112 protein-coding genes, 1 tRNA gene and 1 pseudogene (2 of these 114 cut by a window edge) are annotated in these 112884 nt (G+C 64.2%); 53 read left to right on the plus strand and 61 right to left on the minus strand.

All coding sequences use genetic code 11. From position 1 onward, the window contains the following. Window positions 1–634, minus strand: the 5' portion of a protein-coding gene (locus tag AC0QDI_RS10930) for a helix-turn-helix domain-containing protein (protein ID WP_474668353.1). It extends 20 nt beyond the left edge of the window; 634 of the gene's 654 nt are visible here — the first part of the coding sequence; it begins with the start codon at window positions 632–634; the stop codon falls past the left edge of the window. Between the two features lie 138 nt (window positions 635–772). Here AC0QDI_RS10930 and AC0QDI_RS10935 point away from each other — a divergent pair, with 138 nt between their 5' ends. Continuing rightward, a complete protein-coding gene (locus AC0QDI_RS10935) occupies window positions 773–1132 on the plus strand; it encodes a DUF7344 domain-containing protein (protein WP_474668017.1) in 360 nt (119 codons plus the stop codon). Between the two features lie 102 nt (window positions 1133–1234). Here AC0QDI_RS10935 and AC0QDI_RS10940 read toward each other — a convergent pair whose 3' ends face one another. Together AC0QDI_RS10940 and AC0QDI_RS10945 are read right to left on the minus strand one after the other, a co-directional pair. Further along, window positions 1235–1924, minus strand: coding sequence for a DUF7095 family protein (locus AC0QDI_RS10940; protein ID WP_474668018.1), 690 nt, complete (start codon window positions 1922–1924; stop codon window positions 1235–1237). 135 nt (window positions 1925–2059) lie between these two features. Further along, the gene (locus AC0QDI_RS10945) at window positions 2060–2533 is read right to left on the minus strand and encodes a DUF4442 domain-containing protein (protein ID WP_474668020.1); all 474 of its coding nucleotides are present in this window, start codon (window positions 2531–2533) and stop codon (window positions 2060–2062) included. Between the two features lie 133 nt (window positions 2534–2666). Between AC0QDI_RS10945 and AC0QDI_RS10950 the strand changes: the two genes are divergently transcribed. From AC0QDI_RS10950 to ncsA, 3 genes are all read left to right on the plus strand, one after another. Next, window positions 2667–3407 (plus strand): alpha/beta fold hydrolase, encoded by a 741-nt coding sequence (locus AC0QDI_RS10950; protein WP_474668022.1) that lies wholly within the window; start codon window positions 2667–2669, stop codon window positions 3405–3407. A gap of 224 nt (window positions 3408–3631) precedes the next feature. Then, window positions 3632–5023, plus strand: a complete 1392-nt coding sequence (locus tag AC0QDI_RS10955; protein WP_474668024.1) for an ABC transporter substrate-binding protein — start codon at window positions 3632–3634, stop codon at window positions 5021–5023. Between the two features lie 68 nt (window positions 5024–5091). After that, window positions 5092–6051 carry a tRNA 2-thiolation protein NcsA gene (gene ncsA, locus AC0QDI_RS10960; RefSeq protein ID WP_474668026.1) on the plus strand — a complete coding sequence of 320 codons (960 nt, stop codon included), beginning with the start codon at window positions 5092–5094 and terminating at the stop codon, window positions 6049–6051. Between the two features lie 145 nt (window positions 6052–6196). On the opposite strand, the gene ftsZ is transcribed toward ncsA, so the two are convergent. From ftsZ to AC0QDI_RS10975, 3 genes are all read right to left on the minus strand, one after another. Beyond that, a complete protein-coding gene (gene ftsZ, locus AC0QDI_RS10965; protein WP_474668028.1) occupies window positions 6197–7387 on the minus strand; it encodes a cell division protein FtsZ in 1191 nt (396 codons plus the stop codon). A 2-nt stretch (window positions 7388–7389) separates the two neighbouring features. Further along, window positions 7390–7569, minus strand: a complete 180-nt coding sequence (locus tag AC0QDI_RS10970) for a ribbon-helix-helix domain-containing protein (protein ID WP_098725804.1) — start codon at window positions 7567–7569, stop codon at window positions 7390–7392. Window positions 7570–7767: 198 nt separating this feature from the next. After that, window positions 7768–8409, minus strand: a complete 642-nt coding sequence (locus AC0QDI_RS10975; protein ID WP_474668030.1) for a double zinc ribbon domain-containing protein — start codon at window positions 8407–8409, stop codon at window positions 7768–7770. A gap of 125 nt (window positions 8410–8534) precedes the next feature. Here AC0QDI_RS10975 and AC0QDI_RS10980 point away from each other — a divergent pair. Further along, window positions 8535–8608 (plus strand) — tRNA-Tyr (locus AC0QDI_RS10980). Between the two features lie 518 nt (window positions 8609–9126). Here AC0QDI_RS10980 and AC0QDI_RS10985 read toward each other — a convergent pair. Together AC0QDI_RS10985 and AC0QDI_RS10990 are read right to left on the minus strand one after the other, a co-directional pair. After that, window positions 9127–9402, minus strand: coding sequence for a hypothetical protein (locus AC0QDI_RS10985; RefSeq protein WP_474668032.1), 276 nt, complete (start codon window positions 9400–9402; stop codon window positions 9127–9129). Window positions 9403–9978: 576 nt separating this feature from the next. Beyond that, on the minus strand, window positions 9979–10872 hold the full coding sequence (locus tag AC0QDI_RS10990; protein WP_474668034.1) for a DUF8172 family protein: 894 nt from the start codon (window positions 10870–10872) through the stop codon (window positions 9979–9981). A 276-nt stretch (window positions 10873–11148) separates the two neighbouring features. On the opposite strand from AC0QDI_RS10990, the gene AC0QDI_RS10995 reads away from it, so the two are divergent. Beyond that, window positions 11149–11544: a PIN domain-containing protein gene (locus AC0QDI_RS10995; protein ID WP_474668355.1), complete on the plus strand. Its 396-nt coding sequence runs from the start codon at window positions 11149–11151 to the stop codon at window positions 11542–11544. 22 nt (window positions 11545–11566) lie between these two features. Here AC0QDI_RS10995 and AC0QDI_RS11000 read toward each other — a convergent pair. Then, a pseudogene (locus tag AC0QDI_RS11000) lies at window positions 11567–11787 on the minus strand (hypothetical protein); the annotation flags it as partial. A 120-nt stretch (window positions 11788–11907) separates the two neighbouring features. Here AC0QDI_RS11000 and AC0QDI_RS11005 point away from each other — a divergent pair. From AC0QDI_RS11005 to AC0QDI_RS11015, 3 genes are all read left to right on the plus strand, one after another. Further along, window positions 11908–12090, plus strand: coding sequence for a DUF8053 family protein (locus AC0QDI_RS11005; protein ID WP_474668036.1), 183 nt, complete (start codon window positions 11908–11910; stop codon window positions 12088–12090). A 118-nt stretch (window positions 12091–12208) separates the two neighbouring features. Next, window positions 12209–13984 (plus strand): AAA family ATPase, encoded by a 1776-nt coding sequence (locus tag AC0QDI_RS11010; protein ID WP_474668038.1) that lies wholly within the window; start codon window positions 12209–12211, stop codon window positions 13982–13984. Window positions 13985–14529: 545 nt separating this feature from the next. After that, a complete protein-coding gene (locus AC0QDI_RS11015; protein ID WP_474668040.1) occupies window positions 14530–15084 on the plus strand; it encodes a hypothetical protein in 555 nt (184 codons plus the stop codon). A 116-nt stretch (window positions 15085–15200) separates the two neighbouring features. Here the strand turns inward: AC0QDI_RS11015 and AC0QDI_RS11020 are convergent, their stop codons facing one another. Beyond that, window positions 15201–15491 (minus strand): MarR family transcriptional regulator, encoded by a 291-nt coding sequence (locus AC0QDI_RS11020; RefSeq protein ID WP_474668042.1) that lies wholly within the window; start codon window positions 15489–15491, stop codon window positions 15201–15203. A 352-nt stretch (window positions 15492–15843) separates the two neighbouring features. On the opposite strand from AC0QDI_RS11020, the gene AC0QDI_RS11025 reads away from it, so the two are divergent. The 9 genes from AC0QDI_RS11025 to AC0QDI_RS11065 all read left to right on the plus strand — a co-directional run bounded on the left by AC0QDI_RS11025 (window position 15844) and on the right by AC0QDI_RS11065 (window position 27042). Then, a complete protein-coding gene (locus AC0QDI_RS11025) occupies window positions 15844–16350 on the plus strand; it encodes a PadR family transcriptional regulator (RefSeq protein ID WP_474668044.1) in 507 nt (168 codons plus the stop codon). 323 nt (window positions 16351–16673) lie between these two features. Next, window positions 16674–17435, plus strand: coding sequence for an ABC transporter ATP-binding protein (locus AC0QDI_RS11030; protein WP_474668046.1), 762 nt, complete (start codon window positions 16674–16676; stop codon window positions 17433–17435). Further along, entirely contained in the window at window positions 17425–18705 is a 1281-nt protein-coding gene (locus AC0QDI_RS11035) for an ABC transporter permease (protein WP_474668048.1), read from the plus strand. The genes AC0QDI_RS11030 and AC0QDI_RS11035 overlap by 11 nt, the downstream gene beginning before the upstream one ends. Next, window positions 18702–19934, plus strand: a complete 1233-nt coding sequence (locus AC0QDI_RS11040; protein WP_474668050.1) for an ABC transporter permease — start codon at window positions 18702–18704, stop codon at window positions 19932–19934. The genes AC0QDI_RS11035 and AC0QDI_RS11040 overlap by 4 nt, the downstream gene beginning before the upstream one ends. 171 nt (window positions 19935–20105) lie before the next feature. Continuing rightward, window positions 20106–22949, plus strand: a complete 2844-nt coding sequence (locus AC0QDI_RS11045; protein WP_474668052.1) for a DEAD/DEAH box helicase — start codon at window positions 20106–20108, stop codon at window positions 22947–22949. Between the two features lie 152 nt (window positions 22950–23101). After that, the gene (locus AC0QDI_RS11050; RefSeq protein WP_474668054.1) at window positions 23102–25138 is read left to right on the plus strand and encodes a PAS domain-containing sensor histidine kinase; all 2037 of its coding nucleotides are present in this window, start codon (window positions 23102–23104) and stop codon (window positions 25136–25138) included. A 76-nt stretch (window positions 25139–25214) separates the two neighbouring features. Beyond that, entirely contained in the window at window positions 25215–25940 is a 726-nt protein-coding gene (locus tag AC0QDI_RS11055) for a protein sorting system archaetidylserine decarboxylase (protein ID WP_474668056.1), read from the plus strand. Between the two features lie 41 nt (window positions 25941–25981). Then, the gene (locus AC0QDI_RS11060) at window positions 25982–26347 is read left to right on the plus strand and encodes a DUF7857 domain-containing protein (RefSeq protein WP_474668058.1); all 366 of its coding nucleotides are present in this window, start codon (window positions 25982–25984) and stop codon (window positions 26345–26347) included. Further along, the gene (locus tag AC0QDI_RS11065) at window positions 26344–27042 is read left to right on the plus strand and encodes a MinD/ParA family ATP-binding protein (protein WP_474668060.1); all 699 of its coding nucleotides are present in this window, start codon (window positions 26344–26346) and stop codon (window positions 27040–27042) included. The genes AC0QDI_RS11060 and AC0QDI_RS11065 overlap by 4 nt, the downstream gene beginning before the upstream one ends. 54 nt (window positions 27043–27096) lie before the next feature. Here the strand turns inward: AC0QDI_RS11065 and AC0QDI_RS11070 are convergent, their stop codons facing one another. Beyond that, window positions 27097–28380, minus strand: a complete 1284-nt coding sequence (locus AC0QDI_RS11070; protein ID WP_474668062.1) for a DUF7125 family protein — start codon at window positions 28378–28380, stop codon at window positions 27097–27099. Window positions 28381–28741: 361 nt separating this feature from the next. Between AC0QDI_RS11070 and AC0QDI_RS11075 the strand changes: the two genes are divergently transcribed. After that, window positions 28742–29794: a PQQ-binding-like beta-propeller repeat protein gene (locus tag AC0QDI_RS11075; protein WP_474668064.1), complete on the plus strand. Its 1053-nt coding sequence runs from the start codon at window positions 28742–28744 to the stop codon at window positions 29792–29794. Between the two features lie 15 nt (window positions 29795–29809). Here AC0QDI_RS11075 and AC0QDI_RS11080 read toward each other — a convergent pair whose 3' ends face one another. The 9 genes from AC0QDI_RS11080 to AC0QDI_RS11120 all read right to left on the minus strand — a co-directional run bounded on the left by AC0QDI_RS11080 (window position 29810) and on the right by AC0QDI_RS11120 (window position 40276). After that, window positions 29810–30985 (minus strand): DUF7286 family protein, encoded by a 1176-nt coding sequence (locus AC0QDI_RS11080; RefSeq protein ID WP_474668066.1) that lies wholly within the window; start codon window positions 30983–30985, stop codon window positions 29810–29812. A gap of 213 nt (window positions 30986–31198) precedes the next feature. Continuing rightward, the gene (locus AC0QDI_RS11085; RefSeq protein WP_474668067.1) at window positions 31199–32863 is read right to left on the minus strand and encodes a DUF7286 family protein; all 1665 of its coding nucleotides are present in this window, start codon (window positions 32861–32863) and stop codon (window positions 31199–31201) included. After that, window positions 32860–33855 carry a DUF7284 family protein gene (locus tag AC0QDI_RS11090; protein ID WP_474668069.1) on the minus strand — a complete coding sequence of 332 codons (996 nt, stop codon included), beginning with the start codon at window positions 33853–33855 and terminating at the stop codon, window positions 32860–32862. Before AC0QDI_RS11090 ends, AC0QDI_RS11085 begins: the two co-directional genes overlap by 4 nt. Then, the gene (locus tag AC0QDI_RS11095; RefSeq protein WP_474668071.1) at window positions 33852–34337 is read right to left on the minus strand and encodes a DUF7285 family protein; all 486 of its coding nucleotides are present in this window, start codon (window positions 34335–34337) and stop codon (window positions 33852–33854) included. Before AC0QDI_RS11095 ends, AC0QDI_RS11090 begins: the two co-directional genes overlap by 4 nt. Continuing rightward, on the minus strand, window positions 34315–35211 hold the full coding sequence (locus AC0QDI_RS11100) for a DUF7283 family protein (protein ID WP_474668073.1): 897 nt from the start codon (window positions 35209–35211) through the stop codon (window positions 34315–34317). The genes AC0QDI_RS11095 and AC0QDI_RS11100 overlap by 23 nt, the downstream gene beginning before the upstream one ends. Before the next feature lie 96 nt (window positions 35212–35307). Continuing rightward, window positions 35308–37023: a secretion system protein gene (locus AC0QDI_RS11105; RefSeq protein ID WP_474668075.1), complete on the minus strand. Its 1716-nt coding sequence runs from the start codon at window positions 37021–37023 to the stop codon at window positions 35308–35310. Window positions 37024–37030: 7 nt separating this feature from the next. After that, complete coding sequence (locus AC0QDI_RS11110) at window positions 37031–38956, minus strand: ATPase, T2SS/T4P/T4SS family (RefSeq protein WP_474668077.1); 1926 nt, start codon at window positions 38954–38956, stop codon at window positions 37031–37033. A 25-nt stretch (window positions 38957–38981) separates the two neighbouring features. Further along, complete coding sequence (locus AC0QDI_RS11115) at window positions 38982–39452, minus strand: DUF7311 family protein (RefSeq protein WP_474668079.1); 471 nt, start codon at window positions 39450–39452, stop codon at window positions 38982–38984. Next, entirely contained in the window at window positions 39449–40276 is an 828-nt protein-coding gene (locus AC0QDI_RS11120) for a DUF7310 family coiled-coil domain-containing protein (RefSeq protein ID WP_474668081.1), read from the minus strand. The genes AC0QDI_RS11115 and AC0QDI_RS11120 overlap by 4 nt, the downstream gene beginning before the upstream one ends. Before the next feature lie 195 nt (window positions 40277–40471). On the opposite strand from AC0QDI_RS11120, the gene AC0QDI_RS11125 reads away from it, so the two are divergent. Continuing rightward, window positions 40472–40747 (plus strand): DUF8028 family protein, encoded by a 276-nt coding sequence (locus AC0QDI_RS11125; RefSeq protein ID WP_474668082.1) that lies wholly within the window; start codon window positions 40472–40474, stop codon window positions 40745–40747. A gap of 11 nt (window positions 40748–40758) precedes the next feature. Here AC0QDI_RS11125 and AC0QDI_RS11130 read toward each other — a convergent pair whose 3' ends face one another. Continuing rightward, complete coding sequence (locus AC0QDI_RS11130) at window positions 40759–41685, minus strand: DMT family transporter (RefSeq protein ID WP_474668084.1); 927 nt, start codon at window positions 41683–41685, stop codon at window positions 40759–40761. A gap of 198 nt (window positions 41686–41883) precedes the next feature. Next, entirely contained in the window at window positions 41884–42249 is a 366-nt protein-coding gene (locus tag AC0QDI_RS11135; protein ID WP_474668086.1) for a DUF7344 domain-containing protein, read from the minus strand. Between the two features lie 276 nt (window positions 42250–42525). Between AC0QDI_RS11135 and AC0QDI_RS11140 the strand changes: the two genes are divergently transcribed. The 3 genes from AC0QDI_RS11140 (at window position 42526) to AC0QDI_RS11150 (ending at window position 44149) form a co-directional block, all read left to right on the plus strand. Further along, window positions 42526–43176, plus strand: coding sequence for a ribonuclease H family protein (locus AC0QDI_RS11140; RefSeq protein ID WP_474668088.1), 651 nt, complete (start codon window positions 42526–42528; stop codon window positions 43174–43176). A gap of 98 nt (window positions 43177–43274) precedes the next feature. Then, window positions 43275–43733: a DUF2240 family protein gene (locus tag AC0QDI_RS11145; protein ID WP_474668089.1), complete on the plus strand. Its 459-nt coding sequence runs from the start codon at window positions 43275–43277 to the stop codon at window positions 43731–43733. A gap of 23 nt (window positions 43734–43756) precedes the next feature. Continuing rightward, window positions 43757–44149 (plus strand): DUF7993 family protein, encoded by a 393-nt coding sequence (locus AC0QDI_RS11150; protein ID WP_474668091.1) that lies wholly within the window; start codon window positions 43757–43759, stop codon window positions 44147–44149. 547 nt (window positions 44150–44696) lie between these two features. On the opposite strand, the gene AC0QDI_RS11155 is transcribed toward AC0QDI_RS11150, so the two are convergent. From AC0QDI_RS11155 to AC0QDI_RS11170, 4 genes are all read right to left on the minus strand, one after another. Then, complete coding sequence (locus AC0QDI_RS11155; RefSeq protein ID WP_474668093.1) at window positions 44697–45356, minus strand: HAD family hydrolase; 660 nt, start codon at window positions 45354–45356, stop codon at window positions 44697–44699. Window positions 45357–45515: 159 nt separating this feature from the next. After that, window positions 45516–46847 (minus strand): cation:proton antiporter, encoded by a 1332-nt coding sequence (locus AC0QDI_RS11160; protein ID WP_474668095.1) that lies wholly within the window; start codon window positions 46845–46847, stop codon window positions 45516–45518. Between the two features lie 34 nt (window positions 46848–46881). Then, window positions 46882–47376, minus strand: a complete 495-nt coding sequence (locus tag AC0QDI_RS11165; protein ID WP_474668097.1) for a cation:proton antiporter regulatory subunit — start codon at window positions 47374–47376, stop codon at window positions 46882–46884. A gap of 146 nt (window positions 47377–47522) precedes the next feature. Further along, complete coding sequence (locus tag AC0QDI_RS11170; protein ID WP_474668099.1) at window positions 47523–47891, minus strand: methylglyoxal synthase; 369 nt, start codon at window positions 47889–47891, stop codon at window positions 47523–47525. 117 nt (window positions 47892–48008) lie between these two features. Between AC0QDI_RS11170 and AC0QDI_RS11175 the strand changes: the two genes are divergently transcribed. From AC0QDI_RS11175 to AC0QDI_RS11190, 4 genes are all read left to right on the plus strand, one after another. Next, window positions 48009–48806: a class I SAM-dependent methyltransferase gene (locus AC0QDI_RS11175; RefSeq protein WP_474668101.1), complete on the plus strand. Its 798-nt coding sequence runs from the start codon at window positions 48009–48011 to the stop codon at window positions 48804–48806. A gap of 128 nt (window positions 48807–48934) precedes the next feature. Further along, entirely contained in the window at window positions 48935–50026 is a 1092-nt protein-coding gene (locus tag AC0QDI_RS11180; protein ID WP_474668103.1) for an AI-2E family transporter, read from the plus strand. A 111-nt stretch (window positions 50027–50137) separates the two neighbouring features. After that, on the plus strand, window positions 50138–50419 hold the full coding sequence (locus AC0QDI_RS11185) for a MarR family transcriptional regulator (protein WP_474668105.1): 282 nt from the start codon (window positions 50138–50140) through the stop codon (window positions 50417–50419). A gap of 81 nt (window positions 50420–50500) precedes the next feature. Then, a complete protein-coding gene (locus AC0QDI_RS11190; RefSeq protein WP_474668107.1) occupies window positions 50501–51430 on the plus strand; it encodes a ring-cleaving dioxygenase in 930 nt (309 codons plus the stop codon). 16 nt (window positions 51431–51446) lie between these two features. Here AC0QDI_RS11190 and AC0QDI_RS11195 read toward each other — a convergent pair whose 3' ends face one another. Continuing rightward, window positions 51447–52865, minus strand: a complete 1419-nt coding sequence (locus tag AC0QDI_RS11195) for an FAD-dependent oxidoreductase (protein ID WP_474668109.1) — start codon at window positions 52863–52865, stop codon at window positions 51447–51449. Between the two features lie 144 nt (window positions 52866–53009). Then, window positions 53010–53384, minus strand: a complete 375-nt coding sequence (locus AC0QDI_RS11200) for a winged helix-turn-helix transcriptional regulator (protein ID WP_474668111.1) — start codon at window positions 53382–53384, stop codon at window positions 53010–53012. A gap of 194 nt (window positions 53385–53578) precedes the next feature. Here AC0QDI_RS11200 and AC0QDI_RS11205 point away from each other — a divergent pair, with 194 nt between their 5' ends. Together AC0QDI_RS11205 and AC0QDI_RS11210 are read left to right on the plus strand one after the other, a co-directional pair. After that, window positions 53579–54670 (plus strand): NAD(P)/FAD-dependent oxidoreductase, encoded by a 1092-nt coding sequence (locus AC0QDI_RS11205; protein ID WP_474668113.1) that lies wholly within the window; start codon window positions 53579–53581, stop codon window positions 54668–54670. A 237-nt stretch (window positions 54671–54907) separates the two neighbouring features. Next, complete coding sequence (locus AC0QDI_RS11210) at window positions 54908–55327, plus strand: VOC family protein (protein ID WP_474668115.1); 420 nt, start codon at window positions 54908–54910, stop codon at window positions 55325–55327. A 49-nt stretch (window positions 55328–55376) separates the two neighbouring features. Here the strand turns inward: AC0QDI_RS11210 and AC0QDI_RS11215 are convergent, their stop codons facing one another. Next, window positions 55377–55634, minus strand: a complete 258-nt coding sequence (locus tag AC0QDI_RS11215) for a hypothetical protein (protein ID WP_474668117.1) — start codon at window positions 55632–55634, stop codon at window positions 55377–55379. A 179-nt stretch (window positions 55635–55813) separates the two neighbouring features. On the opposite strand from AC0QDI_RS11215, the gene pyrF reads away from it, so the two are divergent. After that, window positions 55814–56617 (plus strand): orotidine-5'-phosphate decarboxylase, encoded by an 804-nt coding sequence (pyrF, locus tag AC0QDI_RS11220; RefSeq protein WP_474668119.1) that lies wholly within the window; start codon window positions 55814–55816, stop codon window positions 56615–56617. Between the two features lie 52 nt (window positions 56618–56669). Here pyrF and AC0QDI_RS11225 read toward each other — a convergent pair whose 3' ends face one another. Together AC0QDI_RS11225 and AC0QDI_RS11230 are read right to left on the minus strand one after the other, a co-directional pair. Then, entirely contained in the window at window positions 56670–56927 is a 258-nt protein-coding gene (locus tag AC0QDI_RS11225; RefSeq protein ID WP_474668121.1) for a hypothetical protein, read from the minus strand. Between the two features lie 31 nt (window positions 56928–56958). Continuing rightward, complete coding sequence (locus tag AC0QDI_RS11230; protein ID WP_180842386.1) at window positions 56959–57138, minus strand: hypothetical protein; 180 nt, start codon at window positions 57136–57138, stop codon at window positions 56959–56961. 198 nt (window positions 57139–57336) lie between these two features. Here AC0QDI_RS11230 and AC0QDI_RS11235 point away from each other — a divergent pair, with 198 nt between their 5' ends. After that, window positions 57337–58995 carry a GTPBP1 family GTP-binding protein gene (locus AC0QDI_RS11235; RefSeq protein WP_474668123.1) on the plus strand — a complete coding sequence of 553 codons (1659 nt, stop codon included), beginning with the start codon at window positions 57337–57339 and terminating at the stop codon, window positions 58993–58995. 141 nt (window positions 58996–59136) lie between these two features. Here AC0QDI_RS11235 and AC0QDI_RS11240 read toward each other — a convergent pair whose 3' ends face one another. The 4 genes from AC0QDI_RS11240 to AC0QDI_RS11255 all read right to left on the minus strand — a co-directional run bounded on the left by AC0QDI_RS11240 (window position 59137) and on the right by AC0QDI_RS11255 (window position 61711). Next, window positions 59137–59445: a 2Fe-2S iron-sulfur cluster-binding protein gene (locus AC0QDI_RS11240; protein WP_474668125.1), complete on the minus strand. Its 309-nt coding sequence runs from the start codon at window positions 59443–59445 to the stop codon at window positions 59137–59139. Continuing rightward, window positions 59446–59769: a hypothetical protein gene (locus AC0QDI_RS11245; RefSeq protein ID WP_474668127.1), complete on the minus strand. Its 324-nt coding sequence runs from the start codon at window positions 59767–59769 to the stop codon at window positions 59446–59448. Between the two features lies 1 nt (window position 59770). After that, window positions 59771–60823 (minus strand): ribonucleotide-diphosphate reductase subunit beta, encoded by a 1053-nt coding sequence (locus AC0QDI_RS11250; RefSeq protein ID WP_474668129.1) that lies wholly within the window; start codon window positions 60821–60823, stop codon window positions 59771–59773. 174 nt (window positions 60824–60997) lie between these two features. After that, a complete protein-coding gene (locus AC0QDI_RS11255; protein WP_474668131.1) occupies window positions 60998–61711 on the minus strand; it encodes a sterol carrier protein in 714 nt (237 codons plus the stop codon). A 276-nt stretch (window positions 61712–61987) separates the two neighbouring features. Here AC0QDI_RS11255 and AC0QDI_RS11260 point away from each other — a divergent pair, with 276 nt between their 5' ends. Beyond that, the gene (locus AC0QDI_RS11260) at window positions 61988–62716 is read left to right on the plus strand and encodes an SCP2 sterol-binding domain-containing protein (RefSeq protein ID WP_474668133.1); all 729 of its coding nucleotides are present in this window, start codon (window positions 61988–61990) and stop codon (window positions 62714–62716) included. 238 nt (window positions 62717–62954) lie between these two features. Here AC0QDI_RS11260 and corA read toward each other — a convergent pair whose 3' ends face one another. The 3 genes from corA to AC0QDI_RS11275 all read right to left on the minus strand — a co-directional run bounded on the left by corA (window position 62955) and on the right by AC0QDI_RS11275 (window position 64841). Next, window positions 62955–63941: a magnesium/cobalt transporter CorA gene (gene corA, locus AC0QDI_RS11265; protein WP_474668135.1), complete on the minus strand. Its 987-nt coding sequence runs from the start codon at window positions 63939–63941 to the stop codon at window positions 62955–62957. After that, the gene (locus tag AC0QDI_RS11270) at window positions 63938–64108 is read right to left on the minus strand and encodes a hypothetical protein (RefSeq protein WP_474668137.1); all 171 of its coding nucleotides are present in this window, start codon (window positions 64106–64108) and stop codon (window positions 63938–63940) included. Before AC0QDI_RS11270 ends, corA begins: the two co-directional genes overlap by 4 nt. 109 nt (window positions 64109–64217) lie before the next feature. Next, window positions 64218–64841 (minus strand): hypothetical protein, encoded by a 624-nt coding sequence (locus AC0QDI_RS11275; protein WP_474668139.1) that lies wholly within the window; start codon window positions 64839–64841, stop codon window positions 64218–64220. 163 nt (window positions 64842–65004) lie between these two features. On the opposite strand from AC0QDI_RS11275, the gene AC0QDI_RS11280 reads away from it, so the two are divergent. Then, window positions 65005–65253, plus strand: coding sequence for a PRC-barrel domain-containing protein (locus AC0QDI_RS11280; protein ID WP_474668141.1), 249 nt, complete (start codon window positions 65005–65007; stop codon window positions 65251–65253). A 216-nt stretch (window positions 65254–65469) separates the two neighbouring features. On the opposite strand, the gene AC0QDI_RS11285 is transcribed toward AC0QDI_RS11280, so the two are convergent. Next, window positions 65470–66675 (minus strand): acyl-CoA dehydrogenase family protein, encoded by a 1206-nt coding sequence (locus AC0QDI_RS11285; RefSeq protein ID WP_474668143.1) that lies wholly within the window; start codon window positions 66673–66675, stop codon window positions 65470–65472. 1 nt (window position 66676) lies between these two features. Further along, window positions 66677–67249, minus strand: a complete 573-nt coding sequence (locus AC0QDI_RS11290; protein ID WP_474668145.1) for an SCP2 sterol-binding domain-containing protein — start codon at window positions 67247–67249, stop codon at window positions 66677–66679. 604 nt (window positions 67250–67853) lie between these two features. Between AC0QDI_RS11290 and AC0QDI_RS11295 the strand changes: the two genes are divergently transcribed. Further along, window positions 67854–68057, plus strand: coding sequence for a hypothetical protein (locus AC0QDI_RS11295; protein ID WP_474668147.1), 204 nt, complete (start codon window positions 67854–67856; stop codon window positions 68055–68057). A 149-nt stretch (window positions 68058–68206) separates the two neighbouring features. Here the strand turns inward: AC0QDI_RS11295 and AC0QDI_RS11300 are convergent, their stop codons facing one another. Further along, entirely contained in the window at window positions 68207–69889 is a 1683-nt protein-coding gene (locus tag AC0QDI_RS11300) for an AMP-binding protein (protein ID WP_474668149.1), read from the minus strand. 218 nt (window positions 69890–70107) lie between these two features. Between AC0QDI_RS11300 and AC0QDI_RS11305 the strand changes: the two genes are divergently transcribed. Continuing rightward, window positions 70108–70884, plus strand: coding sequence for an SDR family NAD(P)-dependent oxidoreductase (locus tag AC0QDI_RS11305; RefSeq protein ID WP_474668151.1), 777 nt, complete (start codon window positions 70108–70110; stop codon window positions 70882–70884). A gap of 260 nt (window positions 70885–71144) precedes the next feature. On the opposite strand, the gene AC0QDI_RS11310 is transcribed toward AC0QDI_RS11305, so the two are convergent. Next, window positions 71145–71795: a helix-turn-helix domain-containing protein gene (locus AC0QDI_RS11310; RefSeq protein ID WP_474668153.1), complete on the minus strand. Its 651-nt coding sequence runs from the start codon at window positions 71793–71795 to the stop codon at window positions 71145–71147. A gap of 169 nt (window positions 71796–71964) precedes the next feature. Continuing rightward, on the minus strand, window positions 71965–72816 hold the full coding sequence (locus tag AC0QDI_RS11315) for an SAM-dependent methyltransferase (protein ID WP_474668155.1): 852 nt from the start codon (window positions 72814–72816) through the stop codon (window positions 71965–71967). A 345-nt stretch (window positions 72817–73161) separates the two neighbouring features. Here AC0QDI_RS11315 and AC0QDI_RS11320 point away from each other — a divergent pair, with 345 nt between their 5' ends. From AC0QDI_RS11320 to AC0QDI_RS11335, 4 genes are all read left to right on the plus strand, one after another. Then, window positions 73162–73767: a DUF6230 family protein gene (locus tag AC0QDI_RS11320; protein WP_474668157.1), complete on the plus strand. Its 606-nt coding sequence runs from the start codon at window positions 73162–73164 to the stop codon at window positions 73765–73767. Between the two features lie 6 nt (window positions 73768–73773). Next, on the plus strand, window positions 73774–74361 hold the full coding sequence (locus tag AC0QDI_RS11325) for a DUF6114 domain-containing protein (protein ID WP_474668159.1): 588 nt from the start codon (window positions 73774–73776) through the stop codon (window positions 74359–74361). Window positions 74362–74422: 61 nt separating this feature from the next. Then, entirely contained in the window at window positions 74423–75496 is a 1074-nt protein-coding gene (locus AC0QDI_RS11330; protein WP_474668161.1) for a hypothetical protein, read from the plus strand. Between the two features lie 55 nt (window positions 75497–75551). After that, entirely contained in the window at window positions 75552–76013 is a 462-nt protein-coding gene (locus AC0QDI_RS11335) for a hypothetical protein (RefSeq protein WP_474668163.1), read from the plus strand. Between the two features lie 114 nt (window positions 76014–76127). On the opposite strand, the gene AC0QDI_RS11340 is transcribed toward AC0QDI_RS11335, so the two are convergent. From AC0QDI_RS11340 to AC0QDI_RS11350, 3 genes are all read right to left on the minus strand, one after another. Continuing rightward, window positions 76128–76937, minus strand: coding sequence for a class I SAM-dependent methyltransferase (locus AC0QDI_RS11340; protein WP_474668165.1), 810 nt, complete (start codon window positions 76935–76937; stop codon window positions 76128–76130). A 92-nt stretch (window positions 76938–77029) separates the two neighbouring features. Beyond that, window positions 77030–77902 (minus strand): deoxyribonuclease IV, encoded by an 873-nt coding sequence (locus AC0QDI_RS11345; RefSeq protein ID WP_474668357.1) that lies wholly within the window; start codon window positions 77900–77902, stop codon window positions 77030–77032. A gap of 456 nt (window positions 77903–78358) precedes the next feature. Continuing rightward, window positions 78359–79195, minus strand: a complete 837-nt coding sequence (locus AC0QDI_RS11350) for a lipoate--protein ligase family protein (protein ID WP_474668167.1) — start codon at window positions 79193–79195, stop codon at window positions 78359–78361. A gap of 280 nt (window positions 79196–79475) precedes the next feature. Between AC0QDI_RS11350 and AC0QDI_RS11355 the strand changes: the two genes are divergently transcribed. Next, entirely contained in the window at window positions 79476–80384 is a 909-nt protein-coding gene (locus AC0QDI_RS11355; RefSeq protein WP_474668169.1) for a serine/threonine-protein kinase RIO2, read from the plus strand. A 350-nt stretch (window positions 80385–80734) separates the two neighbouring features. On the opposite strand, the gene AC0QDI_RS11360 is transcribed toward AC0QDI_RS11355, so the two are convergent. Continuing rightward, complete coding sequence (locus AC0QDI_RS11360) at window positions 80735–81466, minus strand: DUF7847 domain-containing protein (protein ID WP_474668171.1); 732 nt, start codon at window positions 81464–81466, stop codon at window positions 80735–80737. A 215-nt stretch (window positions 81467–81681) separates the two neighbouring features. Beyond that, the gene (locus AC0QDI_RS11365) at window positions 81682–83226 is read right to left on the minus strand and encodes a S8 family serine peptidase (RefSeq protein WP_474668173.1); all 1545 of its coding nucleotides are present in this window, start codon (window positions 83224–83226) and stop codon (window positions 81682–81684) included. Between the two features lie 344 nt (window positions 83227–83570). On the opposite strand from AC0QDI_RS11365, the gene AC0QDI_RS11370 reads away from it, so the two are divergent. From AC0QDI_RS11370 to AC0QDI_RS11385, 4 genes are all read left to right on the plus strand, one after another. Continuing rightward, on the plus strand, window positions 83571–84101 hold the full coding sequence (locus AC0QDI_RS11370) for a hypothetical protein (protein WP_474668175.1): 531 nt from the start codon (window positions 83571–83573) through the stop codon (window positions 84099–84101). Between the two features lie 222 nt (window positions 84102–84323). Next, window positions 84324–84914, plus strand: a complete 591-nt coding sequence (locus AC0QDI_RS11375; protein ID WP_474668177.1) for a 50S ribosomal protein L15e — start codon at window positions 84324–84326, stop codon at window positions 84912–84914. Window positions 84915–85082: 168 nt separating this feature from the next. Further along, on the plus strand, window positions 85083–87239 hold the full coding sequence (gene pdhA / locus AC0QDI_RS11380; protein WP_474668179.1) for a pyruvate dehydrogenase (acetyl-transferring) E1 component subunit alpha: 2157 nt from the start codon (window positions 85083–85085) through the stop codon (window positions 87237–87239). A 68-nt stretch (window positions 87240–87307) separates the two neighbouring features. Next, window positions 87308–87742, plus strand: a complete 435-nt coding sequence (locus AC0QDI_RS11385) for a universal stress protein (protein ID WP_474668181.1) — start codon at window positions 87308–87310, stop codon at window positions 87740–87742. Between the two features lie 119 nt (window positions 87743–87861). Here the strand turns inward: AC0QDI_RS11385 and glmS are convergent, their stop codons facing one another. From glmS to thrS, 3 genes are all read right to left on the minus strand, one after another. Continuing rightward, window positions 87862–88308 (minus strand): methylaspartate mutase subunit S, encoded by a 447-nt coding sequence (glmS, locus tag AC0QDI_RS11390; protein WP_374062321.1) that lies wholly within the window; start codon window positions 88306–88308, stop codon window positions 87862–87864. Between the two features lie 312 nt (window positions 88309–88620). After that, a complete protein-coding gene (locus tag AC0QDI_RS11395; RefSeq protein ID WP_474668183.1) occupies window positions 88621–89331 on the minus strand; it encodes a phosphoribosyltransferase family protein in 711 nt (236 codons plus the stop codon). Window positions 89332–89485: 154 nt separating this feature from the next. Then, window positions 89486–91432 (minus strand): threonine--tRNA ligase, encoded by a 1947-nt coding sequence (thrS, locus tag AC0QDI_RS11400; protein WP_474668185.1) that lies wholly within the window; start codon window positions 91430–91432, stop codon window positions 89486–89488. Between the two features lie 271 nt (window positions 91433–91703). On the opposite strand from thrS, the gene AC0QDI_RS11405 reads away from it, so the two are divergent. Beyond that, on the plus strand, window positions 91704–92414 hold the full coding sequence (locus tag AC0QDI_RS11405; protein ID WP_474668187.1) for an HAD family hydrolase: 711 nt from the start codon (window positions 91704–91706) through the stop codon (window positions 92412–92414). After that, entirely contained in the window at window positions 92411–93052 is a 642-nt protein-coding gene (locus AC0QDI_RS11410) for a class II aldolase/adducin family protein (protein ID WP_474668189.1), read from the plus strand. Before AC0QDI_RS11405 ends, AC0QDI_RS11410 begins: the two co-directional genes overlap by 4 nt. A gap of 35 nt (window positions 93053–93087) precedes the next feature. Here the strand turns inward: AC0QDI_RS11410 and pyrE are convergent, their stop codons facing one another. Beyond that, entirely contained in the window at window positions 93088–93615 is a 528-nt protein-coding gene (gene pyrE / locus AC0QDI_RS11415; RefSeq protein WP_474668191.1) for an orotate phosphoribosyltransferase, read from the minus strand. 115 nt (window positions 93616–93730) lie between these two features. Between pyrE and AC0QDI_RS11420 the strand changes: the two genes are divergently transcribed. After that, window positions 93731–94690 carry an alpha/beta hydrolase gene (locus tag AC0QDI_RS11420; RefSeq protein WP_474668193.1) on the plus strand — a complete coding sequence of 320 codons (960 nt, stop codon included), beginning with the start codon at window positions 93731–93733 and terminating at the stop codon, window positions 94688–94690. A gap of 57 nt (window positions 94691–94747) precedes the next feature. Here the strand turns inward: AC0QDI_RS11420 and AC0QDI_RS11425 are convergent, their stop codons facing one another. Both AC0QDI_RS11425 and AC0QDI_RS11430 read right to left on the minus strand, forming a co-directional pair. Beyond that, a complete protein-coding gene (locus AC0QDI_RS11425) occupies window positions 94748–95143 on the minus strand; it encodes a hypothetical protein (protein WP_474668195.1) in 396 nt (131 codons plus the stop codon). Between the two features lie 76 nt (window positions 95144–95219). Beyond that, the gene (locus AC0QDI_RS11430) at window positions 95220–95765 is read right to left on the minus strand and encodes a CDP-2,3-bis-(O-geranylgeranyl)-sn-glycerol synthase (RefSeq protein WP_474668197.1); all 546 of its coding nucleotides are present in this window, start codon (window positions 95763–95765) and stop codon (window positions 95220–95222) included. A 210-nt stretch (window positions 95766–95975) separates the two neighbouring features. Here AC0QDI_RS11430 and AC0QDI_RS11435 point away from each other — a divergent pair, with 210 nt between their 5' ends. After that, on the plus strand, window positions 95976–97157 hold the full coding sequence (locus AC0QDI_RS11435) for a M24 family metallopeptidase (RefSeq protein WP_474668199.1): 1182 nt from the start codon (window positions 95976–95978) through the stop codon (window positions 97155–97157). Window positions 97158–97201: 44 nt separating this feature from the next. Continuing rightward, on the plus strand, window positions 97202–98509 hold the full coding sequence (gene gdhB / locus AC0QDI_RS11440) for a glutamate dehydrogenase GdhB (protein ID WP_474668201.1): 1308 nt from the start codon (window positions 97202–97204) through the stop codon (window positions 98507–98509). A 32-nt stretch (window positions 98510–98541) separates the two neighbouring features. Here the strand turns inward: gdhB and AC0QDI_RS11445 are convergent, their stop codons facing one another. Continuing rightward, on the minus strand, window positions 98542–99009 hold the full coding sequence (locus AC0QDI_RS11445; RefSeq protein WP_474668203.1) for a hypothetical protein: 468 nt from the start codon (window positions 99007–99009) through the stop codon (window positions 98542–98544). A gap of 242 nt (window positions 99010–99251) precedes the next feature. Between AC0QDI_RS11445 and AC0QDI_RS11450 the strand changes: the two genes are divergently transcribed. Then, a complete protein-coding gene (locus AC0QDI_RS11450) occupies window positions 99252–99920 on the plus strand; it encodes a DUF502 domain-containing protein (protein WP_474668205.1) in 669 nt (222 codons plus the stop codon). A gap of 117 nt (window positions 99921–100037) precedes the next feature. Here the strand turns inward: AC0QDI_RS11450 and AC0QDI_RS11455 are convergent, their stop codons facing one another. Both AC0QDI_RS11455 and AC0QDI_RS11460 read right to left on the minus strand, forming a co-directional pair. Next, a complete protein-coding gene (locus tag AC0QDI_RS11455; RefSeq protein ID WP_474668207.1) occupies window positions 100038–103214 on the minus strand; it encodes an FAD-binding and (Fe-S)-binding domain-containing protein in 3177 nt (1058 codons plus the stop codon). Window position 103215: 1 nt separating this feature from the next. Beyond that, complete coding sequence (locus AC0QDI_RS11460) at window positions 103216–104211, minus strand: D-2-hydroxyacid dehydrogenase (protein ID WP_474668209.1); 996 nt, start codon at window positions 104209–104211, stop codon at window positions 103216–103218. Window positions 104212–104322: 111 nt separating this feature from the next. Between AC0QDI_RS11460 and AC0QDI_RS11465 the strand changes: the two genes are divergently transcribed. From AC0QDI_RS11465 to AC0QDI_RS11475, 3 genes are all read left to right on the plus strand, one after another. After that, complete coding sequence (locus AC0QDI_RS11465) at window positions 104323–105702, plus strand: amidohydrolase (protein WP_474668211.1); 1380 nt, start codon at window positions 104323–104325, stop codon at window positions 105700–105702. Next, window positions 105699–106949 (plus strand): threonine ammonia-lyase, encoded by a 1251-nt coding sequence (gene ilvA, locus AC0QDI_RS11470; RefSeq protein WP_474668213.1) that lies wholly within the window; start codon window positions 105699–105701, stop codon window positions 106947–106949. Before AC0QDI_RS11465 ends, ilvA begins: the two co-directional genes overlap by 4 nt. A gap of 85 nt (window positions 106950–107034) precedes the next feature. Continuing rightward, the gene (locus AC0QDI_RS11475; protein WP_474668214.1) at window positions 107035–107316 is read left to right on the plus strand and encodes a hypothetical protein; all 282 of its coding nucleotides are present in this window, start codon (window positions 107035–107037) and stop codon (window positions 107314–107316) included. A 226-nt stretch (window positions 107317–107542) separates the two neighbouring features. Here the strand turns inward: AC0QDI_RS11475 and AC0QDI_RS11480 are convergent, their stop codons facing one another. The 4 genes from AC0QDI_RS11480 to AC0QDI_RS11495 all read right to left on the minus strand — a co-directional run. After that, on the minus strand, window positions 107543–108904 hold the full coding sequence (locus AC0QDI_RS11480) for an aminotransferase class III-fold pyridoxal phosphate-dependent enzyme (protein WP_474668216.1): 1362 nt from the start codon (window positions 108902–108904) through the stop codon (window positions 107543–107545). A 234-nt stretch (window positions 108905–109138) separates the two neighbouring features. Then, window positions 109139–110842 carry a BCCT family transporter gene (locus AC0QDI_RS11485; RefSeq protein ID WP_474668218.1) on the minus strand — a complete coding sequence of 568 codons (1704 nt, stop codon included), beginning with the start codon at window positions 110840–110842 and terminating at the stop codon, window positions 109139–109141. A 380-nt stretch (window positions 110843–111222) separates the two neighbouring features. Further along, a complete protein-coding gene (locus tag AC0QDI_RS11490) occupies window positions 111223–111870 on the minus strand; it encodes a DUF8102 family protein (protein ID WP_474668219.1) in 648 nt (215 codons plus the stop codon). Between the two features lie 167 nt (window positions 111871–112037). Further along, window positions 112038–112884, minus strand: the 3' portion of a protein-coding gene (locus tag AC0QDI_RS11495) for an amidohydrolase (RefSeq protein WP_474668221.1). 434 nt of this gene lie beyond the right edge of the window; the window shows 847 of its 1281 coding nt (coding positions 435–1281); its start codon lies beyond the right edge, outside the window; its stop codon occupies window positions 112038–112040.

A 112884-nucleotide genomic window follows, 5' to 3' on the forward strand; every position in this document is an offset into this window, starting at 1 on the left:
GGTACACCGTGTTCTCGATGAGCGTCTCGACGCCGCGCCGGAACCGCTCCGACGTCGCGTTCGGTGAAATTTCGAGCCGCTCTCCGAGTTCGGCGAGCGAACACGACCGCGGAATGTGGAGGTAGCCGGCGTCGACGGCGGTGACGAGCGCCTCGCGCTGGCGCTCCGTTAGCCCGTACCGAGAGCCGTCGGTGAACTCGTGCCCTTCGTGTAACTGCTGGAGTTCGACGGCGATATCCCGATCCGCGAAGAAGGCGTGAAACCGCTCGAGCGCCTCTTCACTGGGGAACGTGGCGTGGAAGCGCCACCCCTCGTGCGTCGCGGTCACCTCCCGTAAGACACTGGCTTCTTCGATCACGGTCGGATAGACGCTCGCCCGCTCCCCGTCGTCCGTTAACTCGAGTTGGTAGAGGCGGCGGTCGTCGAACTCGACCACCTGCAGGGGTTCGTTGACGGTCGGATCCGCCTCGAGACCGGCGTCGAACGCCGCCACCTCGCCGTCGACCCAGACGAGCGTCTGGTGTGTATCGTCTCTGGTGAGGTCCGACTGTTCCCACGTGACTTTCGTATTCGGAGCGCGCGACAGCGTTTCGCGGAGAATAGGATAGTCGATGAGAAGCGTCGCAAGGAGCATCGTCATGAGATATCGCTGAAACGTATCGGTGGGGCTTGTCCGTTTCGGCCGATTCTCGGGGACGATCGTGAACGGCGTATAAATACCGTGAATACTTACGCCCCGCCACTATCCGACAGAACCGCCCATTGGGAGGTGATGACTGACTGGGATGGTGCAGGGAGCGAGGATCCCGATCCGATCGATTCGTCGTTTATCGTGTTGAGTGATCCATGCCGTCGGTCCCTCTGTCGGTACGCGGTACGGATGGAGGCGACGCGCGTTACGCGCGAGGAACTCGTCGACTACGTCGTCGAACGAGCACCGGAACCGGTCGCGGCGGACGCCGATCGGCAAACCGTCGCGTTGGAACTCCATCACGTCCATCTGCCGAAGTTGGCCAACGCCGGACTCATCGAGTACGATCGGCAAAGCGACGTCGTCCACGTCGATCGCGCGACGATCGCGGACCGCCTCGAGCGGGCCCGTGCGACGGTCGCGGACTTGCAGGACGTGTGAGCGATCGGAGTCGCCGACGGTCACTGTACACCTGATCGCACGATAGCGATGCGATTAGCGTGTGACTCGTCTCAGTGACGACGATACCTGGTGCCGTTGGCGTCAGACCACGTCACCGCGCACCGTCACGCCGTCCTGTCGCTCGCGCCAGGCGTGGAGCTCCCGGGCCGCCGCTTCGGACTCGTCACCGTCCAGCCCGAGCATCTCGAGCGCCGCGGACAGCGTCGGCAGGGCGAGCTCGCTCTCGCGGAGCTTCCGGAACGCCTCTTCGCTTCTGGTGCCGTCGGCCCAGAGACAGACGCCGCGGGGATCGAGCAACTGCGTGTAATCATCGCGTAACTGCGCCCCGCGAAGCCGCTGGGTGACGTTGTCCTCGAACGGCGAGTTACAGACCTCGAGGTGGATCGGCTCGTCGTCCCCGAGGAGGTGGGCCGCGAGACACTGCTCGGGCGCGGCGTGGCCGTTCGCGTTGGCTCGCAGGTGTTCGGGGTACTCGCGGGCCCAGTCGGCCCGGACGGTCTTGCCGACGCCCTCGATGCCGTGGGACTCCCGGAACCGGGTCTCGGGATCCGCTCCGCCATCGTCCGCGCTCGAGGCCGTCGGCTCGCTGTCGTCGCGCACGAGGATGTCCTTGGTGACGTAAACGTCCAGTCGCTCGACGGGATCGAGGCCGAGCGCCACGTCGCCGACGGCCCACACCTCGCGAACGGGTACCGGCATCCGCTCGTCCTCGACGGCGTCGACCAGTCCCTCGAGGCGGTCGACCGCGCGCTCCCGTTCGAATCCACTCATTACGCGATTCTGGGGTCTCGAGTCGCAAAACGGTTTCCGTCAGCGTCTCTGAGGCGGCCGTCCGGAACGGACCCGACGCGTTCGTCTCGGAGCCGGCCGGACGGAATCGAAGCGCCCCGTCTCGGGTCCGCGTGTTCAGGCACCCTTGGACCGATCCGTCGTCACGTAGACGGTCTTTCGGACGGTCGCGTGAACGGAGCCCTCCGCGTCGACCAGGTCGACCGTGTAGTGGCGGTCGACGGAATCGGTTTCCGCAGCCGCGAGTTCGGCGCGAATCGCCTCGATCTCCTCGTCGGTTATCGTAAACGTCGCGTACAGCGTCTCCCGACCGGGTTTTTTGAACCGGATCTCGGATTCCTTGTCCCAGACGACGTAGCCGTCGCCGAGGTTCTTCAGGAGCATCATCATGTAAAACGGGTCGGTGGCAGCGTACATGCTTCCCCCGAAAATCGTCCCGACGTAGTTCTTCGTCCGCCAGTTCAGCGGGAGCTTCACGCGGACCTCCGTCCAGTCGGGAGCGATATGGGTGACGCGAGCACCCGTTCCGCGGTAGGCCGGAAAGAGGTTAAACCCGATCCGATAGAGACGAGCGCGCAGTGACTCGAGCATGCCCCACTTCTCTCAGGGTCGCCGAAAGCCGTTTGCAAACGCCGAGCACGTGTTCGACCGTTGGATCCGACGCTACCGGCACCACTTGTGTCACGCAAGCAGATTTTTACCGTTTCCCGGCGAACGAAACACCATGCGACACCGGATCTTCAACGAGGACGGCGACGAGGAGCTCGTCTTCGTCATGGGCTGGGGTAACCGCTGGACCCACGAGAACGTTAGCTGGCTTATCGGGCAGTTGACCGAGGCCGGCTACCGGGTCCACGCGTTCGAACTCCCCACGAACATCGACGACTTCAAAGCCGACTGGCTCGAGCCGGTCGCCGAGTACGTCCGCGACCTCGAGGGGTATCAGCTGCTCGGTCACAGCGCGGGTGCGCTCGTCGCACAGGCCCTCGACGGCGCGGACAACCACGTCTACCTGAGTCCGTGGTGGGGGTACGGCAGTTCGTTCCCGGAGCCGTTGCTCGAGGCGGTGTCGAAACTGCCGACCACGTTCCCGTGTCTCCCCGTCGGCGACATGGATCGAGCGGCGCTCGGCTCGAAGGCCACCGACCACCAGATCGCGACGACGCCGTCGTGGGTTTCGCCGGCGTTCGTCCGAGAGACTCGCCGCGCGCAGGACGAGCTCCTGACGATCGATCACGACGCCGTCGTCTTCTGTTCGCTGCGGGATCCGGTCGTCAGTCTCCGGGCGATCGGCGAGCGCGTTCCGGCCGAACACGTCGTGTTGTACGACGGCGGCCACGAACTGTTCTCGTCCGGGAGCCGCGAGCGACACGTCGACACGCTGTTGGCGGCCCTCGAGGACGGCGCCGAGGCCGTCGAGTCGGACGACGGGCCCGAAGAAGAGACGGATCCAGTCCCGGCCTGATACGGTCTGCTGTCCCGATGTACCGGTGCGACCGCAGGCCGTCTCGCGGTCGCACCGGAACTGACTGTCAGCAGTCCGTATGAGGAGCCGCGATCACCCGGCGACGAGGGACGCCGGACCGTGAACTGCCTCGCGCTCGCTCAGTCCGATAGCGAGAGCACGACGGTCGCGGACTATTCAGATGAGAATAATTTAATATAAATTGAAACAATAGTGAGAGCGATATGGTCAGGGGGCCGACGGAACGCAGGTCGACGGGACGACGCCGAAGCCGGACCGATCGTCGAACGGTCCTCCGAATCGCTGGAGCGGGTGCGATACCGACGGCAATCGCCGGCTGCAGCGATGACGCGGAACCGACGGATGCCGATACGGACTCGAGCGGGAACGAGACCGACGACGGCAAACCGTCCGACGACACGGTGGCATTGAAGATCGGCCATCTCGCCCCGCTGGAACTGCCGATCGGGGTTGGATCGCAACGAAGCGCCGAAGTCGCGGTCGCCGAACGCAACGAAAACGGGGGCGTGCTCGACGGCCGCGTTCGGCTGGTATCCGAAGGGACCCGCAGAGACCACACGATCGCGTTGGAAGCCGCCGATCGTCTCGTTCACGAGGACGACGTCGACGTCCTCGTCGGGGCGAGTACGACGTCAGTGGCCCGCGGAATCGTCGATGTTGCCGCCGAGAACGACGTTCCGTGTCTTCTCACCGGAACGGGATCGACGGCGATCCTCGAGGAAACAGTCGGCGAGGCGTACGCCCGGTACAAGAACGTCTTTCGAACGGGGCCGCTCAACGGTAACTTCAGAGCCGAACTGATGGGCGATTACGCCGTGTTCCTCGCGGACGCACACGGTTGGACCGAGTTCGCCCACCTCTCCGAGGACGCGGCGTGGACCGCTCCGTTCCGCGATCGGTTCGCCGACGAGGTCGAATCTCGAGGACTGGGGGTCGTGTACGAAGAGACCGTCTCCAGCAGCGTTAGCAACTATCGACCGATACTCGAGGATATCGAAACGGAAGCTGCGGACGCGCTCTTCCGGTTCGTCGATTCGGCAGGGCAACTGCAGACGCAGTGGGTTACCGATATGTACCCGTTTTCGATCGAAGGCATCCACTACGCCTCGATGGTCCCCGACTTCTGGGAGCGAACGAGGGGCGCCTGTTCGTACGAGACGACCGGCCATGCCGGGGGCGGTGGGATCGTCGATCTGACGGATCAGACGCTAGCGTTCGTCGACGCCTACGAGGACGCGGCCGGCGACGAAGCGCCGGGCAAGCCGTTGGAGACGGGAGTGAGCACGTACGACGCGATCCACTTCTACGCGCAGGCCGTCGCCGACGCCGGGACGCTCGACTACCGAACCGATCTCGACGCCATCGTCGACGCGATGCTCTCCCTCGAGTACGCGGGTGCTGCAGGCGAGATTTCGCTGTACGGCGAGGACGGGGCGTACCCGCACGACGTCCGACCGGTGCGCGATGGGAACGGGCGGATCACGAACTATCCGGTGATCCAGTGGCAACCGGACGGCAGCGGCGGCGGCCGACGGGAGTGTGTCTTCCCGCAAGAACACGCGACCGCAGGTCACCGGGTTTCACCGTGGCTGTAGGGCGGCGTCGGACGGGATCATGCTCGGCAACGAAACCGTGATGGGCGGCGACCGACAACGGACCGCTAATGGACTGCAATCGGTGCAACGAGGAGGCGATCATGCACGCCGCGTACTCCGGAGCCCACCTCTGTCCGGACCACTTCCGCGAGTCGGTCGAAAAGCGGGTGCGCCGCCGAATCCGGCGGGACGATCTCGTCCCCCACGACATAACGCCGGAGAACCCACAGACCTGGGTGATCGGCCTCTCCGGCGGGAAAGATAGCGTCGTTCTCACGCAGATTCTCCACGACACGTTCGCCGAGGACCCCCGCATCGAACTCGTCGGCCTGACGATTCACGAAGGGATCGAGGGCTACCGCGACAAGTCGGTCGAGGCCTGCGTCGAACTCAGCGAGGAACTGGGGATCCGCCACGAACTCGTCAGCTACGAGGAGGAGTTCGGCGTCCGGATGGACGACGTCGTCGAAGACGACCCCGAAAACATGGCTCCCTGTGCCTACTGCGGCGTCTTCCGGCGAGACCTCCTCTCGGAGTACGCCGACGCGCTCGAGGCCGACCTCCTCCTGACGGGCCACAATCTCGACGACGAGGCCCAGACAGCGCTGATGAACGTCCTCGAGGGCGACGTCGAACAGATGGCGAAACACTTCGACGCCAGCCTCGGCCCGCTGGAAGAGCGCGAGGAACAAGACGAGTTCGTCCCGCGCGCGAAGCCGCTTCGGGACGTCCCCGAGAAAGAGGTCGCCCTCTACGCCCACGTCGAGGACCTCCCCGCCCACATCACCGAGTGCCCCCACGCCAGCGAGGCGTACCGCGGCGAGATCCAGCAACTCGTCTACGACCTCGAAGAGAACCATCCCGGAACCCGGCACTCGATCCTCTCGGGATACGAGGAACTGGCATCGATCGCCGCCGAAAAGTACGCCGGCGACGACGGGGCCGACCTCCGGGAGTGCGTCGAGTGCGGTTCGACGACGACGCGAGAGGTCTGCCGCAAGTGTTCGTTGCTCGAGTCACTCGCCTGATCCACTGCGTTCGAAAACCTGCGCGTTTAGCGCGTTTACATCGCGTTTTCGCCGAATACCGAGTCAGTGACTCGCCGCTCAGTCGACGTCGTTCGAAGAAGACCGTTCGGAAAGCGAGACGAACCGGCGGTTCGGCTGAGTGCCGTTAGCGGATCACGTCGACGCCGTTCTGTCGGTCGACGGTTTCGCGGCCGCCGTCGCTCTGCGCGCCGTATTCTTTCCCCGTCTTTTCGACGTTCTTGCTCGCGTCGAAGTCGGCATCGTTCAGGCCCTCGATGCTCTGTCGGGACTTGTCGGCCTGCTTCTGGGTGGTCGGTCCGAGCACCTGTGCGCTCTGGACGCCGGTCATGATCGCCATGACGCGAACTTTCCCCTTGTAGTTCTCCTGGATCCGGGCGCCCCAGATGACGTTTGCGCTGGCCTCGAGGCGCTCGGTGATGTTGTCCGCGATTCCCTCGGCCTCTTTCAGCGTGAGGTCGGGGCCGCCGGTGATGTGGACGAGCCCACCGGACGCGCCGCGATAGTCGACGTCCAGTAGCGGGTGGTTCATCGCGTCTTTGACGACCTCGTCGGTCTTGTTCTTGTCCTGGGTCTCGCCGACGAGCATCACCGCGACGCCGCCCTGATTCATGATCGTGGACATGTCCGCGTAGTCCAGGTTGATCAGGGACGGCTGGGTGATCGTCTCGGAAATACCCTTAACGGTTTCGGCGATGATCTGGTCCATCACCGAGAACGCCTTGCCGATCGGCAGGTTCGGGACGTAATCGAGCAGTCGGTTGTTGTCGAGGACGATGATCGAGTCGGCCTGCTCGCGGAGCTTCTCGAGGCCTTCCTCGGCTTTCACCGTGCGGGCGCGCTCGACGTTGAACGGCGTCGAGACCATCCCGACGACGATCGCACCCTGCTCTTTGGCGATCTTCGAGACGACGGGGGCGGCACCCGTGCCGGTGCCACCGCCCATCCCCGCGGTCACGAACACGAGGTCCGCGTCGCCGAGAACCTCCTTGATCGTGCCCTGGGCCATCTCGGTCGCGCGCTCGCCCATCGAGGGGTCGCCGCCGGCGCCGAGCCCGTTCGTGAGCGATTTGCCCACGAGGATCTTCGTGTCGGCCTCGATCATCTTGAGGTGCTGCTTGTCCGTGTTGATCGCCACGGTGTCAGCGCCGTCGACGCCGATGTTGTACAGTCGGTTGATGGTGTTGTTGCCGGCACCGCCCGCGCCGACGATGACGATTCGGGGCTCCCCGAACTCGTCGTCGTCGTCCATCGAGGCGTCCATCTCCCGGGCTTCTTCCTCCGCGTTCTCCAAGGCGTCCTGGACGATATCCTGCATCGTTACACCTTGGCCCAGTTGCGTTTGCCGGATTGGTCCGTGGGGCCGTCCCCTTGTTCGTTTATCATCTCACGGACGGCCGAGCGGATCGCTTCGCTCCGGTTCGGGAATTCGCCCGAGTCGACTAATTGCTCTACTTCATCGATCTGCTGTTTCGGGATTCGCAGTGTCACACGCTCCATGATTGTATTCCCCGTTGTGGGGTAAGACGGTGGCGCGCCCCTGTCAGACGCGGCGTGTCTTACGTTTGAACCGCCCGTCATCGGGCGATTTCCCGTCTTTTCGACGAGTGTAAGACAATCCGTCTTACGCGAATAACTCGATGACCGGCATGGATAATAAAACTTTCGTCGACAGTGACTCTCTTCGTCTTACACCGGTCAGAACTGCGTCCCGTCGGACTCGAGGACGTCCGCCGCGGGCGTCCGACGACCGCAGCCGGGACAGAACGACCAGTCGGATCGGACCTCGTCACCACACTCACAGAACAGTCGTCGGGAGGCCTTCTCACCACAGTTGGGGCAGTACATGTGATCGCCGTCGAGTCGGTCGCCACACTGGTTGCACTGCCGGCCGCCGTCTCGTCCGTCGGCGGATTGCGTCTCCGCGCGTTCGCGAGCCCCCGCCGTCTCTCCGTCGTTCCGAGTCGAGTCGCGCCCACCGGTCTGGCGGTGGCCGCTCGACTGCGCGTTCCGCTCGCTCGAGTGGACCGCCGCCCCCTCGAGCGAGATCGAGACGTTGACGTCCTGCGGTTCGGGCGACGTCGGTGAGTCTCGTGTGTGCGAGCCCGCGCGATCGATGCCGAGTTCCCGGAGTCGGTCGTCCACACGCGTGCGAACGAGTTCGTCGATCACGTCCGTCCGTCCGCGGTCCGATTCCGAGCGGTCCGCGCCGTCCGTCGCCTCGTCGCTCCCCTCGAGGTACGATCTGAGCGCCTCTCGCATCGCCTCGCTCTTGGAGGCGTCGAGTTCCTCGAGTTGCTCGACGAGGTCGTCGTCCGCGCGGAACGTGATCTTGCTCATGGCCGAAGTACCCCCACGTTATCATCCCACCTATATCAATCATTCTGCTGTTCAGGCTCAGTTACACGTTCGTCCAGTCTCGAATAATAACCCTTATGTGTACCACGGCGGCTACGTTTGGGTGCCCGCCCTTAGCTCAGACTGGTAGAGCAGTCGACTGTAGATCGACTTGCCCCCCGTTCAAATCGGGGAGGGCGGACTTTTACGACGACCAACACCGCGAGCGGAGCGAGCGGACCGGTCGTCGTAAAAGGAGACCGCGACACGATTTTGAACATGGAAGTCGCACGCCCACGCAGCCGAGCGAAGCGAGGCGAGTCGGAACGTCTTCCAGCTGTTCAAATCGGGGAGGGCGGATTTCTCCTGGAAACGTCGTGAGCAGTGGGAGGGCGAACTTCCGTCCTCTCGATTCCGAGCAGACACTGAATAGCCGCGTCTTACGTTTTCACCCCTCTCGAGACGGGCACAAATTCTGAGTCAAACACAGATCGTGGCGGGGTCCGCGCCGTCCTCGACGAGAGCAGCAAGCCCCTCGAGAGCGAGGGCTCCGATTCGGTGTGGACGAGGACCCAGCTTGTCTGGGTGATCGTACTGCCGATGCGGTACGCCGACGGTGAGGACACCGTCGAGTCGAGAGAGAACGCAGTCGCGGAACGGTCCTCGCCGATTGTATTCCAGTTAGTCCCGATCGTCATCCGATCTGCGTCCGACAGCAACTCACTCGTCGAGGATCTGGTTCGCGCGGACGATGACGTAGAGCAAGACGAGTCCGGTGCCGACTGCGAGGATGAACTGGCTCGCGAGCAGGTACAGAAAGCCGAGTCCGGAGGTCAACCCCAAGAGGCCGTCAAAGACGGCCCGAAAGAGGAGCGGGACGAGCGCAACCAACACGATGGCCCCGATGAGTCTCGTCAGGGGGATCGCTTCTTCGAGAAGCGGAGCGGTATCGAGCTCGCCGGTATCGGGATCGAAGAACGGTCTGGAGGGCGACATCTGCTAGAGATGACTATCTCGTAATAATATATGTTTCGACCGGTAGTATCCGAGAGAACCGCCCATACTGTGGCGCTTCCGGCGGACAGTCGTGTGACTCGAGCGCAGCGGGCGAGCGAGTACGTCTTACAGTCTTTAGCTGAGAGCCGACTCGGCCGTCTCCTCTGTCGTTTACATAGAGATTCCGAGTATCCCGTTGCCCACTCGTTCGCGTGACCCGCATGGTTTCGGAAGCACTGCTACGACGATCCGGCGAGATCGCACCGTCTCGAGTCGCTGCTCTTCACGACAACGGCGGTCTGCGTGCTCGTCGCGAACGCCGTCGGTCGCGTTTGATCCGAACTCGAGTCAGCTCATCGATCGGACCACGGACATCGTGGGCGAGCTGGCGGTTCGGCAGCGTGCTCGAGTGGCTATCGTTGTCGAGAAGTTTTATCTATAGCACTCCCATAGAAACTCACAGCAACCATGACCCTACAAGAAGCTGTTCGCGATGTTAGTGAACAGTACGATATCCCGGACAACGAGCGGCTCCGGGAGTTGGCGCGATCGAACGCGCACCTCCGCGACTAATTCTTATTCCGCTTCAGAGCTACCGTTTTCGGTGCGCAGGAAGTCGATAAATCCCGCTTCGGATAGTGCCGGTTCCTGAACGAGGTTTGCTTCCTCACCTCGAATGGCCAGTTCCTCCACGAATTCGATGCAGTGTGCTTCGTGCAATTCGGCGTATTTCTCCCATGCCTCGTAGTAGTACATATCGAGGTCGTAGTCCTCGAGGGGGATCTCGATGCCATGCTTTCGGCGGACGATCTCACACCCGTTCTGTTTCAACGTGAGGAAGTACAGATTGTGTCGCCGAACGGTCAGCAGCCGCTTTGATTCGACGATATAGGGATCGACCCACTCACGCCATTCGTACTCTTCGGTGTGTGTTTTCGGCGTTTCAAAATCGGCCCCTGCCGCCTCGAGATAGGTCTGTGCCATCGTGATCCCCGTTCGGTGATTCGCGTTTGGAAGCGAGTGCCTCAGGATCAGATTCGACATCAGGCTACCAGCAACGTCCGTCGCCGACCCGTCCCACGAAACGTGATCGACCGCTTCGGGGACTCGTTCGATCTCGAGGTTCTTGTAGATCGCAAGTTCACTCCCGTTCTCCTGTTCTTCCTGTTGCATCTCGGCGAAGAACTGGAGTAACCAGATAGCGATGACTCGGCTCGTCGGGTCCATCGGCTCTAAGTTTTCCTTCAACTGAGCGGGACTGATTTCCCGATCGAGATCGTCGGTCGTTCCCGACACACCCGACGTATAGAGTACACGCACGTCTCCGCCCGAGAGCGAGTAGTCCATTACCATAACATCGGCCGTTGGGTCGCGGAGTCTGTCCGCAAACGCATCCGGATCCGTACTGACATCCTCGAGCGAATAGTTGCTATCATCCGGATGGTGTTGATGGACAACTCGAGTCGGCATCTGATTGGTTTACTACTACGAGGAGAGACGGATATAACCATTGTCCGTAGCGTCTCGTGGTGTCCGCGGACCCAGAGTTTCGGAACTGTTCGTAGCTCATTCAACGCTTGAGAAGCCACCGCAGCGAAACTCGATCGGCTCAAGCGCGACGACGAGAGCTTCGACGAGTTGCTCGAGCGACTGGCAAGCGACGAGGAGCCGATCACCGTCGGTGCGTGGGATTCGGACACCGCTGACCGGGCCCGCGACGCTATCGATCCCGCGAGAGTTTCGACGATGACGTTCCTCGATTCGTCGGTCATCATCGACATGCTCGAGGGCGTCGACGAAACCGTCGCGTTCGTCGAATCACGGGACGACCCGTCTCTCACCTCGGCGATCTGTGTCTACGAGGTCCTCGCCGGAACGCTCGGCAGCGGCGACACCGATCTCCGGGCGGAGCGCCAGCACTTCGGCGGCGTCCACTCCCTCGAGTTCAACGAGGAGATCGCGCTCGAGGCGGCTCGGCTGCAGGACGAACTCCTCGCCGACGGCGACCGGATGGCCGTTCGTGATCTACTGATCGCGGCGACCGCCCGCTCGACCGGCGATCAGCTGGTTGTTGCGGATTCGGATTTTCAGACTGCAGCGCTCGAGTCCACAATGCAGGTGACGAATCTTCGGGGAAAGTGACTCCTAAACGGCAGGGAACTGTCTCAAGGGCATTCTCGAGGTCGGGCGTGACGTGCCAGGACTTCTGGCCGGTCGGGTATCGACCCAGACGACCGGCCACTCGTCATGCCAGTACCAGCCGGCGGTGTTCGGTCCCCAGGCGAGTCTGGTAGCTCTCGCGAAGGCGATCGCGAGGAGATTCCGGGCATGATATACCCCGTCGATAGAGTTTTCGTTAGTCGGTGGCGGGTTGTCTGTCCCCATGCTTCGATGGGACTCGAGAGCGAGTGATAGCGGTCGGGGATATCATAGTCTCGTACTGCTGAAACCAATGTTTAGACAGATTCAGCACCAGTTAGGAACGTAGCCATTCTGATCCGCCAGTTGACACAAATTGGTCGTACGTCGGGCGGTGTTGTACTCCCGAAGGGAGAGCTTCGGGCGCTCGGATTGGTAGACGAGGACGGCAATGTGAAAGATCAACCAGTGCGGGTGACGCGGACAGGTACGGGGAGGGGAAAAGTGTCTGTCATTGGTCCAAATGAGTACCCACAGATAGACACGTAGAACGCGACAGTGGATCTAAACTTCAGCCACCATCTGTACTATTCCTCTATAAAAGATAGTATTAGCCATAGATATCATTTCCCAAGAACTAATACACGTCAATAAATACTTACTATTTGTGGTTGTAAATAGATTCAGTATTGCTGACGTGGATGCGTTAAATCTTGCTGAGGCAAATGACATTCCTAATCTAATGGTCATAGCAGGTCCAAATGGTGTTGGGAAATCAACTCTCCTGGAGGATTTAAGAGAAAAGCTCCAGAATCCAACAATGAATCATATTGAGGTTGACGGTATGGCGAGACCGGTCTATGTTTCTCCTCATCGCGCACCTGCAGAAATTGAGTTAGATGATGCGACTATCACAAGAACCAGTTCTGATGGTTTCATTGAATCAATGGGAAGTGATCGCTACAGAGCAGGAACCTCATCCGACCTGCCAAATCTTTTGAGATCTATTCGAGACCGATCCCGTTTTCAAGCGGACTATGCACCCTATTATGAAGTCCAGAGAGAGTTAGTTGACTTTTATCGGGATAGAAGCGATATTACCACGTCAATAGTTGATCGAGAAGGGGAAGTGAACAAAGAGGATCTTCCGAATATCTATGATCCAATTGAGGACGCAGTAGATCGACTCCTTCCTGGAGTACAATTTGAGGAAATAGAGAGGAAAGACGGGGAGTACCGAATTCTATTTCGAAACCGAACAGGTGACGTAGTAAAATATGAGAAATTAAGTTCTGGCGAAAGAGATCTATTAGCTATTGTATTCTGTTTCTTAGGACCTATTTTATCTAATAGAATTGCTGAGGCCAGGGATGAGTCCATTGACGATCGTAATATTGTTGTGTTACTTGATGGCCCTGAATCATATATGCATCCCCAACTACAACTAAAGTTCTTGAATTATCTGGAAGATTATATTGAGGGAGATAGTGAATATGGCATAGAAACCCAAATAATAATGGTGTCTCACTCAACTGCGATAATTGATAATGTTGCTCGGGAATCACTGTATTACCTATTTTATCCTGATCAGATTGACGGAGAGAATCAATTAAAGCCTGCTTCTAAGCTACCGTCAGAACTTGAGGAAATCATCAGTGAAGAAATCGGTTTATCCGTGCTGACTTCTGGCGAAGATTTACTACTTGTAGAAGGGGATACTGATAGAGAAGTATTCAACCGGATTGATGAAGACCTAGATCGAACAACAACAATAGTCCCCATTGGAGGCAAAGAACCAATAATTGGGCTCGATGGGGCATTCAACGAATTAGTGCCAGAATTAAGAGAATCTAATATAGAATTATATGCGATTGTTGATCGAGATCGTGATTTGTCCCTGAGTGATAGAGTGAATAACAATATTCACACCCTACCAGTTACTATGGTTGAAAATTTAGTTATTAATCCTATTGCATTATTTTCCACCCTCGATGATGTTTTAGGAGATGAACTATACCAAACAAAATGGAATACACCGGACGATATCAAACGATTATTGGAGCAAATTGTGAATGAAGACGATTTCATTCAGAAAGAAGCACAACTACGGTGGAACGAGCAGTTTAATCCGGTTAATGTTGACTACAAGGGTTACCAAAAGTCAGAAGGATTCTCCGATATAGAGGATTTTGCAAAAAATGCGGTTAGAAATCGACTATCTGGAGTAGATAGCTATTCCATTATTGAGAAGAAGGTGGAAGAATCTGCTAAAAATAAAGAATATGGGAAGCTTCATGGGAAGAAAATATTGTCAGAGGTCTCTAACAGATTTAACATTAAGACAGAACGACTTCTTCGTATGACCGCGAGAAAGATAGATTCTGATGACCTACCTGAAGAGACACGAGAATTCCTTACAACAGTTAAAACATCGAATTCATAACAAGATTAAAAGCGAAAGTGTCGTAGAATAGATAAAATTTGGAAACGGTGTCCCCGAAACCGGTCTTTAAAGACGATTTTCTATAAGGCAGAGAGATTGTCAGGTTATAATTCATCTTTCAGGATTTCTTGGGCTAAAAGGGAGAAGCGAGGACAACTGACCGGTATCGGTTACGCTCTATCGTTGAACCATTGTTGATAATCGCACAACGATAACGGCGAGTCCGACTATAATGAGTAGCCATGCCCACCCCTTGATGTGGACATCTATCAGCGTTGCAATTGTCGAGTCTATCATGGTCATCAGAATCCCACTCCCAAGTAGGACCGATCCGATCGCCAGTGGTTCCTCAGACATTCGTGTCTCCCTTTCCTAAGAGCCCTGTATTCATCAGCCGAGTCAGTCGAAGTTGGCCTATCTTCCTTTGCAACATTGCGGATTAGCCTCAACTGGCTAGGAAATTATAAGGGGGAGCGGGCGACTTCACTGAGACATGGACATTCCGGATTGGGACACGGACAAGACCGTGTCTGGATAAGGACACCATGGCTGCTTCAACAGACCGCGAAAAGATGAACGATGTTGACCCTCACCTGAAAGAACAAAACGAGGGTATATTCAACGCGTTTGCTCAGGAGGACCATACGATTCTCACGACACCAGAAATCGCGAACCATTTAGATCTCAGTGGACGCCAGATACGTCGACGATTAGATGATCTTGAAGATGAAGGGGTTGTAGCGTCTCGAAAACCCGGCCGAACAAAGCTATGGTGGCTCGAGACGGAGGTTGAGGAACCTATATCCGCACAATATCCGGTTCTCAGGCTTATACGCGACAAAATAAGCCTTCAATCGGCAGTACTAGGAATTCTATTTGGGATAGTGACTGCTGTTTTAACATCTGCAGGTACCGTTGCGCTTGCATACGATGTCTCTCTAAGTGGGATTCCATGGATCAATACCGACCATTTATTCCAGTCTGGCCTTCTGGCAAGTTTTTTCTCGGCAATGTTTCTCCTCACTGCTGGCGTACTTGCAGCTACAGATTGGCTATTTTCTCATTTAGGGCTTGAAATTAAGTTCAATTATGAAAATTAAGGGTCAGGTTCAACCAGAGAAGGTTTGAATAGTTGCTCAATCTACCCGACGAAACCAGAAAGCTGACCGTGTATGATCCAGTGTGGAATCCGCCAATCTCGTACGGAATTCACAGATCAGCTAGAATTGCTGTTCTCTACGCTCTCCTCAACTTGAGTCCACGTCTCTGTGTCGAGTTCTCCCTCGAGGTACGCTTCGCCGTCATCCGTAATGACGTATACGCCATTCCCAAGGTGGGTGAGTAACCCCTTCTCTGCAAGCGTCCGACATCGTCGGGCGATGTGCTGGCGAGAATAGCGGATTCGGCCTTCCTCCATCATTTTCTTCGGAGAACCGGAATCCTGTTCGTGGATATACTCCAGAATACGGTCGTCCACGAGCGACATCCAGTCTCCCGAGTAACGCATGCTCTCGTAGACGCGTCGAAGGAATCTAAACATCCGCAATGTGCCCCACACACGATAACGGAGCCTAAATAATTTCTCGGTACATTCATGTTCCAAGAGGCCGTGCATAATTCCACGGAGATGTCGAGTCACCTGAAGATGACTCTCCAGAGTGACTGAGACCGGACGGCGTTGCAGCGCCGTCCGGCGAAAGCTCCGTGATCCAGAATGAATCTCGAGCGTTCCGTGGGACGAAAATCCCACACACGGCAGGAGGTATCGCCAGCACAAAGATTTGGGGTTCGCCGTCGCTGTAACGCTCGAGCCACGACCCGCACTAGTGCCTCCTCGATGATACAGCAGGTGATCCAAATTGCTCCCTGACCCGCGACCGCCGACGTGGATCGAACTCACCGCCTTCCAGCGCGACTGTCTCGAGGCCGTCGCCCGCCGCGAGCGGACCGGACGGTGCTGCGACGAACGCGGAATCGTCCACACCCTCGAGCGCCGGTATCCCAGCGTCACCCGAACCCGACTCGAGCTGAACCTGCGGACCCTCGTCGGACGCGACCTCCTCGCGAAACGCGCCGGAGCCGACGACCGGCCGACCTACGCCCTGACCGACGAGGGGCGCGCCCTCCTCATCCAGCGCGCCGAGCGCTTCGCGGTCACCTGCGGGATCGGCGCGACCGATCGCGACGCCGAGACCGGAGCCACCTCGAGCGAGCTTCGGAGACGGATGCTCGAGACTCGAGACGAGAAGCCGAAACGGTGTCCCGACTGCGGCGCGGCGGTGCCCGAACGCGATCCGCTGGTCGGCTGGTGGTGCTGTGACGACTGCGGGATCCTCCTCGACGACGACGGCGAGCGGCTGACGTGACGATCGGCCGTCCTCCGGCGCATCCGAACGCCGGCCGCCGACCGGGCGATCGAAGTAGTCCCGGACGGTGACTACCACGGTCGCCAACCTGTACGCCACCCTTTCAGCGCCGCTCCCGCGGACAGTGCGTCCCTACTCCGGCGAAACGCTCTCGAGGAGCGACCGTCACGCAACGCGCTGGAGCGTCGCTGACGCTCGCATCTCGGAGTGGCTACCCGACCGTTGTCGTGACCGGGAACGCGAGTAACGGCGGTCTTTCAGGGGTAACCGGGTCGAAACAATGTATCGGTGCGCCGTCGGCTGGCAGTGAGACCCCCGTGAGGATGTTCAACCGATCAGTTCAGGATTCGCGATCGCCGGCGAGGGACCGAACGGACGAGCGCGAATCGACGACGGCCGTTCGCCTCGAGGGAGTCACCCACCGCTACGGCTCGGCCGGCGGGCGGTTTCGCTCGAGCCACGATCGAGTGGTGACCGCGCTCCGCGACGTCTCCTTCGACGTCCCGACGGGGACCATCGTCGGACTCGAGGGGCCGAGCGGTAGCGGGAAGTCGACGATCCTGCACGCGGTCGCGGGGCTGCTGGTGCCGACGGAGGGCAGCGTGGAACTGCGCGACACCGACCTCGCGGCGCTGTCGGACGGGGAGCGAACCCGAATGCGGCGACGCCACATCGGGATCGTGTTCCAGCGGTTCCACCTCCTGCCGTCGCTGTCCGCCCGCGCGAACGTCGCGCTGCCGCTCGTGCAGGTGGGAATCCCCCGGTCCGATCGACGGGAGCGCGCGACCGACCTGCTCGAGGCGGTCGGCCTGGGCGATCGCACCACGCACCTGCCCGGCGAACTCAGCGGCGGCGAGCGACAGCGCGTCGCGATCGCGCGGGCGCTCTCGACCGATCCGGACGTGATCGTCGCCGACGAGCCGACGGGCGAACTCGACACGGCGACCGGCGGGGACGTCCTCGAGCTCCTGACCGATATCGGGCGCGATCGGGCGGTGTTGGTGGCCTCGCACGACGCGGCCACGCTGTCCGTCGCGGACCGCGTCATCACGCTTCGCGACGGGCGGGTGGACGATGTCCGATGAGGCCGACGAGCTACCCGAGGGCGTCGGGACGCGGCGGCGGACCCGGTGGTCGGGCCTCGTCGGTCTGACGCTCGCGAGGTGGCGACAGCGGGCGACGGGAACGACGGCGGGTCGCATTGCGTCGACCGTCGGTGCCGTCGCACTGACGATCGCGTTCCTGCTCGTGGTGACGGGCATCGCGCTGGCGCTGGCCGACGGCGGCGCGACGAGCAGGGACGACGCGGACGTCCGTATTACGCCGACCGAGGGGAGCGCGCTCTCGTCCGTCGACGGGGTCGAAGGCCCCCGCCTCGGAGCGACGAACGAACGGGCAGGGACGATCCGCTCGCACGACGGCGTCGAGCACGCGTCGCCGGTGCTCGTCGAGACGGCGCGACTCGAGTCGACCGACGGCGACCCGCGGACCGTTCGTCTCGTCGGCGTCGTTCCAGACGGCGAGTCGCGGACCGTCGCGGGACTGCCGACTGACCGCCTCGAGTCGGGGGATTCCCACTACGCGAACGGCACGTACGACGGCCCGCGAAACGGCGACATCGTGCTCTCACACACCGCTGCCGACCGACTCGGCGCGTCGGACGGCGACGAGTTAGCCGTCTCGAGGGGGCCGATGCGGTCGAACGAGACGGCGGTAACGGTGACGGTAGCGGCCGTGGGGGACGCCGGGGGCGGCGAGGGCGGCGCGCCGATCGCGCTCGTGCACGCGAGCGAACTCCAGTCGCTTTCCGGGGCCGACGACGGCCAACTCGCCGATCGGGTGTTGATCTGGGGCGAGACCGACGCCGCGCAGTCGGCCGCCGCCGAGGCGTATCCGGACGCGTCGGTCGAGGTAGCCGGACGTACCGATCCCGCCGCGCTGTTCGAGGACGGCCTGGCGTTCGCGACCAGCGCGATCGCGCTGATCGTCGGCGTGACGATCTGTGCCTCGTTCGTCGCGACGACCATGGGCATGACCGTCGACGAGGACCGGCGGACGCTGGCCGTCCTCGAGTCGATCGGCGTCCCCGCTCGTGGCCGCCTCGCCGTGGTCGCGATCTCGACGGGAATCACCACGTTCGTCGGCTCGCTCGTCGGAATCGTCCTCGGCGCGGGTGGGATCGTCGCCGTCAACGCGATCGCCAGCGCGACCGTCGCGCCGGGGGCGGTCGCCCAGTTCCATCCGTTGTTCGTCCCGTACGCGATCGCCGTGGCCCTCCTGTCGGGCCTCGTCGCCGTTCCCTATCCCCTCGCGGTGGCCGCGCGGACGTCCGTCCTCTCGGAGGTGGGACGATGAGCGTCGGCGGGGCGGTCGTTCGAACGCGAGCCGTCGTCGGACTCGCGCTCGCCCAGCTCCGGCGCTCGCCGGGCCGAACCGTCCTCACCGTGCTCGCGGTCACCCTGGCCGTCCTCTCGGTGACGGTGCTCGCGAGCCTCGGCGTGGGCGTCGTCGAGAAGGGAGAGCAGGGGCTGGACAGCGCCGATCGGGACATCTGGATCTCTCGATCTCCGGTCGATCCGGCGGCCAGCGGGACGGAGAACCCGATCTCCGGCGCTCACGGCACGGCGGCCCAGCTCACCGCGCGGGACGACATCGCCTCGGCCTCCCCGATCGCGATGTACGACGTCTACCTCGGAACGGACCCGTCGAACCTCCAGCGCAGACCCGCGGTCGGCGTCCAGGAGACCCACGACGGCTTCGACTTCGAGGCGGGCCGCGGGTTCGAGGTCGACGAGGAGACCGCCGCCAGCCCCCCGCCCGACGAGCCCCAGCGCGACGAGATCATCCTCGATCCGCGGGTCGCCGACGAACTGGGCGTCTCGGTCGGCGACACGGTCTACGTCGGGACCAGCCGACAGACGGCGGAAACGAACGAGCTCACCGTTATCGGGCTCTCGGGCTACTACTCGCAGTACCTCGGCTCGCCGGCGGTGACGGTCCCGCTGGGCGACCTGCAGGCCATCGCCGGTACGTCGGGGACCGATCGGGCGACCTACCTCACCGCCGACGTGGCCGACGACGCCGACCGCGACGCCGTCGCGACCGAGCTCGGCGAGGCGTATCCCGAGTACGACGTTCGGACCAGCGACGATCAGGTGCGGTCGATGCTCGAGGAGCGCACGATGGTGCTCGCGAGCGGCGCGACGCTGGTCGGGCTCGCCGTCCTCGGCGGGATCGTCCTGACGGCCAACCTGTTCGCGCTCGTGGCCCACCAGCAGCGCGAGGAACTGGCGGCGCTCCGCGCGATCGGGCTCTCTCGCCGGCTGCTCGCCGGCACGATCGGCACGCAGGGACTCGTCATCGGTCTGGTCGGGGGGCTGCTCGCCGTCGCGGTGACGCCGCTGGCCGTGCTCGGGTTGAACCGGTTCTCGGCGTCGGTGCTCGGCTTCGAGCGGCTCCTCCGGACGCCGCCCGAGATCTACGCCGGCGGGTTCGCGCTCGCGCTCGGTGCCGGAACGATCGTCGCGATCGTCGCCGGCTGGCGGGCCGGCCGTTACGCCCGTATCGAGCACCTCGAGGCCTGAGAGCCTCGAGACCTGAGCCCGAGCGGGATGAAAGCGGGACGATAGCACGGCAACAACACGGCAATGGCGAGGCGAAGGTGGAACGAAGGCGAGGAGCAATCCACGGCGTCGGTCGCGGGCGACTGGCCGGAAACGTGGTCCTTATCCGCCGCTCGTCCCTAGCGCGTTTCGATGACAGACGGGGACGTCGCGGCGTTTACGCGCCTCGGACCGACGGTTCGGGGGGCGCTCTCCGAACGCGGCTTCTCGCAGCCGACGGCACCGCAGCGACTGGCGATTCCGCCGCTGTCGGCCGGTGAGAATACGCTGGTGATCGCGCCCACCGGAAGCGGCAAGACCGAGACGGCGATGTTGCCCGTCTTCGACCACCTCGTGGCAGGCGATACAGGTCCACCGGAGGGGATCGGCGCGCTCTATATCACGCCGCTGCGGGCGCTCAACCGCGACATGCGCGAGCGCCTCGAGTGGTGGGGCGAGTACTTAGATCTCGAGGTCGACGTCCGCCACGGCGACACGACCCAGTACCAGCGGGGGAAACAGGCCGAGGATCCCCCGGACGTGCTGATCACGACGCCCGAAACCGTGCAGGCGATGCTCACCGGCAAGCGACTGCGGGAGGCGCTCGCGGACGTCTCTCACGTCGTGATCGACGAAGTGCACGAACTCGCCGCCTCGAAGCGGGGCGCGCAGTTGGCGATCGGCCTCGAGCGGCTCCGGGACCTGGCGGAGCCGTTCCAGCGGATCGGCCTCTCGGCGACCGTCGGCGATCCGGGCGAGGTCGGGCAGTTCCTCACGGGCGGTCGCCCCTGCGAAATTCGCGAGATCGACGTCGGGAGCAACGTCGACGTGACGGTCCGCGAGCCCGCGGTGACCGAGGAGGACGAACGGCTGGCCGGCGAACTCATGACCGAAGCCGACACGGCCAGTCACGTCCGGCTGATCCGGGATCTGGTCGAGGAACACGAATCGACGCTCATTTTCGTCAACACTCGCCAGACCGCCGAAGCGCTGGGGTCGCGGTTCAAGGAACTCGACCTCCCGATCGGCGTCCACCACGGCTCGCTCTCGAAAGAGGCCCGGATCGACGTCGAAGACCGGTTCAAGGCCGGCGAAATCGACGGCCTCCTCTGTACGTCCTCGATGGAGCTCGGGATCGACGTGGGGCAGGTCGATCACGTGATCCAGTACAAGAGTCCCCGACAGGTTACCCGTCTGCTCCAGCGGATCGGCCGCGCGGGCCACCGACAGGACGAGGTCTCGAGCGGGACGATCGTCACGACGCGGCCCGACGACACCTTCGAGGCGCTTTCGATCGCCCGCCGGGCTCGCGACGGCGAGGTCGAGCCGGCGGCGATCCACGAGGGCAGTCTGGACGTGGTCGCGAATCAGCTGCCGGCGCTCGTCCAGAGCCGCGGCGACACCTACGTCGACGAGGCCGTCGAGACGGTCACGCGGTCGTACCCGTTCCGAAACGTCCCTGAGGCGACCGTCCGCGAGATCGTCGCCGAACTCCACCGGAATCGGATCCTGTGGTTCGACGAGGCCGAGGATCGCATCGAGACCACCGGCGGCACCTGGCAGTACGTCTACGCGAACCTCTCGATGATCCCCGACGAGGAGACCTACGAGGTCCACGACATCGCCTCTGGGGGCCAGATCGGGACCTTGGACGAGCGCTTCGTCGTCAACTTCGCCCAGCCCGGAGAGGTGTTCATCCAGCGCGGCGAGATGTGGCGGATCGCCGAGATCGACGACGAGGAGGCTCGAGTCAAGGTCAGTCCCATCGAGGACCCCGCGGGCGAGGTCCCCTCGTGGATCGGCCAGGAGATCCCCGTCCCCGCCGCGGTCGCCGGCGAGGTCGGCGAGATTCGGGCCGTCGCGGAGCCCCAATTCCAGGCCGGTGCCGACGCCGCCGCGGTCGGCCGCGAACTCGCGGACCGCTATCCGTCCGACGAGTACACCCTGACCGAGGCCTGCACCCAACTCGAGGCCCAGATCGACGCCGACGCGCCGATGCCGACGGCCGACCGACTCGTCCTCGAGCGACAGGGACGGACGGTCGTGCTCAACGCTCCCTTCGGCCACACGGCGAACGAGACGCTCGGTCGGATACTCTCCGCACTGTTGGGCCAGCGTGCGGGGTCGTCCGTCGGCCTCGAGACCGATCCCTACCGGATCGAACTCGAGGTGCCGAACTCGATCGCGACGAGCGACGTGCTCGCGGTGCTCGAGGAGACCGATCCCGACCACGTCGAGGCGATCGTCGAACTCGGGCTCAAGCGCTCGGACGCGCTGGCCTTCCGACTCGCGCAGGTGTCGGCGAAGTTCGGCGCCCTCAAGCGCTGGCAGAGCAACGGATCTGGCCGGATCTCGAACGATCGCCTGCTATCGGCGCTCGAGGACACGCCGATGTACGAGGAGGCGATTCGAGAGGTGTTCCACGAGGACCTCGATATCGGACGCGCGAGTTCGGTGCTCGAACGGGTCCAGTCGGGCGACCTCGAGTTGGTGACCCGACGCGGGCGCACGCCGGTCGGGCTGGGCGGTCGTTCGTCGGGCGGCAAGGAACTCCTCGCGCCCGAAAACGCCGACGCGAGCGTCATCAAGACGGTCAGGGAGCGGATTCAGAACGACCGCGTCATCCTGCTCTGTACTCACTGCACGGAGTGGAAAGTGAAGACGAAAGTCAAGCGGGTACCCGACCAGCCCGAGTGTCCCGAGTGCGGGTCGACGCGGATCGCCTCCCTGAACCCGTGGGCCGACGAGGTCGTGCAGGCGGTCCGATCGCAGGAAAAGGACGACGAGCAGCGGGAGATGACCGAACGCGCCTTCCGGGCCGCGGGCCTCGTTCAGAGTCACGGCAAGCAAGCCGTCATCGCGATGGCCGCCCGCGGCGTCGGCCCGCACAACGCCGCCCAGATCATCAACAAACTCCGCGAGGACGAAGCCGAGTTCTATCGGGACATCCTCTCGAAGGAGCGCGAGTACGCACGGACGCAGGCGTTCTGGGACTAACAGGCGGTCCCGAATGGCGATCGATTCGAATCGGCGTCCGCGTCGACGGGACGATTTCGGTCGGCTGTTCCGATCTCTCTCCGACTAACTGACATCCGCCTATCACAACCCGTTCCACAGCCCTTATCTACGCAACACCCGAACTCGGGTCAATGGATTCCGGCCCGTCAAACGACCCGTCCGGGGCTGCGGACGAGTCCGAAACCGGTTCGTTCCTCGACCGGATGGCGGGGCTACTCGAGGCGGCGGACATCGCCTGCTTTCGGGCGACGCCGTCCGGAACGATCGTCGCGGTCAACGACGCGTTCACGCGGCTGACGGGCTACGCGCGGAGCGAACTCGACGAGCGGCCGTTCGACGCGCTTTTCGACGACGGAACGCGCCTCGAGTCGCTCGGTTCGGATCCCGACGGAGGGAGTTCGTCGTCGGCGTCGACGCCGGTTTCGATCCGAACGAAGACGGGGAGCGTCCCCTGTACGGTCCACCTCGAGCGACGGCCGCGAGACGACACCGATCGGGAACAGGTGATCGACGGAATCGTCCGCCGGCGGCGCGTCTCCCCCCGCTCGTCGGCGGCGGCCGACTCCGATCTCACGTACGGCCGGACCTTCGAGGCGCTGGCGAACGCGCTCCCCGACGGCATCATCGTCCTCGATACGGACAGCGACGTCCAGTACGCCAACCCGGCCGTCGAACGCATTCTCGGCCACGACCCCGACGAACTCGTCGGCTCGAGCAAAGTCGAGATCATCCCGGAGCGACTGCGACAGACCCACCTCTCCGCGCTCCAGCGCTACCTCGAGACCGGGGAGCGAAACATCAACTGGACCTACGTCGAGCTCCCGGGCCAGCACGTGGACGGCCACGAGGTCCCCCTCGGGGTCTCGCTCAACGATTTTACCTTCGACGGCGACCGCTACTTCGTCGGCCTCTTTCGGGACATATCGCCGCGCAAAGAGGCCGAGCAGACCCTGACGGAGAAGGTGGTCCAACTCGAGTCGGTCTCGTATCTCGGCCGGCGCGCCCTCGAGAACGCGGATATCGCCGACGTGCTCGAGAAAGCGACCGAACTGGTCGCTTCGGCGCTCGACGCAGAGTACGCGATCGTCTTCGAACACGACGCGGACGATCCCGACGGCGAGGTGCTCCGGCTCCGGGCCGATGCCGGCCTCGATGTCGTCGAGGATGAGACGACGCCCGCGGCGGATTCGATCGCCGCCGCCGCACTGGCGGATAACGACCCCATCGTGATCGAGGACGTCGAGAGCGACCCGCGATTCGACGGTCCGTCGCTGGTTCCCGATCGCGACGTCCGGAGCGGAATCACCGTCGCTATCGGCCCCACGAGCGATCCGTGGGGCGTCCTCGACGTCTACGACACCGATCGACGGGAGTTCGCCGACCACGACGTCGATTTCCTCGAGAGCGTCGCCACGATCATCGCGACGGCGATCGAGCGCCAGGGGTACGAGCGACGCCTCAACGAGACGGTTTCGGAGCTCGAGGCGTCGAACGAACGACTCGAGCAGTTCGCCTACGCCGCCTCCCACGATTTACAAGAGCCCTTGCGGATGGTCTCGAGCTACCTCCAGTTGATCGAGAGCCGGTACGCCGACGAACTCGACGCCGACGGCCGGGAGTTCATCGAGTACGCGGTCGACGGCGCGAATCGCATGAGCGAGATGATCGAGGGGCTGCTCGAGTACTCCCGGATCGACTCGCAGGGCGACCCCTTCGAACCCGTCGACCTCGACGCCGTGCTCGAGGACGTGCTGACCGACCTGCAGGTGATGATCGACCGATCGGACGCGGAGATTTCGATCGAGCCGTTACCCGAGGTGCGAGGCGACCCACATCAGCTCCGCCAACTGTTCCAGAACCTCCTCTCGAACGCGATCGAGTACAGCGGTGACGAGCCGCCGCGGGTGGACGTCACCGCCGAGCAGCGCGGTAGAAGCTGGGAGATATCGGTTCGCGACGACGGAATCGGGATCGATCCCGACGATCAGAATCGGGTGTTCCGGGTATTCCAGCGACTCCACGGTCGCGAGGAGTACGACGGCACGGGGATCGGACTCGCGCTCTGCCGTCGCATCGTCGAACGCCACGGCGGGGAGATCTGGGTCGACGCCGAACCCGGCGAGGGCTCGACGTTTACCTTCACGGTTCCCGTCGACGAGCCGCGGTAGCACTTCCGGAGAGAAACCCGTCGTTCCGATCCGTCGATCCGTAACGGCCATACGCCTCGCTCGCGTCATTTCGCCCATGAAATTCGCGCCGGGGGGCTGGAAGTACGCCATCGTTCCGCTGCTCGCTGCCCCGTTTGCTATTTTCATCAGCGTCACGGCGAGCCTCGTCGCGCTCGCGATCGGTGCCGGGACCCTCGCGTTCTTTCGCGATCCCGAGCGCTCCCCGCCGCCGACGGGCGTCGTCTCGCCGGCCGACGGGAACGTCTCCGTGCTCCGCGAGGAAGGCGATCGAGTTCGGCTGGGCGTCTTCATGAACGTCTGGCACGTCCACGTCGTCCGTTCACCCTTCGCGGGCCGGGTCACCGACGTCGAACACGTCTCCGGTGCGAACCGCCCGGCCTTCTCGAAGGAGTCCGACCGAAACGAACGCGTCCACGTCCGCCTCGAGACCGACTCCCCGAACCTGCCGTCGGCGGAGACCGATGGCGACGGGATGGAACTGCGTACCGACGATCCGAACGCACCACACCCCGACGAACCCGATCGCGACGCCGAGGTAACGTTGATCGCCGGCGCGTTCGCCCGCCGAATCCATCCCTACGCCGAGCGCGGCGACGACCTCGAGCGGGGCGAACGGATCGGCCACATCGCCTTCGGCAGCCGCGTCGACCTGCTCTTTCCGCCGACGGTCGATCTCGAGGACGTCGCCGTCGACATCGGAGACTCGATGACCGCCGGCGAGAGCGTCGTACTCGAGTCACCGTCCGGCGCGCTGGGCGGTGAGTTCGACCTCGGGGCCTGATTCGGCGATTCTTTATCCGATAGCGAGCGGCCAACACGGCCGTGATCGAACTCGACTGGGAGATCGACCGAATCGAGGGAGTGACGCTGGTTTCCGCGACCGTCGCGACCACCGCGACGACGCCACAGCGGGTCCGTATCGAGAGCCGACTCGACGGGGCCCTCTGGCATCCCGGTCGCGGACCGCATCCGGATCCCGAGTGGACCGACGCGGGCTGGGACGGGATCGTGGAACCGGATCAGTACCGCGGTATCGGTTTCGCAAGTCCCGCAGCGCCCGCTGAGCCGCCGCTCGAAGTGGTGTCCGCTCGGCGGGCCCCGACCGATCGGTCGGCGAACGAAGTCGACCACCTCGCGTCACTGACCGAGTGGAAACCGACGCCCGACGTTCTCGAACGGCAGCGATGATCGTCGCCGTCAGCGGCGGCAAAGGCGGCGTCGGTAAATCGACGGTCGCGTTGAACCTCGGTCGCGAACTGGACGCGGTCGTCGTCGACGGCGACCTCACGACCGCCGACCTCCCGCGCGGTCGCGGCCCGGACCTCCACGACGTGCTCGCCGGTCGCGCCGAAGCGCTCGAGGCGATTGACCGCCGCGATGCGGTGCGCGTCCTTCCGTGCGGGCGAACGCTCGCCGGCGCTCGCGCTGCCGACCTGACAGCGTTCGCGCGCGTAATCGACCGGATCGAACGCGAGTTCGGTCGCGTCCTCGTCGACTGCCCCGCCGGGCTGGCGCGTGACGTGGGCCGACAACTCGAAAGCGCCCAGCTGACCGTCCTCGTGACGACGCCGACCGAGCCGGCCCTGACTGATGCGCTCCGGACGAAGCGACTCGCCCTCGTTCTCGAGACGCCGATCGCAGCCGTCGTCCTCAACAGGGCCGACGCTGCGGCCATCGATCGGATCGGTGACCGCATCGAACGACGGTTTAGCGCACCGGCGATCGGGATCGAGGAACTGCCGGCGGTCGCCGACGCGCAGGCCCGCCGTCGTCCCGTTCGCGACGTCCATCCCGACTGTCCGGCCGTCGACGCCGTTCGGACGGTCGCTCGGCGGATCGAACGCTGCGAGAACCGGCTCACAGATCGGATCGGCGTCCGCTGATCGGTTCGATATCGGATCGATCGGGGATGAGCCGACCGCTCCCCGGAGAACAAGTCAGAATCCGTTCCCGTTCGGGGCGATCGTCTCTTCTCCGAACTCGAGTTCGATCGCCTCCGTGGTCGCCCCGTCGGCCCTATACTTCGGAACCGACAGATAGTGTTCCACGTTCGCGCCTGCCTCGGGCGTGACCGCCGTTATCTCGAAGACCGCATCGGCCGCGTGCGTCGTCACTGTTCGATTCGACGGAACCGTGTGCCCGTTCAGACAGTGTAACAGGCCGATGCTCTCGGTTTCGACCAGTCGCTCTTTGAGGTCGTCGAGAAACGAGACGTACTCGTCACGACCGCCCCGCTCGAGTGCGTTCACGGGATCGACGACCAGCGTGGACGACGCCGGGAGTTTATCGACCATCGATCTCGCCTCAGCGACCCCGTTCTCGTCACTGAGTCGGCGAACCGTCGGATTTCCCGTCGCCGTCGGAACGGACTCGAGCGCTCGCTGAACGTTGGCCGCCGACCGTTCGGTCGACAGGTAGAGCGTTCCGCGGACGGCGGTCGTCTCGGAGAGAAACCGTTCGGAGCGACTGGCCGGGGCAGCCACGACCGCGACCAGGGATCCCGGTTCCAGCCCGCCACCGAACGCGCGATCGAGCTGATCGTAACCGGTCCGCAGCAGGTCTTCGTCGTGCGGCGGAGCCGATCCATCCATCGCGGTTCTCGTCGCTATCGTCGCCGCGATCTCGTCGTAGGCCGCTCGAGTCGCTTCGTCCGTCAGCGGTGTTGTCCCGTCGGGTACCCGGCCCAGAATCGGGACATCGGTCCACGACCTGACCGTCTGTGGGACGCTCTCGCATCTGTTTACTACCGTTCCAACTATCGGCACCTCGAGTCGGCGAGCCATCTCGATCGTCGTCTCCGCGGCGGAGATGCTGCGCTCGCTGTCAGTCGTGACGACGATCACTCCCTGGGCCGCCGAGAGCGGTTCGACGACGTCGATCCCCGCCCCCGATGGACAGTCCACGAACGTTCGGACGGTGTCGGACTCGAGTCGATCGAGCGCTACCTCGAAGTTCACCCGGTTCGACGATTCGGGGGCCGACAGCAGCCCGACGTTCGACGTTCGCGGACTCGGCTGAACGGCCGATTCGACGTCGGCGTCGGACTCGAGTGCAGCGAGCGTCGGCGTCCGATCGACGCCGCCCGCAACGTGCAGGTTCGGTAGTTGGCAGTCGGCGTCGACCGCGATCGACGTCGTTCCACGTCTCCCGACGGCCTCCGCGAGTCCGATCGTCGTTACCGTCTTTCCACAGCCGCCCTTCGCGCCGGCGATAGCGATCATACCGGGAGTGGTGCGGCATCCTTTTTGAATCTCCGTCCCCGAACCGGGATGTTGGTCTCCGTGTTTGTCGGGATGGGTGTCGCTCGAGGGGCGAACCCGACGGTAGTCGACAACTACTCCGTGAGTGATCGCATTCGTCGCCGCCATTCCTATTCTAGACAGAATCCTAAGAATTATACTTTACTGAAGTGAAGTAACCGTACATAATATGGGTCGGAAATCGATTCGGACGCGCCGGAACTGGTTAGCGAGTTGTGCGAGCGCTACTGCGGGAGTTGCAACGCTGGCAGGTTGTACGAATAGTGATAAGACGAGTGAAGAACCCGAAGACAGCGATGACCTCTCGCCGACCAGGTGGCCGATGTACGGCGTCGACCCACAGAACACCGGCCATCATCCAACGGCGACTGGACCGGGCGATCAGGATGTGGAAATCCATACTATTTTTCAGGCAGATAGTGCTATTCACAACAATCTTATAATTGACAACAATCAATTGTATGCAACTTCAGCCGACGGAAGTCTTCTGTCAATAGACATAGGAGAAAACAAATTAAAATGGGAGAGAAAAATCAATACTCCGTCTGATGGTTACCCACTTATAAACGATGGGGACATTTATACTGCGATTGATCAAGGGCTAGCTGCAGTTAACCGAAAAGACGGTGAAATTAGGTGGAAACAAAATTCTCTTCCCTGGGAAGTAGCTCCGGTCCCAACTAATGCGGGGGTGATCGGTACTCAGAACAGAATTCTCTACCAATTTGATCCTGAGAACGGTAGCGATGATACGATATATAATACCCGGGAACAGTCTGCTAGTTCACCTATTTCAACTGTACCCGCCTTAAATAATGGCATGGCATATTTTGCTGCAGGAGATACCCTGTTCTCTGTGAATATAGAGGATCAGAAGTTAGAATGGACATTTAGGAACCCTCATGGAGAGTTAATGGGTGAAGCCAATCCAACAGTTTACGATAAAACGGTATATGTTCCTGGAGAAGATGAGAAGCTCTATGCTATTGATGTGAAAGATGGGTCAAAGAAGTGGTCCGTAGATACTTTAGAAAATCCAGGGAGTCCATCGTTAGCAAATGGTGTCGTCTATCTAATGGCCGGTGGTTCTGTTCTTACTGGTGGTGATGTATGGTTACTCGCTATCGATATTGATGAGCAAAAGATAGTCTGGAAGAAAAATCTCGAATCTAGGCTTAAAGAAAAGCCAGTGATCGCTAATGGTTCTGTCTATCACTCCAATAGAAATAATATATATTCGTTCGATGCGAAAGATGGCGAACTTCAGTGGCGCATATTGAATTATAAAGAAAATTTTACAGCATCGCCCTCAGTCTCTGATGAATATTTATATCTTCCTACTGAAAAGGGGCAAATTTGTAGAATGAAAAATTGAAGTTCTCATACCGTTTTATACTGGCAGACTGCCTGGTGCCTCTTTTGTTATGCAGTTATTATTGCCATTATTCTTAAAGCTAGCACCAGCACTGTTCCAAGTGATTGAACATTCTTGTCGCGGTGATTTCGAACTTTTGTATCGCCATGTATCACCAACCCCTGGGGACCCCTTGGCCATCAACTGTGGGCTTGGGACAACGATTGGAACCACGAGGTCATTATCGAACGAGATCGGTTCGACAGATCCGACTACAAGTTCATTTTCCTTGGCCCAAGCAGGCGTCTCAATCGTCACGTCTGTATCTTCTCGTACATAGGTAATCTCGCTATTGCTCGTTGGATCACCACTATTAGCACGCACTTCAAATCGGGCGTATTCCCCTTGTACTTCGAGGTAATATGCATCGAGTTGCAGATAGAACAATGATGGCCATGGCATGAGAGGGAAACCGGGATATCCAACACCGTCGAAGTATCCAGCACCCAACGGAGCATGATCTGTTTCATTAATATCATCAATAGCAAGTGTATCGCCGCCTTCTGGTCTGACTGCAGGGACATCAGTTCGATTAACAGTTTCTAGCGAAAGATACGTTGGTGATGCTTCGATCTGATAGTTCACGTCTTCCATCAAGGGTGAACCCTCGAGCGGTGCTCGTACATCTTCAGGACGCGTTTCGGGGTCCATCATCTGATCAAGGAAGTTCATTGGGCCTCCGAGAAGATTATTGCTGGTATCGAGAAGACCGCCAAGGAGACCATTGAGTATGGCACTACTTTCACCGAGTGTATCGTCGTGCCAGCCGCTAGTTCGTTCGATATTATCATATGTATTCTCAAAATATTGCTTTCGAACCTCTGCACGGAAGATATCAGCTGTATTCTCGTAGGGTTTTGAAACGTTTCTATATACTAATTCATTTTCTAACCTGCTTACGTTCCTCATGACTTTCTTGAGTGGACTCGGCTTCTCCAGCATATTCCAGAGATCAGTCTGATACGGATCAGTAGACGTCACGACCTCATGATGCGTCTTATTAAGTTCAGATAGTGCCCACCGATACAGTTCCCCCTTGTCGCGTGGTTCGACATCAACATCTGGATTAGGGGAATACGGTATCACTCTGTCAAAATCGTGTTCCGTGATTATCAAATCACTTGCACTCTCAATTTTGTGTTCCAGTTCCAATTCCTGTGATTCTACAGAAGTTGAACTGAGATCAAATGTCGCTCTGATAGCTTCTGTTTCAATACCTTCGAAGTTTTGAACAGTCTCGTACTCCTCCTCCCAGGTATCTTCCTTAAAGAGCGATTGAATACGACGAGACTCACGTTTTGCCGCAATAGTATCCGAGACAAAATCACCTATGATTTTATAACTTGAGCTATACGTAATGTTATTTCATCGGTTCCGATATGTGTGTGAAGACCGGTTTTCATCCTTGTGTTCCCATTCTGCTTGGACATTAATCGAGTTTTTGTATTTAACGTCGATCTTAGCTAGATTCTGATTGTCAAATTCGGTATTTCTATTATTGGATCTTATATTAATTGAGACATCAGCATCTACTGGAGAGTTACTAGCATAATAGGTTACATTGAGTGGACCAGACCAATTCCCAGGGTATTTAGCCCATTTCTCCGGTGGAGAGGGAACTGGAAGCTCATCATCTTTGAAAGGTCCATTCTCTTCTGTATAAACCTCAACCTTATATATGTCTTCAATTATTTCTTTTATACCATTTTGATCCTCAGCGCTATCATACATACCTCTAATCCCCGACATAACATTTTCATCATAGTCCCCCAATTTATCGGCTATCTCACCGTTTTCCACTTGGTCGGAAAAATAACTATTTAAATAATTATCATTGAATCGGCCAGATTGAAGCAGTGTTTTGTTGAATTGTGCTTCTACCTCATTAATAGTCGCTCCACTAGCCATCTGCATATACGCGACATCGGCGAACGGATGCGCCTGGATCTCAACGTCGGTCTCGACGTTATCCTCGAGCATCGTCAGCACGATATCCTGTACAGTCGGCGGATCCGGGAGCTCCCCTTCCTGATCGATCAGATCGCTGTCACAGAGGTCCGTCCGATTGGAGAGATTACTCGCCTCACCGTTCGGGAGAAAGTCCGAGGTTTCGATGTCGCCCGCACTCGAGGCGAGATCGCCGGCCATACAGAGCGTTGGTAAGAGCATGGCCCGGTCTTTATACGGGTCGGTTGTACCGAAGGTCTTCTCCTGAAGCCCGAAGACGGCGTCGTTGACCATGACTTCGGTGTGCTCGTTGGGTGTGAGATTGTGGAAGGCGCGATCACCGCTGCCGAGGCGGTCGTAGTAGGCTTTCCCCCACGCGTACGGATACATCCGAGCGGCGAAGTACCGCCCGAAGCCGTCGTAACGGCCGTCGCTTTCGAAAAAGCCCGTATTGAGCTGCGATTGGAACTCCTCGGTCCGGTTTTTGAGTTGGTAGAGTGGCGTGCCGACCGTCACCGACAGTTCCCGCTGCTCTGTGACTGGCTGGCTCCCCGTTTCGTCGACGGTGAGTTCGATGCCGTCGACCGCGACGGTGAGGACGCCCGATTCGCCCTTCTCGAGCGAAACGCGATCGATCGCCGCCTCGAGGTCGTCGCTGTCGCTCCAGTCGATCCGTTCGACGGAGGCCGCCGCGGTCGTTTCCCCATCGAATTGCTGGTGGGCGCTCGCGAACGACTCCGAAACCTCTCGGTAGATGAGGAGTTTCAGGTACTGGTCGAAGACGTCCTCGTCGTCGTCCATCGCGTCGCTGACGGCTGCATCGGCCCCGTCGGTCGACGTGACGGGAGCACCGGCGGCATCCTCGGTCGCGCGGACGACCGCCTGCCGCAGTTCGGCGACCGCGACCGACTCGGCGCGGTCCATGGCGAGCGCCTGATCGGTGTCGACGTCTGGGGTTTCTCTGGACTCCAACACGCCGACGATCGCGATGCTACTGACCAGTAGCAGTACGGCGATCAGGGCGAACGGAATCCGGGCTCGGTCGTCGGCTGCGATCGAAACTGTGTGGGGTCTGCGTGTCATACGTACCAGGTTTGAATCGTAATCGTGACCTCGTCGGTCGATATTCTCTCGGCGAGCAACGCCGCGATCTCCTCCTCCTGTCGCTTGCCGTCGTACTGTCCCTCGATCGCCGCGATTTCGTCTGCCAGCGCCGTTTGTAGATCCTCCCCGAGCCAGTGTCCCAGCCCGCGTCGGCCGAACGTGTCCGCGTTCGCGATCCCGCGAACCACCTGCGCGTTCGCTTCGACCGCGTCCGCCTCCTCGCGCTTGAGCGGGCCGTGGTGGGCCGGAGCCGTCGTCCCCGTGAACTCGTACTCGAGGGGTTTCACCATCCGCTCGTACTGTGAGACGGTGAGTTCGTGGGAAAGCCCCTGACTCTCGAGGGATCGTTGGGTTGGCGCGGGCGGGAAGTAGCCGTCGACGATCGTGTCTCCGATCAGCATTCCAACTGCTTCGTACGCGTCTGCGTCCACGTACGCGGTTTCAACCTCGTTCGAATTCACGGCAGGAATACCGCTCGAGGCCGTCAGCGTGACGCTCGAGACGTCCTCGTCCGGTGGCGGTCGTTCGCCGGCCGTCGCCGTACCGTTGATCGCCGCGTCGTCGTAGGGCTCCCACTCGGCGATGACGTAGAAATTTCGGCTCGATCCGATGAGTGCGCTCTCGACGGACGCACCGACGGCGGTTTCGAACTCGTCGCCGGCGGGACGAATTCGAGTGCCGTCGACGCTGACGTTCGCGACGGCCGCCTCCGCGAGGAGTCCGGTGGCCGAGCCATACTCGGTGCGGTGGTACTCCCCCTGCCGATCGGCGATCGGCGCAGCGTCTTCGAGGCTGTACTGAACGCTGATGGTCGATTCGCCCAGAAGTTCGGCCGTCCGATCGGCTCGATGCTCGTCGACTCCGTCGTCCGAGTCGTGCAGGTGGATCCCGATCAGCAGGACGCTGGCGCTAACGAGCAGGAGGGCCATCGCGACGTCCATGACCGTACTCACAGCCCGATTCGGTCTCATCCGTTCCACACCCCTACGAGTAGGGTTCCACCGCGGACCGCACCGGGCCTCGTGGCGACGGCGACGGGACGGGTGGCAACGCCCGCTTCGGCCGGCGGTTCCTCGAACTCGCCGCTCTCGATCGGGTCTCGGTTCGACTGCCCGTCAGTTCCGAACAACGCGTCGGCGACGACGGTCTCGCGGCCGTCTTCGACGATCGTTACCTGCACGTAGACGTTCCGTCCGTGAGGGAGCGATTCCGTCTCGATCAGGGCCTCGAGTTCGTCGTGATCGGAACTGCGAACGACGCCGTCGGTCTCGATGTCCCCTTTGATCCGAGTCACTGCCGTCTCCTCGGTCGTCCGGTCGGTAGTTCCGGGGAGCGTATCCGTCAGATAGAGGCCGTAGAGTCCGATACCGACGATGAGCGCCGAAACGGCGACGAGCGCGGCGAGCGGCTCGGTCTGCCCGCGCCGTCCGTTAGACGGTGACGAGCGTGACATAGAACGACTCCGATTCCCGGTTTCGGTTCACGTATCCGTGGGTCTCGACGATTTCGTCCGAGATGTCGATGGTTTCTCCCCCGGACTCACAGACGCGTACCATCTCACTGCCGCGGTCTGCTCGGATAGTCTCCTCGCAGAGGGTGGTGCTCTCGGCGGTAACCTCGACGCGGATTGGAAACTCTAACCAACTGTTCTTCTGGAAATCGTACGGTCCAGCGGGCGCGGTTTCTCTCGAGGGGGTCGCGTCGACGGTTTTCTCGATGTATGCGTCCTGTTCCTCGCTTTGAACGTCAAAGGTCAGCTTCGTGTCAGTGTTCGCCTCGTACGCGAACGTGACGTCGTGAGTCGAGTGCCCTGCGGTGATCGCTTCGACAGACGCGCGTATCGTCGGAACCGGCGTCGTACTGACCGTTCGGACCCGTAACTGGTCGTCCGCGGTCCGCCATTCGCCGGAGTTATCCGCGTACGCATCTTCGATGTCCTCGAGAAATACCTCGAGCGCGTTCGTCTCCGTCTCATCGAGTTCCGCCGCGTACTCTTCTTCGAAGGAGCGTCCCTCGGAGAGGTTCTCGAGGCGTTCGTGCCCCATCACGGGGACGACGTGGCCGTAGCTGAGACTCGCCCGGGAGGTGCCGTGCTCGTTTCGCATCGCGAGCGTTCGGCCGTCGAACCTGATCTCGGTCGCGTCGTGACCGTACGTCGCGCTCGCGCCGTACGAGCTCCCCGCGGTTCGTTCGATGGTATTTGCGGCTTGATTCGCGTCCGGGGGTGGTCCGGTCGGCAGTCCGAGTGCGATACCGGCGACGGCGGCGCTGACGATCGAGACGGCGAGCCAGACGTACCACGAATCGATCGGCGTCTCCAGATCCATGCTGCTGGTGGCCGCGTGTTCGTATTTAAATCCGCGTCCGGATCGAAACGAGGCCGGATCGAGCGCCGTGACGCGACGAGCGCGGGCCCGAACTGATCAGAGCAAGACGCCGATGACGGCTACGGTCAGGACGTAGAGGAGCATCGCGGAGACGAGCGTTCGACCGACGTGGTACCCGACGAGGGCCCGATCGAGACCGTGACGAAGCCCGATCGAGAGCGGAGTGATGATGAAACAGAGCGCGATCAGGTAGAGACCGACGACGATCGCGAGCGATTCCGCGGGGAACGCGGCGGCGTCCACCTCGCCCGAAGCGATGATATCCTCGCTCGACATCATGGCGGCCATGCCCACGGTCGCGCCAGCGACGAGCGGCGCGAAATACGCCGCCGTGTTGTCGAGCGTCCCGGTGACCTGCTCGAGGTTTCGTTTCGTCTCGGCTTCGACCGCCTCGAGTTCCTCCAGATGGTCGGCCATGGAGACGATCGCGCGGCCGGCGGGTTTCCCTTCGTCCGAGGCGATGGCGAGCAACGCGGCGGTCCCTCGAGTCCGGGGGCTGGGGACGTTCCGAAGGGCACCGTACTGACCGAGAAATGCCGCTCGAACGCCCGTATGGAGCCGCCGCTGAACACCGGCGGCGTCTTCGAAGACGGCACCGGTCTCGGCGGGGACGCGGTCGCCGGCGAGTTCGACCGCCGACTCCACGGATTCGCCTTCGGCGACCTGTCGGCCGACGATGTAGAGCGCGTCGGTCAGGTGGGCTTCAACGTCGCGGACGTACTGCCGAACCGCGAGAATCGGATAGTAAGTTGCGACCAGTGCGACGCCGACCCCGAGGCCGATCGCCGCGACCGGTGCCAGGTGACCGGGGCCAACCGCGGCAATCGTTACGTACCCACAAATGCCGGCGAGGATTCCCCATAACAACCGCAATCGGAGCCGATCGGGAACGTCCGGATGACCGTGGTCGATCGTGGGAGGCGGAAACGCGACCGGTCGACGGACGAGTAACCAGAGGCTCGCCGCGACCAGGGTTCCGGGGAGAACGACGTTGTACAGCAACACGAACAGCCAGATGTTGACGGAGTAGCCGACCATCGGCACCGTCGGAACGAGCGAGACGAGCGCGAGCGGGAGCATGATCCCGAAGGCGAACAGGCCGGTCGCCGGTGCGCGGATCGCCGACGTGAAGTCCGCCATCTGGCTGCGAGTGCCGTTGAGAACGGCCGAGAGCGACCGATCCAGCGTTCGGACGCGTTCGGCGTCTGGCGCGTCCTGGGCGGCAACGAGTAGATGCGAGGACCGCCGAAGCGCCGGGAACCACTCGGCCCACTCCTCGGCAAACGAGAGCAGGCCCGTCCCGGCCGTTCCGATCGATCGATCGATGTGACCGCCGAGACTCGTGGACAACGGGCCGGAGCCGGTCTCGGCCGCGAACCGAACCGCGCTCTCCAGTGCCGGCTGTACCTGCATTCGCAACACGGCCCGCCCGACGAGGTTCGGGGTCTCGCCGAGCGCCTCGGTTCTGCGGAACGCCGCCTGCAAGTGCGGCATCGAATGGACGCCGTGAATCGCCGCGAGCGGGAACACGAACACGAAAAACAGGACGAACGGAATCGGAGCCGGCGTCAGCAACAACGGCAGCGGCATGACGGCGGCAACGATACCGGCTCCGTATCCCGCTCGGACGATCGTCTCACCGTCGTACCGGGACTCGGTAAACGACAGCGACTCCGCGAGGGCATCACTGGGATCGACATCAGCAGGATACAGTGCGGCGAGCGACTGAACGAGGAACGGTACTACCGACATCTCGAGATCACTCGCCGCCCCGATCGGCGTACGCTGTCGCGACCGCCTGCGGGCTGGTCCGACCGTCGGTCGCGAGCGTCGACAGGAGTTCGGTTCGCGAGGTGATCGCCCGCCGAACGGCGGCGTAGTCCTCGGTCGGCCCGGCGAGTCGGTTCACGATCCGACTCTCGCCGCGATCGATCCGCCCCGTCGCGACGGCGCGGTCGCCTTCGAGTTCGTACAGCGGTTCGAATCGGATGTCGTCGCCGGTCCCGACGACTTCCTCGACCCCGGCGAGTCGTCGATTTCGTCCATCAGGGGCCCGATAGGCCTGAACGGTGACGACGACGTCCGTCGCGCCGAACGACGACGGTTCGACGCCGAGGTCGGAAACTACCCGCTCGTAGACGTCGTCGGCACCGTCGCCGTGTATCGTGCCCAGCACTGCGTTGGCGTTCGCACCGACCCGCATGGCCTCGTAGAGGACCCGGGCTTCTTCACCGCGGATCTCGCCGACGACGAGGGCACCGTCGCCGAGACGAAGCGCAGTCCTGAGCGCTTCCGCGGCCGATATTTCGGGCCCGTCGCCGGTTCCGGTTCGGAGCGCCTGCACGTCGCGGCCGACCGACTGCAACGCCTCGACCGGGAGCTCGGGCGTATCTTCGATCAGAACCGTTCTCGTTTTCGGAGTCAGTTCGTACAGAAGCGTCCCCAGTAGCGTCGTCTTCCCCGATCCCCGAGTTCCGGCGATGAGGGTCGCGGCGTTGCGTTCGACGGCGACCGAGAGAAACGCCGCGACCGCCGCCGGGACGGTTCCGTTCGCGACGAGTGCCGGGAGCGTGAACTCGTCGGCGGGCTGCTCCCGGAAGGCGAAGGCGATTCCGTCCGCGACCGGATCGGTGACACCCGCGACCCGAATCCCGGTACCGTCTCCGAGCGAAGCCGTCGCGTCGACCGTCGGACTCGCCCGGGAGAACGCTCGCCCGCTGGTGCGGCGAACCCGCGAGGCGAGTGCTCGCGCTCCGTTGGGCGTGAGCTGAACGTTCGTCGGCATCGACTCCCCGTCGACGACGACGCGGATCGGGTTCGCTGCCACCGGCGACGTGACGTACACGTCGGTGACACGCGGATCGGCGAACAGGTCCTCGAGAATCCCGTACCCGCTCGTGTGCTTCGTCAGAATAGCCGTCAAAAGCGGGTCGGCCGGCCCGTCGCCGGCGTACTCGATCGCACGGGAGGCCGCGCGATCGCCCTCGACGACCCCCTCGGCGATCGCCTCGTATCCCTCGAGGAGCCGTCGCCGGTCCGTCTCGGAGAGGGCCGTATCGACCACGTCGAGAGCGTATCGCGGAACGTCGCCCGGCCGGCCGTAGATTCGCGCCTCGCTTCCCGTCCGCAACGACTGGAGGTCCCGGAGATGCGCGCCGTCGTCGATCGTTCGGTCGACGAAGTACTGGCCGATCGTGAGCCCGACGGTGGCGGGCAGGACCGTCTCGTCGCTCTCGAGATCGGTCGCCGCCGCGATCAGCCCCGATTCGACGCCGATATCGGCGATCGGTCCGGCTCTCGTTCGAACCTCCGAAGCGACGGCGATCGGATCCCGCGCAGCGGCCGCGGCCAGCCGCTCGTCGCGCTCGCCGAGAAGCGAGATGAACCGTCCGGCGGACTCGAGGAGGTCGACGCCGCGGTCGGCGTACCGGCGTTCCAGGCCGTTCGATCTGACGACGATCCGCGTGGCCGCTCGCTCGGCGAGCGCTTCGATCGCCGTTCGACGGCAATCGGTCGCGTCCTCGAGGTCGCCGTCGCAGTCGGTCGTGTCGAGAACGAGCGTCTCGTCGTCGAACGATACGGTGCAGTCACACGACGAGGCAGTGTCGGTTCGATTTCCGAACACGCCGCCGAGGGCCAGATCGTCGATGACCGATCGAAGGCGGGTGGTCCCGTCCGGAGACATACCGATGCTGGCAGCGGCATCCAATTTAAACTCGAGCACGGGTGGCGACGACGACCGGCGTTCGGTTCTCGTCAGCTCGGAGCGACAACACGAGTTGCACCGCACCGGCTCCGTCGAGTTCGACCGATTCGGTGCCGCGTGGGTCGTCCCAGACCACTGGTTCGTCGATCACCTCGGTCCGCGTCGTTCCGTCGGCGAGAACGTACCGAACGGAGCTATACCGTCCGTTCTCCGCCACAGTGATCTCGAAGTGAACGACGGATTCGGTCGTGAGCGAGCCTCGAGGCAGTCGCACGTCGACGACTCGCCTGGGGTTCGGATGGTCGTCGGGGGAGACTGCTTCCGTTTCCACGAGAGACGTCGCCGCATCGTCGATCGCCGCGATGCTCGTTTCGACCTGCCGCTGCGTGTTCAGCGATGCACCCCGCTCGATCGCCGGGACGGCGAGTACGATGAGGGCGATCGCGAGCAGAACGGCGACGACGATTCGGATCACGGAAGCTTCGACCGAAGCGACTCCAAGACGCCGCCCCCGGGTTCGTCGTCCTCGTTCGACGCCGATCCCTCGCTCGACGCTGATCTCTCGCTCGAGCGATCGCCGTTCGCCGGGTCCGCGAGCCGACAGTCGAGCGCGTCCTGCGTGGCCCGTCTCCTAGTCCGGGTGCTATCGGCGCTCGTCGCCGTCGAATCCGCTCGATCGTCGGACCTTGGAGCGTCCCGTCGGTTCGGCCGCTCGTCTCGGCCGGTCGGTGGTGCGACGATTTCCGTTGCAGTCTGCTCGACGGAGAGCGAGCCATCGGCTTGCTCGTTCGAACTGACCGGCAGTGGTGCCCCGCAACCGTATCCATCGGTGGCTGAGACGGTTGCCGCGGCCGTCTTCCCTCGGGCCCCCGCTCCGTCGCTATCGGACGGTTCCCTTCCACCATCTGGAGTCTCAGCTCCACGGTCGGGCCCGATACCCGCTCGATCGTCGTGGGTAGCCCCACCAACGTCGGAATCGCCGGTACCGCTAGAGTCGACAACGCGCTCGAGTTCGTCGATGCGGTACTCGAGCCGATCGACGGCCGCGATAGCCCCGTTGGCCCGCTGCTCGACGGTCTCGTTGACCGATTCGACGGAACCGACGAGTCCGTCGAGTGCATCGATCCGGCCCTCGAGATCGGCGATCCGTTGCTCGTGGGCGTCGATCAGTTCGGCGAGAGCCGCGAGGTCCTCGGTGAGGGACGCGGCGTCGCCGACGGCAGCCAGTTCGAGGTCGCCGTCGACCACCGCGCGTTCGACGGTCGACAGCCGCCGTTCGATGCGTTCGATATCGCTCATGGCGAGCGTTGCCGCCCCTTCCCATTTAAACTCTCATCCGAATCGGATCGAATCTGTTTCCTAATTGGGGGTGCCATCATCGTTTCGATCGGTAAACCGCTCGTTCACTGCGGACGATTCCGTTGAATCAGTCACAATCGTTCGAAACGGTGGGACCGGTATTTGCGTCGCCGAAGCGAATACCTACCTCCCCCAATGGCGAGCCCGCCCTCCCTCACCGACCGTCGATCCGCCGACTCGAGCCCGCCGAGCGAACGTCGTGACGACGAGGACGGCATGCTCGAGCGAGCGACACCGGGGCTCGCCACTCCGATCCGCGCCGCGGGATTCTGGACGGCGATCACGATGCCGATTCTGTACGTCCCGGTGCTCGCGACCGGGTTGTCGTCCTCGTTCGACGGGCTCCTGTTTCTCGGCTTGCTCCTGGGCAACCTCCTCGCGCTGTACGTCGGCCACGCGCATCGCCGGTAGCGGCGCGCGGATCACTCGCTCGAGCCGCGCGATCGAACGTGGCCGAACTCCCGTCGGATCGCCCGTCGTTTGACGAGGCAGAAACCGACCGCGATGAGCCCGAACCCGAGCAGCGTCGCCGCATCGACCACTTCGTCGAGATAGAACCAGCCGACCACCGCGGTGACGATCGGTGCGACGTAGGATACCATGTTGATCTCGACGGCACCCAGTCGCTCGAGCAGGTCGAAGTAGACGAGAAAACCGATCGCGCTCGCGCCGAGCGAGAGGTAGGCCAGCGCGCCGATCGCCTCTGGGTGGATCCACGCGGCCGGCTCGAGCGGTTCGCGGATCGCGACGCTGACGAGGTGTAACACGAGCGCGCCGCCGAGCATCGACCAGGCCTCCATCGTCTCGATCGGCAGCGAGGTGTCGAAACGGCGGGTGAGGACGCTGCCGAGCGCGAACGCCGCCGCAGCACAGAAGACGAGCCCCTTCGCTACGATGCCGGTCGCGAGGAGGTTCGAGGGATCCGGCCGGACGATGACCGCGACGCCGGCGAGGCCGACGACGACGCCGACGATGCCGACCGGGGAGAGAGCGTCCGCGGGGACGAGCGCTCGAGCGAACCCGGTGCTCAGAACCGGCGAGAGACTCACCAGGATAGCGGCGGCCGCCGCCGTGGTGTGTTGCTGGCCGACGAACAGGAAGGCGTGGTAGGCCGCGATCAGGAGCACGGCGCCGACGGCGACCTGCCGCCACTCCGCTCCGGTGCGAGGCCGCCACCGATCGACGGCGACTGCGGCGTAGCCGAGCATCACGATGCCGGCGATGTCGTAGCGCAACGCCGCGAACAGGATCGGCGGGATATACGAGAGTCCCGCACTGATCGCGACGAACGCCGCGCCCCACAGCGTTGCGAGCGTCAGAAAGAGAGCGAGATTTCGATACCGGGACACGCTGTCCCGTTCGGGAGAAAGTCTCCTATTCGTTTCGATTCGAAACGTCGGAAGCGAGCCGCCACTGAGCCGCCTCCGTCGTGGCCTGAAGGGTCGAAAACCTGTCGCCGCCGGATCGCAGCCTCGGCCGGCCGTATTACGGCTGACCCGCCGTGTTACAGCTGGTCCGCCGTATTACAACGGCTCAGAATACGCGCCTTAGAGCGGGGGTCGCTGGCGGATCTCGGGTTCGTCCTCGGTCTGCCGGAACTGCTCGAGGAGGGGTTTGACGTCTTCGAATCCCGCTGCCAGCACGATGTCGCCGCTTCGCAGGTCGTATTCGATGATGTCGTAATCCTCGAGTCGCGGCAAGTGATTGTGGACTAACGAGACGTACACTCGCTGTCTGCTCTCCTTGTCGATCGCGTCGGGGTGGACGTCGAGCTCCCAGGCGGCGACCTGCGCAACCAGATCCTCGAGGTTCGCCGTTCGGTCGTCCGCCAGCTGGTAGAGCAGGTACCGCCGTTCGGATTCCGCGAGGAGAGAGCACGCCGCTTCCATCCGACTGGCGTTCGTCTGGTTCATACTTTGACCAAGTACCAGGCGGTATTACACCTACCGCCAACACAGATAGGGTCCGGATCGATCGGTCGAAACCGGGATCTCCCTCTGATCGGTAGTTCAGCCGTTTCAGGCCCAAAATGCCGAAAATAATCTTTTCGAAGGGACATTCACAATCAGTTAGTACTTCCTCGCGGGATGTGTACCGATACGGCGTCGAACGGCTGACTCCCGTGTGAAATATTGTCATCTGTTACCACGGGCGGTATCGTTAAGTGTCCAAATAGCCTACGCGTTGGTATGGCCGCTCACGGCCGGCCCGCACTGCGGGATTTGTTCGACGAGTCGCCCACTCCCCACATCGCCCACCCCCCGCGGACCCACCATCGTGATTTCTACGTCGCAACCGACGGGTCCTTCCGTGACTCCGGCGGTGGGCTGGGTGCCGTTATCGAAACGCGCGACGGCACGCGCGTCGCACGCGTCGCGACCGCGGATACGCCGCCGGATAATAACGTCGCCGAGTATCGGGCGCTGCATCTCGGATTAGATGTCCTCGCCGCTCGAGCGCCGCGTGACGCCGCCGTCGGGGTCCTCATCGACCACGACGCGCTCGCCAGCAACGTCAACAACGCCATCCTCGCGACCCGCCATCCGGACGGGAAATCGCCCCGTCCGGTCACCGTCCCGACCGCGACGCAGTATCACTGGCGCGGCATTCAGGCCCGACTCAACGGGTTCGACGAGGTCCGGGCCGCCCGCATCGACAGCGATCAGAACCCCGCACACCCCCTCGCGAACGCGCCGGAACGGTACTATCACGTCAATCGGGAGCCCGACCGCTGCGTCCTGCCCGAAACGCCGGAGCCGACCGCGGCCGAGTTCCCGCCGCCGTCGAGAGCCGACCGCAACGGCGGCAACGGCGGCAGCGGCGGACGCGCCTCGGACTGATCGCCGCCGGTCCCGATTTCGGCGGCGACCCCGATTTCCGAGACGAGTATCGCCCGGAACCGCCATCGTTTTCTCACCGCTCGAGCAAGTCGTCTCCGATGAGCCTTCGCGTCGCGGTCGCCGCCCCGTTCATCCAGCACGGCGCGCGTCGCCTCAAGGAAAACGAGGTCGTCGTCGCCCTCTCGCTCGATCGGGACTGGTTCTCCCCCGATCAGGCCAAACGGCTGATAGACGTCGCCACGCGGGAAGGCCTCCTCGAGCGCGGTGACGACGGTCTCGAGGTGACCTTCGATCCCGCCGCGGTGACGGTACCCGAGGAGTTCGCCCCGAACGAGGACCTCCTGCAGGAGCGCTCCGCGTTCGAACGCGTGCTCGATTCGCTGGTCGCCGACGGGATGGAGAAACACGAGGCCGTCGGCGCGATCAACACGCTCCAGCAGGAACTCGGCCTGACCATCGAGGCCGCCGCGGTCGTCTACGCCCGCCGGCAGGGAATCGACGTCGGCGACCTCGCCCCGATCGCCCGGGAGGCCGTGCTCGACACCGAAGACGGTTAATCCCGCCGCCCCGACCGACCGGTATGGTCGACGACCGAATCACCGACGGCCGCCGGATCGCCGAACTCCTCTCGAGCGAGATCGACGGCCGCGAGGACGGCGAACTCGCGCGCTTCGCCGTGACCAACGCCGATCGAGACGTCGAGCCGACGGCCGACGGCGCTCGCGCCTACGACGTCACGCGTCGAGACGAGCGGATCGCTCGCGCGTTCGTTCACGAGGACAGGGCACACCTCGAGTTCGAAGCGGGACAGGACGTCGCGGCCGAGGCGGCAGCCGACGTGGACCTTCGGGTCCGGCCGAAGGCGACGCAGCCGCCGAAAACGCTCGTCTTCGTCGAGAGCGGAGCCGAGGTCAAGCGAGCCACGGACGTGTTACAGGCTGTGAGCCGCCGGCTCGAGGAACCCGACGCGTAGGACGGATCTCTCCTGACCGACTGTTCCTCGAGCGGCGGCGCGCGCTGGGCCGCGGTGAACTGCGAGGCCTGAACGAAGTGAAGGCCTCGATGGTGTGAGCGGTGACCGCAGGGAGCCGCGAACCACTGTGAACCGCGGCACGACACTGCGCGAGGGATGAGCGAGGGAAGCATGACCGAGCGAATCGGCTGGGGAGGGTGTGGAAATTCCCTGTTGCCACGGTCGCAGGACACTCGGGCGCGTCCCTTCTCATTAGAACCTATCTGGTTAGACAACCCGTCTGTTATTCCACAACGACTCCTTCTGGCAACTAGGAGCGCCTCACCCTCCCCAACCGATTCGCTCACTAGCGTTCGCTCATCCCTCGCGCAACGTCGTTGGCCGCCCTCACTGGCGTTCGGTCGGCCGACAGCGCGCGCCACCGCACGCTGGTTGACCAATCTCGAGTGACGTGCTCTTCCCCTGTACTGAACGGTTCTGTGGCGCGCGCATCGGCTCGCCCGGAGAAACCGGCCACCGGAACGAAGCGGTTCTCACAGGGTCCGGTTCACTCGAGCGTCGCGACGAGTCCCGGAATCGTCGCTGCGATCTCCCGCTGTTCGACGTGGGCGATGGCCCGCGGATCGGGATCGGGGCCGTCCTCGAGCAGCACCTGAATCGCTCGCATTCCAGCCTCGGTCGCGCCCCGAATATCGGCCTCGACCTCGTCGCCGACGTAGACGGCGTCGGCGGGGTCGACGCCCAGTTCGCCGGTGATCGCCTCGAACGCGCGCGGATCGGGCTTGCCGGCCTCGAGTTCGCCCGTCACGAGCGCGGCGTCGAAGGCGTCCTCCCAGCCTAACGTCTCGAGTTTGTCCCGCTGGGCGCGGACGGGGCCGTTGGTGAGCAGGCCGACCCGGTACTCCCCGCGCAGGTCCGCGAGCATGGCTTCGACGCCGGGGAGCGCCTCGAGGTCGTCGGCGATCGTCTCGCGGTAGGCCGTCGCGACCGCGGCCGGATCGGCGTCGCTCTCGCTGTCCGCGAGCAGGTCGGCGAAGATGGGCTCGCGCGTCTCGGTGGTGAGGTTCCGGCGGTGGGCCGCGAGATACGCGTCGCGAGTGAGCGACGGCGCGCCGGTTGCGGTCGTGGCATCCTCGAGAATCGTCGCTCGATCCCGCCGGGGAACGGCGAGCGTGTAATCGAGATCGAAGACGACCGCCTGTAGCATAGGAGTGACAGGGGACTCGAGCGGGTTGAAGCTATCCCTTCCGATCCGGCGTGGAACTGCTCGCAGTTGGAACGGTACCGACGGCGTTCCAGCGACGGGACCGACGGCGTTCCGGAGACAGTACCGCGGCGGTCAGAAGACGGGACCGACGGCACCGCGTCAGTTGTCGGCCGGCCGGTCTGTCCCCCCTCGCCTGCGCTCGAGCGCCGCGACGGCAACGGGTTCGATCCGACTCGAGTACTGCATGAGCGACGTGCCGAGGATGCTCATGACGAGGACGTAGCCGACGGTGAACGCGTAGATCGTCTGTGCCGTCTCAGCGGCGAGGCCGGTGCCGGCCCCCGAGAGCGCGAGGCTCGCGATGATCAGGGAGAACTCGCCGCGGGTGGCCATCCCGAAGCCCACTCGGAGCGAGCGACGGTCGTCGAGCCCGTAGATCCGGCCGCCCAGGTAGCCGCTGACGATCTTCGTCGGCGTCGTCACGACGACGGCGGCGACGATCATTCCGAGGATCGAGAGCGTGAACAGCCCCGGATCGGTCACGAGGCCGATCCAGAAGAAGAAGATCGCCGCGAAGGCGTCCCGGAGCGGCTCGAGCAGTCGCTCGAGATCGTGGACGTGGTCGGTCGACGAGAAGGCCATCCCGACGAAGAACGCGGCGACGGCCTCGCTGACGCCCAGCGCGAGCGCGATCCCGGCGACGAGGATCGTGACGCCGAGCGCACGGACGACGACGAACTCGTTGGTGTCGGCGTCCAGAAACCGCTGGAAGAAGTCGGTCCCGAAGGTGACGAGCGCGAGCAGCGCGAGGATGACGCCGATCGCGATCCCGATCTGGCCCGCAGCCTCGCCGATGTCGCCGCCGCCCAAGACCAGCGCGGACGCGATCGCCAGGTAGACGGCGATGAAGAGGTCCTCGTAGACGAGCGTCCCGAGCAGGGGTTCGGCCTCGTCGTTCGCGATCCAGCCCAGATCGATCAGCGACTTCGTGATGATCGCGCTCGAGGAGATGTAGACGATCCCGGCGGTGAGAAATGCCGCGAGGAAGCTCCCGAAGACGAGATAGCCGAAAACCAATCCGATCCCGAAATTGAGCGCGAGATCGACGCTCCCCGCCTTGCCGATCCGATCCTTGCTCGCGAGCAGCCGATCCAGGTTGAACTCGAGGCCCAGGAAGAACAACAGGAGGACGATCCCGATCTCGGCGCCGACGACGATGAAATCCGTCTCGCCGAGGGCGAGTCCGCCGAGCGCCGCGAGGAGGTCCATCCCGCCGACCGTCACTTCTGGAACGACGACCGAGACGCCGCCGACGCCGACCTCGCTCCCGACGAGCGCGGGGAGTTCGCCGAGCACGTTCGACCCCAGCAACACCCCGACGATGATATAGAACGGGATCACCGACTGATCGATTCGACTCGAGCAGATCCCGGCGAACGCAACCGCAGCGAAGAGGATGCCGACGTCGACGAGCGCGGTTTCAGTCGCCACTAGCGGTCGCCTCCGGAAGATGCATCTGTGGCGATCACTCGTCGAGTCCGGCTCCGAGCAGCTCCTCGAACTGGGCGCAGTCCTCTCGGTCGCCGATGACGACTAGGGTGTCGCCGATCTCGAGGACCGTCTCCGGGGTCGGCGGCGAGATCAGCGTCTCACCGCGCTGGATGGCGACGATCGAGACGCCCGTCCGCTCGCGGATGTTCGCCTCGGCGAGGCTCTGGCCGGCGACTTCTGCCTCCTCGGCGACGCCGTACCACTCGAGGTAGGTGTCCTCGGAAAGCATCGTCTCCACCTGGTCGGCCTGCACCGGCTGGAAGTACGCCCCCTCCAGAATGGTGCCGATCTTCCGGGCGAGCCGATCCGAGGCCTCGAACAGCTTGTCGCCGTCCGCGTCCGCGTCCGCCTTCAGGAACACCTCACGTTTCCCCGTGTTGTGCGTCACGATGACGAGTCGCTCCTCGTTCTCGAGTTCGACCTCGAACTTCTTTCCGACGCCGGGGAGGTCGCTCTCGTAGACAGTCATACCAGTACGTTCGAAGCCGACGTATTAAGTAGCCTGTCCTCGCGGAGATGCGAGCTCGGTGCTCACCCGCGCAGTGATCGCTCTTCGGAGCCGACGACGAACTGCTCTTCGAGGCCCCGGTGCAACTACCTAGCCCCTCGATGAAACTACTCTGCGAGCCCCTCGATGAGGAACTCCGCGGAGGCGAGATTCGTCGCGAGCGCCGTGTTTCGAACGTCACAGATCCGTAGGAGCGCCGAGATATCGGGCTCGTGAGGCTGGGCTCGCAGCGGATCCCGGAGAAAGACGATCCCGTCGAGTTTCCCCGCCGCGACCTCCGAGCCGATCATCAGGTCCCCGCCGAGCGGCCCCGACTCCTTGCGTTCGACCGCGAGGTCGGTCTCGTCTACGAGCCGCTGTCCCGTCGTGCCCGTCGCGATCAGGTCGTACCGCCGTAGTTGTTCCTCGTGGGTCTGCGCGAACTCGATGAGAGCCGGCTTCTTCTCGTCGTGGGCGATCAGCGCGACGCGAGTCATACCCGGCCCGTCCACCTCGCGGCAGATAAGCGCTCGCTCGCGGGGACGATTCGCTCACCTCGACGAGCGGACTCGAGGCGGCTATCGACTTTTGCCGCTGGCGACCGATCACCGACTATGGACGACCCCACCGAGCCCGACGATCGATCGGCGAGACACGTCTGGTCGGCCGGTCGGTATCCCGCGATGGCGCCGAACATGCTGCCCGCCATCGCGCGACTGGTCAACGCCGCCGGTATCGATCCGGGCAACCGCGTCCTCGACGTCGGCTGCGGGACCGGTAACGCCGCGTTGACGGCCCGTCGAGCGGGCGCGAACGTCGTCGGCCTCGATCTCGCTCACGGAATGCTCGAGCTGGCTCGCGACAACGCCTTGCTCGCCGAAGCCGATATCGACTGGATCACCGGCGACGCGGAGACGCTCCCCGTCCCGGACGACGCGTTCGACGTCGTCCTCTCGAACTTCGGCCACGTCTTCGCGCCGGACTCGGCCCGCGCCGGCGCGGAACTCAGACGCGTGACGAAACCCGGCGGTCGAGTCTGTTTCACCGCCTGGTCGCCCAACGGCGTCGTCGGGGACCTCACGGAAGTCATGTCCGACCACGTCGCCGAACCGCCGAGCGATCCGTGGTCGCACCTGCGGTGGGGCGAGCCGGATTTCGTCCGCGACCAGTTCGCCGACGTCACCGACTGCTCGCTCCAGCGCCGACTGCTCGAGTTCCGGTACGCCACCCCGAGTCACTTCTGGCGGGAGTTCGCCGAGGAGTCCGGCCCGCTCTCGCCCGTCCTCCGGCGCATGAACGACGACGACGCGCGGGCCGCGCTCCGCCGGGACGCCGTCGCCGCGCTCGAAGACTGGTTCGGAGACAACGCGATCCGCGTCGAGTACCTGCAGACGCGAGCCGTGATCGAGTAACGCCGTCAGCGCGGTCGCGCGCCGTCGGCGAGACGCGCACGATGGTTCCTCGAGCGGACGGTCACGCATCGAGTACCGTTTTACTTTCCGGCAGGGCGTTTTTGACGCTCACTCCTGTAGCAGTGATTATGGGCGTGTTCGACAGTTGGGACGGCAAGCGCGTCGCTTGGGTCGTGCTCGGAGGGGTTATCGCGGCGCTGATCGGACTCGCTCTCTTCAGGTACATCGGTCCGTTCCTCTTCGCGATCTTCCTGTACTACGCGACGCGGCCGCTCTACCGCCAGCTCGATCGGGTCATCGACCATCCGAACGTAACTGCGGCGGCCACGATCCTGTTCGTCATCCTACCGATGCTCGCCGTCGTCGCCTACGCGGCCGTCGTCGGGCTCAGGGAACTCGATCAGTTCCTCGCCGCGAGCGACCTCGAGGCCTACCGGTCGGCCCTCGAGCCGTATCTGCAGCCGGTTCGTCAGGGAAACGTGGGCGAACTTCGAGACGCGCTCGGGAGCGGCTCCGGCGGCTCGTTCGCGGGCGCGCTTCGACGGGGCGTCCCGGGAGCCGTCGGTCAGCTGCTGTCGATTGCTGGAGCGGTGTTCTCAGTCGTCGCCCGGTTCTTTCTCATGCTCACGATTCTCTTCTACCTCCTGCGGGACGACGGGAAGCTGCGTCAGTGGTTCTACGAGAGTATCGATCACGACGACGACATCGTTTCGTACACTCGAGCGGTCGACGACGACCTCGAGACGGTCTTCCTCAGCAATCTGGCGGTTATCCTGGTGGCAGCTACCGCCGCCGCCGTCACGTACTACGGGCTCAATGTCGTCGCCTCGGGCGGGACCGTCGTCGGGACGCCGGTGTTGCTCTCCCTGCTCATCGGAATCGGGACGCTGATCCCGGCCGTCGGGATGAAGCTCGTCTACGTCCCATACGGGGTGGTTCTCCTCGGCGTCGCGCTGACGACCCCGAAACCGCTCTGGCACCCGATCGCGTTCTTCGCGCTCACGTTCGTCGTCATCGACACCGTCCCCGACTTCTTCGCGCGGTCGTTCCTCTCCGCGCGCAGCGGCGTTCACATGGGGCTCGTCCTCCTCGGCTACTTCCTCGGTACGCTCGCCTTCGGCTGGTGGGGGCTGTTCCTCGGTCCGATCGTCGTCGTCCTCGCGGTCCACTTCGGGGAGACGATCTTCCCCGGCCTCGCGAGCGATTTCCTCCGGGAGTGACGTCGTCGACGAGGTGGAGACGGGTTCGAACGAAGTCGATAGCGCCGGGTTCACGAGGGCGAGACGTTGCATGGCATCATTAAAGACGGTTCGCGGCGAGAGGAACGATACATGAGTGACCAGATCGTTCTCACCGCGGAAACCGCCCCGGACGCCGTCGACGAGACGCCGCCGAGCGCCAAACTCGTGCTGACGGTCCTCGCACACGAGGGAAGTCTCACCCAGTCTCGACTCGCCGAGGAGACGATGCTCCCCGCTCGAACGGTCCGCTACGCGTTACAGCAACTCGAGGAACACGACCTCGTCGACTCGCAGATCTCGTTCGCGGACGCCAGACAGCACGTGTACTCTCTCAACGGCGATCGGTTCGCGAAGGCGGACGCGCGAGAATAGCGTCCGTGACGGCCGAAGGGGCCTCGGCGTCCGCCTCGTTCGTTCCAGGGTTTATTGACATTGCCTCGCGTACGTCCGCGTATGCCCGACGACATTCCCGGCATCCACCACGTGACCGCCATCGGCAGCGACCCCCGTCGCAACCTCGAGTTCTACACCGAGACGCTCGGGCTCCGTCTGGTGAAGCGGAGCGTGAATCAGGACGACGTCTCGGTCTATCACCTGTTCTACGGCGACCGTGGCGGGAGCCCCGGGACGAGCATGACGTTCTTTCCCTACACCGACGCCCGTCCGGGACGGGTCGGCACCGGACAGGCCAGCGCGGTCGCGTTCCTGATCCCGGCCGAGTCGCTCGAGTTCTGGACCGATCGACTGGCGGACGCCGACGTCGACGCCGAGACGGAAACGCGGTTCGGCGACACCGTCGTTTCGTTCCGTGATCCCGACGGCCTCCCGCTCGAGTTGGTCGCTCGATCCGACGCACCCGCCGGCGATCCGCCCGCGGGACCGGTTCCCGACGAGCACGCGATTCGGGGCTTCTTCGGCGTGACGCTGTCGCTGGCGACGGCCGATCCAACCGCGGAACTTCTGCGGACGATGGGCTACAGCGAAACCGACGACGCCGGCGGTCGCCGGCGATTCGAGAGCGACGGCGAACTGGGATACGTCGTCGACCTCCGCGAGGAGCCACAGGCTCCGCGCGGACAGCCCGGTGCCGGCACCGTCCACCACGTGGCGTTTCGAACGACGAGAGACGACCAGCCCGAGTGGCGCGACGTGCTCCAGGGGCAGGGGCTCCGGCCGACCGAGATCATCGACCGCAAGTGGTTCGAATCGGTCTACGCCCGCGAACACGGGGGCGTCCTCTTCGAGTTCGCCACGAAGGAGCCGGGATACACGGTCGACGAGGACCTCGCGGAACTGGGCGAGCGCCTCGTCCTCCCGGAGTGGCTCGAAGACCGGCGCGACGAGATCGAAGCCGGCCTGCCGGAACTCCGTTCAGCGGAGTAACGCGACTCGAGCCCCGTCAGTCCCGAAGCGTTCCGCCGAGGACCTTCGCGGCGACGAGGACGGGATCCCACGTGGAATTGAACGGCGGCGCGTACGCGAGGTCGTAGTTCTCCACGTCGGCGACGGTGGCTCGCTCCGAGAGCGCCGCGACGACGGCGTGGCTGCGATGCACCGCCCCCTCGCCGTACTCGCTGACGAGACTGGCTCCGAGGACGCGCTCGGAGTCGCGGTCGGCGGTCAGCGTGATCGTCACGTCCCCGCTGTCGGGGTAGTAGCCCGCGCGCGACTTCGCCGTCACCGTCTCGGTCACCGGATCGAACCCGGCCGCGCGGGCCTCGTCGTGGTCCAGGAGTCCGGTTCGCGCGGCCTCGACGTCGAAGGCCTTGACGGCGGCCGTCCCGGCGACCCCGCCGCCTTCGGTCGGCGTCCCGGTGACAGTCTGACCGACCGCCCGACCGTGTCGGTTGGCGGTCAGCGCCAGCGGGACGAACGCCGGTTCGCCCGTGACGACGTGGGTGGCCTCGGCGCAGTCGCCCGCGGCGTAGACGTCCGGCGCGCTCGTCTCGCGGTAGGCGTCGGCCGCGATCGCGCCGGTCTCGCCGAGTTCGATTCCGGCGGCTTCCGCGAGATCGGTCCGAGGTCGCACGCCGGTGCCGATCAGGACCATCTCGACCGGAATCCGGTCGTCGGCGGTGACGACGGCCTCGACGCGGTCGCCGCCCGCGAGTGCCGCGACTTCGGCGCCGAGATGGAGCGCGACGTCCTCGTCTCGGAGGTGGTCGGCGACGTACTCGCTGGTCTCCTCGCTAAAGCCTTTCAGGACCCGGTCGCCGCGCTGGAACAGGTTCACCTCGAACCCGTTCGCCGAAAGCGCTTCGGCCATCTCGATCCCGATGTAGCCGCCGCCGACGACGCCGACGGGACCGGCACAGTCCTCGAGGTAGCGACAGGCCGGCCCCCGATCGGCCTGCTGAAAGCCCTCGCCGTCGCGGGCGCGGGCCACGTACTCGCGGAGTTCCTTCCCGTCGCTCATCGAGCCGAGCGTGTAGACGCCCTCGCGGTCGGTGCCGTCGATCGGCGGCACCACGGCTTCCGAGCCGGTCGCGAGCAGGAGATCGCCGTAGGACTCCGTGACCGTCCCCGACTCGCTCTCGGCGGTGACCGTCCAGGCCTCGGTATCGATATCGACGACCTCGTGACCCGTCCGGAGGTCGATGTCGCGTTCCTCGCGGAACTCCTCGGGGGTGACCGAGACGAGGCCCTCGAGCGACTGGATCTCCCCCTTGACGTAGTAGGGAAGTCCGCACGCGCCGTAGGACACCCACTCGCCCGTCTCGAAGACGATGATCTCGCGGTCGGGCGCTTCGCGTCTCGCCTTGCTCGCCGCGGACATTCCCGCTGCGTCACCGCCGACGACGACGAACGGATCGCTCATAGCGACGGTAACGAGCGACTCCCACATAATTGCTTACCGGTCGCGTCCGACGGTTCCGAAGCGCACGCCGGTCCCGTTCCCGATAGCCCGACTTCGGTTTCGACGCCGATCCGCGTCTCGCTCGAGCCGGTCCGCGGCGACCGATCAGGCGATCGAACTCTCCTCGTCCGCCGCCGCTTCGAGGTGTTCGCGCCCCCAATCGCGCAGCTCCGCGATGACGGGCTCGAGCGATTCGCCGAGTTCGGTCAGCGAGTACTCGACGCGGACGGGCTTCTCGCTGACGATCTCGCGGTTCACGAGCCGCTTCTCCTCGAGGTCGTCCAGCGCGTCCGAGAGGACCTTACTCGAGATGCCGTCAACCTCTTCCTCGAGCGCGTTGAACCCGAGCGGCCCGTTCTCGAGCAGTCGGTGGATGATGACGGTGTGCCACTTCTTCCCGATCAGCGTCGCCGTGGAGGTGATCGGACACCAGTCCTCGCCCGAACACCAGACTTCGACTCCCCGTGTCGACTCGTCCATAGTCGGCGGTGAGGAGTCGCCGCCCCTTATAGTTATATCTCGTAACCTACTAACATTCAGTTACTCCTGAGCGACCAGTCGAACGCCGCTCCCGTTACCGAACCGCCGTCACCGATAGGGGGCTTACCGTCTCGTAACCGAGTAACGGTATCGTTAGCTGATACTTATCGGTGAGGAAGCGTTACCGAGTTACTATGAGTGACCTCAGCGGAACGACTCCCGAGTCGAGTACGGACGATGATCGATACGCCGTCGCCGTCGTCGGTGGCGGCCCGGCGGGGTTGACGACCGCACTGTACGCCGCGCGTCTCGGCCACGAGACCGCCGTCTTCGACCGCGGCGGCGGCCGCGCCGCGATGATGCGGGACACGCACAACGTCATCGGGACCCCCGAATCGGTGTCGGGGGCCGACTTCCTCTCCACGGCCGTCGACCAGCTCCGGTCGTACGGCGCCGACTACCGACGGGAGTTCGTGACGGGGATCGAACGAGTCGGCGACTCGTTCGCGCTCGAGACGACCGACGGCTCGGCCGTCGCGGAGCGAGTCGTCCTCGCGACCGGCTTTACCGACGAGCGACCCGAGCCACCGCTGCCCCGAACCGGGCGCGGACTCCACTACTGTCTGCACTGCGACGCCTACATGTTCGTCGACGAGCCGGTCTACGTGATGGGCCACGGCGAGAGCGCGGCCCACGTCGCGATGATCATGCTCAACTTCACCGACGACGTCGATCTGTTGCTCCGCGGTGACGAGCCGACCTGGAGCGACGAGACGGCGACCGTGCTCGAGGGACACCCCGTCGATATCGTCCACGAGGACGTGACCGGCGTTCGAAACGGCGACGACGGCTGGCTCGAGGCGCTGGAATTCGCCGACAGCGTGGGACCACGTCCCACTGATAGCCGGACGAAGTCCGGCGACGGAACGGTTCGGGAGTACAGAGGTGGGTTCGCGATGTACGGCAGCGAGTACAACAACGGCCTCGCAGCGTCGCTCGGTGCGGATCTGAACGACGACGGGACGGTGGCCGTCGACGACCACGGCCGAACCTCGGTCGACGGCCTCTACGCCGTCGGCGACCTGACGCCCGGCCACAACCAGATCCCCGTCGCGATGGGGCAGGGTGCGAAGGCGGGGCTCGCGATTCACAAGGAGCTCCGCACGTTCCCGAAGTCCCTCGCCGAACTCCGGGCGGAGGGGGCCGTCTCGACGAAGGACGCGCCGACGATGGCCTCCGATCCGCGAACGGAGACGAGCGAGCAGGCCTCGACGGTGGACGACTGACGGAGTCGCGTCGGCGGTGAGGTTCGCGTCAGTCACCCCGAGATCGCCGACAGCGCCCGCTATCCTGGCACGTTCGGGGCGCAAGACGGCCGAACCACCGTCGATCGGGATTCGACTCGTCGATCCGGTCGCGACTCCCACGAATCGATTCGTAACCGCCGGAGAGTCCCGACGGGCCGCCGGGCGTGAGGCCGCACAGACGGAAGCGTTTTTCTCCCGCGAACACACGCCCGACACATGGCAGCTCTCAGCGCACACCACGTCGGGATCACCGTCGCCGACCTCGAGGAGACGCTCGCGTTCTACCGCGACGTGCTCGGGCTCCCGCTCGCCGACCGATTCAGCGTCGGCGGCGAGGCGTTCTCCGACGCCGTCGGCGTCGAGGATGCGAGCGCGGCGTTCGCACATCTCGAGGCCGACGGCACCCGAATCGAACTCGTCGAGTACGAGCCCGAAGCGAGGGAGTCCCCGCCGGCGGGGCTCAATCAGCCGGGCGCATCACACGTCGGCCTCTCGGTCGAGGACCTCGAGTCCTTCGCCGAGGCGCTCCCCGAGGACGTGCCGACGCTCAGCGAGCCCCGAACGACCGAGAGCGGGACGACGATCATGTTCCTGCGAGATCCCGAGGGGAACCTGATCGAAGTGCTCGAGGCGTAACGAAAACGAAGCGCGAATCCGAGCGATCGAGACCGGAAGTCCGGGGCCGTTAGCGGCCGTTGCAGGCCAGCGTCGAGCTGACCTGTTCGACCTCCTCGTCACAGCCCGAGCAGACGCGTTTCTCGGTGGCGATGTAGACGTCGCCACACCGCGAGCAGTGGAAGAGATTGCCGAACCGACTCGAGACGCTGTCCCCTCCCCCGTGATCGCTCTCGTCGACCGCTGTCTTCGTCTCGTTCGTCAGCGTCGATCGGACTCGGTCGCGAAGTCGCTGCGAGACAGACGTCGCGTTTTGTCGTATTCCCATACAGTGGCAAACGATTATACGAACGAAGTAGCTGATGTCTAAAGTATTTGGAACGGTTCGGTGTAGCGTGGCACGCCACTGCTCGTCCGCTGTCGGGCCGATCGACACCCATACCGATTCGTTGCCGGTCGATGGGTGCGTATAGTAACCTTTTCGACTATCGCGGAACCACTCTCGGCATGAACTTCTTCGATCGCTTGCACGACCGTATCCGAACGGTCGACAGCGTCGTCTCGGTCGGCCTCGATCCCGACCAGTCGCGCATTCCGGATCACCTCCACGAACACGACCTCCCCAGGTGGGCGTTCAACCGGCGCATCATCGACGCGACCCACGAGCACGCCGCGGTCTTCAAGCCGAACGCCGCCTTCTACGAGGACCCCGACGGCTGGCGCGCTCTCGAGGAGACCGTCGCCTACGCCCACGGGAAGGGCGTTCCCGTCTTGCTCGACGCCAAGCGCGCCGATATCGGAAACACGACGCGGCAGTACGCGGGGCTGCTCGAGACCGTCGACGCGATCACCGTCAACCCCTACATGGGGCGCGATTCGCTGCAGCCGTTCCTGGCGAACGAGGAGGCCGGCGTCTTCGTCCTCTGTCGGACCTCGAACCCCGGCGGCGCGGATCTGCAGGATCTCGACCTCGAGACCGGCGAGTCCGTCTACGAGCGCGTGGCCGCGCTGGCGGATCTCTGGAACGAGAACGACAACGTCGGGCTCGTCGTCGGCGCGACCCAGCCCGAGGAGCTCGAGGACCTCCGCGAACAGGTGCCGGATCTCCCCTTCCTCGTCCCCGGAATCGGGGCGCAGGGCGGCGACGCCGAAGCGGCGATCGAGTACGGGCTGGCCGACGGCGTCGGACTGGTCAACTCCTCGCGCGGCATCATTTTCGCGGGCGAGGATCGCGGTGAGGATTTCGCGACCGCCAGCGGGCAAGCCGCGAAGCGACTCAAAAAGCGGCTCAATCAATACCGAGGCGAGTAGCAGTCCGTTGGTACCGAGGCGAGTAGCGATCCGTCGCCGTCTCGCCGGCGTTCTACCGGTGGTCCGGATCGGCATCGACTACCCGCCCCGCGATCCGACCGTCGACCACTCGAGCGACGACTTCCACCGCGACCGGCTCCGCCGGCGGCCGCTCCTCGAGACCATCCAGTCCCTCGACGACGGCGATGTCCATCGGACTGGCGTCGTTCGGATGGTCGGCGACGAGGGTTCCGTCGCGCTCCTCGAGCCGGCAGCGAAACCGCTCGCCGACGCCGAGTGACTCGCCGAGCAGGTCTCGTATCGAGGTCACGGGATGGCTGCCCTCGGTTTCGCCGGTCGGGTCAGAGCCGGTTGATCTCCACGTCGTCGTTCCCGGGCCCCGGCTGGGCCTGCGAGGCGCAGTCGGCACACAACTCCATGCTGTCCTCGTAGTGAACCTCACACGCGAGCGTCCCGCAGTTGGAACACCGCTCCTGTGCCGGACGGGATTCACAGATCTGACAGAGGCCACTGACACTCATGGCTCGAGCTACGGACTCGAGGGGCTTGAAAGCGGCCCCGGCACGTTCGGCCCGGCCGCGCGGTCACGCGACAGCTCGGACGCTTTCGGGGAGTGCGAATACCTGCCGGCGTAGTTTTCGCCGACTCGACGGTAATACCATGACATATATTGTCAATGTACGGGAAGGCTTTTGCCGTGTGCCCGGCTACCAGGGGGTATGAGCCGTGACCGGGCTCTCCTCGAGCGAGCCCTGGACCGTGGCGAACAGGACGGTGGCAACGTCGAGTTCAAGGAACGACTGTCGCGAGACGTCCACCTCGAGGGTGGACGGCGGGAGAGCCTGGCCGCGCAACTCCGACACCGACTCCTTTCGGGCGACGGCGAAGCGACGTACGTCGTCGGCGTCACGGACGACGGCGGACTCGCCGGGATCGATCCCGACACCTTCTCCGAGACGATGGACGTCCTCTCGCTGCTGGCCGAGGAGGCCGACGCGCACATCGAAGACGTCCAGACCTGGGGGATCAACGGGGTTTCGGACTCGATCGAGTCCGAAGCAGATCGGTCGTCGGAGGCGTCCGATCGTGGCATCGTCGGCGTCGCTCAGGTTCGGGAAGGGAGCGTCCTCGAGACGGACGACGAACACGTCGTCGTCGGGACGGCGGGCCACGTCGACCACGGAAAGAGCACCCTGGTAGGGTCGCTCGTAACGGGCAAGCCCGACGACGGAGACGGTGCAACGCGCGCGTTCCTCGACGTGCAACCCCACGAGGTCGAGCGGGGCCTCTCGGCCGATCTCTCCTACGCCGTCTACGGCTTCGACGACGACGACGGACCCGTTCGAGTGCGGAACCCGAACCGCAAGGCCGACCGCGCCGAAGTCGTCCAGGAGGCCGATCGGCTCGTGTCCTTCGTCGACACCGTCGGTCACGAGCCCTGGCTCCGGACGACGATCCGCGGTCTCGTCGGGCAGAAGCTCGACTACGGCCTGCTGGTCGTCGACGCCGACGACGGGCCGACCCGGACGACCCGCGAACACCTCGGCGTCTTGCTCGCCACGGACCTTCCGACGATCGTCGCGATCACGAAGACCGACACGGTCGACGAGGAGCGCATCGAGGAAGTCGAACGCGAGGTCGAGCGACTCCTGCGTGAGGTCGACAAGTCGCCGCTGCGGGTCGCCCGCCACGGCGTCGACGCCGCCGTCGAAGAGGTCAGCGAGCGCGTCGTTCCCATCGTCGAAACCAGCGCGATCACGATGGAGGGCCTCGAGACGCTGGACGAACTGTTCGATCGGCTCCCGAAGACGTCCCAGGACGCCGGCGAGTTCCGGATGTACGTCGACCGAAGCTACTCGGTCACGGGGGTCGGCGCGGTCGCCTCCGGCACCGTCATGGCCGGCGAGGTCGAGGCCGGCGACGAGCTCCTGCTCGGCCCGATGGCCGACGGCCGGTTCCAGGAGGTCGAGGTTCGCTCGATCGAGATGCACTACCACCGGGTCGACACGGCCCAGGCGGGCCGAATCGTCGGCATCGCACTCAAGGGGATCAAGGAAAGCGCGATCGAGCGCGGCATGGTCCTCCTGCCCCGTGATACCGATCCGAAACCCGTCCGGGAGTTCGAGGCCGAAGTCATGGTGCTCAATCACCCCACCCGAATCGGCGAGGGGTACGAACCGGTGGTTCACCTCGAGACGATCGGCGAGGCCGCGACCTTCTACCCCGAAAACGGCCGGCTCCTGCCGGGCGATACGGGCGAGACCACCGTCCGGTTCAAGTTCCGCCCGTACCTCGTCGAGGAGGGCCAGAAGTTCGTCTTCCGCGAGGGCCGCAGTAAGGGCGTGGGGACGGTGACTGACGTCCATCCCGCGGACTAACTCGTATCGGAAGCGACGCCTTTCTTCGGCCCGGTCGCCTGCTGTAGTGGCGCGCCGTCACCGCTTCTCCACGGAAATGTAATCGCTCGGATCGCACCAGACGCACCCGAAAAAGCGGCCGCAGTTAGAACCGGTTCCAGCTCACAGCGCGTCGAGCCCGAGCAGGTCGTCTTGCACCCGCTCGCCGACCCGGATCTCGCTGTCCGCTCGCGGGTACGAACAGCACAGCAGCACGTAGCCGTCGTCCGCCTGTTCGGGGGTGAGCGCCGTCCCCTCGCGCCCGTCGAGTTCGCCCTCGAGCAACTCGCCCGCACAGGAGGTGCACATCCCGTTTCGACAGGAGTGGGGCAGCTCGAGGCCGGCGCGCTCGGCCGCGTCGAGGACGTACTCGTCCGGGCCGACCGCGACGGTCTCCGTCCCGTCCTCGAGGTGGAACGTGATCTCGTACATCTAGATCCGCTGGCGGAGCTTGTACAGTTCCAGCGCTTCCAGACGCGGGTCGCCGGTGCCGACCTCGTCGTGCTCGAGGCTGGCACCGCTGATGCTCTCGTTGAACGACGTGCTGACGCCCTCCTCCTCGAACGTCGAGTCCATGATGTAGGCGACGTTATCGCGCACCGTCTCGAAGCTCTGGCCGAGTTCGTCGGCGGCGTCCTCGATCGCGTCGATTACCTCGTCCTCCGAGGCGGTGAACTCCGCGCCGCGGGACAGTTCCTCCAGTTCGGTCTCGGTCGATGCGCCGGAATCGGTCGTCGTCTCGGCGTCGTCCGTCATCCTATCGCCCTCCGTCCGCCGCGACGCCGCGTTTGCGCTGGTAGACCTCCTGGTACTCCCGGACCTCCTCGTCGATGTCCGTCTCGAGACACTCCTCGTGGCGGTCGGCGACGAGCCCGATGATCTTCCGGTGATCGATGTCGAGGGCCAGCGTCTCGTTGAACTGGCCGTCGATGAGGTGGCCCACCCGCATCAGGAGGTCGTCGAAATCGATCTCGAGGGGGTCGCCGACGGCGTCCGTGAACATGTAGCCGAAGTCCGCGACCGACGCCACGTTCTCGTAGAGGACGTCCTCGATGGCCCGGCCGACGCCCTGAAACTCGGGCTCGCCGGCGCGTTCCTTCTCGAGCAGTTCGCCTAACGCCTCGACGCCGTGAGTCATGTGGCGCCCTTCGTCGGTGCTGATGAACTTGAACCCGTGATTCAACAGCGGTAACGGGGCGTTCTGCGAGAGTTTGTTGATCGCGTAGAAGCCGCCGCGGGCGAGCAGCCCCTCCACGATCATGTGGTACACCGTCAGCGCCTTCGCGATGTCGACGGGGTCCTGCGAGTGGGCCGCTCTGGCGGTCAGCTGTCCCTGCCGATCGAAGATCTCGCCGAGTCCGGTCGCCTGCACGATGGGGACGCGAGCGCCGCCGCGTTTCGGATTCAGGTCGGCGAACACGTCCTGCTCGCCCATCACCTCGTGCATGTAGACGTCGAGGAACTGGGTGTGCTTGTGTTCGGTCAGCGTGAACATCGTCATGTACATCTCCATCTCCTCGTTGTCGTCGAAACACGGCGCACCCATGATGCGCTGGAGATGGTGACTCGCGTCCTCGCCGACCGCGAACTCGCCGTCGAGAAAGCCCGATACCAGATACCGGATCTGCTTCCGTTCGACGGGCTCGAGCGAGCGCCAGATCTCGCGGTCCTCCTCGAAGCCGACCTCCTCGAAGAGCTTCTCGACGTTCCACGTGCCGAGTTCGACCCCCTTCTGGAAGAGGTCGTACCACTTGCTCTCGGTGTCGATCCGTTCCGCCCGAAACCCGTCTGTCGTGGTAACTTGTGACACAAGCGTAGATCGCCGGTGTCGACAATGAGCGTACTCGTTCGAATAACCGGCAGTTGAAGTCACGCCGGGACTCCGCGCTCGACCGATCCGCTCAGACGGTCTGCTGTAACGATTTACCGGCGCGACCGCAGACCGGATCGCGGTCGCGCCGGAAATGACTGACAGCAGACCGTATCAGAACAGGTATCGCGCGTCGGTCTCGCCGGCGACGTCGCCCATCGCCGCCGCGGCGTCGCCGTAGTGGATGACCCGCGTCACGCTTCCCTCGAGCGACATCTCGTTGGACATCACCGACTCGATCACGTCCGCGCCCTCGAGGAGGTCCGTCCAGGTCTCGTAGGGGGCCTCGAGTTCGAATCCTACATCCCGCGCCGACGGCTCTTCGACGAGTTGCGCCCGCCGACAGACGCCGTCTTCCAGTTCGAGGTGCGCGTGGACCCGCGAATCGTCGACGACGTACGTCTCCAGTTGCGCGAGCAGCGAGTCGAGGTCGCCCCGGATCCGGTCCTCGAGCGCCGGCCAGGCCACGTCGGGAACGTCGGCGAGCGCGACGCCCGAGAGGGCCCGCCGGAACCGCTCTCGGTCGCCGTCGTTACCCCCGTTCTCAGCCGACTCGAGTCGCGCTTCGAAGGCCGGCGTCGCGGTCTCCCGCAGCCGGTCGAACTCGTCGTCCGGGAGCGCGTCGATCCGGTCGTAGAGGTCGGCGGTCAGCTCGTCGGGGAGGTCCCCGAGCGCGGTCTCCTCGAGCGGGAGTCGCGTCAGGACGAACCGGAAGTCGCCGTCGAAATCGACGCCCCAGCCGTCGCTCTCGGCCGCATACGCGTCGTCCTCGTTCAGATTTGCGCGGTAACTCTCCAACCACTCTCTGGACGGAAACCAGTCAGTCATGGGTTCACGGACGGGATTCGGCGGCTTCAGCGTTCGTCCGCGAATCCGAGGCGATATATGTGCGAGGAGTTCGCACGGGAACCGATCGACGGACGCGGAGGTCAGTGGCTACTATGGCGACCGAAATTCGCCGACCGGGGACGGACGGCAGCGAGCGGCTCATCTCGAGCGTCCCCGACTGGCTGATAAACCCCCTCGGATACGCGGAGCAATCACAACAGGCGTTCACACTGTGCACAGTTCTATATCGGGTCCGTCGCGGCCCGGTGGCCACACATGAGCACGCAACGACTCCGACCGATCGAACAGTATTTCCCGACCGCACCGTGGCTCGAGGCGTATCGAGACGCGATCAACGAAAGCGACGAGTACGCGGAGCACTCGGCGGGCTGGGGCGTCGACTTCGACGGCTCGTTCATCTTCCAGATCGAGGGCGTCCCCCTCGAGAGCAACGCGGTCGCCGACCTGCCGCCGGAGATCGTCGACGCGGTCGAGGACGAACTCTCGGGGCTCTCGGAGGGCGAACTCGAGGCGATTCTCGAGGGAGCACCGGCCGAGGCCCGCGAGCGCATCGAGTCCCGTAGCGGGCCGCTCGAGGAACGGGTCACCGAGGAGGTCCTGGAGACGACGATGGCGGAGATTCCCGACCGCACCTGGCCGGAACTGCGGGCGGAACTCCCCGACCTCCTCGCCGAACTGATCACGCAACTCGAGGAGAACATCGCCGACGACGGCACCGTGTACTCGTATCTCGACCTCTACGACGGCGAGTGCCGGGAGGTGGACACGATCACCGACCTCGACGAGCGGGAGTACGGGTTCCGCCTCGTCGGCGACTTCGAGCAGTGGAAGACGCTCGTCCGCGGCGAGGGCGGCGTCATCGACATGCTGATGTCCGGCGACTTCGAGATCGACGGCGACATGCAGAAGATCCTGCAGTACTCCGACGCGGCGGTCGACCTCGCCGAGGTGTCCGCCGACGTCGACTCCCGTTTCATCTTCTGAACGCACCCCCGGTGACGAACGGTCTGTCAGCCACCGATCGGCGGCGATCCGGTGGCGGCCGCGTTCGCGATCGCTCGAGCGCGGCGAATCGTCTCCGTTCCGTCCACGACTACGCACCCTTTCGCTCCGACCTCGACCGTCTCCCGGCGACCGATTCAGACGGTCTGCTAGCAGTCAGTTCCGTCGCGACCCCGATCCGGCCTGCGGTCGCGCCGGGACATCGGGACAGCAGACCGTCTCAAAGCCACTCCTGTCGGCGGAAGTGGACGAGCATCAACACGGCGAGTATTCCCATTCCGAGCATCGTCGCCGGATAGCCGTACGTCCAGTACAGTTCGGGCATGGCCAGGGGCGTCTCGGCGAAGTTCATGCCGTAGACGCCGGCGACGAACGTCAGCGGGATGAAGATCGTCGCGACGACCGTCAGCGTCTTCATCACGTCGTTGGTCGACTGCGAGACGGTGTTGAGGTAGATGTCCCGCGATCCGCCGGTGAGGTCGCGGTACGTCTCGATGAGGTCGACGACCTGCACGAGGTGGTCGTAGACGTCCCGGAAGTACTTCTCGTTTTGATCGGCGATCTGGGGAACGTCGCCGCGAGAGAGGAAGGAGATCGCCTCTCGAGCGGGCCAGGCGACTTTTCGGAAGGCGAGGAGGTCCCGCCGGACGTCGTTCAGCGTCGCTAACAGCTGGGGGTCCGGCTCGTCGAGCACGCGCTCTTCGACCGCTTCGATATCGTCTTCGATCTCGTCGAGGAGACCGAAGTAGTCGTCGACGATGGCGTCCATGATCCGGTAGACGAGGAAGTCGGTCCCCCGGTCGGCGAACCGGCGACCGTTCTTCGCCCACCGGGACGCCGAGGGGTCGACGAGCTCGACGTCGGCCGTCGACATCGTTACCACCCAGTCGGTACCGATAAAGAAGCCGACGGGGTTCGTCTGTACCTCCTTGTGGAACGCGACATCGTCGCGCTGACTGAGCCGGACGGTCTTCAGCAACACGAACGTGTGCGTCTCGTACTCCTCGGTCTTCGGTCGCGTCCCCCCCTCGAGCACGTCTTCGATGGCCAACTGGTGAATGTCGAAGCGCTCCGCGAGCGCATCCATCTCGCTCGGCGCGGGGTCGGCAGCGTGTATCCACGTTTCTCCCGGCGTCTCGATCGCGGTCGCCAGATCGTCGTACTGCTCCGCGCCGTCGGCCGTATACACCATCGCGTCGAGACTCATACGCGCTCTCCCGAGTCGGACCGTCCCGCGATCGCGACGAGGGCGACGCCGACGATGGTCGCCGTGATCGAAAACGCCCGCCCGGGGTACTCGACGTAGATCCCGACGACGTACCCGGTCAATCCGACGGCAAACAAACCGGCACCCGCGACTCTGGCCCAATTCATGGGCGTATCCATTCGAGTCTATCGAGAAGAAAGTACGGTGCCGAATCGAATTGGTATCGATACCCCGTTTACCGTCGGCTGTCCGGCGGCCGTTCGACCGGTGGTTCCGTCAGTACTCGAGGATCAGTCCGTACACCAGTCCGAGCGTCCCGCCGTAGAGGGTCCACGCGACGACGCCGACGAAGCCGCCGACGGTGACGTTGGGAATGGCCATCGGCACACCCATCGCGACCGTCAGCCAGATTGGCAACGCGAACAGGGAAAGGACCACGCCCACGGCGACCCCGTAGCCGTTGCCGAGCGCGAGCGTCGTCGTCGTGAGCGCGGATCGCTTGAGCAGCGGAACGAGGAGTTTCTGGAGCGCGTCGTTGCGACTCGAGAGCAGCATGACCTTCGAGACGAAGGCGTCGATCGAACTCGAGACGAAGACGCTGAACGGCAGCGCGAACAGGACTCCGAGCGCGAACATTCCGAGCCAGCCGCCGTCAATGGTCGCCCTCCCGAAGACCGCACCGATCCGCTTGATCGCGTCGGTATCGTACAACTGGATCACCAGCGCGGCCTGAAAGCCGCCGGCGAGTCCGCCCGCGATGGCGGCTTCGATCTCTCGCACGTCGAACTCGAGGGACTCGATCGTCTCGATGAGCGAAGTCGGCGCGAGGCGGGACGACGGCTCGTCGGGGTCGGCGTTCGAGCCGGCGTCGGGTCCGGTACTGGCGTTGGAATCTGCCATCGTCGATGCGTATCCATCGATCATCGGTGACGTGCCTCAGCCTTCTTCCGCGTATCCGCGGTGATTTATACCGTCAGGCGTCGGTCGGCGGACATCCCATCTGAACTGAGTTTCTCGAATGGGCGACCAAAATCATTTACTACGGGATGTGGGCCGAAACTGTATGAGCGAACTATTCGTGCGAAGTCTCAGCGGCAAACCGATCGTCGGAATCGACGGCACCGACTACGGGACGCTCGCTACCGTCACGATGGACCCCGAATCCGGCTCCCTCCGCGAGCTCGTCGTCGACTCCGACAGCGGCCCGTCGTCGGTGCTCGCCAGCCGAGCTGACGACGCCGGTCGGCTGCGAATCCCCGTCAGCAACATCGAAACGGTGAACGATCGGATCGTCGTTCGATCCGACGACTGAGACGGTCCGTCGTAACGGTTTCCCGAAGCAATCGCGGGACGATCCGCGGTTGCGCCGGAACCGACTGACAACGGTCCGTATGCGGGTCCGCGCGGCTCGCGACAGCGCAGCAGACGGGCTGAGGAAACCGGCGAGACCGAGGAAACCGGACGAGCTCGAGAAAATCGATCGGAACCGAAAAACCGATCGGACCCGAAGCGCGAGCGAGCCGACCGCTCAGTAGGCGCTCATCCCGGTCAGCTCCTTGCCGACGATGAGCTTCTGGATTTCGGTGGTTCCGTCCGGGATCGTCATCACGCGGGCGTCCCGATAGTAGCGCTCCATGCGGTTCTCGAGGTCGAGTCCCGCTGCCCCGAGCACCTGGAGCGCGTCGCTGGTCGCGTCGATCGACTGCTCGCAGGCGTACCCCTTCGCGAGCGAGGAGAGGAGTCGAGCGTCCGGATCCCCGTCGACGAGCGCTTCGGCGGCGCTGCGGGAGAGGCCGCGCGAGGCCTCGATCGACGTCCGAACGTCGTAGAGCTTCTCCTGGACCAGCTGGTGCTGGCCGATCGGTTCGCCGAACGTCTCGCGCTCTCGGGCGTACTCCAGCGCGTCCTCGAACGCCGCCTCCATGATCCCGACCGCCATGAACGCCATCCCCGTTCGCATGAACGAGAACATGACGTTGAGCGGCTTGTGCTCGAAGAACAGCTGACTGACGTTCTCGGGGAACGGGACGATATCGTGGATGTCGTGGCCGTCGGCGATCGCGTCGCCGAAGATTGTCGAGAACCGGTTCTCGACCGGGACGCGCACGTCGTCGAAGACCATTCGACCGTTCGGGACGCCCTTCCAGCCGAGTTTGTTCATCTCCTCGGTCTCGAAGTCGGCGTTCGCCCGGTCGACCAGGAACATGTCCTGGGCGTCCTCGGATGCATCGTGGGCGATGACGAGCGCGACGTCGGCGATCTGGGCGTTGCCGACCCACACCTTCTCGCCGTTGAGCACGAACTCCTCGCCGTCCTTGCGCGCGACGGTGTTCGGGTGGGCCGTGTCGCTGCCGCCCTCGGGTTCGGTCACCGCGAGACAGCCGAGACAGCGATTCTCCTCGAGTTTCGGGAGCATGGCCTGTCGCGTCTCGTCGGCTGCGAAGCGGACGAACAGCGACGGGAACGACATCTGAAGCGCGACGTTCAGGCTCGGCCACACGCGGCTGATCTCCTCCGAGGCGATGACGAACCGCCAGACGTCGCCGAAGTACCGGTCGACGGTGTCGGGGGTGAAGCCGATCCCGAGCTCGTGCAACCCGTCGAGGTAGCCCACGAGGTCGTCGCGCGTCATCGGGCCGTTGCGATCCGCCTCGTCGACGATCGGTTCGATCTCGGACTCGAGGTACGCCCGGAGATCGTCGCGAAACGCCGTCTGGTCCTCGGTCAGTCGCATTCTATGACTCCGCGGGGACCTGTTCGGACAGCGAGTTCATGATCGGCGCGAGGCGCGTCCCCTTCTGCACCGGGCCGTCCATCTCGTACTTCTGCTTCATGAAGCCCTGAATCGGATCGACGCTGCCGACGATGAGGCCGACGAGCGTGTCCGCCGGGCCGGTGATCTCGAGCATCGGATCGTCGAGTTTGCCCGCGCCGCCGCGCATCGTCTGCGCGTCCTCGTCGACCTCGAGGTGGCCCTCCATCGGGCAGTCGTCGGCCTCGAAGTTGACGGTGATGTCCTCGTCGATGCTCTCGCGGACCTCGGGCGAGGTCTCGACGAGGACGTTCATGCCGGCCCAGAGCAGTTCCTGGAACTGGTCGGCGGTGTCGGGGTTCTCGGAGACGAACGACGCGATGTCCATCGACTCCATTCGCTGCACCACGCGGCCGAACGTCTCGGGGTATTCGCGGACGAGTTCCTCGGTCTGCCCCTCCATCTCGCCGAGCAGCGCCGGCAGGTCGTCTTCGAGTTCGTCGTTCGACTTCTCGAGCGATGCGTCGATCTCCTGAATGAGTTCGTCGTTCGTCATGGCTTATCGGTTCGGGCCCGCCGGATGGGCGGGTCCCGCTACCCGTGAATAGGGAACAACCGACGAACAGTGTGATCCGTGGAATACGCGGAGGTTTATATTCTCTCCCGTGACGGTCGCCGGATCGATACCGACTCGAGTCACGTGTCTCTCCTTCAGAATGGGGAGCGTGTCAGCCCGTTCCGATGCAGACGATTCCTGACCGGCGTCTCCGCTAGTTCGAGCATTGTATTCAGTAGACGATCCGTTATCTGTCAGTTTTGCTATTCATAGTCGTTGCGGACATGGGGAAACGTCATCACTATACGATCATGCCGATGACCGGTGAATTTTCGCTGAAACGCACCAGTATAGAGCGCTATGGAATCCTATCTATCGGTGTGAATTTCAAAGGCACGCACTGGAAAGCACGCTGCAGTTCCCACGTGACACGGAAGATAGATGTATGAGACGAAACCAAACCGAGCGAACCGAAGACGATTCGAGAAGCCTCGTCGACCGAGTGAGAGGAGGATCTGAGGAGTCGACGCAGGACGACTCGAGAGGCCTGCTCGACCGAGCGAGGGGCCGATCGGCAGAGCCGACGCAGGACGACTCGAGAAGTATGTTGGACCGAGCGAGAGGACGGTCGGCAGAGCCGACCCGGGACGAGTCGGGGAGCTGGTTCGATCGAGCCAGAGCGAAGTACGGACTCGGTGCGCTGCTCGTCGCCGCCGGGGTCGTGCTCTTTGTCTTCCCGGAACCGATCACGTCGACCGCGGGCCTCGCACTGATCGCAGTCGGGGCCATCATCTGGCTCGCCGGCTAAACCGATAGCCGAGCGCCGTCGGTCGAATTGAGGATACCGGTCCTCGAACGCGCTATTTTTGGACGTCGTCGATCTGCGCACAGAGCGAGCCGACGGGTGAGCGGGCGGCGACCCGCTCGTATTCGACGCGATCGACGCGACGAAACGGATCAGTCGGCCGGCTCCGCCGTCGCGCGCTCGCGAAGCGCCTCCTTGTCCGTCTTCTCGATGTCGGTCAGCGGAATCGACTCGACGAACGTCACCCTCGAGGGCATCGCGTGCTGTGGCACGTTCCCCTCGAGGTGATCGATCACGTCCGCCTCGGTCAGGTCGGCGTCCGGTTTCGGTTCGATGAAGATCCGGACCCGTTCGCTGCCCGGCCGCTCCGGATCGGGGACGCCGACCGTCGCGGGTCGTTTGACCCCCTCGAGACCGTACAGGACCTCGTCGACCTCTTCGGAGTAGACCTTCAGCCCCGAGACGTTGATCATGTGCTTGACGCGGTCGACGACGTAGAACCGCCCCGCCGAATCGACTTTCGCGATGTCGCCGGTGGCGACGTACCCCTCGTCGTCGAAGGGATCCCTATCCTCGTCGAGGTATCCCTTCATCCGCTGGGGGCCGTTCACCAGCATCTCGCCCTCGAGTCCGTCGGCCGCGGCCGCCTCGAGCGGGATCGCCTCGCCGGTGTCGACGTCGCGGAGTTTGACGTCCGTGTCCGGGACAGGGATGCCGATGGTCGGCTGCTCGAGGCCGTCGTCGTCCGACGAGCCGGTCAGGAACCCGTGGACGCCGTGGATGTTGAAGTGCGTGATCGGGGACATCTCGGAGAGCCCGTACCCCTGAGAGACGCCGCCGGACTCGCGCTCGAACTCCGATTTCGTCTCGCTCGCGAGGGGTGCGGAGCCGGAGATGCCGAGCACCTCCGCCGACAGCTCCTCGTCGACGAGTTCCATGAACTGGGTCGGAACCCCGAACATGATCAGCGGATCGTGCGTCTCGACCAGGTCGCTCATCTGTGCCGTGTTCCGCGCATCGGGAACGACCAGGAGGTCGAGCGCGAGCTCGAGCAGACTGTTGGTGATCGAGTAACCGTACGAGTGATACATCGGCAGCGCCATCACCGCCGCCTCGCTCCCGCGCATCATCTCGGCGAGTTGGGACTGCGCGGCGACGCCCTGTAACGCGTTGGCCACGAGGTTGCGGTGGGTCAGCAGACACCCCTTCGGGAGGCCGGTCGTGCCGCCGGTGAACAGCAGCGTGTGAACGTCCGTCTCGACGTCGAAGTCGACGTCCGGCGGCGATCGCTCGGCCGCTTCGATGACCGCCGGCAGCCACTCGGCTCCGTCGACCGGCTCGTGGTCGGCCGGCGGGTCCGCCGAGTAGTCGTCCAGCGACGTGAGGATGACATCGTCCAGGTCGAGGTCGTCCGCGAGCGAGCGCACCAGCTCGAGGTGTTCGTCGTGGCCGATCAGGACCTCCGGGTCGCCCTGCTCGAGCCGGTAGGCGAGCGACTCCTCGGCGTCGAGGAAGTCGTTCGGAATGTGGACGCCGCCGGCCCGCGAGATGGCGTTCGAGGCGACGACGAACTGGACGGACGTCGGCAGGATCGTCGCGACCCGGCTGCCCTTCTCGACGCCGCGCTCGCGCAGCGCCGTCGCCAGTCGTTCGACGTCCGCGAGTAGCTCCGGATAGCTGTACCGCTCGCCGTACTGGACGATCCCCTGTTCCGGGTGGTCAGCCGCGGCGTTCTCGAGGAATCGGTGGACCGGTTCGTCGGGATAGGGCTCGAGCGTCTCGGGAATGCCGAACCGTTCGTAGGCGGTCGACCAGAGTGTCGCGTCTCGGGACATTCGTTCTCGTTACCGCTCCAGATTCGCTAAAGGATACCCACTGCCATCCGGGGGAATTAAAGGTCGACACCGATGGACTCGCGACTTCCGTGCGTCGGGTCGTCTACTGAGACAGCGGGCGAACCGCGATCGAGACGCCGGAACGGGCCCGGCGACCATATAAACGACCTGCGATCCGTCGAGCAACGTCCTTCGTCGTCGCCGGCCACTCTCGGCGCATGGACTTCGGACTGGACGACAAGACCGCGCTCGTCACGGGGGCGGGCGGTCGGATCGGCAGCGTCGACTGCGAGGTACTCGCCGCGGAAGGCACCGACGTGATCGCGCTGGACGTCGACATCGACGCCGCCGAAACGGTCGTCGACGACATCGAGGACGCGGGCGGAACGGCCCGCGCGCTCGAGTGCGACCTGACCGATCGCGACGCTGTCGCGGAGACGGTTTCGGCGATCGACGAGGACGTCGGCGGCATCGACGTGTTGATCAACAACGCGGGGCTGGTCGACGCCCGCGACAGGATCGAGGAGTTCGACGACGAGATCTGGGATCGCGACGTCGCGGTCAACCTGACGGGGACCTACAACGTCACCCGCGCGGTCTACCCCGGAATGAAAGAGCGGGAGTGGGGCCGGATCATCACCATGTCGTCGATGGCCGGCTGGTACGGTGGGTTTGGGCAGGCCTCCTACAGCGCGACGAAGTCGGCGCTGATCGGCTTCGGCAAGACGCTCGCCCTCGAGGGTGCCCAGCACGGTATCACGAGCAACGTCGTCGCGCCGAGCATCGTCGTCGGCGCGCTCGCGGACCTGCCGATCGACCAGTTAGAGGGGGTCGACGAGCACTTCGCCCGGATCGCGAAGGCCACGCCGATGCGACGGCTGGGACGGGAGGAAGACGTCGCGAACCTGATCGCGTATCTCTGCTCCGAACAGGCCGAATACGTCACGGGGCAGGTCGTCGGCGTGACCGGCGGCGTCGACCTCTTCAGTTTCTAGCCGGCCGCCGCTCCAACGCCCGATTGACATCGTTGTCGAGCCGCCGATCCCGCGAGATCGGTGACCGGATCGGTCGCTGTCGGTGCTCGAGACTGCCTGCGATGGATCGCCACGACGACGTACCACAACCGCACGAACACGGTTCCGCGAGAAAAACGGCCGTTCACTCCGCTCACACTGCACCAGTCACAGCCGGCATTGCTCGTACTGCACCAGTCACAGCCGACACTGCTCGCACTGCGCCGGCGTGACCGCAGTCGTCACGGAATGATCTGTGCGAGAATTTTGGACTCGATCTTCCGCAGGTGGCCGCCGACCGTCCCACCGGTGCAGCCGAGTTCGTCGCCGATATCCTCGTGGGTCACCGCTCGAGGCACGTTGTAGTAGCCCATATCGACGGCGGTCTGGAGGATCTCCTGTTGGCGCTCGGTGAGCTGGGAGAACAGGCGATCCGTGTTCGGTTCGTACTCACCGGTCTTGAGGAGCTTGAGCCTGATTCCGTCGGGAACGTCCGGAATGGCGTCCTGGAAGCTCCCGACGTCGCCGATCATCGTGACGCGCAAGCCGCCGCGGCGCGTGAACTCGAGGGGCGTATCGAAGATGAACTCGAACTCCTTGAGCATACTCAACAGGCCGACGAGTCGCTCGTGAGCCTCGACGTGGATGTAGGCGTGGATCTCGTCGTCGACGCCCGAGAGCTGGTACTTGCGCACCATCGGCGAGTCTTCCAGAATCGTCTCGAGGGCGTCCCGGTCGCCCGCGAATTGATAGATCGTGACGATCGTCTCGTCGGCGAGGAGGTTGACGTTGTGAAGGAGTTCGCGCGAGACCTCGGGATGGTCCGCGATCCGCGTATCGACGGGATGTAATCCCTCGTCGTCGGGAATGATGATGCATTTTGCGTATCTCATCGCACGACCGCCCCCTCAATGTGAACATACTTCTTGCTACCGTTTGTCAGTGGCGTTGCGAAGCGAGGGGATCCATCGGTCGGTTCGCGCTCCGAGACTGCCGTCTGCCGTCGATGACAGTGCTCAGCTCGAAATCGGCGATAGATCACTGGGGATGACATCGGAGACGCTACTCGGGAAGTTCGGCGGTGAAGTTGCCGTGGACTGCGATTCCGCGCTCGATGATCTCGTACTGATGGTAGAGCGTCACGCCCTGCTCGACGGACGACTCGCTCTTGAGGCCGAGCGCGGCCGCCATCCTGAGGAGGGGCGTGACGGCCAGTGAGAGCAACCACTGGCGTCGCGACGACGGAATGATCTGCTCGTAGTGGTCGTCGAACGTCACGTCCGTGAATCCGAGTTCCGCGAGGGTCTCCCGAAACTCGCTGATGTGCGCGAAGTCGGGAACGGCCCAGCCGTCGAGGACCGTTCGAAGCTTCTCCGCCTCCGGGTCGGTCAGCGCGGTTCGACTCCTGAAGCCGTCGGCGATCATGAGACGGCCGCCCGGCGCGAGGACGCGACGAATCTCCTCGAGGACCCGTTCCTTGCGCTCCGAGTGACAGACCGTTTCGATACCCGAGACCGCGTCGAACGTATCGTCCGGGTACGGAATGTCGTGGTAGTCCCCGACGCTGAACTCGGTCGACTCGGAAACCCCGCGCTCGCGGGCGTTCGTCCGGGCTTCGCTGACGTGCAGCGGATCGATGTCGATGCCGTGGACCTCGGCCCCGCGTTCGGCCGCGACGTGCGTCGGGAATCCCCCGCGCCCCGTCCCGATATCCAACACCGTGTCCGTCTCGTCGACCTCGAGCGTGTCGGCGTAGACGCGATTGGAGTTCGTCATGGCTTCTCGGTGTGTCGTGGATTCGTCGTCGTAAAAGCCGTAGTGGAGGTTAGTGGTGCTCCAGAAGACGCGATACTCCCACGCGGTCTCGTTGTAAAAGTCGACGATTTCGTCGGCCTCGAACCGTTGCGTTTGCATGCTCTGAGGCGGGCCGTTCTCTCCGATAGTCCTTCTCCCGCGTTTCCACGCCGCTTTATACCGTCTCACTCACGAACGGTGTCACTCGCTTTTCTCTCGGCCCGTCGAGACCGCAACGAAGAGCTGCAACGCGGTTGAGGTCTTCTCAGATATATAATAGTTGTGGCCGAATCTCGTATAAACTCCCCCGCATACGAGGAGGTAAAATGATTACAAATCGTGTTGGGTGTGTTCCTGTGTCACTCACAATGCAACACCGACTCGGCCGATATGCGGACGATTCGGGCCCGATTCCGGCGAATAAGCGCGAAGCCGCAGAAATACTGACCGATAAAAGGGTGTAATATGTACAATAAGAAACGACTATTGGGTGGGACCGGCGCATCGTTCTTGGTCGTCGCGTTAGTGGGAATGATCGTCCTCTCGTCGGGAACGGCCTACGCCGCGCCACTGGCGAGCGGCAGCGGGTTCACCGTCGAGGCCGACGAGATCAGATCCGACGAGTTCCTCCTCTACCCCAGCGCCGGTGAAAACGATCAAGGAGAGACGCCGGTTGCGGTCGTCGAGCAACGCGGCGTCGAAATCGACGGCCTGGTGCTGACGAGAGAGCAGGAAGTGCCCATGATGGACGGGACGATGGAGATCTCGTTCACCGCCGACGAGACGGTCACGGCGGACGAGCAGTACATCAAACTCACAGGGTTGGACGCGGAGAACGCTGAATTCAACGGCCAGGTCATCAACGCCCAGGCCAGCGACGATCCGGAACAGCAGTTCGAACAGACGGCCGGTGAGAACGCCGACCCCGAACAAGGGCGACTCACCGACATCAACGGAGAAGGACCCGGAATGGTGCAAGAAGACGTCGAAATCGAGATGGTGTACCTCGCGTCGAACGAGATCACCCTCCCCGGCCTCGACGTCGGCGTCGAATACAACTCGAGCGGGTGATTTCCAATGGCAACCCAAAACAGCCAGAACGACTCCGAAACTGACCCCGACCGATTTGAGAGCCGGTGGAAGCGGACGACCGGGTCGATCGGGAGCCGATGGAACCGGTTCAACGACTGGCGGACGCGACGCCCGTTCATGGGCGGTGTCCTGCTCTGTTTAGCAGGGATTCTCATCACCTGGGTACCGATGCAGATACTGCCCGATCTCATCTTCATCGGCGGAGAGATGGCGGGCTTTCTCACTATCGGCGCCCTGATCGGCGTGTTCGTCTTTCTGACGGGCGCGTACGCGCTGTACAGCCCGTCGAAATCCCACGAGATCGGCGTGATCGGCGTCGTGCTGTCGATCTTCTCGCTGTTCGGTTCGCTCGGCGGGCTGTTCGTGGGGATGCTTCTGGGCATCCTCGGCGGGAACCTCTGCATCGCGTGGAAACCCCGCGACGACGTTGCCGACGAAACCCTGGCGGAACCGAGCACGGTCGACCGGGCCGTCGCGCGATTGCGAAGCCGAGTCGGACGCGTCGTCGGGAAAGCGAGCGCGCGGCTCCGCGAGAGCGCCGAAACCAACGCTCGATCGAGTGCCGACGAATGATACCGGCACGACCGACGGCACTACAACCAACGCGGACGCGACCGGTGGACCGGCCCGATTCATGAGCCGAGTTCGTCCGCTCGTCGTCGTGCTGGTCGTCGTCGTCGGGAGTGTCGCGACCGGAATCGGTGCACTCCCGGCGGCCGCGCAGGAAGCCGACAGCCTCTCCACGGTCGAACTCGGCGTGATCGACGGTGCTACCGTCTGCGTCCAGCAGCTCTCGTCGGATACCAATCGGGTGGTCGTCCGGAACGACGCGTACGAGGACATCACCATCTATCTCGACGAGAACAGACGGGTCGAACTCGAGCAGACGCAACCGGAGGCGACCATCGTGTTGCGGACCGACCGGCAAAACGAGGGGATAAACAACCTCTCCGAGGTCGGCGAGTGCGTCACCGCCGACCGGAGCGACGTCGTCGTCGACGCTCGCTCGATCGCCGTGCGGGGGCTCTCGACGAGCGGCTACTCGGTCGAAACGGGCTCGAGCACGGATATCCCCGAGGCTGCGATATTCGACGCGCCCGCCAACGGGAGCGCATCCGCAAACGAGAGCGGCGGGGCGAACGACGAAACCGACGGGACGCCGGACGGCGATGAGACCGGCAACTCCGAAAACTGGCCCGACGGATCGGATAGACCCGATGAGACGTCGGACGACACCGGAAACGACGACACCGAAAACGAGTCGAACGAGACTGACGGACGGGACGACGACGCCGTGACCGAACCGGTCGACGAACCCGATGATCCCCTCGATGGGACCACTGGAACGGTCGACGACTCGCTCGATCGGACCGAAGAGACGGTCGGCGACACCGTCGATCACACTGAGGAGACGGTCGACGACACCGTCGACCACACCGAGGGAACGGTTAACGAGACCGTTTCACACGTCGAGAACACCACCGAAAACGTGACGGAAACGGTTACCAGCGAACCGAACGAGACGGACGAACAGCTCGTCGAATCGACCGAAGAGACGGTCAATCAGACGACGGAGACCGTCAATGAGACCGGTGATCACGTCGAAGAAACGGCCACCGAAACGGGGGACTACGTCGAGAAAACGGCCGAGGAATCGACCGAATTACCTCGAGAAACGACCGAAGAGACGACGGAGCCGCTGAGCTAGTATGCAGACGCACGCAATCGAAAAACGCAGTTCAGAACCGTGGTGAGAGTGAGAGATGAGTGAATACGAAACGTTCGGCGTCGAAGCGGACGACCCGTCGATCGAGGCGGTCGACACGTGGATCATCGTCGGCGCTGCCACCGTCGGCGTTCTCGTCAATCTCACCGGACTGATGGTCCCGCTGCTCACTCGTCTCGGCGGCGGCGTCGTCGCCGGATTCATCGCCGCGTACGCCGTCGGTCGGATCGTCTCCGGCATCGGTCACGCGGTGATCGCGAGCGCGATCGTCGGTGGCGTCGCGGGAACGGTGACGGCGTTCCTCGGAACGCTTCTCGGACTGTACAACGAGCCGCCGCTGCTCGTGCTCGAGTCCATCGGTCCGATCAGCCCGATGCTCACGGGACTCGGACTGCCGAGCGTCGTTCTGATCGTGCTCGCCTTCTCGGTGCTGACCGCAATCGACGGGTTCGTCGGCGGACTGGTCGGCAGCGGGCTGCGGGCGGTTCTCCCGTGGTGAGCGGTGGCCCGACGCCGCTGGCGCTCGTCTCACTCTCTCGGAACTGAACGATAGTAGCACTCAGTCACTGCACACCCGCTCGCACGATGGCGTTGCGATCGGTTGTAACTCGTTTCAGTGACTCCTCTCGGCGACCCGCCCGACGGTGACGAAAAACGGGACCGTTTCCGCGCGGCGATACTCCTTCGCACCCATCTGCTCGACGACGGTTCGCCCCATCTCCCGCCACGAACTGCGGAGGTCGTCGTACTCCGACTCGGTCACCGCCCCCGAGAGGATGGTCTCCCGGTCGTCGGCCAGGCCGTCACCGGTCGCCTTCCGGCGGGCCGCCGTCAGCGCGCCGTCGCTGTACGGCGGTTCGACCGTTCGAACGTGGTCGTACCGGCGAGTTGCGAGCACCTCGAGCCCCGCCGTCTCGAACGCGTCGCGAGCGCCGGCCCCGAGCGCTACGTCCGTGTCCACGCCCTCGAGGTAGGCCCGCCGCGCCCGTCGCTCGAGTCGGCCTTCCGCGTCGACGCTCGAGTCGATCTCGACCGCGGCGTTGTCGGGTTCGACGGCCGCGACGAGGTCCGTCGAGACGCGGGCGAACTCCTCGAGCGCGGCCGTCGGATCGGGGAGATTGATCAGGAGCGCTTGACAGACCACCAGGTCGAAGGTGTCGTCGGGAAACGGCAGGCGGAGGGCGTCGCCGGTGACGGTAGGAACGTGCTCGCTCGCGGCCGCGAGCAGGTCGGAATCCGCGTCGCAGCCGATCACCTCGCCCGGCGACTCCGCCGCGAGGACGCGGCTCAACTCGCCGGTCCCACAGCCCACGTCGAGGATTCGGTCGCGAGAGTCGAGGGCGAGCGGCTCGAGCGCGTCGCGGGAATCGGCCCACATCCCCTCGCGGGTCCGAGTGAGGTAGGATTCGGAGAACTCGCGCACGGACGGCGTTTCGAGGGTCTCGAGTAAAAACGGGTCGATTTCTCGGATCCGCTGCGGGTCCGTGACGGTCGGCGTCCCCCTGGCGGTCTCGGCTACTCGTCGTCGCGAAGCTCTTTGACCCGCTGAATGTTCCACGCGAAGCCGCGGCCGTCCTCCGTCGGCGTCTCGAGCGCAAAGGGCAGGTCCCGCAGCGCCGGGTGGTTCACGATCGCGCGCATGCCGTCCTCGCCGATGTAGCCCTCGCCGATGTGGGCGTGCTCGTCCTTGTGCGTGCCCACGTCGTGTTTCGAGTCGTTGAGGTGGATGTACTCGAGGTGCTCGAGGCCGACCACGTCGTCGAAGCGGCCGACGGTCTCGTCGACGGCCTCGGGCGTCGTCAGGTCGTTGCCCGCGACGAGCGTGTGGGCGGTGTCGATGCAGATGCCGATATCGGTCTCGGTGCGGTCGATGATCCCCGCGAGGTGCTCGAACTCGCCGCCGAGCTTGGTCCCGCTGCCCGCGTCGGACTCGATGAGAATCTGGACGTCGTCTGGGACCTCGAGGTCGTCGATGACGCTCGCGGCGTTGTCCAGTCCGCCCTCGACGCCCGCGCCGGTGTGGGCGCCGAGGTGGACGTTGACGTACGGAATGCCGAGTCGCTCGGCGGCGTCGAGTTCCGCCTGCATGCTCTCCGTGGACTTCCGGCGGAGGTCGTCTTTGGGCGTGCAGAGATTGACGAGGTACGCCGAGTGGATGACCCACGGGCCCTCGAGTCGATCGTCGCTCGCTTCGCGGAAGCCAGCGGCCGCCTCGTCGCTGATCTCGGGCTGTGCCCAGACCTGCGGCGAGGTGGTGAACACCTGCCCGCAGTTGCCGCCGAACGCGGTCTGGCGGTGGACCGCGTTGCGGAGGTCGTCGTACGGCGGTGTTTCCTCGTCGGACGAGACGCGCGAACCGGAGATCGAAACGTGTGCGCCGACCTTCATCGTCATGGATTCCCGTCAGTACCGGGCCGTGATAGGTATAACGGAGCGCCTCGAGTTCGGACGGCGTCTCCATACCAGCCGAGAGACGTGCGGTGGCGCGTGCCGCGCTACGGTTCGCCACCGGCGAACCGTCGCTCGAATCCGCGCGAGGGATGAGCGAACGTAGTGAGTGAATCGGCTGGGGAGGACGTGGTATTCCTAGTTGCCAGAAGTAGGTGACAGCTATTTACTCCGGTATGATACAACCTCTCTGTTCAAAATCGATCACCGGTTCTCATACTGGCATCTAGGGATTTCCACACCCTCCCCAGCCGATTCGCTCGGTCTTTTCATTCCCTCGCTCATCCCTCGCGCGGTGTTTTACCTGCGATTCACTGGTCGTTCATCGCAGGACAGCACGCGCCACCGCAGCAATCGTTCGAGTCCGTCTACGAGACGCCGGTCGATCGCCGACGGTCACTGGTTGTCCACCTCGAGCACCTCCCGATTCCGAACCCACGCATCAGAACCGAACTTTCGGTCGGCGAGGTCGCGAGCGGCCTCGAGTTCATCGTCTCCCCAGACCGACTCCGCGGCGTCACACCAGTCTCCGAGCGCCCCCGCGATCGTCTCGACCGCTTCGTCGCGATCGATCCCCACCTCGTCGCGGATGCTGGTCACTCGATTGGTAAACGTCGACTCCTCGAGTTCGGTATCGAAGACACCGACGTGGTTCCGAGGCTCGAGATCGTAACTGATCGACCCATGCTGGATGACGACGTCGCGCTGGCGGTACTGGGCGTTGCCGCTGATCTTCCGCGCTTCCGCGCCCGCCGCCGCGGGTGCGACGATGTCGTGTGCCGGGTTGATGTCCCGCAGATAGCACGAGGGGTGGTAGATCGCGTCCTGTTCGGCCGACGCGAAGGCCGCGTCGACGCCCATCCGATCGAAGGCCTCGAGGACCGGCTCGCAGAACAGTTCGTAGCACTCCATCAGGTTCCCCGGAACCTCGTCGGCGGGAGCCACGATCGTGTACGAAATATCGGCGTACCGGTCGTGATAGATCCCGCCGCCACCGGTCTGTCGACGGGTAACGTCGATCCCCTCGCGCTCACAGAACTCCCAGTCGACCGTCTCGGCGTCCTGCCGGTACCCCAGCGAGAGCGTACTCGGCTCCCACGAGTACGTGCGGACGGTTCGAACGTCGTCCTCGAGCGCCGTCCGCGCGGCGATCTCCTCGAGGGCCATCTGCGTCGCTCCGTCGCGGGGTTCGTCCCGGATCAGTCGCCAGTCCCGATCGGACAGTGCCGTCATGTCCGACTCCACGCGGACGAAGTGGAAAGTAATTCCGACGCCCTCGGCATTTCGTATAGCACTATGGAATTCATATAGGGCCGAAAACGCGGTTTCGCACTCTCTCGAACGGGCACCTCGAGTCAGTTTACGTCACGAGCGAGGATCGCCACGCTCCCGACCGCGGTACGAACGCCGATGCCACCGATCGATCCCAGGGACGAGCACCGATGCCGCCGATCGGCCCCGAGTACGAGCGCTCGTCACGCCGTTTTTACGTACACGGCGGTTATCCACCCGCATGGTGCGCAACGTCGCCGGGTTACTTCCGGAACTCGAGGCGGAGGATTTCTATCTCCTCTCGGGGGTCGAACAGGGGATGCGGTTCTCCGAGTGGGTCCAGCGGGAGAAGCTCCCGAAGTTCTCCGATCTGAGCGAAGAGGAAGTCGAATATCGGCTCGGGCGCTGTCTCGAGCGCGGATTGGTCGAGAAGAAGACGATCCAGTACGAGGGCTACACCCTCCAGTTCGAGGGCTACGATACCCTGGCCCTGCGGGCGCTCGTCGAACAGGACGTCATTTCCGAGTTCGGCTCGCCGCTTGGCGTCGGCAAGGAGAGCGACGTCTACGAGGTCAAGTCCTACAAGCCGCTGGCGCTGAAGTATCACCGAGAGGGGTATACGAACTTCCGAAAGGTCCACAAGGAGCGCGATTACACGTCGGAGAACGACCACGTTTCCTGGATGTACACCGCCCGAAAGGCCGCCGAGCGCGAACACGACATCTTGGAGGAACTCTACCCCGACGTCGCGGTGCCACAGCCGATCGGGCAGAACCGCCACGCCATCGTCATGGAGAAGATGGACGGGGTCGAACTCTCCCAGACCCGACTCGAGGACGAGCAGGTACTCGGAGTCCTCGACCTCCTGCTGTCGGAAGTCTCGCGCGCGTACGCGAAGGGGTTCGTCCACGCGGACATGAGCGAGTACAACGTCTTCGTCGACGAGGAGGGGGTGACGGTCTTCGACTGGCCCCAGGCCGTCCCGACGGATCACGAGAACGCCGACGAGTTCCTCCGGCGCGACCTGACGAACATCGTCGGCTACTTCCGGCGCAAGTACCCCCAACACGTCCCCGACGAGCTCGCAGGCGACGACATCGCTCGAGCGATCGAGGACGACTCGTTCGGGACGGTCGCCGAATTCGTCTGACAGTCCCGAATCTGTTACGGGTACCGGTTCGAGGGGGTCCGCTTCCGGAATACCGGAGCCATGCGTTTCGGCCCCGTTTGTAGCGTATCACAGCCCGGAATCGTCGATCGGAGACCGTGGAACCGACCGGAACCGAGGCCGATCGACGGACGATGATTCTTTCTTCACACCCGCGTCGAGCTGCCGCCGAAGACAGCCTCGAGCGGCGTTTTCGAGGGCGTGCACGCAGCAGGGCCGGGCTGAATAGGGGCCCGATCCGGGAGATGAATTATATAATGCTATATGAAATTCGCATGGGCGTGATACCGGTCCGCTCGAGGAGCAGCCGTCCGAGGCGCTCGAGGAGTGACTCAGGCGGCCATCCCGGCGGACCCCGGCTGCGGATCCGCTTCGACGGGGGGCTCGAGGCCGCGAAGCTGGTCGTAGGCGCGGGCGGTTGTCGCGATAGTGTACACCGTGACGACCGCAGCGACGACTTGCGTGAGGACGAGTCCAGCGGCACCGCCGAGCAGGAGCGTCGGAATCGCCACGGTCGCGTTGACGGCGAGGCCGAGGACGACGACGGCGAGGCCGAGACCGAACAGGCGGAGGCGACTTCCCCGGGTCAGCGCCCAGCTGCTCCGGAACGCCCGGACGAAGTTCTGATCCTCGATCGCGACGAACGCGCTCCAGTAGTAGAGGCTGACGAGCAAGAACAGCCCCGGGACGAGCAAGAAGACGCTGCCGACGGCGACGAGCGAGACGAAGACGATCGTCCCGACGAAGGCGTTGAGCGTGGCGATAGCGATCTTCCGGCGGCGGAACTCGCGGGGGATCGTCTCGGTTTCGTCGGACGCGAACGTCCGGAGTGCGACGATGGCGGCGGCGATCGTTACGAGGCCGATCACGAGCGAGAGGAGTCCGGTGAGGAACCCGACGAGTCCCGTGGTCGGCGTTACGCCGATGGCAGTCCCGGTTTCCACCGGGGCGACGAGCGCGTTCAACAGTGCGAGGACGGCGAATACGGCGACGAAGACGAGTCCGTTCCGTTCGGTGGTGCGGGAAAATCCGTCAGTCATCGCATCGATGATGTGAAAGACCATAGGTGTAGTACGCGGTCGAAGGATATATAGTAATCATTACATTTATCTGGAAAACAGATGTTTATAGATCCCTGAACGACGTATACAGCGTATCTAAATTATAAATTTTTCAGTAGTATTTGACTGCCAAATAAAAGACGGATGCCACGGGAGCGAACTGGTGACGCGAACCGGCGTCACAGTGTGTGTTCGCCCGCGCCGCCGAGTCGTGTCCGTTACTGCTCGTCGCTGCTCGGGGCAATCTCGATTTCGTCGAACGTGGCGAAGTCGCCCGCTTCGGCGCGTTCGACGGCCGCGTGAACGTCGACGTACCCTGAACCGGCTGATTCCGCGGTGTAGGACTCGAGCCGTCGTTCGTCGGCGGTCGCCTCGAGCGTCACGAGCACGTCCATCGGGCCGGGCGCGTCATCGTCGGTTCGTCGCTGGATAGCGGCGTCGTAGACCAGTGCGGCGCAGCCGGCGGTGACGGGACAGGACATGCTGGTCCCGGACATCGGGCCGTAGTAGAGCGCGTCGTCGGGTGCGGTGACGTTCAACGCGTCGAGCGGACCGAGCGTGCTCATCACGTCTTCGCCTTTGGCGGCGACGCCGTTACGGTAGACGCCCAGCGGTCCGTCGATCTCGTCCTCGGGGGTGCCTTCGTGGAACGCGGTGAGATTTTCGTAGGCCGCGCTGCGGTCGTAGTTGGCCGCATCGGCCGAACCGTTCTGCGGACGACCGCGCGAGGAGAAGTCCGCAACGGCATCCTCGTCGTCGGTGGCCGCGACGCCCAGGACGTGCGGGGCCGTCGCGTACTGGTTCAGCGTCCCCGATTCGGGGCCGTCGTTGCCCGCCGAGAAGACCGGGAGGAGCCCAGCCTCGTGGGCGTGCCACGTCGCGACGTTTATCGGATCGTCGGGGACGAACGAACGGTCGTCCTGTGCCGGTCCGTACGAGTTCGAGACGACCTGAACGTCGTGCTCGCCCTCGCGCTGGCGGCGGAGCAGATCGTCGTACGCGGCGACGATGAACACGATCGACAGCCCCAGCCCCGTCGCGTACATCGTCAGATCGGCGTCCGGGACCATCCCGGCGTACTCGCCGTTACTCCGGTCACCGGTCCCGCCGACGCTCCCCGCACAGTGGGTTCCGTGACCGTTCGCGTCGGTATCGACGCCGCCGACATCCTGCCACCAGAGGGGTTCGTCCTGGACGACGGGAATCCCCACGTACTGGTAGTTCGCCGCGACGTTCGCCCGCAGATCGGGGTGGGAGCCGTCGATCCCCGAGTCGATGAGAGCGACGTGAACGTTCTCACCGGAATACGCCGTCTCGAGTCCCTCACCGGCCTGGACGGCGTCGGCGTTCGTGCCTTCCCGGGCTCCGTCGTTGTGATACTCGAGGTCGTAGTTCGCGGAGACGTACCGCACCGCGTCCCAGCCGGCGACGGTCTCGATGAGCGATCCCGGTAGTTCGGCGTAGCCGATCGGGAGGACGTCGAAGCCGATCGCGACCTCGACGTCGAGCGCCTCGAGTCGGACGAGGTCCGCGGTCGACTCGAAGACGATCAGCACCTCCTGCAGGACGTCGCTCTCGAGGTCGAGGTCGTCGTCGACGAGCGTGTCGACGACGGGTACCAGCCCCTCGAGGGTGTCACTGACGAGACCGTCGTCGAGCGCCGCGGCGGATCCGGAGAACGCGACGGTACCGGCGGCGCCGGTCCCGAACGCCTCGAGGACCGTTCGACGAGTCGGACGGGTCGTGGGATCGTCGTCAGTCATCCGTCGTCACCGCGAACCGGCGGGTTCGTCCCCGTCCTCGTTGAGCCAGTGTGGCGCCTACGCGCCGCGGCGAATGGCGGGTTGGACGGCTGTGGTTCGTCTCGGCTACTGCTCGAGACGCCGTCGAAGCCGGAACCGTGCGAAGTCTGCCATTTCCACCAATAGACATTACTAATAGTTGTTCCATTTCATAACCCGAAACGACCATTCACGAACCAATTTAAAAATATTGTGACTGTTATAACAGTGGGTCTATCAACGGCCGTTATATTTCGCGTGAGAACTATTTTCTCGGAAAGCGGTTGATGGGAGAATTGAACACGCACGCGTCCGTATTACCACCCATGAGTGAGGATGACAAACAGCCTCTCGACGGCATCGGCGTGTGGGGAGGTGGCATCACGAGCGGACTGGTCGCCGGGATCGCTATGGGGCTGGTCCTCCACCTCGGCGGGAACCAGATCGAACTGCTGGGCGGACTCGCGACGGAGCCCAGTACGGCGATCGGTGTCGGCTGGACGATTCACCTGATGATCAGCGTCGCGTTCGGGCTGTTGTTCGCCGCCGTCGCCTCGAGGTCGTTCGTTCAGCAACTGCTCACCTCGTTCGGCGATTACATCATCATGGGGCTCGTCTTCGGTGCGGTCATCGGGCTCTTCGCCGGCGGCGTCGTGTTCCCGTTGGCAATGGAGCGAGCCGAGGTCGCGGCATTGCCGCTGCCGTTCCTTCCCGTCTCGGGAGCCACGGCCGAGCTCTTCAGCGCGCTCGTGTTCGGCTTCGGCCACCTCGTTTACGGGCTAGTTCTGGGAGCCGTCTTCGCGACGGTCAACGGAATTACGCCCGGCGGCGTGCGCGAGCGCGTCCCGGTGCGGTGACCCGGTCGACGCGATAGGCGGGCGTTCATCCGTCTCGCTGGAACACGTTCCGCATCGGAGTTCGAAGCCCTTATACTCGAGAGTTGGGTAGGTTCGGTAGACTCGCTGGTTCGCGCGGGCATCAGCGGGCACCTGCACGACGTCACGTCACAGGTCGGGATGTGATCCGCGGGGCTCGGCCCCGGTCGGGATTGAACCACGCAACGCCCGCGGGTGAATACAATGGCAAAGAGCTTCTATTCCCACATCAAGGACGCATGGAAAGACCCCGACGACGGCAAGCTCGGGGAGCTGCAGTGGCAGCGCAAACAGGAGTGGCGCAAGCAGGGCGCGATCGAGCGAATCGATCGGCCGACGCGACTCGACAAGGCGCGCGAACTCGGCTACAAGGCCAAACAGGGCATCATCGTGACCCGGGTCTCGGTCCGCAAAGGGACCGCCCGGAAACAGCGACACAAGGCCGGTCGTCGCTCGAAGCGCCAGGGTGTCAACCGCATCGGGCGGCGCAAGAACATCCAGCGCATCGGCGAGGAGCGCGTCTCCCGGAAGTACCCCAACCTGCGCGTGCTCAACAGCTACTGGGTCGGGGAAGACGGCTCGCAGAAGTGGTTCGAGATGATCCTCGTGGATCCGAACCACCCCGCGATCGAGAACGACGACGATCTCAACTGGATCTGCGACGACGACCACACGAACCGCGCGTTCCGCGGACTCACCAACGCCGGCAAGGCCAACCGCGGCCTCAACAACCGCGGCAAAGGTGCCGAGAAGGTCCGACCGTCCAACACCGGCGGTCAGGGCCGCGCGAAGTAACGCGGGCAGTCACCGCAGCCGATTTCACGCCGATTTTTCCGCAATTCCACTCGAGAGCGACCGTCCCGACCGCACAGTCGCCGATCCGACGACGCCCACGGCAGCGCCGAGCGCCGGCCACGCGATGGCCGAGACGGGCACTAAGTAGCCAACCGTCGTACCGGCGATATGCCACGCTCTCAGGTCGCTGCGTTCTCGATCGATCGCGTCCAGGTGCTCGATCAGGAGGGGCGGGTCGACGAGTCCCTCGAGCCCGAAATCGACGACGAGCGCCTGCTCGAGTGGTACCGGACGATGAAGCGATCGCGGCGACTCGACCGGCGGGTGATCGCCCTCCAGCGACGGGGTGAGCTGGGGACGTTCGCGCCCGCCACGGGGCAGGAGGCCGCTCAGGTCGGAAGCACCGCGGCGCTCGACGAGACCGACTGGACGGTGCCCGCGTTCCGCGAACAGCCGTCGGCGCTGGCCCGCGGCGGATCGGCGCAGGAGATCATCGAATACGCGATGGGACTCGAGGAAGGCGGGGTGCCACCCGAGGACGTACCGATGATGCCGCCGTCGATCGCCGTGGGGACCCAGCCGCTCCACGCCGCCGGGATCGGGTGGGCGGAGTCGATGAACGACACCGAGTCGGTCGCGCTCACCTACTTCGGGGACGGTGCGACCAGCGAGGGCGAGGTCTACGAGGCGATGAATCTGGCCGGCGTCTACGAGGCCCAGACCGTCTTCTTCTGTCAGAACAACCAGTACGCGATCTCGACGCCGCTGTCGAAACAGACGCGGGCCGCGACCCTCGCCCAGAAGGCCGTCGCCGCGGGGATCGAACCGATTCAGGTCGACGGCAACGATATTCTGGGCGTCTACGCGGTGACGAACGAAGCGATCGAGCGCGCTCGACGCGGCGTGCCGACGCTGATCGAGGCGACCACGTACCGACGGGAGATGCACACGACGGCGGACGATCCCTCCGTCTACCGGACGGCCGAGGAGGAAGCGGAGTGGGAACCGCTGGATCCGATCCTGCGGTTCGAACGCTACCTTCGGGAACTGGGACTGCTCGACGACGAGACGATCGACTCGATCGAAGGCGGGATCGAAACCGATCTCGAGGAATCACTCGAAGCGGCCCGGGAGACGGAAGCGACCGCCGAGGCGGCGGACATGTTCGATTACGCGTACGCGGAGCGACCACCGTATCTCGAGCGCCAGCGCGAGGCGTTCGTCGCGGACGAGGGGTATACGGTCGCACCAGCGGCGGAAGGGCAGCGCAGCGACGGCGGGGCTTCGGCCGCGGACGTGGGAAGTGGGGATTCGGACGGGGCTGACGATGCCGACGGCTTCTCCGACGCGGACCGCGAGGACGCCGAGCGACTGAACATGGTCGAAGCCATCCGGGAGACGCTCCGCGCCGAACTCGAGCGCGACGATGACGTGCTCGTCTACGGCCAGGACGTCGGCGTCGACGGCGGCGTCTTTCGGGCGACGCAGGGGCTGCTCGACGCCTTCCCCGGACGAGTTCACGACGCACCGGTCGCCGAGGCGGGCATCGTCGGCCTCGGCGTCGGCCTCGCAGCGGCGGGCTACCGGCCGGTCGCCGAGATCCAGTTCGCCGGGTTCAGCTTCCAGGCGTTCGCCCAGATCCAACAGCACCTCTCGCGAATTCGCGGCCGCTCGCGCGGGAAAATCACCTGTCCGATGGTCGTCCGCGCGCCGTACGGCCTCGGCGTCTCGGCCCTCGAGCACCACTCCGAGAGCTACGAAGCGGGGTACGCTCACATCCCGGGGCTGAAAGTCGCGATCCCCTCGACCGCACGGGACGCGGCCGGACTGCTGCGCTCGGCGATTCGCAGTCCCGACCCGGTTCTCTTCTTCGAACCCATGCCGCTGTACCGAGCGGCACGGCGACCGGTCCCCGACGAAACCGTCGTCCCGCTCGGTGAAGCGCGCGTGGTCGAGGAGGGGACTGACGCGACGGTTGTCGCGTGGGGCGCGATGGTCGGGGAGGTCGAGGACGCGGTCGCGGATCTCGAGGCCGACATCGAGGTGATCGACCTGCGGACGATCAGCCCGATGGACACCGAAACGGTCCTCGAGTCCGTCCGCAAGACCGGTCGCTGCGTCGTCGTCCACGAGGCTCCGCGGACCGGCGGATTCGCCGGCGAGATCGCGGCCCGCATTTCGGACGAGGCCGTCTGGTCGCTCGAGGCACCCATCGAACGGGTGACGGGCTACGACGTGCCGGTTCCGCTTCCGGCCCGCGAGGACGCGTACCGGCCGGGCCCCGATCGGATTCGGGCGGCGATCGAACGGGTACTCGCTCCGTAGGGGTCTCCGGTTCCCAACTCGTCAGGTCCAGAGGTGGACTTATTCCGCCGGCACGTGTACGGTCGCGTATGGCACGACACGTTCTCGTGGCGGTCGACGACTCGAAGCAGTCGACTGAGGCGCTCGAGTTCGCCTGCACGGAGTATCCGGAGGCGACGATCACCGCGCTCTACGTCCTCGATCCGGGCGACTTCTACGCGGTCAGCGGCATCGAAGGGACCGCGATGGCGAACTACGACGAAGTACAGGGCCACCACGAGGAGCGAGCCGAGAGCATCCTCGAGACGGCGCGCGAACAGGCGGCCGAACACGGCGTCGACCTCGAGACGGAGCACGTCCTCGGGAGCGTCTCACGATCGATCGTCGATTACGCCGCCGAGAACGACATCGACCACATCGTCGTCGGGAGCCACGGCCGGACGGGCGCGAGTCGAATCCTCCTCGGCAGCGTCGCGGAGACGGTCGCCCGCCGGTCGCCGGTGCCGGTGACGATCGTTCGGTAATCGTTCGTCGCTGTCGGAGTCCGTGTTGCAGAGTCGATAGCGATGACTCGGCGTAGCGAGTACAGCGACTACCGGTCGAGCGGTGAGACGTGAAACGAAACGACGAGAGATAGTGCCGATTAGACCGAGACGGTCTGGCCTTCCTGTTCGGATTCGGTCGAGCGCATGTCGAGATCGGCCTTCAGGGCCTCGATGGCCTCCTCGGGGTCGGTTTCGGAGTCGAAAACCCGATCGAAGCCCATCTTTCGGAAGAACGACCGCGTCTCGTCGAAGTCGTCCTGTCCGACGGCGAGGTTGCCGCCGATGTAGGTCGTAACGTCGATATCGGATTCGGCGATTCGCTGGTGGAACCCCTCGCAATCCTGTTTGGCGTGGCCGTAGAGCGATGAGACGAGTACAGCCTCGGCGTCGTTGGCGGACGCGGCTTCGACGAACTCCTCCTGGGAGCTTTGCACGCCCAGATTGACGACATCGAATCCGGCTGCCTCCAGCGCCTGTTCCAGGATGGTAATCCCGACGACGTGTGCGTCGGACCCGATCACGCCGAGGATGACTGTCTTCGTCATGTGCGTACCTCCACTAACTGGCGGCACCACTATAAACCTAATGATTAATAATGTGCTAACCGTTCGCACGGTTCCCCTCGGGCGATTACTCGGCAGCCGTTGGCGAACGAATCGCTCGACGAATCGTCCGTTCGATCTCGATGGCGATCGCCGTCCGATCGTCACGTCGGGGATCGAAACTCGAGTCAGTCGGGCACTCGATCGAACGGATTGCCGTATCGGGTTTCCGGCGCAACCGCAGCCGTCCGATTGCGACCATCCGGCTTGCGGCCGTCCGACGACCGGGCCGAACACGACGGACGGCAGTCCGTCTCAGACGCTGACGAGCGAGCCGATCGGGGCGTCGGTGCGTTCGCGGGCGCGTCGGATCCCGTCCTGGCCGGCCGCGATGAGCGCGAAGACGCCGGCGACCTCGGCCTCGGCGGTCTGGGCGATGTCCAACAGGAGTTCCTGGGTCTCACCCGAGCGAATGAGGTCGTCGACGACCAGTACCGACTCGCCCGGATCGATCGCGGAGGCGGGCAGGTAGTAGGTGAGTTCGATTCCGGACTGGAGTCGCTGGCGGGCCTCGATGAACTCCTCGACGGCGGTCTCCTTTTGCTTCTTCGCGTAGGCACACCGGACGCCGTAGTAGCTCGCGAGCGCGGCCGCGAGCGTGATTCCGTCGGTCGCGGCGGTGAGGACGACGTCCGGTCGCTCGAAGTCGAAGCCGTTGGCCACGACCGGGGCGGCCAGGTCGAGGAAGGGCTGATCGAAGACGGTCGCCGAATTGTCCACGTACCCCTCGTCGTCGACGCGGATGCGCTCGTCGAGTTCCTCGGCTAACGCCGCTCGGCCGAGCTCGTCGACGACCTCGCGCGCGCGATCGGTACCCGGAAGGACGTGCCCGTTGACGTATCGGTTGAGATCGCCCGCAGGCAGCCCCGTCGTCTCGGCGAGTTCGTCGTACGTTCTCGTCTCCTTCAACATCCGCAACACGTCGACGGCCCGCAACTGGAGGGCTGCCTTCTCGGCTCTGTTCATACGGATATGCATCATTCCACAAGTATGGATATTACGATCGTGTTCTACTCGTGAAATCAGCACGAATGTGGCTCGAGCGGCACTCGGCTCGAGCGGACGGTATCGACGGGGCGCGACGGCGGCGGAAAAGAGCGAGACCGTCGAAGCGAGGCCGCTACTGTAGGAAGTCCGGTTCGGTCCGCTGTTCCTCGATTTCGTCCTCGAGATGGCTCCGGAACTCGTCGATCTCGACGTCGTACTCCTGGTCCTCGAAGCGATCCCGCACCGAGATGTTGCCGTCGTCTTCCTCGTTGTCGCCGACGATGATCTGGTAGGGGACGCGGTCGTCGTGGGCCGCACGGATCTTCCGCTCGAGGGTGGAGTCGCGCCCGTCGACCTCGACGCGGAAGTCGTCGAACTCGTTTGCGACGCGGTGTGCGTAGCCGAGGTTGTCGTCGGAAATCGGCAGCACGCGGACCTGTTCCGGAGCGAGCCAGAGCGGGAACCGACCCTCGTAGTGCTCGATGAGCATCATGAAGAACCGCTCGTAGCTGCCGTAGAGCGCGCGGTGGATCATGACGGGACGGTGTTCCTCGTTGTCCTCGCCGACGTAGTTCAGATCGAAGCGCTCGGGCATGTTGAAGTCCAACTGGACCGTCGGGCCGTCCCACGAGCGGCCGATGGCGTCCTCGAACGCGAAATCGATCTTCGGCCCGTAGAACGCGCCGTCGCCCTCCTCGACCTCGTACTCGTGGCCGTGAGAGTCGAGGACGCTCTCGAGTTGCTCCTCCGCACGAGACCAGATCTCGTCGCTCCCGACCGACTTCTCGGGGCGCGTGGCCAGCGCCATCTCGTACTCGAGGTCGAACGTGTTCAACACGTCCGTGATCATGTCCATGATCTGCTCGACTTCCGACTTGATCTGTTCGGGGCGGACGAACAGGTGGCCGTCGTCGATGGTGAAGGCCCAGACCCGCGAGAGGCCCGACAGTTCGCCGCGCTGTTCCTTGCGATACACCTTCCCGTTTTCCGCGTAGCGGATCGGCAGGTCGCGGTAGCTCCAGGAGTGATCCTGGAAGATGGCGGCGTGGCCGGGACAGTTCATCGGCTTCAGGCCGAACTCGTCGTCGCCGACGTCGAAGATGAACATGTCGTCCTGATAGTTCTCGTAGTGGCCCGACCGGTGCCAGAGGTCCGTCTTGAAGACGTGGGGCGTTTCGACGTAGTCGTAGCCCGCGTCTTCGTTGAGTTCCTCGACGAATCCCTCGAGTTCCGTGAGCACGGTCTTCCCGGCGGGGTGATAGAGCGGGAGGCCGGGGCCGGTCACGTCCTGAATCGAGAAGAGGTCCATCTCGTTGCCGATCCGGCGGTGGTCGCGCTTCTCGGCTTCTTGCTTGCGCTCGAGGAAGTCTTCGAGATCCCCCTCGTCCTCGAAGGCGGTGCCGTAGATGCGCGTCTGCATCGTGTTCGCCTCGTCGCCGCGCCAGTAGGCACCCGCGATCTCGAGCAGTTCGACCGCGCCGATTTCGCCCGTCGACTCGACGTGCGGGCCGGCACAGAGGTCCTCCCACTCGCCCTGCGTGTAGAACGTGACGGTGTCTCCCTCCTCGGCGAACTCAGCGAGCAGTTCGAGCTTGTAGGGCTCGTCGGCCAGTCGCTCCTCGGCCTCCTCGATCGAGACGACCTCGCGCTCGATCTCGTAGTCCTCCTCGATGATCTCCGCCATCTCGTCCTCGAGGGCGGCGAGGTCTTCCTCGTCGATGTCGAGGTTGTCGAAATCGTAGTAGAAGCCCTCGTCCGTCGGCGGGCCGATCGCGAGTTTGACCTCGTCCTCGTCGTGCAGGCGCTCGACGGCCTGGGCGAGACAGTGCGAGGCGGAGTGGCGCATGACTTGGAGGTACTCCTCGGACTGGTCCGTGACGATCTCGAGTTCCGCGCCGTCGTAGACCGGCTGCTCCTTGGCGACGAGTTCGCCGTCGAGTTTGCCGGCGATCGTGTCGCTGCCGAGTCCGGGGCCGATCTCGTAGGCGCAGTCCTCGACCGTGGCGTCTTCGGCGACCTCGAGTTCCGATCCGTCGGGTAGTACGACCGCTATCTGCCGCTGTGAATCTGATTCTGACATGACTGTGGGTGTGGTGAAAATCCCGGTGGCGTGTCCGCGCCGCGTCCCGCACACTGGTCGGCCGTGGCCGACGCAATACGCGGTAGGTGGGAATTAGAAACGGGCAAACGCCCCTGTAAAGCGGACACCTACCATCGTGGCTACGGCTACTCTCGAGCGGGATAAAAGTATTATGATGGGGCCGAGCCAGTCGGAACTGGTCGATCGTCGCGTCCGCTCGACGGGCGAGTGCGACCGGTACTCGTTTTTCGCGTCCCGTCGATAGGCCGGTATGAGCGTCAACGCCGTTCTCTTCGACTTCGACGACACGTTCTATCCCTACTCGCCGTGTAACGAGGCGGGAAAGGACGCCGCTCGAGCGACTGCACGGGACCTCGGTTACGACTTCGACCGCGAGTCGTTCGAGGCGTTCTACCAGGCGGGGCGCCGCGCGACGAAGCGCGAACTCCCCGGGACGGCCGCCTCCCACGAGCGCTTCCTCTATTTCAAACGCGCCCTCGAGCGCCGCGTCGGTCGTCCGAAACCGGCGGACGCGATCGCGCTCGGCGAGGCCTACTGGGAGGCGTACATCGACGAAATGGCGCTCTATCCCGGGGTCGAGCGGACCCTCGAGACGCTGCGCGAAAACGGGATCGATGTCGCCATCGTCACGAATCTCACGACGCGCGTCCAACTCGAGAAACTCGCCGCGCTGGGACTCGAGTCCCATATCGACCTGCTTCTCACCTCCGAAGAAACCGGCCGGGAGAAGCCGGGGTCGGTCATGTTCACGCTGCCCCTGTCGCGACTCGACCGGCGGCCGTCGGAGGCGGTGATGGTGGGCGACGACGTCGAGGCGGACGTCGTGGGCGGGAACGCCGTCGGGCTGGAGACGGTGCTGTTCGACCCCGACGGCGATCACGACGGCGAGGCGCTCGAGGGGAATCGCCGACCGGACCACAGGATAGATTCGTTCGGGGCGCTAACGGAGGTGGTACTGTGATTCTCGAGTCCCAGCGACGAGCGGTGGTCGAGCACGCGCCGGAACTCGCCGCGCTGACGCCCGGCCGGACGGGGAACCTGAGCGTCCGCGACGGTGTCAGCGGCGACGCCTTCGCGGTCACGCCTACCGGAGTCCCCTACGACAGTTTCGACGTCGATGACGTCCCGGTCGTCGGCGTCGACGGCGACCGCCGCGACGGCGAGATGGCCCCGAGCAGTGAGGTCCCGATGCACGCCGCGATCTACCGGCGCGAGGACGTCGGCGCGATCGTCCACACCCACTCGCCGTGGTCGACCGCGATGGCCGTCGCACACGAGCCGCTGCCGCCGATTCACTACATGATCGTCGCGGTCGGGAAGCGCGTCCCGGTCGCCGAGTACGCGCCGTACGGCACCGACGAACTGGCCGAACATATCGTCCGCGCGATGGACGAGGCCGACGCGACGGCGACGTTCGTCGAGAACCACGGCCTCGTCGTCACCGCGTCGGACGTCGAAACCGCCCTCGAGAACACCCACCACGTCGAGAGCCTCGCGCAGCTGTACCTGCAAACCCGCGCGGCCGGACTCGAGCCCGAGACGCTGTCGGACGCGCAGTTAGAGACGGTGCTCGAGAAGTTCGAATCCTACGGACAGTGAATTGCCGTTCCGCTCGCTGCCGGGACGCCGGTCGGTCAGTCGCGATCTGCGAGTAACTCGCTCGCGGTCACCAGCGATTCCATCTCGACCCCGGCGTCCGCGATGTTCTCGCGGCCGCCCTCCTCGCGGTCGACGACGACCAGCGCGCGCTCGACGGTCGCGCCCGCCTCGCGGAGCGCCTCGACGGCCTCGACGACGCTCGTCCCCGTGGTCACGATGTCCTCGACGATGACGACCTCCTCGCCCTCGGCCAGTCGCCCCTCGATCAGGTTGCCGGTGCCGTACTCCTTGCGCTGTTTGCGCGCGATGACGTAGGGAACGCCGGCCGCGACGCTCGTCGCGGCGGCGAGGGGCACCCCGCCCAGCGCGACGCCGCCGAGTTTGTCGTCGGCCGACACTCGGTCCGCGAAGGCCTCGACGGTCAGCTCGAGGCAGTCAGGGTCGGTCTCGAAGAGGTACTTGTCGACGTAGTACTCGCTGGTGCCGCCGTGGGAGAGTTCGAACTCGCCGAATCGGACGGCCTCGGCCGCGCGCAGGGCGTCGATGAGCTCCTGGTTCGTCATTGCTCGAGAGAGCGCGCCGAACCGAAATAAGCGGTGTGGAACGGGACGCCGGGCGACCGTGCGGAGAGTGCCAGTACGTATACATTTTTATAGCTGCCAGCGCGTGTGTTCCCTGATGACACCATCCAGTGCGGACGAGCCGCATCCGGACATGCAGGCGTTTCTCGAGCTCTACGAGTCCCTCGACACCCCGGAGTTCAGCGAGATCACGCCCGAGGAGGCTCGACGGATGTTCGAGGAGATGCGCGCCGTCGAGGAGCCCGACATCGAACTCGCGTCCGTCGAGGACCACACCATCGACGGGCCACACGGCGACCTCGCGGTGCGGAGCTACGACCCCGGGACCGAGGGCGAGGACCGGCCGCTACTCCTGTACTTCCACGGGGGTGGGTGGGTCGTCGGCAGCATCGATACCCACGACGGCGTCTGTCGGAAGCTGGCCGACGACACCGGCTACCCCGTCGTCAGCGTCGACTACGGGCTCGCGCCGGACCACCCCTTCCCCGAGGGGTTACAGGACTGTTACGCCGCCCTCGAGTGGGCGGGCGCGGAAGCCGACGAACTGAACGCGGATCCGGAGAAAATCGTCGTCGGTGGCGACAGCGCCGGCGGCGGCCTCGCGGCGGGACTGTCGCTGCTCGCTCGAGATCGGGGCGGCCCCGAGATCGGGTATCAGCTGTTGCTCTACCCCAGCGTCGGCGACGCGACCGTGACCGAAGCCTACGAGGAGAACAAGGAGGGGTACTTCCTCACGGAAGACGATATGGAGTGGTTCCGCGGCCACCTCTACGAGACCGATATCGACCTCGGAAACATCTACGCGCTGCCGCTGCGAGCGAACGACCTCTCGGGGCTGCCGCCCGCGACGATCATCACCGCCGGCTTCGACCCACTGCGTGACATCGGTGCGAACTACGCCGACCGACTCGCGGACGCCGGCGTCCCCGTCGAGTACCACAACTACGACGACATGATCCACGGCTTCTTCAGCATGATCTCGGATCCGATCGATCTGGATCGGGCCCACGAGGCCCACGCCGCCGCAGTTGCGGACATGGACGCGGCGCTCGAGTAAGCGTTACGGCGGCGTCACGCGCCGTCGAACCGATTCCGAACCCGATACGAGATGCCGTTACACCATCTGACGGGCAACATTCTGTACGAGGACTGCGATAGCGAGCGGAATTCCGACGAAAAGTACGAGAAGACTACCACCGAACAGTCCTCCCGTATTAGTGTTTGTGTACAGCGAGTGAAGGCTCATCGCAGCGATACCGACCGTGATGCTGCTCAGGATACCGACTGCGATCGAACCGACGGTAATCCCATCCCGAATGGCTCCGACGAGCGCGACGATACCGAGCAGTCCCGGGGCGAGAAGTTCGGGATCGACGGGGACCCCCGCTATAGCGGGCCATGCAGGGTATAGTTGGACGAAGTCAGAGAGAAACGCTCCCGCAACGAGACAGACCAGTAACGCGAGCCCCACTTCGATCAATCGGAATCGTGAGGGGCTACTCAGACCCATACACACCGCCCATCGTACAATAGCATAACTAGTACAGTGGGTTAAATGTACGTCCCCAGCTGAGTTTCGAGGTCGGCTACCACGGCTCGTTTTTCAGCCCGAGCTCGTACGCGATCATGTTCGTCGTCACGTGGAGAATCGGCGTGAGCACGACGACGACGAGGATGACCTCGAGCGAAAACCACTCGCGGAACCACTCGAAATCGAACAGGGCGACCAGCGGGAGGGAGACGACGACGAAGTCCAACTGGTCGAGACCGGGGAACATCGCGCCGCGCTGGCGGCCGCTTCGGCGCTTGAGAAACGACGCGAGGATGTCGCCGAGCATCGCGCCGCCGGCGAGGCCGAGCGCCGCGAGCGGCGTGAATTCGGGGAGCGCGAAGCCGAGCGCGTCGCTGACGGCCGGCTCGACGAGGGTGAGCACGGCCGCGAGCGCGAGGCCCGCGGCGATTCCCATGGCCGTCCCGCGCCAGGTCTTCCCGTCGCCCAGTACGCGCTTGTCGCCCCACGTTCGGCCGCCGTCTATCGGCCGGCCGCCGCCGGCCAGCACCGCGGCGTTGTTGGGGACGTAGGCGGGCAACATCGCCCAGAACGCGATCGCGATAGTCTCGAGGATTGCCATATCCGCCGGGACGAACCGACGTGTCTTAACGGGCGGTGGTTCGCCGGGAGCGGAGTGACCGTGTGCGAACCGGCTGCTTCTCAGCCGCTCTCGAGTCGCCGTCCGTCGCTCTCGACGGCGCGGCCACAGTTGTAAACAGTATCTGTATTCTATGTACACGAAAAACTTTTAGCACTCCTGATCGATGCTCCTCGTAGACGCCCTGTTATCATGCCACGAGAGCATATCTTCGACGAGGCCGAGTACGAGCGCCGGGTCGCTCGGACCAAAGAGCGGTTGCGCGAGGAGGACCTCGACGCGATCGTCGTCGCCGATCCGGCGAACATGAACTACCTGACGGGGTACGACGGCTGGTCGTTCTACGTCCACCAGGCCGTCGTGGTTACCCCCGACCGCGACGAACCCGTCTGGATCGGCCGCGACATGGACGGCGGCGGCGCGCGGGCGACGACCCACCTCGGCGACGACAGTATCCGCGCGTACAGCGACGACCACGTCCACTCCCCTCACGACCTCCACCCGATGGACTACGTCGCCGGCGTCCTCGAGGAGCTCGAGGTCGCGGACGGCCGGATCGGCCTCGAGATGGACGCCGCTTACTTCACCGCGAAGTCCTACACCCGCCTCCAGCAAAATCTCCCCGAAGCCGAATTCGAGGACGCGACGCTGCTGGTCGGCTGGGTGCGGATCAAGAAGTCCGAGCGGGAACTCGAGTACATGCGCGAGGCCGCCCGGATCTCGGAGAACGCGATGCAGGCGGGGCTGGACGTCATCGAGGAGGGCGTGCCGGAGTACGAGGCCGCGGCCGCGATCTACGAACAGCTAATCACCGGGACCGAGGAGTACGGCGGCGACTACCCCTCGATCGTCCCGCTGATGCCGTCGGGCGACCACACCGGGACGCCCCACCTGACCTGGACCGACCGCGAGTTCGAGGACGGCGATCCGGTCATCATCGAACTCTCGGGCTGTCGCCACCGGTATCACTCGCCGCTGGCCCGGACGACGTTCGTCGGCGATCCGCCCGACGAACTCCAGGAGACCGCCGACATCGTCGTCGAGGGACTCGAGGCCGCGCTCGACGCCGCCGAACCCGGCGTCACCTGCGAGTCGGTCGAGAAAGCGTGGCGCGAGACCATCGCGCAGTACGGCCTCGAGAAGGAGGATCGCATCGGTTACTCGATGGGGCTGGGCTATCCGCCGGACTGGGGCGAGCACACCGCGAGCATCCGGCCGGGCGACGAGACTATCCTCGAGGAAGACATGACGTTCCACATGATCCCGGGGATCTGGACCGACGAGATCGGCATGGAGATCAGCGAGACGTTCCACGTTACCAGCGACGGCGCGGAGACGCTGGCGGACTTCCCGCGACGGCTGTTCACGACCTGACGCCGCCGGCTACCACGACTTCCCATCACCGCAAACAGATACCTATGAGCACGACACCATCCGCGGACGAGACGGTATCGGACGACGACCTCGACTCGGCGCTGATCACCGCCCGCCGGCAGTTAGAGCGCGCGGCGACCCACGTCGACGTCGACCCCGGCGTCGTCGAACGGCTGAAACACCCGACGCGGGTCCAGCAGGTCTCGGTCCCCCTCGAGCGCGAGGACGGCGACGTCGAGGTCTTCACCGGCTATCGGGCCCAGCACGACGACGTTCGCGGGCCCTACAAGGGCGGCCTGCGCTACCACCCCGAGGTCAGCGCGGAGGAGTGTACGGGCCTCTCGATGTGGATGACCTGGAAGTGCGCGGTGATGGACCTACCCTTCGGCGGCGGGAAGGGCGGCATCGCCGTCGATCCAAAGTCGCTCACTGCGGACGAGACGGAACGGCTCACCCGCCGGTTCGCCGAGGAACTGCGCGACGCCGTCGGGCCGACGAAGGACGTTCCCGCGCCCGACATGGGCACCGACGCCCAGACGATGGCCTGGTTCATGGACGCCTACTCGATGCAACAGGGCGAGACCATCCCCGGCGTCGTCACCGGCAAGCCGCCGGTCATCGGCGGCTCCTACGGCCGCGAGGAGGCCCCCGGCCGCTCGACCGCCATCGCCGCCCGCGAGGCCATCCAGTACTACGGCCGGGAGGCCTCGGAGACCACGGTCGCCGTCCAAGGGTTCGGCAGCGTCGGTGCGAACGCCGCCCGCCTGCTCGAGGAGTGGGGCGCAACGATCGTCGCCGTCTCGGACGTCAACGGCGCGGTCTACGATCCCGACGGGATCGACGTCGATGCGATCCCCTCCCACGACGAGGAGCCGGAAGCGGTCACCAGCTTCGCGAACGACCTCGAGGACGGTGACGGCGTCCGTCGGCTCTCGAACGCCGAACTACTCGAACTGGACGCTGACGTCCTGATTCCGGCGGCCGTCGGCAACGTCATCACCGCGGACAACGCCGACGCGATCGCGGCCGATATCGTCGTCGAAGGAGCGAACGGCCCGACCACGTTCGCCGCCGACACCATCCTCGAGGAGCGAGACGTGCCGGTGATTCCGGACATCCTGGCGAACGCGGGCGGCGTGACGGTGAGCTACTTCGAGTGGCTGCAAGACATCAACCGCCGCCAGTGGACGCTCGAGCGGGTCAACGAGGAACTCGAGGAGCACATGCTCGACGCCTGGAACGACGTCCGCGCCGAGGTCGACGCCGAGGGACTGACGTGGCGCGACGCCGCCTACGTGGTGGCGCTGTCACGGATCGCAGAGGCGAAGGAGACGCGCGGGCTCTGGCCGTAGCCCACGGGCCGGCCGTCGCGATCCACGCTCGCTCATTCGTTTGCGAATGCACACCCTCCATCGTACGTCGGAACGTCGTCACAGTTCTCTCTGATGAACACGTCCAGCGCATCCCCGAGATCTCCGTAACTCACCCTCACTGTGACACAGTCGACAGTACCGTCTATCGCATCATCAACGGATCGTTCGACCCACTCACTTTCGTCGATTCTTGAACGGATACTGTACGTTCCCTCCGCGTCACCCCACGTACACTCTAACGCCTCTCCAGAAAGCGTGTCGTCTTCTCTGCCTCGAATCTTGTGTGAGGACTCGTGAACAGTGGAACCATCGCGTTCCACCTGTACCTCGAATCGGTGAGGCACAGTATCGTAGTTACTTACGCCCATCCAGCCGATCCTACTTGAACTGTCAATTGCATCGCCGAGGGATTCGACGCAACCGGCGCTACCAGCGGCCACACCGACTCCAAGAGACGCGAGAATAGATCGACGCTGCATGCTGAACGCGTTCCGACCTCGAGAGCATATTTGTTCCGATCAAACGACCTGAAAAAGGTACTGTTCAGGTGAGAGATGCGATCTCGCCGAAACGGAGTTCGTCGTCGACGCTGGCAGTTATCTGACCGCCTGGCGCGTCACGAATCGAGCGCCGAATGGCCGAACGCCAGCTGCGGAGGTGCTGAACGAGACGATGCCGACGAATGGAAGCTATCATGTCCCAGCAGTCACACGCTACGAACATGAGGTCGTGGAAGCGTGTCTTCGCGAGCGGGCTGATCGTCATCGGTCCGATACTCGTCACGCTGTACGTCGTCTATCGGGTTTACGCGATCATCGCGGGGGTCGTGCCAGTGTTCGTCTTCGATAGCGAACTGGTAGGCGGCCTGATCGGTCACGAGCCCGCGCGCGAGTTCACGGTCTATCTTCTCCGCGCCGTCGTTCCGCTCGGGGTGTTCGTCCTGATAGCGATCGTCATCGGCTCGTTCACCCGAACGAGGGTCGGCGACCTGTTCTCGCGGAGCGTCGACGGCGTCGTGAACCGCGTTCCGGGACTTCGCGTCCTCTACAACGCGTCGAAGGTCGCTGCCGAGACCACGTTCGGCGAGGAACAGGCGCTCCAGGAATCGGTCAGCGTCGAGAGCTGGGACGGCACCCAGATGCCGGCGTTCAAGACCGGACACACCACGAGCGACGGACGGATCGTCCTCTTCATCCCGACGGCGCCGAACATCTCTTCGGGGTTCACGGTCGAGGCAGACCCCGACCGCGTCACCGAAACCGACGAGTCCGTCGAAGAGACGCTTGCGCGGGTCTTGAGCGGCGGATTCGGGGAGTCGAAACATCCGAGAAAGGAGCGGCCGCGGGCACCGCTCGAGGCGGACGACGAGCGGTCGACGGACGACGAGTGACCAGCGGCCGATAGACGGACGAAGAGTGACTGCGACTCACTCGACGGACAGAGAGTAACTGCGACCCGCTCGACGGACAAAGAGTAACTGCAACCCGCTCGAGGGTGTGACGGTGCGTTACCGCGAGAGGCCGGCCGCGACGCTCTCGATCGGATGGGGCGGATCGTCACAGTTCTCGTACCCCGAGAGCTGCGTCCGGCAGGACGCGCCCGGCGCGACGACGGTCTCGCCGTCGCTGTCGTCGACCTGATCGAAGAGGATCCGCCCGATCGACTGACTCAGCGAGTGGTGTTCGGCCTCGTAGCCGAAGGAGCCCGCCATCCCGCAGCAGCCCGAATCGAGCGCGTCGACCTCGTAGCCGACCGTCCGCAGGACTGCGGCCGCGTGGCCGTCCTTCTTCGTCGCTTTCTGGTGGCAGTGGCCGTGATAGGTCAACCGCTCGCCGAGTTCGGCGGTCGGCAGTCCGGCCGCCAGGTCGAACCGATCGAGATACTCCATGACGCCGTAGGTGTTCGCCGCGATCCGCTCGGCGTCGCGTCCCGAGAGGAGATCGAGGTAGTCCGATTGGAGCATGACCGCGTCCGAGGGCTCGACCAGGACGACCTCCCAGCCGTCCTCGACTCGCGGAGCCAGCGCCTTGACGTTGGTTCGAGCGCGCTCGCGCGAGCGATCGAGGAAGCCCTTCGAGTGGGCCGGCCGGCCGGTCGAGGTGACGCCGTCGGGGATTTCGACGCGAACCCCCGCCGTCTCGAGCACCTGGACGGCCGCCTTCCCCGCTCGCGGATGGTTGTAGTTCGTGTAGGTGTCGGGGAAGAGTAGCACCTTGCGAGAGGCCTCCTCGAGCGGAATCCGAGAGCCCCCTCGCTTCTCGAACCAGTCCTCGAAGCTCTCGCCGGCGAAGGTCGGGAGGTCGCGCTCGCGGGCGATGCCGACCGTCTTCTCGGCGATCGTGCCCGCACCGGGAAGCGACGCGGCCCAGTTCGAGAGCGGCGCGAGCGCGGAGCCGACGGCGTTCAGTCTGTCGACGTTCGCGAACAGCTTGTCGCGGAGACTCGCGCCGTTTTCTTGGTGATTCGCGTGCTCGACTTCCGCCTTGAGTTTTGCCATGTCGACCTCGCTCGGACAGTCCCGCGCACAGCCCTTGCAGCCGATACAGAGGTCCATCACTTCGGCCAGGAACTCCGGATCGGTCGACTCGGCGTCGAGTTCCCCGTTCATCGCCCCGCGGAGCATGTTCGCGCGCCCGCGGGTGCTCAGGCTCTCCTCTTCGGCCGCGCGATACGTCGGACACATCACGCCGCCGGTCGTCTCCTGGGATCCCCGGCAGCCGCCACAGCCGTGACAGAGTTCGACCATCCCCTGCATGCCGTTGTCGTTCTCCCACTCGAGCGCGGGCTCGAAGCCGGCCTCGAACTCGTAGTCCGGCGAGAACCGCAGGTGCTCGGTCATGTCGTGGTCGCCACAGACGTTGCCGGGATTCAGGAGCCAGTCGGGGTCGAACGCGGTCTTCACGTCGCGAAAGAGCGACCAGACGTCCTCGCCGTAGAGTTTGCGGTTCCACTGGGTCCGGGCGCGACCGTCGCCGTGTTCGCCCGAGACCGAACCGCCGTACTCGACGACGAGGTCCGTGACGGCGTCGGAAATCGCCTCGAACTGGTTCAGCCCTGCCGGGCTCTTGGTGTCGACCAGCGGCCGCATGTGCATACAGCCCGGCCCCGCGTGGGCGTAGAAGCTCGCGAAGGTGTCCTGCTCCTCGAGCACGTCCTGAAAGTCGGCCACGTAGTCAGCGAGGTGCTCGGTCGGGACGGCCGTGTCCTCGATGAAGGAGATGTGCTTGGCGTCCGAGGTCCGAGAGAGCAGGATCGGTGCCGCGCTCTTGCGGAGCTTCCAGAGTTCGGCGCGGTCGGCGGGCGCGTAGGCCTCGAGGGCGTCGAACGCGCGGACGGGGTCCGACTCGGGAGTCAACTCGGTTGCAGTCGCATCGCCGTCGGATTCCGGCGCGCTCGAGTCGGGCAATCGATCCGCGAGCATCGCCGCCACTTTCTCGCGAGCGTCTTCCTCGCTCTCGGCGTAGAACTCCACGAGCAGCGCCGTCTCGGTTCCCTCGGGGAGGGTCGCGGCCACGTCGGCGAACTCCTCCGTGTTGCGGGCGAGGTCGAGCAACACGTCGTCGATCGCCTCGATCGCCGCGGGATCGTAGTTTCGGACGATGGTGTCGACGTCGGCCATCGCCTCGAGCAGGTCCTCGTAGGTCAACAGGACGACGCCCGTCGTTTCGGGGACCGGCTCGAGCGAGACCGTCGCCTCCGTGATCACGCCGAGCGTCCCCTCGCTCCCGGCGAAGACGCGGGCGAGGTTGACGGTCGCGTTCGGGTCGGGCTCGTCGCCGATCTCGACCGTCTCGTCGGTGTTCTCGTCGAACGCCTCGGGCTCGCCGTAGGCCTCCGCGACGAGTCGATCGAGGTTGTAGCCGGAGACGTTCCGTTTGAGTTGCGGGAAGACCTCGCCGACCGCGTCGGCCTCCTCGTCGACGACCCGCCGAAGGGCGTCGTGGATCCGCTCGAGCGAGTCGCCGTCCGGATCGGCCCGGTCGCGAAGCTCCGCGACCGTCACCTCGCCGAAGCGCTCGACGGAGCCGTCGGCGAGGACGACTTCCACCGCCTCGACGTAGGCGTCGGTCTTGCCGTACTGCAGCGAGTGCGCGCCGGTGGAGTTGTTGCCGATCGCGCCGCCGATCGTGCTCCGGTTCCCGGCCGCTGGATCGGGCGCGAACTTCAGGCCGTGGGGCTCGAGCGCGCCGTTCAGGTCCGCGAGGACGGTTCCGGCTTGCACCGTCGCCCGCCGTTCGCCGGGCGCGACCTCGAGCAGGTCGTCCATGTGCGTCGTCAGATCGAGGACGACGGCCTCGTTGACCGCCTGGCCGGCGAGGCTGGTGCCCCCGCCGCGCGGGAGGACCGGGATCCCCTCGGCGGCGCAGTAGTCGACGACCGCGGCGATGTCGTCGGTCGAGCGCGGGAGGACGACGCCGACGGGGGTCACCTCGTAGGCGCTCGCGTCGGTCGCGTACAGTCGCCGGCTGTACTCGTCGAAGCGGACCTCGCCGTCGACGCGCTCGGCGAGCGCCGAGACGAGTTCGGGGCGGTCGATATCGCCGCCGACGTAATCGTACTCGGCGCGCGGATCCGCCGCTGGATCGCCCGCTCGCGGTTCCGACGGCGCCTCGAGGTGCCTCTCGTCCGGGGTCGACGTCTGATCGCTGTGATCGGTCGTGGACTCCGGCTGTTCCGTCGCCATCTTACTCGGAACCCGCGTCGGGCCGGTATACGGCGTTTTCGAAATCGCCGCTGGGTTCGGGCCCGCTCCGGTCCGCGAGCACCTCGACGTTGTGCGCGACGATGTTGGCCAGTCGATCCCAGTGTTTCGGCGTGTGACCGCCCGTGTGGGGCGTGATGAGACAGTTCTCGAGGTCCCAGAGCGGGTGATCGGCGGGGAGCGGTTCGGGATCGGTAACGTCGAGCGCGGCCCCGCGGATCCCCTCGAACTGCAGTGCCGAGACGAGCGCGTCGGTGTCGACGATCCCGCCGCGGGCGGCGTTGACGACCACCGCGTTCGGCGGGAGCGTGGCGAGTTCGTCTTCGCCCACGAGCCCGCGGGTCAGATCGTTGAGCGGACAGGCGAGGACGACGTAGTCGCTCCGCGAGAACGCCTCGTGGATATCGTCCTCGTCGAAGCCCAGCACCTCGTCGGTCGGGCCGCCCTTGGAGGGCGTGTAGCGGATGCCGATCGTCTCGACCTCGAACCCCTCGAGGCGCTGGACGATTTCCTGGCCGATCGAGCCGAGACCGACGACCGTGACGGTGCTGTCGGTGAACTCGTGGGACTGGAAGTGGCGCCACTCGTCGTTTTCCTTCCGCCGCCAGCCCTCGTGGAGCCGGCGCGCGAAGACGAGCATGTTTCCGATCGACTGCTCGGCGATGCCTGGGGCGTGGATTCCCCCGGCGTTCGTCACGGCGACGCCGTGGTCGGCCAGCGCGTCCATCGGCAGGTGGTCGGTGCCGGCGAAGGTACACGCGAACAGCTCGAGCCGGTCGGCGCGCTCGAGGAGGGCTTCCTCGATCGTGATCCCGGTCACGACCCGCGCCCGCGGGACGAGTTCGCGTTCTTCTTTCGGCGTTCGCGCCAGCGCGACGGTGTGATCGGGTAACCGCTCGCGCAGGGTTTCGGCGTACGACGCCATCGACAGCCCTTCCGTCCCCTCTCGGAGAACGACGATGTCTGGGTCCGTGCTCATGGAAAGTTCCGTGTTGCCCTACCATTGTCACGCCCGCTCTTATCTTTTTGTGTACCCGTCGTAAACACTGATTGTGTATAATTAAGTCCCTGGGGCGCGTCAGTAACTCGCATGACCGAGCCGATACGGGACCGTCTCGTCAGCCTCCGGCGCAGCTTCCACCGCCACCCCGAGCCCGCGTGGCGCGAATTCCTCACCACGGCCCGGCTCGTCGAGGAAATTCGGGCCATCGGCGTCGACGAACTGGCCGTCGGCCCCGACGCCTACGACCCGGCCGATCGAATGGCCGTCACCGACGACGACCTCGAGCCCTGGATCGAGCGCGCCCGCGAGCGCGGCGCGGACGACGACCTCCTCGAGCGGATGACCGGCGGCAATACGGGTGCAGTCGCGGTGCTCGAGCGCGGCGAGGGGCCATCGATCGGGCTGCGCGTCGACATCGACGGGCTGTTCATCGAGGAATCGACGGACGAGGAGCACGACCCCGTCGACGAGGGCTTTCGCTCGAAGATCGACGGGACGATGCACGCCTGCGGTCACGACGCCCACATGACCTGGGGGCTCGCCGTCCTCGAGCGAATCGCCGAGAGCGATTTTTCCGGGCGGCTGGTCGTCTTCTTCCAGCCCGCCGAGGAGACCGGCGGCGGGGGCTGTCCGATGGCGAAAAGCGAGTTCGCGGACGACCTGGATTACCTGCTCGCGATCCACGTCGGACTCGACCATCCGACGGGCGAGATCGTCGCCGGCATCGAGAAGCCGCTGGCGATGTGCCACGTCGACCTCGAGATAGCGGGGACCTCCGCGCACGCCGGAAAGGCGCCGAACGAGGGCGACAACGCGATGCACGCGATGGGGACGGCGATCGAGAACGCCTACGGCATTCCCCGGCACAGCGACGGAATGACCCGGGTCAACGTCGGGAAGGCCGAGGCGGGGACCGCAAGCAACGTCATCGCCGAACGCGCCTCTATGGAAGCCGAAGCGCGCGGCGAGACTACCGAGCTGATGGAGTACATGAAGAACGAACTCAAGCGAACGGTCACGTCGGCGGCGAAGATGCACGGCTGCCGGGCCGAGTTCGACGTGGTCAGCGAATCGCCGCGGGCCGACAGCGACCCCGAACTGCAGGCGCTCGTCAGTGAGGTCGCCGGCGACGTCGAGGGGCTCGACACCGTGTTACCGGCCGCCGACTTCGGCGCGAGCGAGGACGCGACGTTCCTGATGGAGCGGGTTCAGAACGACGGCGGGCTGGCGACCTACATGATCGTCGGTACCGACCACCCGACGAGCCACCACACGCCGACGTTCGACGTCGACGAGGCGAGCCTCCAGCACGGCGTCGACGTGCTGGTCGGGACGATCCGGGAACTCGAGCGGCGGCATCCGGTGCCACGCGTCGAGGGCGGCGTGGACGTGAAACACGGGGAAGGTGGGCCACTGGGGGAGGGCGGGCCGCTCGGAGAGGACGGAGCACGCGCGGAGGACGAATGAGCAGGAATCGCGACGCCGGCGAGGCGCTCGTCACCCGCGAGGACGTCGAAACCGCCCGGGACCGAATCGCCGACGTCGTCCACCGGACGCCGCTGGATACGTCGCGGACGTTCGCCGAGCTGAGCGGCGCGGCCAGCGTCGGACTCAAACTCGAGAACGTCCAGCGAACGGGCTCGTTCAAGATCCGCGGCGCGTACAACACGATGGCACAGCTCTCGGACGCCGAGCGCGAGGGTGGCGTCATCGCATCGAGCGCGGGCAATCACGCGCAGGGGGTCGCGCTGGCCGGCGATCTACTCGACATCGACACGACGATCGTCGTCCCCGAGGTGACGCCGGCCGCGAAGATCGAGGCCACCCGCGGCTACGGGGCCGAGGTCGTCGTCGAGGGCGACATTTACGAACGGTCCTACGAGTACGCCCTCGAGCGCGCCGGGGAGACCGGGGAAACGTTCGTCCATCCGTTCGACGATGCGGCTATCGTCGCCGGACAGGGGACGATCGGCCTCGAACTGCTCGAGCAGTACCCGCAGATCGACACCGTGCTGGTCGCCATCGGCGGCGGGGGGCTCATTTCGGGCATCGGGACGGTACTGAAGGCCGCAGAGCGCGATATTCGCGTGATCGGGGTGCAACCGGAGGGCGCAGCGCACGCGAAACCGTCGCTCGAGGCCGGCGAGATCCGCCAGCTCCCCGACGTCGACACCGTCGCGGAGGGGATCGCGGATACGCGCATGCTCGAGACGACGTTCGAAATCGCCCGCGAGGTCGTCGACGACGTGGTCAGCGTGAGCGATCGGGAGATCGCCGCTGCGGTCACCCTGCTCGCCGAGCGCGCGAAGACGGTCGCCGAGAGCGCCGGCGCCGCCCCGCTGGCCGCCGCGCTGTCCGACGATCTGGACATCGAGGGCGAGCACGTCGGTATCGTCATCTCGGGCGGGAACGTGAACCTCACCGAGCACGCCGAACTGACGCGGACCGGACTCCACGAACTCGAGCGCTACACCGAAGCGAGACTCGCGCTCGCGGGCTGGCCGACGACAGTCGGCGAGGTGGTCGAGACGGTGGAAACCGAGGGTGCCGAACTGGACATCCTCGAGCGCGCTCGGCGGACGTCGGTCGACGAGCCGAATCGGACGCCCGTGACGATCGGACTCGAAGGGAGCGGCCCCGAGCATCTCGAGGGGGTGCTCGAGGCGCTGGCGGCGCTCGAGGGCGTCTCGATCGTCGAGCGCTCGCTCGACTGACTGTCCCCGATTCTCGGCCGTATCGCAGACGAGCGAGGCGGAGTATCAGCGAAATTATTTAGATGGCTGTCTGATAAGTGGGAGTGTGAATCGACCCCTCGTGTATCACGCGTCCCAGATAGTCGTCGGTGGCGGCCTCCTGCTGTTCGCAGTGTCATCGATTCTGGGCGACGGCCTCGACGACGCGTTCCACGGCATCTTCGTGGCACTGATGGGAATTAGCGGGATCGGAATCGTTCTCGCGAACGGCTATCAACTGCTCCGCTCCGATGCCGACCCACCCGAACTGACTCCCGCGGTGTTCCGGCTCTCGGTGGCCGGGGCGGGACTCATGGTGCTCGCGGCGATACTGTGGGTCGCGTTCTGAGAGGGGGCGAAAAACGGAATCGACCGCGGGCCAGACGCGTTCTCTTCCACTCGTGGTTTAGCCGCGAATCGGAACATAGCCGTCTGTTACCTCCGTTTACGGTGAGTCGGCTGCCCGTCGACACCACAAGTGGATCAGTATTCGTCCGGCGGACGGTTCGGCGATGAGAAAACGCGCTCGAGCCAGCCGGAGAAACGAAAATCGATCGGAAAATCGGCTGTCGAGATTACGCCGCTTTCGCGTTCGGGCTGACGGCCTCGATCGCCTCGAGGAAGATGCCGATCCCGAGTTCGATCTCGCGCTCGCTCGAGTCCAGCGGCGGGAGCAGCCGGATGGTCTTCTTCCCGCAACCGAGTGTGAGCAGGCCGCGCTCGAGGGCGGCTTCGACGACGGCGGAGCGCCGTTCGGGGGTGTCGAACTCGACGGCGAGCATCAGGCCCTTACCGCGGACGTCCATGACGGAGTCGGGCGCGTCGTCGCGGAGGAGTTCTTTGGCCTGCCCGCCGCGGCGAGTGGCGTTGTCGAGCAGGTCGTGTTCCTGAATCGCCTCGAGCGTAAAGGCACCCATCATCGAGCCGAGCAGGTCGCCGCCGCCGAACGTCGAGCCGAGGCGGTTCTTCTGATCCGGGAATATCTCGGACCGGGAGATGGTCGCGCCGACGCGCAGGGCCTTCGCGCTGGCGATCACGTCGGGTTCGATCGGGTAGTGATCCGAGGCCCAGATCTCGCCGGTGCGGCCGACGCCGGCCTGAATCTCGTCGACGACCAGCGGGATGTCGTAGGTGTCGGTGACGTCCGCGACCTCCTGCATGAACGCCTCGCTAGGGAATCGGTAGCCGCCGACGCCCTGAATCGGCTCGAGCGTCAAAAAGGCGATCTCGTCGGGGTCGACGTAGCCGCCTTCGGGCGCGAGCATGTTTCGGAGCTGCGAGCCACCGCCGGCGAAGAAACCGCAGTCGCAGCTCGCGGCGTCACAGCCGCGGTCGTCGCAGAACGGAACCGTTTCGATCCCGCTGATCTCCGGGTAGTGACGCGTGTAAACGTCCTTGGACTTCGTGATCGACAGCGTCCCGAGGGTCCGACCGTGGAAACTCCCGGAGAAAGCCACGCCGTACTTCGACGGCGCGCGGTAGTCGTTCGTGATCTTCATCGCGTTCTCCATGGCCTCCGCGCCGGAGTTCGAGAGGAAGACGGTGTCCATCCCGTACTGACTCGAGACCTCCGTGAGCTTCTGCATGAGGTGACTCGAGCCGGGGAAGTCGGCTTCGTCGGGGCTGGGGCCGGAGCCGAAGTACATGTCCTGGCCCGCGATCTTCATCGGCTCGACGAGGTCGAACTCGCGGACCTTCTCGAGGACTTTCTCGTTGTTGTAGCCGAGCGGTGCCGCGCCGATGTGGCAGGTGAAGTCGAGGAGAACGTTGCCGTCGACGTCCGTGACGAACGGTCCGTCGGCTTCCCGCGTTACGTCCCAGACGAACTCGTGGGAGTACTCGCTGGGGGCGGAGTACTCCTGATGGAAGTCGACCCACTGCTGGGCGTTCGGACCCGGGAGCGCGTCCGTGTCGGGTTCCGCCGTGTCCCTATCCATACACAATTTATGTGTACCTCATACATTAAAACTTGTTATCGGTTGGCGAGGAGGTCGTCGCGGGACAGGAGTCGGGTATCGTCGGCGAGAAAAAACGGGCAACATGACGGCCGAACTCGGTCCGCCTGCGAGGTGGCGGGCCGCGGGCGGTTCAGACGGACTGCGGCAACTCAGTTCCGGCGCAACCGCGACCCGTCCCGTGATTGCGCCGGGACCCCGTTGCGGCAGACCGTCTCAGTCGTCGTCCGACTCGACGGGACCGCCGGGACCGGACGGTGATTCCGTTTCCGGCTTCTTGCTCGAGCCGATGAGGACGGTTTCGTCCTGCAGGAGGACTCGGCCGTAACTCGAGCCGAAGTCCTTGATCAGCGAGAGCATCGCGAGGAAGCAGACGAAGGCGAAGGGGGTCCCGGTGATAATCGCCGCCTGCTGGAGCGTGTTCGCGCTGCCGGTACCGCCGAGGATCATCAGGATCGCCGCGGTCATGCCGAGGACGACGCCCCAGAAGATCCGATTGATGGTCGACGGACGCGCCTTGCCGCCGGTCGTCATCATCGAGACGGCCAGCGTCGAGGAGTCAGCGGAGGTGACGAAGAACGTCGTCACGAGGATCAGGAACATGTACATCAGAGCGGTTCCGACCGGTATCGTGATCGAACTCCCGCCGAGGTCCAGCGTGAACTGCAACGCCTCGAAGAGGATGAAGCCGGAGACTTCCGCACCGGCCTCACCGGAGATCACCGCACCGAAGTCGGCGACGCCGTTGTGCTGGGCCCAAACGGCGGTGCCGCCGACAAACGTGAACCACGGGATGGTGGCTCCAGATGTCGCAACGATCCCCGTAAACGCAACTTCGCGAACGGTGCGACCCTTGGAGATGCGAGCGATGAACAGGCCCGCGAACGGCGACCACGAGAGCGCCCACGCCCAGTAGAAGACGGTCCAGGTGTTCATCCACTCCGCCGCCGCCGGATCACCTGCACCCATCGGACCGGCACCGGTAAAGAGGCTCATCGAGACGAAGTCCGACAGCATCCCACCGAACGCCTGCGTGCCGAGCAGGATCAGGAACAGCGTCGGGCCGGCGATGAACGTACCGAACATGAGGATGACGAAGAGGATCATGTTAAAGTTCGACAGTCGGCGAATCCCCTTGTCGACCCCCAGGACCATCGAGGTCGTAAACAGCAGCGTCATGAAGGTCACCACGAGGAGAATGCCGATGTTCCCCATACTGATCCCCCACTGGTAGTCCAACCCTGTGACGAACTGGCTGCCGATAAAGCCCAGCGAAGTCGCCACGCCGCCGATGGTCGCGAAGACGGCGAGGATGTCGACGACCTTCGCGAACGGCCCGTCTAAGTTCTCGGCGCCGATGATCGGAGTGAGCGCCGAGGAGACTCGCAGCGGGACGTTCTCGTAGTTGTACGCGAAGTATCCGATCGCGATCCCCATGATCGTAAACACCGCGAGTTGGGGGAGCGCCCAGTGGAACAGCGTTTGCTGGACGGCGAGGGTCATCGCTTCGGCCGAACCGCCCTCGACGCCGCCGAACAGGGGCGATGGGCTGTCATAGTAGAACAGTGCCTCGGTCGGACCCCAGAACACGACACCAGCGGCGAAGCCCGCAGAATACAGCATCGCGAAGAACGACAGGAAGCTGTACTCCGGATCCTCGTCTCCCATCTTAATCTTGCCCCACGGGCCGACGATCAGGAACAAGAGGAAGATGACGATCAGGAAGACGATCAACAGCAGCGCCCAGTTGAATGCGCCGAGCATCTGATCGTTCAGCGTCGAGATGCCGCTCTCGACCGTCTTCGGACTGATGAAGAACGCCGCGATCACGCCGACGGTCAACAGCGCCCCGAACGCGAAGACGACCAGATCGATCTCCTCGAGGAACTCGTCGACCATCCCCTGATCGGCGTCGCTCATCGTCCCACCCCCGGTATCGGACGGCAGCGGAACGATCTCTCGTGATTCCACCTACCATTCGCCATGCTGCATGATGGCATACCGCTACCATTAACGGCGTATACAATAAGTGTTTCTCACTCAGCTAGGTTATCCACAGATTGCGTTTATTATATATGTACCGCGAACCAGACGGAATGCTCCACCTTCTAAAGCATTCATAGTTAAATATACCATCACACTGGACGATCGATATCCTCCGCGAAGAGCAGTAGAGAGTTGGTCAATCGGACCGACAATCGGTAACTGAGTACTACCGCGTCTCACGATGCGGGGAACGGCGTCGGGCCCGACGATTCGTCCGGCCGAAAACGAAATCCGAAAACGGCTCCGTCAATACGTCAGTTCGTCAGCTCCTCGAGCGTCTGCTCTTTGGTCTCGGCGCTCTCGGCGACGCGCTCGGCGAACTCGTCGACGCGATCCTGAATCTCCTCGCGGGCGTCCTCCGGCGAGAACCCCTCGGACATCGTCAGCAGGCGCACGAACGCCCGCAGTTCCTCGTCGGTGAGCTGGGCGAACTCCTCGTTCTCGAGTTTCTCGATCACTTCGTCGACGTCGATCTGGCCGACCGGTTCGACGTTGAACTCGACGTTGACCATCCGGTAGTTCGAGCCGGCGAGTCGCTGTTCGGCCTTGCCGACGCCCTCCGAGAGCATGTCCTTGAACGGGGTGTGGTAGCCGATCGTCCCGAGGTGGAGAAAGGCGAGCATATCGGTGATCCCCTGCGTGTAGGCGTCGCGATCCTCGGCGTCGGGATCGAAGACCGTCTCTCGGTCGCGTTCCTCCATGTACTCGAAGAGGATGCTGAAGTCGAGCATCGCGTTACGAACCCGGCGTCGGATCCGGTTTCGCTTCTGTTTCTTCGAGTGGTCGGTGTAGTCCGTCTTCCGACCGAGCAGGAAATCGCGATCGGAGGGCGTGAGAATGCCGCGCGGGCGATCCGAGTCCGCCGCCGTCCGCAACGACTCCGGCACGTCGTCTTGGCTCATAGGGAATACACGGAGAGCCCGCGAATTAACGTTTCCCATTCGGCGAACGTGATGCTCGACGAACAGAAGCGTTCGCTCGACTGTCAGTCAGTATTGCGGTTTGCCGCGAAAGCAGCGAGGAATCGCACGCGCAGTGAGAGCCACCAGTACCGAACCGAAACCCTCGGTTAGGGCCGCCGACGGGAGAGTTCGGTCGCCGTCTCGGTAAGCAGCGCCACTCCGATCTCGAGGCTCTCCTCGTCGATGTCGAACGTCGGCGTGTGGTGGCTCGTCGGGTGGTCGGTACCGACAAGGACGTACGACGCCAGCCCGCCCTCGTCCTGGACGCGCTGCATCAGGTAGGTCACGTCCTCGCTCACGCCCAACTCCTCGCTCGGGATTACCCGATCGACGCCCTCGATCTCCCAGGCGACGTTCCCCACGAGGTCGCGGAGCGCGGGATGGCTGTCGACGCGGGGCGACTCGCTGATCACTCGCGGCGTGACGTCGCAGTCGTGCATCTCCGCGGCGGCGTACAGCACCCGCTCGAGTTCCGTGCGCGTGTACTCCATCAGCGCGGTCGTCTCGCCGCGGACCTCGGCCTCGATGGTGACCTCCTCCGCGATGACGTTGCTCGCGGTCCCGCCCTCGATGCGGCCGACGTTCACCCGGGTCAACCCGTCGCTGTGCCGCGGGATCCCGTAGGCGTTCTGAATCGCGGTCGCCGCCGCCTGCATGGCGTTGGCCCCCTCGTTCGGCGCTTTGCCGGCGTGGGCGCTCGCTCCCTCGAACGTGGCGGTCAAGTGTGCCATCGCCAGCGGCTTCTCGATGCCGGCGACGATCTCGCCCGTCGGATGGTCGAGCCCGACGTGAAGGGCGAGGAGGTAGTCGACGTCCTCGAGGTAGCCGCTCTCGGCCATCGCCTTCCCGCCGCCGGAGATCTCCTCGGCGGGCTGGAAGAACACCGTCAGCGTTCCGTCGAACTCGCTCGCTTTGACCGCCTCGAGCGTCCCCAGCGCTATCGCGAGGTGGGCG

It is taken from the genome of Natrinema sp. LJW11, assembly GCF_056135975.1.

Coding starts and splice junctions, on each gene's coding strand:
- AC0QDI_RS10935 (WP_474668017.1), top strand. CDS start 773: ATGACTGACTGGGATGGTGCAGGGAGCGAGGATCCCGATCCGATCGAT.
- AC0QDI_RS10940 (WP_474668018.1), bottom strand. CDS start 1,924: ATGAGTGGATTCGAACGGGAGCGCGCGGTCGACCGCCTCGAGGGACTG.
- AC0QDI_RS10945 (WP_474668020.1), bottom strand. CDS start 2,533: ATGCTCGAGTCACTGCGCGCTCGTCTCTATCGGATCGGGTTTAACCTC.
- AC0QDI_RS10950 (WP_474668022.1), top strand. CDS start 2,667: ATGCGACACCGGATCTTCAACGAGGACGGCGACGAGGAGCTCGTCTTC.
- AC0QDI_RS10955 (WP_474668024.1), top strand. CDS start 3,632: ATGGTCAGGGGGCCGACGGAACGCAGGTCGACGGGACGACGCCGAAGC.
- ncsA (WP_474668026.1), top strand. CDS start 5,092: ATGGACTGCAATCGGTGCAACGAGGAGGCGATCATGCACGCCGCGTAC.
- ftsZ (WP_474668028.1), bottom strand. CDS start 7,387: ATGCAGGATATCGTCCAGGACGCCTTGGAGAACGCGGAGGAAGAAGCC.
- AC0QDI_RS10970 (WP_098725804.1), bottom strand. CDS start 7,569: ATGGAGCGTGTGACACTGCGAATCCCGAAACAGCAGATCGATGAAGTA.
- AC0QDI_RS10975 (WP_474668030.1), bottom strand. CDS start 8,409: ATGAGCAAGATCACGTTCCGCGCGGACGACGACCTCGTCGAGCAACTC.
- AC0QDI_RS10985 (WP_474668032.1), bottom strand. CDS start 9,402: ATGTCGCCCTCCAGACCGTTCTTCGATCCCGATACCGGCGAGCTCGAT.
- AC0QDI_RS10990 (WP_474668034.1), bottom strand. CDS start 10,872: ATGCCGACTCGAGTTGTCCATCAACACCATCCGGATGATAGCAACTAT.
- AC0QDI_RS10995 (WP_474668355.1), top strand. CDS start 11,149: ATGACGTTCCTCGATTCGTCGGTCATCATCGACATGCTCGAGGGCGTC.
- AC0QDI_RS11015 (WP_474668040.1), top strand. CDS start 14,530: ATGGCTGCTTCAACAGACCGCGAAAAGATGAACGATGTTGACCCTCAC.
- AC0QDI_RS11020 (WP_474668042.1), bottom strand. CDS start 15,491: ATGCGTTACTCGGGAGACTGGATGTCGCTCGTGGACGACCGTATTCTG.
- AC0QDI_RS11030 (WP_474668046.1), top strand. CDS start 16,674: ATGTTCAACCGATCAGTTCAGGATTCGCGATCGCCGGCGAGGGACCGA.
- AC0QDI_RS11035 (WP_474668048.1), top strand. CDS start 17,425: ATGTCCGATGAGGCCGACGAGCTACCCGAGGGCGTCGGGACGCGGCGG.
- AC0QDI_RS11040 (WP_474668050.1), top strand. CDS start 18,702: ATGAGCGTCGGCGGGGCGGTCGTTCGAACGCGAGCCGTCGTCGGACTC.
- AC0QDI_RS11045 (WP_474668052.1), top strand. CDS start 20,106: ATGACAGACGGGGACGTCGCGGCGTTTACGCGCCTCGGACCGACGGTT.
- AC0QDI_RS11050 (WP_474668054.1), top strand. CDS start 23,102: ATGGATTCCGGCCCGTCAAACGACCCGTCCGGGGCTGCGGACGAGTCC.
- AC0QDI_RS11055 (WP_474668056.1), top strand. CDS start 25,215: ATGAAATTCGCGCCGGGGGGCTGGAAGTACGCCATCGTTCCGCTGCTC.
- AC0QDI_RS11065 (WP_474668060.1), top strand. CDS start 26,344: ATGATCGTCGCCGTCAGCGGCGGCAAAGGCGGCGTCGGTAAATCGACG.
- AC0QDI_RS11070 (WP_474668062.1), bottom strand. CDS start 28,380: ATGATCGCTATCGCCGGCGCGAAGGGCGGCTGTGGAAAGACGGTAACG.
- AC0QDI_RS11075 (WP_474668064.1), top strand. CDS start 28,742: ATGTACGGCGTCGACCCACAGAACACCGGCCATCATCCAACGGCGACT.
- AC0QDI_RS11085 (WP_474668067.1), bottom strand. CDS start 32,863: ATGACACGCAGACCCCACACAGTTTCGATCGCAGCCGACGACCGAGCC.
- AC0QDI_RS11090 (WP_474668069.1), bottom strand. CDS start 33,855: ATGAGACCGAATCGGGCTGTGAGTACGGTCATGGACGTCGCGATGGCC.
- AC0QDI_RS11095 (WP_474668071.1), bottom strand. CDS start 34,337: ATGTCACGCTCGTCACCGTCTAACGGACGGCGCGGGCAGACCGAGCCG.
- AC0QDI_RS11100 (WP_474668073.1), bottom strand. CDS start 35,211: ATGGATCTGGAGACGCCGATCGATTCGTGGTACGTCTGGCTCGCCGTC.
- AC0QDI_RS11105 (WP_474668075.1), bottom strand. CDS start 37,023: ATGTCGGTAGTACCGTTCCTCGTTCAGTCGCTCGCCGCACTGTATCCT.
- AC0QDI_RS11110 (WP_474668077.1), bottom strand. CDS start 38,956: ATGTCTCCGGACGGGACCACCCGCCTTCGATCGGTCATCGACGATCTG.
- AC0QDI_RS11120 (WP_474668081.1), bottom strand. CDS start 40,276: ATGAGCGATATCGAACGCATCGAACGGCGGCTGTCGACCGTCGAACGC.
- AC0QDI_RS11125 (WP_474668082.1), top strand. CDS start 40,472: ATGGCGAGCCCGCCCTCCCTCACCGACCGTCGATCCGCCGACTCGAGC.
- AC0QDI_RS11135 (WP_474668086.1), bottom strand. CDS start 42,249: ATGAACCAGACGAACGCCAGTCGGATGGAAGCGGCGTGCTCTCTCCTC.
- AC0QDI_RS11140 (WP_474668088.1), top strand. CDS start 42,526: ATGGCCGCTCACGGCCGGCCCGCACTGCGGGATTTGTTCGACGAGTCG.
- AC0QDI_RS11145 (WP_474668089.1), top strand. CDS start 43,275: ATGAGCCTTCGCGTCGCGGTCGCCGCCCCGTTCATCCAGCACGGCGCG.
- AC0QDI_RS11150 (WP_474668091.1), top strand. CDS start 43,757: ATGGTCGACGACCGAATCACCGACGGCCGCCGGATCGCCGAACTCCTC.
- AC0QDI_RS11155 (WP_474668093.1), bottom strand. CDS start 45,356: ATGCTACAGGCGGTCGTCTTCGATCTCGATTACACGCTCGCCGTTCCC.
- AC0QDI_RS11165 (WP_474668097.1), bottom strand. CDS start 47,376: ATGACTGTCTACGAGAGCGACCTCCCCGGCGTCGGAAAGAAGTTCGAG.
- AC0QDI_RS11170 (WP_474668099.1), bottom strand. CDS start 47,891: ATGACTCGCGTCGCGCTGATCGCCCACGACGAGAAGAAGCCGGCTCTC.
- AC0QDI_RS11175 (WP_474668101.1), top strand. CDS start 48,009: ATGGACGACCCCACCGAGCCCGACGATCGATCGGCGAGACACGTCTGG.
- AC0QDI_RS11180 (WP_474668103.1), top strand. CDS start 48,935: ATGGGCGTGTTCGACAGTTGGGACGGCAAGCGCGTCGCTTGGGTCGTG.
- AC0QDI_RS11185 (WP_474668105.1), top strand. CDS start 50,138: ATGAGTGACCAGATCGTTCTCACCGCGGAAACCGCCCCGGACGCCGTC.
- AC0QDI_RS11190 (WP_474668107.1), top strand. CDS start 50,501: ATGCCCGACGACATTCCCGGCATCCACCACGTGACCGCCATCGGCAGC.
- AC0QDI_RS11195 (WP_474668109.1), bottom strand. CDS start 52,865: ATGAGCGATCCGTTCGTCGTCGTCGGCGGTGACGCAGCGGGAATGTCC.
- AC0QDI_RS11200 (WP_474668111.1), bottom strand. CDS start 53,384: ATGGACGAGTCGACACGGGGAGTCGAAGTCTGGTGTTCGGGCGAGGAC.
- AC0QDI_RS11205 (WP_474668113.1), top strand. CDS start 53,579: ATGAGTGACCTCAGCGGAACGACTCCCGAGTCGAGTACGGACGATGAT.
- AC0QDI_RS11210 (WP_474668115.1), top strand. CDS start 54,908: ATGGCAGCTCTCAGCGCACACCACGTCGGGATCACCGTCGCCGACCTC.
- AC0QDI_RS11215 (WP_474668117.1), bottom strand. CDS start 55,634: ATGGGAATACGACAAAACGCGACGTCTGTCTCGCAGCGACTTCGCGAC.
- pyrF (WP_474668119.1), top strand. CDS start 55,814: ATGAACTTCTTCGATCGCTTGCACGACCGTATCCGAACGGTCGACAGC.
- AC0QDI_RS11230 (WP_180842386.1), bottom strand. CDS start 57,138: ATGAGTGTCAGTGGCCTCTGTCAGATCTGTGAATCCCGTCCGGCACAG.
- AC0QDI_RS11235 (WP_474668123.1), top strand. CDS start 57,337: ATGAGCCGTGACCGGGCTCTCCTCGAGCGAGCCCTGGACCGTGGCGAA.
- AC0QDI_RS11240 (WP_474668125.1), bottom strand. CDS start 59,445: ATGTACGAGATCACGTTCCACCTCGAGGACGGGACGGAGACCGTCGCG.
- AC0QDI_RS11245 (WP_474668127.1), bottom strand. CDS start 59,769: ATGACGGACGACGCCGAGACGACGACCGATTCCGGCGCATCGACCGAG.
- AC0QDI_RS11255 (WP_474668131.1), bottom strand. CDS start 61,711: ATGACTGACTGGTTTCCGTCCAGAGAGTGGTTGGAGAGTTACCGCGCA.
- AC0QDI_RS11260 (WP_474668133.1), top strand. CDS start 61,988: ATGAGCACGCAACGACTCCGACCGATCGAACAGTATTTCCCGACCGCA.
- corA (WP_474668135.1), bottom strand. CDS start 63,941: ATGAGTCTCGACGCGATGGTGTATACGGCCGACGGCGCGGAGCAGTAC.
- AC0QDI_RS11270 (WP_474668137.1), bottom strand. CDS start 64,108: ATGAATTGGGCCAGAGTCGCGGGTGCCGGTTTGTTTGCCGTCGGATTG.
- AC0QDI_RS11275 (WP_474668139.1), bottom strand. CDS start 64,841: ATGGCAGATTCCAACGCCAGTACCGGACCCGACGCCGGCTCGAACGCC.
- AC0QDI_RS11280 (WP_474668141.1), top strand. CDS start 65,005: ATGAGCGAACTATTCGTGCGAAGTCTCAGCGGCAAACCGATCGTCGGA.
- AC0QDI_RS11285 (WP_474668143.1), bottom strand. CDS start 66,675: ATGCGACTGACCGAGGACCAGACGGCGTTTCGCGACGATCTCCGGGCG.
- AC0QDI_RS11290 (WP_474668145.1), bottom strand. CDS start 67,249: ATGACGAACGACGAACTCATTCAGGAGATCGACGCATCGCTCGAGAAG.
- AC0QDI_RS11295 (WP_474668147.1), top strand. CDS start 67,854: ATGTTGGACCGAGCGAGAGGACGGTCGGCAGAGCCGACCCGGGACGAG.
- AC0QDI_RS11300 (WP_474668149.1), bottom strand. CDS start 69,889: ATGTCCCGAGACGCGACACTCTGGTCGACCGCCTACGAACGGTTCGGC.
- AC0QDI_RS11305 (WP_474668151.1), top strand. CDS start 70,108: ATGGACTTCGGACTGGACGACAAGACCGCGCTCGTCACGGGGGCGGGC.
- AC0QDI_RS11310 (WP_474668153.1), bottom strand. CDS start 71,795: ATGAGATACGCAAAATGCATCATCATTCCCGACGACGAGGGATTACAT.
- AC0QDI_RS11315 (WP_474668155.1), bottom strand. CDS start 72,816: ATGCAAACGCAACGGTTCGAGGCCGACGAAATCGTCGACTTTTACAAC.
- AC0QDI_RS11320 (WP_474668157.1), top strand. CDS start 73,162: ATGTACAATAAGAAACGACTATTGGGTGGGACCGGCGCATCGTTCTTG.
- AC0QDI_RS11325 (WP_474668159.1), top strand. CDS start 73,774: ATGGCAACCCAAAACAGCCAGAACGACTCCGAAACTGACCCCGACCGA.
- AC0QDI_RS11330 (WP_474668161.1), top strand. CDS start 74,423: ATGAGCCGAGTTCGTCCGCTCGTCGTCGTGCTGGTCGTCGTCGTCGGG.
- AC0QDI_RS11335 (WP_474668163.1), top strand. CDS start 75,552: ATGAGTGAATACGAAACGTTCGGCGTCGAAGCGGACGACCCGTCGATC.
- AC0QDI_RS11345 (WP_474668357.1), bottom strand. CDS start 77,902: ATGAAGGTCGGCGCACACGTTTCGATCTCCGGTTCGCGCGTCTCGTCC.
- AC0QDI_RS11350 (WP_474668167.1), bottom strand. CDS start 79,195: ATGACGGCACTGTCCGATCGGGACTGGCGACTGATCCGGGACGAACCC.
- AC0QDI_RS11355 (WP_474668169.1), top strand. CDS start 79,476: ATGGTGCGCAACGTCGCCGGGTTACTTCCGGAACTCGAGGCGGAGGAT.
- AC0QDI_RS11360 (WP_474668171.1), bottom strand. CDS start 81,466: ATGGTCTTTCACATCATCGATGCGATGACTGACGGATTTTCCCGCACC.
- AC0QDI_RS11365 (WP_474668173.1), bottom strand. CDS start 83,226: ATGACTGACGACGATCCCACGACCCGTCCGACTCGTCGAACGGTCCTC.
- AC0QDI_RS11370 (WP_474668175.1), top strand. CDS start 83,571: ATGAGTGAGGATGACAAACAGCCTCTCGACGGCATCGGCGTGTGGGGA.
- AC0QDI_RS11375 (WP_474668177.1), top strand. CDS start 84,324: ATGGCAAAGAGCTTCTATTCCCACATCAAGGACGCATGGAAAGACCCC.
- pdhA (WP_474668179.1), top strand. CDS start 85,083: ATGCCACGCTCTCAGGTCGCTGCGTTCTCGATCGATCGCGTCCAGGTG.
- AC0QDI_RS11385 (WP_474668181.1), top strand. CDS start 87,308: ATGGCACGACACGTTCTCGTGGCGGTCGACGACTCGAAGCAGTCGACT.
- glmS (WP_374062321.1), bottom strand. CDS start 88,308: ATGACGAAGACAGTCATCCTCGGCGTGATCGGGTCCGACGCACACGTC.
- AC0QDI_RS11395 (WP_474668183.1), bottom strand. CDS start 89,331: ATGAACAGAGCCGAGAAGGCAGCCCTCCAGTTGCGGGCCGTCGACGTG.
- thrS (WP_474668185.1), bottom strand. CDS start 91,432: ATGTCAGAATCAGATTCACAGCGGCAGATAGCGGTCGTACTACCCGAC.
- AC0QDI_RS11405 (WP_474668187.1), top strand. CDS start 91,704: ATGAGCGTCAACGCCGTTCTCTTCGACTTCGACGACACGTTCTATCCC.
- pyrE (WP_474668191.1), bottom strand. CDS start 93,615: ATGACGAACCAGGAGCTCATCGACGCCCTGCGCGCGGCCGAGGCCGTC.
- AC0QDI_RS11420 (WP_474668193.1), top strand. CDS start 93,731: ATGACACCATCCAGTGCGGACGAGCCGCATCCGGACATGCAGGCGTTT.
- AC0QDI_RS11425 (WP_474668195.1), bottom strand. CDS start 95,143: ATGGGTCTGAGTAGCCCCTCACGATTCCGATTGATCGAAGTGGGGCTC.
- AC0QDI_RS11430 (WP_474668197.1), bottom strand. CDS start 95,765: ATGGCAATCCTCGAGACTATCGCGATCGCGTTCTGGGCGATGTTGCCC.
- AC0QDI_RS11435 (WP_474668199.1), top strand. CDS start 95,976: ATGCCACGAGAGCATATCTTCGACGAGGCCGAGTACGAGCGCCGGGTC.
- gdhB (WP_474668201.1), top strand. CDS start 97,202: ATGAGCACGACACCATCCGCGGACGAGACGGTATCGGACGACGACCTC.
- AC0QDI_RS11445 (WP_474668203.1), bottom strand. CDS start 99,009: ATGCAGCGTCGATCTATTCTCGCGTCTCTTGGAGTCGGTGTGGCCGCT.
- AC0QDI_RS11450 (WP_474668205.1), top strand. CDS start 99,252: ATGAGGTCGTGGAAGCGTGTCTTCGCGAGCGGGCTGATCGTCATCGGT.
- AC0QDI_RS11455 (WP_474668207.1), bottom strand. CDS start 103,214: ATGGCGACGGAACAGCCGGAGTCCACGACCGATCACAGCGATCAGACG.
- AC0QDI_RS11460 (WP_474668209.1), bottom strand. CDS start 104,211: ATGAGCACGGACCCAGACATCGTCGTTCTCCGAGAGGGGACGGAAGGG.
- AC0QDI_RS11465 (WP_474668211.1), top strand. CDS start 104,323: ATGACCGAGCCGATACGGGACCGTCTCGTCAGCCTCCGGCGCAGCTTC.
- ilvA (WP_474668213.1), top strand. CDS start 105,699: ATGAGCAGGAATCGCGACGCCGGCGAGGCGCTCGTCACCCGCGAGGAC.
- AC0QDI_RS11480 (WP_474668216.1), bottom strand. CDS start 108,904: ATGGATAGGGACACGGCGGAACCCGACACGGACGCGCTCCCGGGTCCG.
- AC0QDI_RS11485 (WP_474668218.1), bottom strand. CDS start 110,842: ATGAGCGACGCCGATCAGGGGATGGTCGACGAGTTCCTCGAGGAGATC.
- AC0QDI_RS11490 (WP_474668219.1), bottom strand. CDS start 111,870: ATGAGCCAAGACGACGTGCCGGAGTCGTTGCGGACGGCGGCGGACTCG.